Annotated in this window: 112 protein-coding genes, 2 riboswitches and 1 other annotated feature (2 of these 115 only partly in view); of the genes, 85 read left to right on the top strand and 27 right to left on the bottom strand. The window is 38.6% G+C overall.

The genetic code is table 11. The features are described 5' to 3' along the window. Positions 1–33, top strand: the final stretch of a protein-coding gene (coaW, locus tag ABC255_RS18925; protein WP_412995913.1) for a type II pantothenate kinase. Its footprint begins 774 nt before the window's first position; 33 of the gene's 807 nt are visible here — the last part of the coding sequence; the start codon falls outside the window, past its left edge; it ends in the stop codon at positions 31–33. Between the two features lie 42 nt (positions 34–75). Then, positions 76–1,986 carry a selenocysteine-specific translation elongation factor gene (gene selB / locus ABC255_RS18920; protein ID WP_412995911.1) on the top strand — a complete coding sequence of 637 codons (1,911 nt, stop codon included), beginning with the start codon at positions 76–78 and terminating at the stop codon, positions 1,984–1,986. A 240-nt stretch (positions 1,987–2,226) separates the two neighbouring features. On the opposite strand, the gene ABC255_RS18915 is transcribed toward selB, so the two are convergent. Continuing rightward, a complete protein-coding gene (locus ABC255_RS18915; RefSeq protein ID WP_412995909.1) occupies positions 2,227–3,693 on the bottom strand; it encodes a TerD family protein in 1,467 nt (488 codons plus the stop codon). Positions 3,694–3,921: 228 nt separating this feature from the next. Here ABC255_RS18915 and ABC255_RS18910 point away from each other — a divergent pair, with 228 nt between their 5' ends. The 4 genes from ABC255_RS18910 (at position 3,922) to ABC255_RS18895 (ending at position 9,008) form a co-directional block, all read left to right on the top strand. Then, the gene (locus tag ABC255_RS18910) at positions 3,922–4,626 is read left to right on the top strand and encodes a sigma-70 family RNA polymerase sigma factor (RefSeq protein ID WP_412995907.1); all 705 of its coding nucleotides are present in this window, start codon (positions 3,922–3,924) and stop codon (positions 4,624–4,626) included. A 31-nt stretch (positions 4,627–4,657) separates the two neighbouring features. Then, positions 4,658–5,242 carry an ATP-dependent Clp endopeptidase proteolytic subunit ClpP gene (clpP, locus tag ABC255_RS18905; protein WP_412995905.1) on the top strand — a complete coding sequence of 195 codons (585 nt, stop codon included), beginning with the start codon at positions 4,658–4,660 and terminating at the stop codon, positions 5,240–5,242. Between the two features lie 148 nt (positions 5,243–5,390). Beyond that, positions 5,391–5,852, top strand: coding sequence for a MarR family winged helix-turn-helix transcriptional regulator (locus ABC255_RS18900; protein WP_412995903.1), 462 nt, complete (start codon positions 5,391–5,393; stop codon positions 5,850–5,852). 3 nt (positions 5,853–5,855) lie between these two features. Continuing rightward, a complete protein-coding gene (locus ABC255_RS18895) occupies positions 5,856–9,008 on the top strand; it encodes an MMPL family transporter (RefSeq protein ID WP_412995901.1) in 3,153 nt (1,050 codons plus the stop codon). Between the two features lie 206 nt (positions 9,009–9,214). On the opposite strand, the gene ABC255_RS18890 is transcribed toward ABC255_RS18895, so the two are convergent. From ABC255_RS18890 to ABC255_RS18880, 3 genes are all read right to left on the bottom strand, one after another. Beyond that, entirely contained in the window at positions 9,215–9,784 is a 570-nt protein-coding gene (locus ABC255_RS18890) for a hypothetical protein (RefSeq protein WP_412995899.1), read from the bottom strand. A gap of 424 nt (positions 9,785–10,208) precedes the next feature. After that, positions 10,209–11,084 (bottom strand): cupredoxin domain-containing protein, encoded by an 876-nt coding sequence (locus ABC255_RS18885; protein WP_412995897.1) that lies wholly within the window; start codon positions 11,082–11,084, stop codon positions 10,209–10,211. Between the two features lie 809 nt (positions 11,085–11,893). Further along, on the bottom strand, positions 11,894–12,046 hold the full coding sequence (locus tag ABC255_RS18880) for a hypothetical protein (protein WP_412995895.1): 153 nt from the start codon (positions 12,044–12,046) through the stop codon (positions 11,894–11,896). Positions 12,047–12,185: 139 nt separating this feature from the next. Next, positions 12,186–12,403 (top strand) — a binding site (T-box leader). A 298-nt stretch (positions 12,404–12,701) separates the two neighbouring features. On the opposite strand from ABC255_RS18880, the gene proS reads away from it, so the two are divergent. From proS to ABC255_RS18850, 6 genes are all read left to right on the top strand, one after another. Further along, on the top strand, positions 12,702–14,132 hold the full coding sequence (gene proS, locus ABC255_RS18875; protein ID WP_412995893.1) for a proline--tRNA ligase: 1,431 nt from the start codon (positions 12,702–12,704) through the stop codon (positions 14,130–14,132). A gap of 177 nt (positions 14,133–14,309) precedes the next feature. Next, positions 14,310–14,870: a GNAT family N-acetyltransferase gene (locus ABC255_RS18870; RefSeq protein ID WP_412995891.1), complete on the top strand. Its 561-nt coding sequence runs from the start codon at positions 14,310–14,312 to the stop codon at positions 14,868–14,870. A 428-nt stretch (positions 14,871–15,298) separates the two neighbouring features. Then, complete coding sequence (hmpA, locus tag ABC255_RS18865) at positions 15,299–16,540, top strand: NO-inducible flavohemoprotein (protein ID WP_412995889.1); 1,242 nt, start codon at positions 15,299–15,301, stop codon at positions 16,538–16,540. 90 nt (positions 16,541–16,630) lie between these two features. Beyond that, positions 16,631–17,407 carry an SGNH/GDSL hydrolase family protein gene (locus ABC255_RS18860; RefSeq protein WP_412995887.1) on the top strand — a complete coding sequence of 259 codons (777 nt, stop codon included), beginning with the start codon at positions 16,631–16,633 and terminating at the stop codon, positions 17,405–17,407. 13 nt (positions 17,408–17,420) lie between these two features. Continuing rightward, the gene (locus ABC255_RS18855) at positions 17,421–18,332 is read left to right on the top strand and encodes an ABC transporter ATP-binding protein (protein ID WP_412995885.1); all 912 of its coding nucleotides are present in this window, start codon (positions 17,421–17,423) and stop codon (positions 18,330–18,332) included. Further along, complete coding sequence (locus tag ABC255_RS18850; protein ID WP_412995883.1) at positions 18,325–19,305, top strand: ABC transporter permease; 981 nt, start codon at positions 18,325–18,327, stop codon at positions 19,303–19,305. Before ABC255_RS18855 ends, ABC255_RS18850 begins: the two co-directional genes overlap by 8 nt. A gap of 42 nt (positions 19,306–19,347) precedes the next feature. On the opposite strand, the gene ABC255_RS18845 is transcribed toward ABC255_RS18850, so the two are convergent. Together ABC255_RS18845 and ABC255_RS18840 are read right to left on the bottom strand one after the other, a co-directional pair. Beyond that, complete coding sequence (locus tag ABC255_RS18845; RefSeq protein WP_412995881.1) at positions 19,348–20,739, bottom strand: YheC/YheD family protein; 1,392 nt, start codon at positions 20,737–20,739, stop codon at positions 19,348–19,350. Between the two features lie 231 nt (positions 20,740–20,970). Further along, complete coding sequence (locus ABC255_RS18840; protein ID WP_412995879.1) at positions 20,971–22,194, bottom strand: NAD(P)/FAD-dependent oxidoreductase; 1,224 nt, start codon at positions 22,192–22,194, stop codon at positions 20,971–20,973. Positions 22,195–22,489: 295 nt separating this feature from the next. Between ABC255_RS18840 and ABC255_RS18835 the strand changes: the two genes are divergently transcribed. Next, on the top strand, positions 22,490–23,086 hold the full coding sequence (locus ABC255_RS18835; protein WP_412995878.1) for a hypothetical protein: 597 nt from the start codon (positions 22,490–22,492) through the stop codon (positions 23,084–23,086). Between the two features lie 29 nt (positions 23,087–23,115). On the opposite strand, the gene ABC255_RS18830 is transcribed toward ABC255_RS18835, so the two are convergent. Continuing rightward, positions 23,116–23,541 (bottom strand): hypothetical protein, encoded by a 426-nt coding sequence (locus tag ABC255_RS18830; protein WP_412995876.1) that lies wholly within the window; start codon positions 23,539–23,541, stop codon positions 23,116–23,118. 190 nt (positions 23,542–23,731) lie between these two features. Here ABC255_RS18830 and ABC255_RS18825 point away from each other — a divergent pair, with 190 nt between their 5' ends. Then, the gene (locus tag ABC255_RS18825; protein ID WP_335530196.1) at positions 23,732–23,857 is read left to right on the top strand and encodes a hypothetical protein; all 126 of its coding nucleotides are present in this window, start codon (positions 23,732–23,734) and stop codon (positions 23,855–23,857) included. 29 nt (positions 23,858–23,886) lie between these two features. On the opposite strand, the gene tatA is transcribed toward ABC255_RS18825, so the two are convergent. Further along, positions 23,887–24,102, bottom strand: coding sequence for a twin-arginine translocase TatA/TatE family subunit (gene tatA, locus ABC255_RS18820; RefSeq protein WP_412995874.1), 216 nt, complete (start codon positions 24,100–24,102; stop codon positions 23,887–23,889). Positions 24,103–24,118: 16 nt separating this feature from the next. Further along, positions 24,119–25,141 carry a M42 family metallopeptidase gene (locus ABC255_RS18815; protein ID WP_412998588.1) on the bottom strand — a complete coding sequence of 341 codons (1,023 nt, stop codon included), beginning with the start codon at positions 25,139–25,141 and terminating at the stop codon, positions 24,119–24,121. 242 nt (positions 25,142–25,383) lie between these two features. Here ABC255_RS18815 and ABC255_RS18810 point away from each other — a divergent pair, with 242 nt between their 5' ends. Continuing rightward, complete coding sequence (locus tag ABC255_RS18810) at positions 25,384–25,695, top strand: hypothetical protein (RefSeq protein WP_335530190.1); 312 nt, start codon at positions 25,384–25,386, stop codon at positions 25,693–25,695. 31 nt (positions 25,696–25,726) lie between these two features. Here ABC255_RS18810 and corA read toward each other — a convergent pair whose 3' ends face one another. Together corA and ABC255_RS18800 are read right to left on the bottom strand one after the other, a co-directional pair. Continuing rightward, positions 25,727–26,677, bottom strand: coding sequence for a magnesium/cobalt transporter CorA (gene corA / locus ABC255_RS18805; protein WP_412995872.1), 951 nt, complete (start codon positions 26,675–26,677; stop codon positions 25,727–25,729). A gap of 157 nt (positions 26,678–26,834) precedes the next feature. Continuing rightward, entirely contained in the window at positions 26,835–27,977 is a 1,143-nt protein-coding gene (locus ABC255_RS18800) for a TIGR04053 family radical SAM/SPASM domain-containing protein (RefSeq protein WP_412998587.1), read from the bottom strand. A gap of 406 nt (positions 27,978–28,383) precedes the next feature. On the opposite strand from ABC255_RS18800, the gene ABC255_RS18795 reads away from it, so the two are divergent. Both ABC255_RS18795 and ABC255_RS18790 read left to right on the top strand, forming a co-directional pair. After that, positions 28,384–29,166 carry a C40 family peptidase gene (locus tag ABC255_RS18795; protein WP_412995870.1) on the top strand — a complete coding sequence of 261 codons (783 nt, stop codon included), beginning with the start codon at positions 28,384–28,386 and terminating at the stop codon, positions 29,164–29,166. 135 nt (positions 29,167–29,301) lie between these two features. Then, the gene (locus ABC255_RS18790) at positions 29,302–29,931 is read left to right on the top strand and encodes a TVP38/TMEM64 family protein (RefSeq protein ID WP_412995868.1); all 630 of its coding nucleotides are present in this window, start codon (positions 29,302–29,304) and stop codon (positions 29,929–29,931) included. On the opposite strand, the gene ABC255_RS18785 is transcribed toward ABC255_RS18790, so the two are convergent. Continuing rightward, positions 29,928–30,275 carry a hypothetical protein gene (locus ABC255_RS18785; protein WP_335530170.1) on the bottom strand — a complete coding sequence of 116 codons (348 nt, stop codon included), beginning with the start codon at positions 30,273–30,275 and terminating at the stop codon, positions 29,928–29,930. The two genes, ABC255_RS18790 and ABC255_RS18785, sit on opposite strands and share 4 nt — an antisense overlap. Positions 30,276–30,389: 114 nt before the next feature. On the opposite strand from ABC255_RS18785, the gene ABC255_RS18780 reads away from it, so the two are divergent. From ABC255_RS18780 to trhA, 4 genes are all read left to right on the top strand, one after another. After that, on the top strand, positions 30,390–30,833 hold the full coding sequence (locus ABC255_RS18780) for a GNAT family N-acetyltransferase (protein WP_412995865.1): 444 nt from the start codon (positions 30,390–30,392) through the stop codon (positions 30,831–30,833). Positions 30,834–30,901: 68 nt separating this feature from the next. Then, the gene (locus ABC255_RS18775; protein ID WP_412995863.1) at positions 30,902–31,507 is read left to right on the top strand and encodes a LysE/ArgO family amino acid transporter; all 606 of its coding nucleotides are present in this window, start codon (positions 30,902–30,904) and stop codon (positions 31,505–31,507) included. A gap of 183 nt (positions 31,508–31,690) precedes the next feature. Then, positions 31,691–31,816, top strand: a complete 126-nt coding sequence (locus tag ABC255_RS18770; protein WP_412995861.1) for a hypothetical protein — start codon at positions 31,691–31,693, stop codon at positions 31,814–31,816. A gap of 52 nt (positions 31,817–31,868) precedes the next feature. Next, positions 31,869–32,516, top strand: coding sequence for a PAQR family membrane homeostasis protein TrhA (trhA, locus tag ABC255_RS18765; protein WP_412995859.1), 648 nt, complete (start codon positions 31,869–31,871; stop codon positions 32,514–32,516). A gap of 229 nt (positions 32,517–32,745) precedes the next feature. On the opposite strand, the gene ABC255_RS18760 is transcribed toward trhA, so the two are convergent. Beyond that, entirely contained in the window at positions 32,746–34,815 is a 2,070-nt protein-coding gene (locus tag ABC255_RS18760) for a peptidoglycan D,D-transpeptidase FtsI family protein (protein ID WP_412995857.1), read from the bottom strand. A 440-nt stretch (positions 34,816–35,255) separates the two neighbouring features. On the opposite strand from ABC255_RS18760, the gene ABC255_RS18755 reads away from it, so the two are divergent. The 3 genes from ABC255_RS18755 (at position 35,256) to ABC255_RS18745 (ending at position 37,905) form a co-directional block, all read left to right on the top strand. Continuing rightward, positions 35,256–36,041, top strand: a complete 786-nt coding sequence (locus ABC255_RS18755; RefSeq protein WP_412995855.1) for a TerC family protein — start codon at positions 35,256–35,258, stop codon at positions 36,039–36,041. Between the two features lie 147 nt (positions 36,042–36,188). Next, entirely contained in the window at positions 36,189–37,508 is a 1,320-nt protein-coding gene (locus tag ABC255_RS18750; RefSeq protein WP_412995854.1) for a hemolysin family protein, read from the top strand. A gap of 133 nt (positions 37,509–37,641) precedes the next feature. Continuing rightward, positions 37,642–37,905: a hypothetical protein gene (locus ABC255_RS18745; RefSeq protein ID WP_412995852.1), complete on the top strand. Its 264-nt coding sequence runs from the start codon at positions 37,642–37,644 to the stop codon at positions 37,903–37,905. Positions 37,906–37,919: 14 nt separating this feature from the next. On the opposite strand, the gene qoxD is transcribed toward ABC255_RS18745, so the two are convergent. The 4 genes from qoxD to qoxA are packed head-to-tail and all read right to left on the bottom strand — an operon-like array spanning position 37,920 to position 41,703. Next, on the bottom strand, positions 37,920–38,201 hold the full coding sequence (gene qoxD / locus ABC255_RS18740; protein ID WP_335530148.1) for a cytochrome aa3 quinol oxidase subunit IV: 282 nt from the start codon (positions 38,199–38,201) through the stop codon (positions 37,920–37,922). A 1-nt stretch (position 38,202) separates the two neighbouring features. Next, positions 38,203–38,799 (bottom strand): cytochrome aa3 quinol oxidase subunit III, encoded by a 597-nt coding sequence (qoxC, locus tag ABC255_RS18735; protein WP_307302560.1) that lies wholly within the window; start codon positions 38,797–38,799, stop codon positions 38,203–38,205. A gap of 3 nt (positions 38,800–38,802) precedes the next feature. Continuing rightward, complete coding sequence (qoxB, locus tag ABC255_RS18730) at positions 38,803–40,746, bottom strand: cytochrome aa3 quinol oxidase subunit I (RefSeq protein WP_412995849.1); 1,944 nt, start codon at positions 40,744–40,746, stop codon at positions 38,803–38,805. Positions 40,747–40,785: 39 nt separating this feature from the next. Continuing rightward, positions 40,786–41,703: a cytochrome aa3 quinol oxidase subunit II gene (gene qoxA, locus ABC255_RS18725; protein ID WP_412995847.1), complete on the bottom strand. Its 918-nt coding sequence runs from the start codon at positions 41,701–41,703 to the stop codon at positions 40,786–40,788. 310 nt (positions 41,704–42,013) lie between these two features. Between qoxA and ABC255_RS18720 the strand changes: the two genes are divergently transcribed. From ABC255_RS18720 to ABC255_RS18705, 4 genes are all read left to right on the top strand, one after another. Beyond that, entirely contained in the window at positions 42,014–42,319 is a 306-nt protein-coding gene (locus tag ABC255_RS18720) for an iron-sulfur cluster assembly accessory protein (protein WP_412995845.1), read from the top strand. Between the two features lie 110 nt (positions 42,320–42,429). Further along, the gene (locus tag ABC255_RS18715; protein ID WP_412995843.1) at positions 42,430–44,145 is read left to right on the top strand and encodes an ABC transporter ATP-binding protein; all 1,716 of its coding nucleotides are present in this window, start codon (positions 42,430–42,432) and stop codon (positions 44,143–44,145) included. Between the two features lie 111 nt (positions 44,146–44,256). Continuing rightward, positions 44,257–45,006: a Cof-type HAD-IIB family hydrolase gene (locus tag ABC255_RS18710; protein WP_412995841.1), complete on the top strand. Its 750-nt coding sequence runs from the start codon at positions 44,257–44,259 to the stop codon at positions 45,004–45,006. 192 nt (positions 45,007–45,198) lie between these two features. Next, complete coding sequence (locus ABC255_RS18705; RefSeq protein ID WP_045515670.1) at positions 45,199–45,399, top strand: cold-shock protein; 201 nt, start codon at positions 45,199–45,201, stop codon at positions 45,397–45,399. Between the two features lie 173 nt (positions 45,400–45,572). Here ABC255_RS18705 and ABC255_RS18700 read toward each other — a convergent pair whose 3' ends face one another. Together ABC255_RS18700 and ABC255_RS18695 are read right to left on the bottom strand one after the other, a co-directional pair. Continuing rightward, complete coding sequence (locus ABC255_RS18700) at positions 45,573–45,779, bottom strand: YwbE family protein (protein WP_412995839.1); 207 nt, start codon at positions 45,777–45,779, stop codon at positions 45,573–45,575. After that, a complete protein-coding gene (locus ABC255_RS18695) occupies positions 45,779–45,982 on the bottom strand; it encodes a hypothetical protein (RefSeq protein ID WP_095248756.1) in 204 nt (67 codons plus the stop codon). Before ABC255_RS18695 ends, ABC255_RS18700 begins: the two co-directional genes overlap by 1 nt. A gap of 257 nt (positions 45,983–46,239) precedes the next feature. Here ABC255_RS18695 and ABC255_RS18690 point away from each other — a divergent pair, with 257 nt between their 5' ends. The 18 genes from ABC255_RS18690 to ABC255_RS18605 all read left to right on the top strand — a co-directional run bounded on the left by ABC255_RS18690 (position 46,240) and on the right by ABC255_RS18605 (position 61,881). Beyond that, complete coding sequence (locus tag ABC255_RS18690; protein WP_412995838.1) at positions 46,240–47,088, top strand: oxidoreductase; 849 nt, start codon at positions 46,240–46,242, stop codon at positions 47,086–47,088. 116 nt (positions 47,089–47,204) lie between these two features. Further along, positions 47,205–47,675, top strand: a complete 471-nt coding sequence (locus ABC255_RS18685) for a GyrI-like domain-containing protein (protein WP_412995836.1) — start codon at positions 47,205–47,207, stop codon at positions 47,673–47,675. A gap of 93 nt (positions 47,676–47,768) precedes the next feature. Beyond that, positions 47,769–47,915, top strand: a riboswitch (FMN riboswitch). A 174-nt stretch (positions 47,916–48,089) separates the two neighbouring features. Then, positions 48,090–48,749, top strand: a complete 660-nt coding sequence (gene ribE, locus ABC255_RS18680; protein WP_412995835.1) for a riboflavin synthase — start codon at positions 48,090–48,092, stop codon at positions 48,747–48,749. Positions 48,750–48,774: 25 nt separating this feature from the next. Continuing rightward, positions 48,775–49,890, top strand: coding sequence for a 3,4-dihydroxy-2-butanone-4-phosphate synthase (gene ribB, locus ABC255_RS18675; RefSeq protein WP_412995833.1), 1,116 nt, complete (start codon positions 48,775–48,777; stop codon positions 49,888–49,890). 29 nt (positions 49,891–49,919) lie between these two features. Continuing rightward, a complete protein-coding gene (gene ribH / locus ABC255_RS18670) occupies positions 49,920–50,387 on the top strand; it encodes a 6,7-dimethyl-8-ribityllumazine synthase (RefSeq protein WP_335530104.1) in 468 nt (155 codons plus the stop codon). A 76-nt stretch (positions 50,388–50,463) separates the two neighbouring features. Continuing rightward, positions 50,464–50,651: riboswitch (cobalamin riboswitch) on the top strand. A gap of 167 nt (positions 50,652–50,818) precedes the next feature. After that, entirely contained in the window at positions 50,819–51,781 is a 963-nt protein-coding gene (locus tag ABC255_RS18665) for an ABC transporter substrate-binding protein (protein WP_412995831.1), read from the top strand. After that, positions 51,747–52,808, top strand: coding sequence for a FecCD family ABC transporter permease (locus ABC255_RS18660; RefSeq protein WP_412995829.1), 1,062 nt, complete (start codon positions 51,747–51,749; stop codon positions 52,806–52,808). The genes ABC255_RS18665 and ABC255_RS18660 overlap by 35 nt, the downstream gene beginning before the upstream one ends. A gap of 4 nt (positions 52,809–52,812) precedes the next feature. After that, positions 52,813–54,279: an adenosylcobinamide amidohydrolase gene (locus ABC255_RS18655; RefSeq protein WP_412998586.1), complete on the top strand. Its 1,467-nt coding sequence runs from the start codon at positions 52,813–52,815 to the stop codon at positions 54,277–54,279. Then, positions 54,276–55,259 (top strand): adenosylcobinamide-phosphate synthase CbiB, encoded by a 984-nt coding sequence (cbiB, locus tag ABC255_RS18650; RefSeq protein WP_412995827.1) that lies wholly within the window; start codon positions 54,276–54,278, stop codon positions 55,257–55,259. The genes ABC255_RS18655 and cbiB overlap by 4 nt, the downstream gene beginning before the upstream one ends. Beyond that, positions 55,216–56,292 (top strand): threonine-phosphate decarboxylase CobD, encoded by a 1,077-nt coding sequence (cobD, locus tag ABC255_RS18645; RefSeq protein WP_412995825.1) that lies wholly within the window; start codon positions 55,216–55,218, stop codon positions 56,290–56,292. Before cbiB ends, cobD begins: the two co-directional genes overlap by 44 nt. Next, positions 56,274–56,846, top strand: a complete 573-nt coding sequence (locus ABC255_RS18640; RefSeq protein ID WP_412995823.1) for a bifunctional adenosylcobinamide kinase/adenosylcobinamide-phosphate guanylyltransferase — start codon at positions 56,274–56,276, stop codon at positions 56,844–56,846. The genes cobD and ABC255_RS18640 overlap by 19 nt, the downstream gene beginning before the upstream one ends. Further along, on the top strand, positions 56,843–58,348 hold the full coding sequence (locus ABC255_RS18635) for a cobyric acid synthase (RefSeq protein WP_412995821.1): 1,506 nt from the start codon (positions 56,843–56,845) through the stop codon (positions 58,346–58,348). The genes ABC255_RS18640 and ABC255_RS18635 overlap by 4 nt, the downstream gene beginning before the upstream one ends. After that, the gene (cobS, locus tag ABC255_RS18630) at positions 58,345–59,136 is read left to right on the top strand and encodes an adenosylcobinamide-GDP ribazoletransferase (protein ID WP_412995819.1); all 792 of its coding nucleotides are present in this window, start codon (positions 58,345–58,347) and stop codon (positions 59,134–59,136) included. Before ABC255_RS18635 ends, cobS begins: the two co-directional genes overlap by 4 nt. Next, complete coding sequence (locus ABC255_RS18625; RefSeq protein WP_412995817.1) at positions 59,106–59,705, top strand: histidine phosphatase family protein; 600 nt, start codon at positions 59,106–59,108, stop codon at positions 59,703–59,705. Before cobS ends, ABC255_RS18625 begins: the two co-directional genes overlap by 31 nt. Continuing rightward, positions 59,657–60,106 carry a bifunctional adenosylcobinamide kinase/adenosylcobinamide-phosphate guanylyltransferase gene (locus ABC255_RS18620; RefSeq protein WP_412995815.1) on the top strand — a complete coding sequence of 150 codons (450 nt, stop codon included), beginning with the start codon at positions 59,657–59,659 and terminating at the stop codon, positions 60,104–60,106. The genes ABC255_RS18625 and ABC255_RS18620 overlap by 49 nt, the downstream gene beginning before the upstream one ends. Continuing rightward, entirely contained in the window at positions 60,103–60,687 is a 585-nt protein-coding gene (locus ABC255_RS18615) for a cob(I)yrinic acid a,c-diamide adenosyltransferase (RefSeq protein WP_412995813.1), read from the top strand. The genes ABC255_RS18620 and ABC255_RS18615 overlap by 4 nt, the downstream gene beginning before the upstream one ends. After that, positions 60,677–61,171 carry an ECF transporter S component gene (locus tag ABC255_RS18610; RefSeq protein WP_412995811.1) on the top strand — a complete coding sequence of 165 codons (495 nt, stop codon included), beginning with the start codon at positions 60,677–60,679 and terminating at the stop codon, positions 61,169–61,171. Before ABC255_RS18615 ends, ABC255_RS18610 begins: the two co-directional genes overlap by 11 nt. Beyond that, the gene (locus tag ABC255_RS18605; RefSeq protein ID WP_412995809.1) at positions 61,168–61,881 is read left to right on the top strand and encodes an ATP-binding protein; all 714 of its coding nucleotides are present in this window, start codon (positions 61,168–61,170) and stop codon (positions 61,879–61,881) included. Before ABC255_RS18610 ends, ABC255_RS18605 begins: the two co-directional genes overlap by 4 nt. A 21-nt stretch (positions 61,882–61,902) precedes the next feature. Here the strand turns inward: ABC255_RS18605 and ABC255_RS18600 are convergent, their stop codons facing one another. After that, a complete protein-coding gene (locus ABC255_RS18600) occupies positions 61,903–64,005 on the bottom strand; it encodes a PBP1A family penicillin-binding protein (protein WP_412995807.1) in 2,103 nt (700 codons plus the stop codon). Between the two features lie 170 nt (positions 64,006–64,175). Between ABC255_RS18600 and ABC255_RS18595 the strand changes: the two genes are divergently transcribed. The 4 genes from ABC255_RS18595 (at position 64,176) to ABC255_RS18580 (ending at position 66,988) form a co-directional block, all read left to right on the top strand. Continuing rightward, a complete protein-coding gene (locus tag ABC255_RS18595; RefSeq protein WP_412995805.1) occupies positions 64,176–64,865 on the top strand; it encodes an ABC transporter ATP-binding protein in 690 nt (229 codons plus the stop codon). Next, positions 64,862–66,217, top strand: coding sequence for an ABC transporter permease (locus tag ABC255_RS18590; protein WP_412995803.1), 1,356 nt, complete (start codon positions 64,862–64,864; stop codon positions 66,215–66,217). The genes ABC255_RS18595 and ABC255_RS18590 overlap by 4 nt, the downstream gene beginning before the upstream one ends. 92 nt (positions 66,218–66,309) lie before the next feature. Then, on the top strand, positions 66,310–66,576 hold the full coding sequence (locus tag ABC255_RS18585) for a phage holin (RefSeq protein WP_412995799.1): 267 nt from the start codon (positions 66,310–66,312) through the stop codon (positions 66,574–66,576). Between the two features lie 187 nt (positions 66,577–66,763). After that, positions 66,764–66,988 (top strand): hypothetical protein, encoded by a 225-nt coding sequence (locus ABC255_RS18580; protein WP_412995798.1) that lies wholly within the window; start codon positions 66,764–66,766, stop codon positions 66,986–66,988. Between the two features lie 35 nt (positions 66,989–67,023). On the opposite strand, the gene ABC255_RS18575 is transcribed toward ABC255_RS18580, so the two are convergent. Then, complete coding sequence (locus ABC255_RS18575; RefSeq protein ID WP_412995796.1) at positions 67,024–68,316, bottom strand: ATP-binding protein; 1,293 nt, start codon at positions 68,314–68,316, stop codon at positions 67,024–67,026. A 326-nt stretch (positions 68,317–68,642) separates the two neighbouring features. Between ABC255_RS18575 and ABC255_RS18570 the strand changes: the two genes are divergently transcribed. From ABC255_RS18570 to ABC255_RS18500, 15 genes are all read left to right on the top strand, one after another. Then, positions 68,643–69,821 carry an acyl-CoA dehydrogenase family protein gene (locus ABC255_RS18570; protein ID WP_412995794.1) on the top strand — a complete coding sequence of 393 codons (1,179 nt, stop codon included), beginning with the start codon at positions 68,643–68,645 and terminating at the stop codon, positions 69,819–69,821. A 62-nt stretch (positions 69,822–69,883) separates the two neighbouring features. Continuing rightward, entirely contained in the window at positions 69,884–70,648 is a 765-nt protein-coding gene (fabG, locus tag ABC255_RS18565; RefSeq protein ID WP_412995792.1) for a 3-oxoacyl-ACP reductase FabG, read from the top strand. Between the two features lie 24 nt (positions 70,649–70,672). Then, entirely contained in the window at positions 70,673–71,122 is a 450-nt protein-coding gene (locus ABC255_RS18560; RefSeq protein ID WP_412995790.1) for a MaoC family dehydratase N-terminal domain-containing protein, read from the top strand. Further along, the gene (locus tag ABC255_RS18555) at positions 71,119–71,520 is read left to right on the top strand and encodes a MaoC/PaaZ C-terminal domain-containing protein (protein WP_412995788.1); all 402 of its coding nucleotides are present in this window, start codon (positions 71,119–71,121) and stop codon (positions 71,518–71,520) included. Before ABC255_RS18560 ends, ABC255_RS18555 begins: the two co-directional genes overlap by 4 nt. A gap of 86 nt (positions 71,521–71,606) precedes the next feature. After that, a complete protein-coding gene (locus ABC255_RS18550) occupies positions 71,607–72,761 on the top strand; it encodes an acyl-CoA dehydrogenase family protein (RefSeq protein ID WP_412995787.1) in 1,155 nt (384 codons plus the stop codon). 468 nt (positions 72,762–73,229) lie between these two features. Beyond that, complete coding sequence (locus ABC255_RS18545) at positions 73,230–74,411, top strand: thiolase family protein (RefSeq protein WP_412995785.1); 1,182 nt, start codon at positions 73,230–73,232, stop codon at positions 74,409–74,411. Positions 74,412–74,579: 168 nt separating this feature from the next. Next, a complete protein-coding gene (locus ABC255_RS18540; RefSeq protein ID WP_412995783.1) occupies positions 74,580–75,353 on the top strand; it encodes an SDR family oxidoreductase in 774 nt (257 codons plus the stop codon). A 184-nt stretch (positions 75,354–75,537) separates the two neighbouring features. Then, positions 75,538–77,055, top strand: coding sequence for an AMP-binding protein (locus tag ABC255_RS18535; protein ID WP_412995782.1), 1,518 nt, complete (start codon positions 75,538–75,540; stop codon positions 77,053–77,055). A gap of 13 nt (positions 77,056–77,068) precedes the next feature. Further along, on the top strand, positions 77,069–77,962 hold the full coding sequence (locus tag ABC255_RS18530; RefSeq protein ID WP_412995780.1) for a R2-like ligand-binding oxidase: 894 nt from the start codon (positions 77,069–77,071) through the stop codon (positions 77,960–77,962). 27 nt (positions 77,963–77,989) lie between these two features. Beyond that, complete coding sequence (locus ABC255_RS18525; protein ID WP_412995778.1) at positions 77,990–79,513, top strand: aldehyde dehydrogenase family protein; 1,524 nt, start codon at positions 77,990–77,992, stop codon at positions 79,511–79,513. Positions 79,514–79,532: 19 nt separating this feature from the next. Then, positions 79,533–80,741 (top strand): iron-containing alcohol dehydrogenase, encoded by a 1,209-nt coding sequence (locus ABC255_RS18520; protein ID WP_412995776.1) that lies wholly within the window; start codon positions 79,533–79,535, stop codon positions 80,739–80,741. A gap of 150 nt (positions 80,742–80,891) precedes the next feature. Beyond that, positions 80,892–81,827 (top strand): manganese-dependent inorganic pyrophosphatase, encoded by a 936-nt coding sequence (locus ABC255_RS18515; protein ID WP_412995774.1) that lies wholly within the window; start codon positions 80,892–80,894, stop codon positions 81,825–81,827. Between the two features lie 424 nt (positions 81,828–82,251). Then, positions 82,252–82,665: a MerR family transcriptional regulator gene (locus ABC255_RS18510; protein ID WP_412995772.1), complete on the top strand. Its 414-nt coding sequence runs from the start codon at positions 82,252–82,254 to the stop codon at positions 82,663–82,665. Between the two features lie 60 nt (positions 82,666–82,725). Continuing rightward, complete coding sequence (locus tag ABC255_RS18505; protein ID WP_335530578.1) at positions 82,726–84,036, top strand: hemolysin family protein; 1,311 nt, start codon at positions 82,726–82,728, stop codon at positions 84,034–84,036. Positions 84,037–84,197: 161 nt separating this feature from the next. After that, positions 84,198–85,766 (top strand): IS1182 family transposase, encoded by a 1,569-nt coding sequence (locus tag ABC255_RS18500; protein WP_412995770.1) that lies wholly within the window; start codon positions 84,198–84,200, stop codon positions 85,764–85,766. A gap of 108 nt (positions 85,767–85,874) precedes the next feature. Here the strand turns inward: ABC255_RS18500 and ABC255_RS18495 are convergent, their stop codons facing one another. After that, entirely contained in the window at positions 85,875–87,332 is a 1,458-nt protein-coding gene (locus tag ABC255_RS18495; RefSeq protein WP_412995768.1) for an aldehyde dehydrogenase family protein, read from the bottom strand. 380 nt (positions 87,333–87,712) lie between these two features. Here ABC255_RS18495 and ABC255_RS18490 point away from each other — a divergent pair, with 380 nt between their 5' ends. The 8 genes from ABC255_RS18490 (at position 87,713) to ABC255_RS18455 (ending at position 99,323) form a co-directional block, all read left to right on the top strand. Beyond that, positions 87,713–89,062 carry an aromatic ring-hydroxylating oxygenase subunit alpha gene (locus tag ABC255_RS18490; RefSeq protein ID WP_412995766.1) on the top strand — a complete coding sequence of 450 codons (1,350 nt, stop codon included), beginning with the start codon at positions 87,713–87,715 and terminating at the stop codon, positions 89,060–89,062. Continuing rightward, entirely contained in the window at positions 89,059–89,583 is a 525-nt protein-coding gene (locus tag ABC255_RS18485; RefSeq protein WP_412995764.1) for a 3-phenylpropionate/cinnamic acid dioxygenase subunit beta, read from the top strand. Before ABC255_RS18490 ends, ABC255_RS18485 begins: the two co-directional genes overlap by 4 nt. A gap of 276 nt (positions 89,584–89,859) precedes the next feature. Continuing rightward, on the top strand, positions 89,860–90,459 hold the full coding sequence (locus tag ABC255_RS18480) for a copper resistance CopC family protein (protein WP_412995762.1): 600 nt from the start codon (positions 89,860–89,862) through the stop codon (positions 90,457–90,459). Continuing rightward, on the top strand, positions 90,456–91,547 hold the full coding sequence (locus ABC255_RS18475; RefSeq protein ID WP_412995760.1) for a copper resistance D family protein: 1,092 nt from the start codon (positions 90,456–90,458) through the stop codon (positions 91,545–91,547). The genes ABC255_RS18480 and ABC255_RS18475 overlap by 4 nt, the downstream gene beginning before the upstream one ends. 159 nt (positions 91,548–91,706) lie before the next feature. Then, positions 91,707–95,966 carry a multicopper oxidase domain-containing protein gene (locus tag ABC255_RS18470; RefSeq protein WP_412995758.1) on the top strand — a complete coding sequence of 1,420 codons (4,260 nt, stop codon included), beginning with the start codon at positions 91,707–91,709 and terminating at the stop codon, positions 95,964–95,966. Positions 95,967–96,186: 220 nt separating this feature from the next. Beyond that, positions 96,187–98,079, top strand: a complete 1,893-nt coding sequence (locus ABC255_RS18465; protein ID WP_412995757.1) for a PKD domain-containing protein — start codon at positions 96,187–96,189, stop codon at positions 98,077–98,079. A 156-nt stretch (positions 98,080–98,235) separates the two neighbouring features. Further along, positions 98,236–98,478 (top strand): hypothetical protein, encoded by a 243-nt coding sequence (locus ABC255_RS18460; RefSeq protein WP_412995755.1) that lies wholly within the window; start codon positions 98,236–98,238, stop codon positions 98,476–98,478. Positions 98,479–98,585: 107 nt separating this feature from the next. Then, the gene (locus ABC255_RS18455; protein ID WP_412995753.1) at positions 98,586–99,323 is read left to right on the top strand and encodes a protein-glutamine gamma-glutamyltransferase; all 738 of its coding nucleotides are present in this window, start codon (positions 98,586–98,588) and stop codon (positions 99,321–99,323) included. A 39-nt stretch (positions 99,324–99,362) separates the two neighbouring features. On the opposite strand, the gene ABC255_RS18450 is transcribed toward ABC255_RS18455, so the two are convergent. Further along, positions 99,363–99,533 carry a YuzK family famiily protein gene (locus tag ABC255_RS18450; protein WP_412995752.1) on the bottom strand — a complete coding sequence of 57 codons (171 nt, stop codon included), beginning with the start codon at positions 99,531–99,533 and terminating at the stop codon, positions 99,363–99,365. A 280-nt stretch (positions 99,534–99,813) separates the two neighbouring features. Beyond that, a complete protein-coding gene (locus ABC255_RS18445; protein WP_165979054.1) occupies positions 99,814–99,975 on the bottom strand; it encodes a hypothetical protein in 162 nt (53 codons plus the stop codon). 260 nt (positions 99,976–100,235) lie between these two features. On the opposite strand from ABC255_RS18445, the gene ABC255_RS18440 reads away from it, so the two are divergent. The 4 genes from ABC255_RS18440 (at position 100,236) to ABC255_RS18425 (ending at position 103,084) form a co-directional block, all read left to right on the top strand. Continuing rightward, a complete protein-coding gene (locus tag ABC255_RS18440) occupies positions 100,236–100,895 on the top strand; it encodes a TetR/AcrR family transcriptional regulator (protein ID WP_412995751.1) in 660 nt (219 codons plus the stop codon). A 29-nt stretch (positions 100,896–100,924) separates the two neighbouring features. Next, complete coding sequence (locus ABC255_RS18435; RefSeq protein WP_412995750.1) at positions 100,925–101,665, top strand: GTP pyrophosphokinase; 741 nt, start codon at positions 100,925–100,927, stop codon at positions 101,663–101,665. Between the two features lie 90 nt (positions 101,666–101,755). Continuing rightward, complete coding sequence (locus tag ABC255_RS18430) at positions 101,756–102,103, top strand: metal-sensitive transcriptional regulator (protein WP_412995748.1); 348 nt, start codon at positions 101,756–101,758, stop codon at positions 102,101–102,103. Positions 102,104–102,415: 312 nt separating this feature from the next. After that, positions 102,416–103,084, top strand: coding sequence for a YfjL-like protein (locus tag ABC255_RS18425; RefSeq protein ID WP_459564445.1), 669 nt, complete (start codon positions 102,416–102,418; stop codon positions 103,082–103,084). Positions 103,085–103,111: 27 nt separating this feature from the next. Here ABC255_RS18425 and ABC255_RS18420 read toward each other — a convergent pair whose 3' ends face one another. Further along, positions 103,112–105,205 (bottom strand): metallophosphoesterase family protein, encoded by a 2,094-nt coding sequence (locus tag ABC255_RS18420; RefSeq protein ID WP_412995746.1) that lies wholly within the window; start codon positions 105,203–105,205, stop codon positions 103,112–103,114. Between the two features lie 231 nt (positions 105,206–105,436). Here ABC255_RS18420 and ABC255_RS18415 point away from each other — a divergent pair, with 231 nt between their 5' ends. Further along, positions 105,437–105,931, top strand: coding sequence for a flavodoxin domain-containing protein (locus ABC255_RS18415; RefSeq protein WP_412995745.1), 495 nt, complete (start codon positions 105,437–105,439; stop codon positions 105,929–105,931). A gap of 43 nt (positions 105,932–105,974) precedes the next feature. Here the strand turns inward: ABC255_RS18415 and ABC255_RS18410 are convergent, their stop codons facing one another. Further along, entirely contained in the window at positions 105,975–106,652 is a 678-nt protein-coding gene (locus tag ABC255_RS18410) for an SOS response-associated peptidase (protein ID WP_412995743.1), read from the bottom strand. 198 nt (positions 106,653–106,850) lie between these two features. Here ABC255_RS18410 and ABC255_RS18405 point away from each other — a divergent pair, with 198 nt between their 5' ends. Continuing rightward, positions 106,851–107,891: an ATP-grasp domain-containing protein gene (locus ABC255_RS18405; protein ID WP_412995741.1), complete on the top strand. Its 1,041-nt coding sequence runs from the start codon at positions 106,851–106,853 to the stop codon at positions 107,889–107,891. A gap of 43 nt (positions 107,892–107,934) precedes the next feature. Here ABC255_RS18405 and ABC255_RS18400 read toward each other — a convergent pair whose 3' ends face one another. Further along, entirely contained in the window at positions 107,935–109,191 is a 1,257-nt protein-coding gene (locus tag ABC255_RS18400; protein WP_412995739.1) for an MFS transporter, read from the bottom strand. A gap of 481 nt (positions 109,192–109,672) precedes the next feature. Between ABC255_RS18400 and ABC255_RS18395 the strand changes: the two genes are divergently transcribed. From ABC255_RS18395 to ABC255_RS18370, 6 genes are all read left to right on the top strand, one after another. Next, positions 109,673–110,758 (top strand): hypothetical protein, encoded by a 1,086-nt coding sequence (locus ABC255_RS18395; protein ID WP_412995737.1) that lies wholly within the window; start codon positions 109,673–109,675, stop codon positions 110,756–110,758. A gap of 76 nt (positions 110,759–110,834) precedes the next feature. Further along, on the top strand, positions 110,835–111,941 hold the full coding sequence (locus ABC255_RS18390; protein WP_412995736.1) for a glycosyltransferase family 4 protein: 1,107 nt from the start codon (positions 110,835–110,837) through the stop codon (positions 111,939–111,941). Beyond that, on the top strand, positions 111,938–112,714 hold the full coding sequence (locus ABC255_RS18385; RefSeq protein WP_412995734.1) for a HipA family kinase: 777 nt from the start codon (positions 111,938–111,940) through the stop codon (positions 112,712–112,714). The genes ABC255_RS18390 and ABC255_RS18385 overlap by 4 nt, the downstream gene beginning before the upstream one ends. A 138-nt stretch (positions 112,715–112,852) precedes the next feature. Continuing rightward, entirely contained in the window at positions 112,853–113,758 is a 906-nt protein-coding gene (gene galU / locus ABC255_RS18380; RefSeq protein WP_412995733.1) for a UTP--glucose-1-phosphate uridylyltransferase GalU, read from the top strand. A 1-nt stretch (position 113,759) separates the two neighbouring features. Next, the gene (locus ABC255_RS18375; RefSeq protein WP_412998585.1) at positions 113,760–115,064 is read left to right on the top strand and encodes a UDP-glucose dehydrogenase family protein; all 1,305 of its coding nucleotides are present in this window, start codon (positions 113,760–113,762) and stop codon (positions 115,062–115,064) included. A gap of 206 nt (positions 115,065–115,270) precedes the next feature. After that, positions 115,271–115,343, top strand: the 5' portion of a protein-coding gene (locus tag ABC255_RS18370; protein ID WP_412995731.1) for a hypothetical protein. Its footprint extends 734 nt past the window's final position; 73 of the gene's 807 nt are visible here — the first part of the coding sequence; it begins with the start codon at positions 115,271–115,273; its stop codon lies off the right edge, out of view.

Here is a 115,343-nt window from a genome sequence, read left to right as displayed (position 1 = left end):
TGCGGTGCAATTGGAGCTAGTCTAACTGTCTAATAAAGTTCGCTTGAACTATGAGACCTTTAACGATAAAGTAAAATGGAAGACCTTAAAAAGCAGGTGGCAACTTTGGAAAAAAGATATTTTACAATAGGCATGGCAGGACATATTGATCATGGTAAAACTTCATTAACAAAAGCCTTGACCAACGTGGACACAGATCGATTAAAAGAAGAAAAAGAACGACAAATCTCGATCGAACTCGGATTTGCTCCATTATATGAGGATCAGGAAATTCAAATTTCGGTGATTGACGTTCCAGGACATGAGCGCTTTATTCGGCAAATGATCGCTGGGGTTGCTGGGATTGACTTAGTTGTTTTGGTTGTGGCAGCAGACGAAGGCGTAATGCCACAAACACGAGAGCATTTGGACATTTTAAAGTTTTTAGGCGTGAAAAATGGGCTGGTTGCGATTTCAAAAATTGACCGGGTCGATGAAGAATTTATTGAGCTTGTAAAAGATGATATTTTAGAAGAACTAAAAGGCAGCGTCTTTGAGGGTGCGCCGTTTGTTTTAGTAGACAGCCTATCCAAAAAGGGTATTGAGGAATTAAAAGATTTAATCATTACAACTCTTAAAGAGCAAGAAATGAGAGATGCAAAAGGGGCCTTCCGTCTGCCGATAGACCAGGTATTTACTGTAAAGGGCCAGGGGACTGTTGTTCGTGGAACGGTCTACGAAGGGACGGTAGAAGAGGGACAAACACTTAGAATCATGCCAGAAGGTTTGGAAGTAAAAGCGAGGCAGATTCAGGTACATCATAAGCAAGCGCAAAAGGCATATGCCGGTCAGCGAACGGCCATTAATCTTTCAGGAGTTTCGAAAGAGGACTTGGAACGTGGTGATGTTTTGGTTTCGTCAGAGCATTTTATCGTTACAAAAACAGTGGATGTAGCGATACGAGTGGTGGAGGATCTTGAACATATGGTTAAGCAAAGGATGCCGATAAAGCTTCATATTGGCACAACAGAGGTAATGGGACGTATTGTCTTTTTTGACAGGAATGAGCTCAAAGAAGAGAATGGTGAAATATTATGCCAGCTTCGTTTGGAAGAAGAAATTCTTACTAAACGAGGAGATCGCTTTATTTTACGACGTCCAAGCCCGCAAGAAACAATTGGCGGCGGATGGGTCATCGATCCGAGAGGAAATAAATATCGATTCGGTAATCAAACGATTGAAGAATTGGAAAAGAAAAAAGTAGGTTCATCAAAGGAACGGATTACGGCTGCCATCTTTGAAGCAAAAAGTATAACGCTGGGTGAATTAATAAAACGCACAGCGCTGGATGAAGAAACATTGAATGAGTTCCTAGAAGATGATGATTTTGTTTTATACAACGGTAAAGAGTATACACTCAAGATGTTAATCAATTCAATTGAGGAAGACATCTATGACCGTCTACAAGAATTCCATCAAACGCATACCATGAAACTTGGTTTGAATAAGGCTGAGCTTTTGCAATCCATGCAAAAACGATTCTCAAAATCGCTACTTGATTTTGTGGTTGAAAACGGGATTGCTAATGGTACATTTAATCGAAAAGGACAGTATGTTTCGTTAACAGACTTTGTGCCGCATGTACCAAAAAGCTGGCAAAAGCGTACTGACAACATGCTGAGTGTACTAAAGAAGGACGGAATGAAGGTACGTTATTATAAGGATTATTTTTCAGATTCTGGTATACCTGATCATTTAGAGGCTGATTTGAAACGGTTCCTTGAAGAACAGGAATATGTCGTCCATTTGGACGAGCAATTTGCCTACCATGGGGACGTCTTTAAAGAAGCAGTCGAAAAACTACGAAGGGGTACAGGGGAAGAATTTGAAGTGGGCAACGCGAAAGAAATCCTAGACCTTTCACGAAAGTATATGATCCCATTTCTAGAACGATTAGACTCCAAAGCTCTAACAAAACGAGTAGAAAACAAACGAGTCTGGCAATAATATATATGAAAAAACCTCAATCCAAATTGGCGGATTGAGGTTTTTAATTTTTGGCTGTGTTAATGAAAACTATTGATTTTAGAACCTGTTGATTGGAGCGGAGGGCGCTCGACTCCTGCGGGATGTACGAGCTGAGTGAGACCCCGCAGGTCGGGACGACCGAGGAGGCTCACGGGCGAGCCCGCGGAAAGCGTAGCGCATGGAGCGCAAATCAACAGCCTATTTTAACACAGCCTAATATTATGAAAGAAACTCACCAGGATTTAAGCCGAGTTCGCGGCAAATATCGCTGACCATTTGCATTTCATTGTGGTCAAAATTGCCGTCTGCATAGCCAATCGCAATACAGTAACGAGCCACTAAACGGGCAATTTCAGGCTTGGATCTTATTTTTCCAAGTGCACGGAAAGCTTCTGCTCTGCCAATCATACGATCAGTTTCAATTTTGGATACATAGTAATTAAATCTCTGAAGGACTTTGTTACTATCAAATACGCGTAACTCTTCACTAGAATTAATAAATTCAACCATTTTTTGTCGTTCCATTGCATCTAAATATCCGTCTGCCATAGAAACCAATGCACAAGCGGCTACGACTGCTTCTAATACGTCCTGACTCTTGTAACGATTAAATAATTCTTGAGCTTTTCTCTTTGATTGATTTGCCCATTCTGCATAGTCTGTTTGATTTGGGGACCATGAGTTGCCGCAGCTGTTACAAGTTAATTTCAACTGATTCTTTCCAATAAATCCACCAAGCAAACCGACAGGCCCAAGAATTAAACCGCCAATCGCCGCTTTGCCCAAACCAAATCCCTTTTGTCCAGTACGAACATTAGATGAACTACAGCGCGGGCAATGAATATCATCCCCATATGTACGATTGGTGCTTCCGTGTGAGGTTTGAGTTGGATATCCAAAAGCCGGCTGCGAATAGGATGATTCGGGCTGTAAATGGATTCGCTGCTGCTGTTGGTTCTGTTGGTATGGATTAGAGCTGTAGGAATTTTGATTATATGATTGTTGATTGTTACCTTGATTTTGGTTGTTATATTGATTCTGAGTGTTAAATTGATTTTGGTTGTTATTAAATAAATTTTGTTGAACAGGCGGTGTGGTTGCTGGTGCTGGGTCATCCACACTTACGCCGAAATTGCGGCATAAAGCAGCTAGTCCACCTTGAAAACCGCTCGCAATCGCATTAAATTTCCATTCTCCGTTATGGCGGTAAAGTTCTGCAGCAACAATTGCCGTTTCAACGGTAAAATCTCTGCCAAGGTTAAAACGAAGCAGTTCCTCATTTGTTTGTTCATTGAAAATGCGCACATATGAATTGGAGATTTGTCCGAAATTCTGCTGCTTCATTTGAGCGTCATGAATCGTAATGGTGAAAGCAATTCGATGGATGTGACCTGGCACTCTTTGTAAATCAATTCGAATTTGTTCGTCATCCCGTTCGCCAGCGCCACTTCGGTTATCCCCGCTGTAATTAATCGAGCCATTACCGCCAGATGGATTATTATAAAAAATAAAATCCTGGTCGCTTTGAACTTTTCCAGTTGATCCTAATAAAAAGGTGGAGGCATCTAAGTCAAAGTTAGAACCATTATGTGCAATATCCCATCCTAAACCTACTACAACATTTTTCAGACCAGGATGTGACTTTGTTAAATCAACTTTTTGTCCTTTACTAAGTGTAACTCCCACGTATTTCACTCCTAATCATGTTTACTATTCATATTTTATTATAAAGCAGCCAATGTAGAAGAACGAATTCTCCAGATTTAAATTTTTCCTACAGACTACTTTTACGAAACAAGCGCTAAAAAGTTTCAAAATTGTATATAGTAGAAAATAAGAAAAAGTTTTTCTACCCGTATCTTTTTATTCAGTTGAAACGTTTAAAGTGTAGAGAGTGTTAAGGGAGTGAAAATAATGACTAACAAACTTAGCCTGTACACCTTAGGAGCTGTACAGCAAGATGAAAGGTATGAAGATTCCTTAAGGGATGAATATTACCTTAAACTACAGAAATATTGTTATTTCCTTACCCAGAGCAAATGGGATGGGGACGATTTAGCTCAAGAGGCAATGATGAAAGCTATCTCCTATTATAGCCAGGAGAGATTAACTCCTTCCTTATTAAATAAAATTGCCCATAATCATTGGATGGATATTCTTCGTAAAAGAAAAAACGAACAAATGACTAATGGACAAATACGAGAGGAGAACTATTCATCAGTGGGAGATACCATTGCTTCAGTGGATTTGTTATTGGACACCTTTACTCCACGGCAAGCAATCATTTTTCTTTTAAAAGAAGCTTTTCAATATCAATCGAAGGAAATAGCAGAAATATTAAATACGACAGAAATGGCTGTAAAAGCCAGTCTAAACCGTGCCAAAAAACGTATCGCAAATGAACGGGAGCCCTTTTCTCCTGATTCATTTTGGGAAGATGAGGAACGTGAACAGCTTTGGAATCTTTTTCATGATTCACTGGTCAACCAGGACCCAACAGTCCTGATTGAAGCGATACCTTCCATTAGAATAATGATCGATGCTCCTACGGCAGTTTTCAGAAAAACAGCCCCATTCAAAGCTTCAGCTCCTTTAAGCACTCTCTGTATTGCTGCATAGCCAATAACTTGCTTTTTAGGAGGATTTAAATATGAGTACAATTCCATATGTGATTGAACAGTCCAACCGTGGTGAACGATCTTATGATATATATTCTCGTCTATTAAAAGACCGAATCATTATTATTGGTGAAGAAATTAATGACCATACCGCGAATAGCGTAGTAGCCCAATTATTATTTTTAGCAGCCGACGCACCCGAAAAAGAAATCTCCCTCTATATCAACAGTCCAGGCGGCTCGACCTCAGCAGGGTTTGCCATCTTTGATACCATGCAATACATTAAGCCTGATGTCAGAACAATATGTACAGGAATGGCTGCATCGTTTGGTGCCATGTTACTATTGGCTGGAACGAAGGGAAAACGATATGCCTTGCCAAATAGTGAGATCATGATTCATCAGCCGCTTGGAGGTGTCAGGGGGCAGGCAACAGAAATAGAAATCTCTGCAAAACGGATCTTAAAATTACGGGAGCATATCAATCAAATTATTGCCGAAAGAACAGGTCAAAGTGTTGAAAAAGTAGCCAAAGATACTGATCGTGACTACTTTATGAGTGCAGAAGAAGCCAAACAATATGGAATAATCGATGAGATTCTCTACCCCAAAGAATAAATCAAAATTTATCAAGCAAAATAAGTTGAAAAGGTTAGCAAAAAGCTGACCTTTTTTTATTGACGCCAAATTAGAGATAACATATAGTTAAACAAATGAATAGTTAAATAGTTTAACTAATTTTAAAAAGTGAGATGAGAAATGAACGATGGATAAAAAAATTATTGAGGAATTAATTTGCCGTTATGTGGCCGTTTCTTTTGATGTTAATAAGAAAGCAGAGTCTTTAATTAAAAGTCAGATAGAAGAAGACCTAACGATTGATCAACACTATATTATCGGACACATTCAGAAGTCAAAGGAGTGTACGTCGTCCGAATTGGCCGAGGCCTTTGAAGTCAATAAAAGTGCGATTACCGCTATCATCAACCGTTTAGCTGACAGGGGTCTGATTGAAAGAACCCGTGATGAAAACGATCGAAGAGTTGTTTATCTCACCTTAAGTGATAAAGGTAAAGAACTGCACCAAAAAACGCAGGAAAAAGTGCACCTTTTAGTAGAGTCGTTTATCACCCAATTTGATGAAACGGAAATTACAAATTTTATCAATACCTATGAGAAATTAGCCCTAATATTAACCAACATGAAAAAGGAAGAAGTGGGGGAGTAAAACGTGAGAGCGATTATTAAAGGAAAATGGTTTGTCCTTCTGGCATGGATCGCAGTCATTGCTGTTCTCTTTATGTCTTCACCAAATATGGAACAACTTGTCCGTGAGAAAGGGCAAATTAGCGTTCCCGAAGGCTATTCTTCTACAATAGCGGAGGGAATTTTAAGCGATGTCCAGTCTAGTGAAAATAGCGGGAATGAATTACAAACAGCTTTGGTCTTCCATAGTGATAAAAAGTTAACGGAAAAAGATTTTTCAAAGGCAGAAAAAGCTATTCAACAGCTCGAAAAAAACAAGAGTGAATTGGGGATAACTTCAATTCTTACCCATTTCAATCAAGAAGAATTGAAGGAACAGCTTGTATCAGCGGATGGGAAAACAATCCTTGTTTCATTGAACGTAACAGCAAATGACCGTGAAGCAAAGGAAATTACAAATGCGTTATATAATGCCCTGAATAATGTGGAATTAGCCCATTATTATACAGGCAACTGGCTAATTTCAGAGGATCTTGTAACAAACTCACAAGAAGGTCTCAAGAAGACTGAAGGAATTACCGTTGTTTTCATTTTAATTGTGCTATTGCTTGTGTTTAAATCGGCAATTGCTCCAATTATTCCGTTAGTAACGGTCGGATTCAGCTATTTAGCGGCACAATCGATTGTTGCTATTTTAGTAGATAAAGTGAATTTCCCATTATCAACTTTTACCCAAATATTCTTGGTTGCCGTATTGTTTGGTATTGGGACCGATTATTGTATCTTGCTGCTTAGTCGTTTTAAAGAGGAAATGTCTAAGAATGACAGTGTTGTAGAGGCAATTGTTATAACCTATCGTAATGCCGGAAAAACCGTCTTCTTCAGCGGTTTAGCCGTTATGATTGGATTTGCATCGATTGGTTTTTCAACCTTTGTACTTTATCAGTCCGCTGCTGCCGTAGCGATTGGTGTAGCATTATTGCTAGTAGGTCTGTTCACCATTGTTCCGTTTTTTATGGCTGTCTTAGGGAAGAAATTATTCTGGCCATCTAAGGGTAAACTTGAACATGGTGAAAGTAAATTTTGGGGATTTGTTGGCAGCTTTGCTTTAGCACGTCCTTTAATTGCGTTATTCATTGTAGCTGCCATTTCTGTTCCAGCATTATTCACCTACGATGGGGAATTGTCTTTTAACTCTCTAGAAGAAATTGGTGATGAGTTCAATTCTATTAAAGGATTTAATATTATTGCCGATGGATTCGGTCCTGGTGAATCCATGCCTACACAAATTGTTATTAAAAATGATGACGAATTGAATTCTTCTGAATATATTGCTCTAACGGAAAAAATCAGCCAAGAGCTAAATAAAATCAGCGATGTTGACGCAGTCCGTTCGGTAACCCGTCCGACTGGTGAAACCATTGATGATTTATATATTTCTGAGCAAGTAAAAAGTCTTGAGGACGGTCTTGGTCAGGGGAATGACGGAATTGAACAGATTAGCAGCGGTCTTGCCGATGCCGGCAGCCAGCTCGCTGCCAATCAGCCCAAAATGAATGAGGCTGTCGATGGAATCAGTCGATTGATTTCCGGAACAACCCAGCTGCAGACAGGAATGGGAACCATTCAAGAAAACCTTGCAAAAATTGAAGATGGATTAAAGCAAGGTGCAGCCGGAACAACTCAGGTAAAAGAAGGTCTAGCGGTTATCAAGACTAAATCTGCCGAAGTTTTGGCGGGTAGTAAACAGCTGCTTGAGGGGTACAAACAAGCCGCCGAGGGATTAACTACACTCGAAGGAAACTATGAAAAAGTTGCTAAGGGTTTAAGTGATTTAAATGCATCCTTATCAGCAGCAAATCAATACCTTGCTAATTTAGAAAGTGATTATAGTGATATTGGGCAAAATCAAAACTATCAAGCTATTAAAATGACCATCCAAGGGTCTCAGGTGGCAACAGCAGAATTAGCAGGAAGCATGAATCAATTGAACGCAGGACTAAAGGGTGCTCAGGAAGGAATTAGCTTTGCTAATGGTAAATTCTCAGAAGCCATTGCAGGTCAGGAAGCACTTGTGAAAGGAATGGAAGATCTCTTAAAAGGTTTAGCAGAGATTGAATCAGGACTTTACACGATGGGAAATGGCCAAGGACAAATCGTTGATAGTCTGCCTCAGTTTTCCATTGGTCTAAATGGGTTAAATAGTGGTCAACAGCAGATCTTAACTGGCTTTAAGGACATGAGCGGTCAAATTACTGTGCTGACAGATGGTTTAACGCAAAGCGCTGATGGCTTAAATCAAGTGTCTGATGGCTTGGAGTCTGCGCAGGAGTATCTAGCGGGAGTATCTGAACAAGAGCAAAATGGTTTCTTTATTCCACAAGAGGTACTCGATGGCAAAGACTTTGAGCAGGTATTAGATACCTATATGTCAAAAGATCGTAAAGTAATGACGATTGATGTAGTCTTTAACAAGAACCCTTACTCCAATGAAGCTCTTAATACAGTTCCTGAAATTAAGGAAACAGTGGAGCGAATCGTAAAGGATACGAAGCTTGAAAATGCAGAAATTGCAGTAGGCGGTGTATCAAGTATGCACCATGACCTAGATAATATTTCAGAGGCTGACTATTCTCGAACAGTAGTGCTTATGCTAATTGGGATTACCATCATTCTAATCATTCTGTTCCGTTCCATCATAATGCCTTTATACTTGATTGGCTCATTAATCTTAACGTATTTTACTTCAATGGCACTTGCAGAGGTTTTATTTGTAAATATTTTAGGCTATTCAGGTATTAGCTGGGCCGTTCCGTTTTTTGCATTTGTTATTTTAATCGCACTCGGAATTGACTACAGTATTTTCTTAATGGACCGATTTAATGAGTTTAAACATCTGCCAGTAGAACAAGCAATTCTCATCTCAATGAAGAAAATGGGAACGGTTATTATCTCTGCCGCTGTCATTTTGGGCGGTACTTTCGCTGCGATGATGCCGGCGGGTGTATTATCATTACTTCAAATTGCAGCCATTTTATTAATCGGACTCTCTTTATATGCACTGGTTATCCTTCCATTGTTTGTCCCAGTAATGGTTAAAACATTTGGCGAAGCGAACTGGTGGCCATTTAAAAAGAGTAATGATACGTTAATAGATAATCATTCTACTCATATATAAAAAAGAAGCGCGCTGCGAAACAGGTTAATTAATACTTCTAAATGTACTTGTGGCTCATATTGCGCAACAAAAATTAATCAGTAATTTCCATTTGGAATAATACATTAAATATATAATTGTGGACATAGTAAAACCAATAATAATTTTTTATACATTGAATAAAAAACGTAGCTGATAGCATAGGGTATCAGCTACGTTTAAAAAATTTATTGCTGGTATGATTGATTATTCATTTGCCCTGCTTGCCCTTGAACTTGCCCTTGCCCTTGTTGCTGTTGTAATTGTTGTTGTGTTTGATTAATTTGTTGAGTGATTTGGTTTAACATATTAATGGATTGAATTGATTGTTCTACACCAGTTAACGTTTGAGCAGCTTGGTGAACGGATTGTTGCAATTGTTGAAAAGTTTTATGCTGTTGTTGTTGAGCTTGTGAACTAAACTGTTGCAGTTGGTTTAATAGGTCATTTGATTCATTCTGATTCTGACTTTGCCCACCAGATGACATTGTAGATTGCTGGTTGTCTGAATTAAGTTGATTTAGGGTGTTTTGAATTGACTGAATTTGGCTTTTTAACGGTGCAAGCTCAACAGCAATTTCTTCCTCAGCCTTTGCAGCTGCCACTCTTTCAATTTTAGCATTTTCTGCAGTTTTAACTCTTTCTTTAATAACCTTCGTTTTTTCTTCCAAAGCGAATTCCTCCTTAAATTGATTGTTTGAAAATGGTTTGGGTGTTGTTTCTATTGCAGGAATAGGGTTATTTCTCTTTCTGCCCATAAAGAAAACCCCTATTGCAATAGTTAACAAAAGAACTATGAAGAATAACATTCCGATTATGGTAATGCACCTCCAAGTGTATCTACTTGTAATCTCACCAGGTAGACAAATATATTATCTTCTAGGTCTTTAGTATTATTGATGGTAAAAAAATCCAACTGATGTTACTTATTTTGTCCTTTGGGAAAGATATTGAAGGTGGTAAACAAACTAAACTGATTTAGTAAACTAGATTAATTAATAAAGGCAGTTATTTTGCTTTCAACGAAAGAAAGCAGTGGTTGATATAAACCCCATGATTGGGGAGTTTTTCCAAACGCATATATACAAAAAAAGGATAGTTAGTCTATATTGCTGGACTAACTATCCCTATCCCATTAATAAATATTATCTAGATTTAATCCCCTCAGAGTGCTTTCCTAATTTACTCAACAATAACAGTTCCTTTAAACATATTCATCCCACAAGTAAAGGTATATTCTCCTTCTTTGTCAGGGGTAAAGGTTAAGTTGGTAGAACCAGCCTTTAGATTTACATTATTTAAATTGAAATCCGGCATCATAAAGGTTGAAAAACAGCTATTGTCACCTGGATTTGTAATGTTTAATTTCACTGGTACACCTTTTTTAACTTTAATCACATTTGGTGAATAACCAGTCGGTGTTACCATCATGTCTATTGTAGGGTTGGTTTCATTTGTTAAATCGAGTTCTGTTTTTGCAGTAGGAGAATTTGTCTCCTGTGCTTGTGCTTTGTCCTCACCAGGAATCTTAACAAGATCACTGCTGTATAAAAATAAAAATAATGCTATCAGAACAAGTCCTGCTGAAAAAATATTAAACGGTGAAATCCCTTGCGTATCAAGTGAAAATTTACCATTTGTATCAACGATGATAAATAAAATAACAAGACCAATAATAATAACATATAAACCTAGTAATATCCCAAGCATAATGGTTGGGTTATCGAACTGAAGAATTGCACCTAGAAGGGCACCAATAATTCCACTTACGATACCGGAAACCGATCCGCTTAATATCGCCAAAATCCCAATAGGCTGACCGGCTATAAAACCTAGGACGAAACCGATTAAGGTACCTAAGCCAACAGGGAAAAATAACTCTCCCGAAAGTATTCCGCTGATGTAACCGGATAAAAGGCCTCCCATCATTGTCAGGACGGTGACGACCATCGTACCTGAAAGTTTGGCTATTTTATGTTTCTTCCGATGTAAAAGGAAAATTGAATAGCCAGTCAATAAAGCCATCAAAACTATTGTGAAAATCGATAATATATACATGTAACAATCTCCTCTAACTATTAATAAACAATATATGTACATTATAAATGCATTAATAAAAATAAAGATTGTCATTTCGGTGTAGTTTATGAACGTTTAATGAAAAAAACTCTTGGGGAAATAAAAAAAGACGTTAGCAACATCCCAGGCTGTTAGAAAGTCTCGACAGACATTATTTTCAATGCAGAGGTGCGGGAGTGCCCGAAGCCTGACATGAAAAGTAATTTGGGTCAATGCAGAGGTGCTGGAGTGCCCGAAGCCTGACATGAAAAGTAATTTGGGTCAATGCAGAAGTGCTGGAGTGCCCGAAGCCTCGTATGCAAAGTAATTTGGGTCAATGCAGAGGTGCTGGAGTGCCCGAAGCCTGACATGAAAAGAAATTTGGGTCAATGCAGAGGTGCTGGAGTGCCCGAAGCCTCGTATGCAAAGTAATTTGGGTCAATGCAGAGGTGCTGGAGTGCCCGAAGCCTGGTATGCAAATAATTTGGGTCAATGCAGAGGTGCTGGAGTGCCCGAAGCCTGACATGAAAAGAAATTTGGGTCAATGCAGAGGTGCTGGAGTGCCCGAAGCCTGACATGAAAAGAAATTTGGGTCAATGGAGGGTGCTGGAGTGCCCGAAGCCTGACATGAAAAGAAATTTGGGTCAATGCAGAGGTGCTGGAGTGCCCGAAGCCTGACATGAAATGAGATTTGGGTCAATGGAGGGTGCTGGAGTGCCCGAAGCCTGGTATGCAAATAATTTGGGTCAATGCAGAGGTGCTGGAAATATAAAAATGCCGAGAAATATCTTCCTCGACAATCTGAGACGTTAGAAACGTCCTTTGGAATTATTGTTTTTTTCATTATCTATGGTGTTTTTAAAGATTCTTTTTAACGCTTCATTTTGCATCCTCATTAGGTCAAGTAAGTATCGTTTTTCTTCTTGTTCCTGATCAATCTCATTCATATCTTCACTTTTCAAGGAAATCACCTCATTCTTCCTAATTGTAACCGATATCCAAGCTAGAAATAAAGCCAAGTAAGAATGTAATCAGAATATTTTTCCATAATAATATTTGACATTTGTCTATTAGAAATATATAATTTTTTCAAAAATACTATTTGAAACTGTGATGAGGATTAGTAAAATGTAAGGTGTCTTACAAAGAGAGGAAACCATTGGTGAAAGGTTTCTTAAGACAGACATTTGAACCTGCCTCGGAGTTCTGTATCGGATCCATTTTGAAGATACATGCGGATAAAATCCGTTATCATGTCGAGAGTATAAAGCATTTGCTTTATGAATTTAGGGTGGTATCGCCAGGTCTTGGTCCCTTTTTGGGGCCAAGGCCTTTTTATATTCAAAAGGCTGTGTTATCGAATACTGTTGTTTTTTGAACCTGTTGATTGGAGTGGAAGGCGCTCGACTCCTCGAAAATGCTATCGCATTTTCTTCGTGCGTGGGCAAATTCGAGGAAGAAAATTCAAAGTCCTGCGGGATGCACGAGCTGAGTGAGACCCCGCAGGTCGGAACGACCGAGGAGGCTCACGGGCGAGCCCGCGGAAAGCGTAGCGCCTGGAACGCAAATCAACAGCCTTATTTAACACAGCCATCAAAAAAATAATGAGGTGTCAAAATGGCTAAGGAATTTGTAAAAGATGTTACCAGTATGGACGAGGATTTCGCCCAGTGGTATACCGATGTTGTAACAAAAGCAGACTTAATTGACTATTCAAGCGTACGCGGATCAATGATTATTCGCCCTTACGGATATGCCCTTTGGGATAATATTAAAAACGAACTGGACCGCCGTATTAAAGAAACAGGACATGAAAATGTCTATATGCCATTATTTATCCCTGAAAGCTTGCTTCAAAAAGAAAAGGATCATGTCGAGGGCTTTGCACCTGAAGTTGCGTGGGTTACCCATGGCGGTTCTGAAGAGCTTACTGAGCGTTTAGTCGTGCGCCCAACTTCAGAGGTTCTTTTCTGCGAGCATTATAGCAATATCATTCATTCATACAGGGATTTACCAAAGCTTTATAATCAATGGGCAAACGTAGTCCGCTGGGAAAAAACAACTCGTCCTTTCTTACGGACATTAGAGTTTTTATGGCAGGAAGGTCACACCGCACATGCAACCGATGAAGAGGCAATGGAAGAAACAATCAAAATGCTGAATGTATATGCAGCGATTTGTGAAGAGATTCTTGCTATTCCAGTAGTAAAAGGTCAGAAGACAGAAAAAGAAAAATTTGCTGGTGCCAAAGCTACTTTTACCATTGAAAGCTTAATGCATGATGGTAAAGCACTGCAGTCAGGGACGTCTCATCATTTTGGTACAGGTTTTGCGGAAGCATTCAATATCCAATATACCGATAAAGAAGGAAAGCTTCAGTATGTACACCAAACATCATGGGGCTTTACAACAAGAATCATCGGTGCGTTAATTATGGTTCATGGTGATGACCGTGGTTTAGTTATTCCTCCAAAAGCGGCGCCAACTCAGGTTATGATTGTGCCAATCGCTCAGCACAAAGAAGGAGTACTTGATTTTGCTTATGATTTGAAAAAATCTCTAGGTCAAGTTGCCCGCGTGGATATTGATGCAAGTGATAAAAAGCCAGGCTGGAAATTCAATGAGTACGAAATGAAGGGGATTCCAGTTCGTCTAGAAGTTGGACCAAAAGATATTGAAAACAAGCAAGTTGTGTTGGTAAGAAGGGATACATTAGAAAAAGTATTTGTTCCTTTAGATCAATTAGAAACAAAGCTTGTGGAATTACTTGATGATATACAAGCTAACTTATATAACAAAGCATTGAATCACCGTGAAGAGAGAACCTCTGTGGCAACAACTCTTCCTGAATTAAAAGAAGAGCTTGAAGCAAAACCAGGCTTCATTAAAGCTATGTGGTGCGGCGAGCTTGCATGTGAGGAAAAAATCAAAGAGGAAACAACAGCTACTTCTAGATGTATTCCTTTTGAACAAGAACAGGTTTCTACTACATGTGTATGTTGTGGAAAAGAAGCTGATAAAATGGTTTATTGGGCAAAAGCATATTAATATTTTTGTGGAGACTCTTCCTTTTGGAAGGGTCTTTTAATATAGACCTTCACTAAGCCCAAAAGAAAAGGGAAATAAAAAAATGGTCCTCATGGAGGGTTTATGAAGCTCAAAGTCGAACAAGAAAAGAGAAAATGGACTTCATGAAGATTCAAAGTTTTAAAAGGGGGAGACAAAATGAATCCTAGTTTAATAGAATTTCCAGAGGAGTTTACCTCAGAAAGGTTGTTAATCCGTAAGCCCTTCCCAGGTGATGGGAAATATGTTTATAAAGCAATACAAGCGTCATTGAATGAACTAAAACCGTGGATGCCATGGGCACATACGAATCAAACAGAGCAAGATGTAGAAGCGAACATAAGAGATAGTATTGCAAAGTTTATAACACGTGAGGATTTAAGATTACATCTATTCGATAAGGAAACCGGTGAATTTATTGGTTCATCCGGGCTGCATAGAATTAATTGGGATGTACCGAAGTTTGAAATAGGCTATTGGATAGATACTCGGTTTTCTGGCAGGGGATATATAACCGAATCGACTGAGGCAATTACGAAATTTGCCTTTACAGAACTTCATGCTAAACGTGTTGAGATTCGTTGTGATTCACGAAATACCAAAAGTCGTGCAATTCCAGAAAAATTAGGTTTTACCCTTGAGGGAATCTTGAAAAATGATGGTATCTCAGTGGAAAGCAAGGAACTGAGAGATACATGCGTTTTTGCAAAAACAAAATAATACTATTAAATATGAGAGGCCGCACTTATGGGTTAAGGAATCAGGTTAAGCATTCAAGGCGATAAATAAGCGGAGAAATTCCGCTTATTTATTAATTTGTATTAAATTAAGCTCAAATAGACGGAGGGATTCCGCCTATTTAAGTTGAAAATTCGAAAATAAAGGATTTTGCTATGAATAAGCGGAAAACCTCCGCTTATTTACCCCGAAATCAGCTACATTATGCATTTAGGCGGAAAACCTCCGCTTATTATTGTATTTTTGCTGGTTACTCAATTAAGAATCTAAGATTCTATTGTAGGTACTCTTTTTAGTGGTTCTAATTAATCAAATTTAATGATGTGTGATTTGCATCACTTACTTTAAGTGTTATTTCTCATATAATCACTATATAAACAGTAATAACCACTACATAAGGAGTGATAATCTTGTTAAATCGCAATACAATTGAAATCATCAAATCAACAGTTCCAGTTTTGGAAAAACACGGAGAAGCCATTACAACACGTTTTTATCAAATGATGTTTGGTAATCATCCTGAACTATTAAATATCTTTAACCATGCAAACCAAAAGCAAGGTAGACAACAAAAAGCCCTAGCAGGGACTGTCTATGCGGCGGCTCAATATATTGATAATCTTGAAGCAATTCTTCCAGTTGTTAAACAAATTGCTCATAAACATAGAAGTCTTGGCATTAAACCAGAACATTATCCGATTGTTGGGAAACACTTATTATTAGCAATTAAAGATGTTTTAGGTGACGCTGCAACAGATGAAATTATAAACGCCTGGGCAGAGGCTTATGGTGTAATTGCGGATGCATTTATAAGTGTTGAGGCAGAGATGTATGAAGAAGCTGAAAAACAAAAAGGCGGCTGGGATGGTTTCCGTAGTTTTGTGGTTGACCGCAAAGTAAAAGAAAGTGATGTGATTACATCCTTTTACCTAAAACCTACAGACAACAATGAAATTGCCCAATTCCTTCCAGGTCAGTATATCAGTATTAAACTTGAAATCGATGGTGAGGAATTTACACATATTCGTCAATACAGTCTATCCGATGCACCGGGTAAAGATTATTACCGTATTAGCGTAAAACGTGAAGCAGGCACAGCAAATCCAGACGGAATGGTTTCAAATTATCTTCATGATACTGTAACAGAAGGACAAATCTTAAAGGTTAGTGCTCCTGCAGGGGATTTTGTTCTTGATACTGAAAAAAATACTCCTGTTGTGTTACTAAGCGGTGGTGTTGGACTTACACCAATGTTGAGTATGTTAAAAACAGTGGTCGATGTCCAGCCGCAAAGAAACGTAACCTTCATTCACGCAGCAGCTAATGGCAATGTTCATGCATTAAGAGGGGAAGTTGACTCACTATCAGCTCTAGACAATGTAAACTCATTTTTCTTTTATGATTCACCAACAGAAGAAGACCGTAAGAACAATAGCTTTGATGTAGAAGGATATGTAACAGAGGATTGGCTCGTTAAGAACATTCCTACTTTAGAAGCGGACTTCTATTTCTGTGGTCCTGTGCCATTTATGAAATCAATCAATACTTCTTTAAAGAATTTAGGAGTTGCACAAGAGAGAATTCACTTTGAATTCTTTGGACCAAAAGGCAGTTTAGAAGAAAGTGTGACCAAAGAACCGGTTTCCGTTTAGGAAATCGGTTTTTTTCTGTCTTGAAAGTTTGATTCATTCAGTAATTGTGATTAAATAAAAGGTAGAAATAGCCAGAAAGGATGAAGCTTTTTGAATAAGAACGTCATACGCTCTGTAACAATTATATCGGTATTTTTTTGTATCCTCTGGCTGGCCGGGCTAGGCTGGGCTGTAGCCGAATATTATGCAGGCAAACCTGATAAAATCCAAGAGAAAACCAAAGTAGAAAAAAAAGCAGAGAAAAAAGATGGCTTACATATTGTGGCAATAGGTGATTCCCTAACAAGAGGTACAGGTGACGAAACAGGAAAAGGTTACGTAGGTTACCTTCTGGATGAAATAAAGGAAAAATCAAACCAGGATGTTCGGCTGACGAATCTTGGCATAAGTGGTCAAGAATCCGACCAACTTAAGCAGCAAATTCAGCAAACCGAAGTGAAGCGGCAGCTGCAAAGTGCAGATATGATTTTAGTAACAATGGGCGGCAATGATTTGTTCAGAGGCGGACAAGGTTTGCTAGAATTTGAAACAGCTGATATTGAGGATATTGAGAAAAAATTTCTTGAGAATATGAATTTTATTTTTCAACAGATTCGTGCAAGCAATAGTGAAGCAAATGTCTTCTTCATCGGTTTATATAATCCCTTTAGTGAATTAGAGCAGGGGAAAGAAATGTCAGCAGTTGTTCGTCACTGGAACTATCAAAGTGCTGAATTAAGCGCAGCATTTCCAAAAATCATTTTTGTACCAACATTTGATCTCTTCGAGTTGAAGGTTAATGATTATCTGTATACTGACAAGTTCCATCCGAATACAAAAGGGTACCGTTTAATTGCTGAACGAGTGGCTTCATTGCTAACCTGGTAAGGAGACCGGCCATATGGAGAATATTACATTATCTGTACATAATTTAAAAAAAGTAATTGGCAAAAAAGAAATCATCAAAGGAATTAGTTTTGAGTTAAAGGAGGGTGAGGTATTCGGTTTCTTAGGTCCTAATGGTGCTGGGAAAACGACAACCATCCGAATGCTTGTTGGATTAATCAAACCAACATCCGGAAGCATTCATATTGGCGGCTATAATATCGTCGATCACTTTGAGGAAGCGATGAAACACCTTGGCTGTATCGTTGAAAACCCTGAATTATATCCGTATTTGTCTGGTTATGACAACCTTCTCCATTTTGCACGAATGCTGGATGGAATAGGGGAAGAGCGGATCAGTGAGGTAACTAAACTTGTAGGTTTAAGAGATCGCATTCATGATAAAGTTAAAACCTATTCCTTAGGGATGAGGCAGAGACTTGGGATTGCTCAGGCACTTTTAGGAAGACCAAAGGTATTAATACTTGATGAACCAACCAATGGATTAGACCCTGCTGGCATAAGAGAAATGCGGGAATTTATCCGTTTTCTTGCCGAAGAAGAAGGACTAAGCGTTCTTGTTTCCAGTCATCTATTAAGTGAAATTCAATTATTATGTGATCGAGTGGCGATTATTTCCAGAGGAACCGTGATTACGACCGATACAGTCGATAACTTGTTATCCAATCGCGAACGAGTAGTTTGGTGTTTCCATCCGCTTGAAAAAGGTAAAGAAGTGTTACGTTCCGTCACAACCATTGAAGAAAGGGAAGACGGTACGATTTCGACGGAATACAATGAAATGAAGACTGCTGAGTGGAATAAAATGCTGGTAGAAGCACAAGTCTCTGTGACTCAGATGTATCGCAAAATGCCAGTATTAGAAGATTTGTTCCTCGAACTAACCGGGGGTGACTCGATTGAATAAGCTCATTCAGAATGAAATGATGAAACTAATTGCAAAAAAGAGATTAGTGGTTATAGCGATAATCATTGGTATATTGGTTGGGTTATTCACCTATGCACAATATAAAGAGAATGAACGGCAAAAAGAAAAGTTAGGAACAGACGATTGGCGGACCATCATACAACAAACAATCATTGATCAGCAAAACCGTATCAGCAGCCCTCGGATTTCTGATGAATGGAAACAACAGCTCCAAATTGCCTTACAGCAAAATCAATATTATCTTGATCACGATATAAACCCATCAGAGCCAGGTGCTCCTACGTTTATGAGGATCTTTTTAGAGAACTCCATTGAATTGTTTATTCCTTTAATGGTGATGGTAATTGCCAGTGATATCGTGTCTTCTGAGCACAGTCAAGGCTCTATTAAGCTGCTGTTGACAAGACCAGTTAAGAGGTGGAAGGTCCTTATAAGTAAGTACATAACCCTTACTCTTGCCATCTCATTAATAATTGCCATTGCGGGCATCTTGTCCTATAGTATTTCAGGGTTGGTGTTTGGATATAAAGGTTGGGGAGCACCAGTATTGACTGGGTTTAGTGTAAGTGATGCGGGTCTAAATACTGCCAGCGTGAAGTTAATCGATCAATGGCAGTTTTTATTAATGGATTTTGGACTTGTTTGGCTGGTGGCCATCGTAGTGGGAACACTTTCCTTCATGTTATCCGTACTCATCCGCAGTACAGCTGCCGGTATGGGTGTAATGTTAGCCGCTCTCATTGCTGGTGCGATCCTAAGTAACATGGTTTCTTCGTGGGAGTCAGCTAAGTACTTCTTTATGGTGAATTTGAAGTTAACAAACTACATGAATGGAAATCCACCGCCAATCGAAGGTATGACATTGTCCTTTTCAATGATGGTTCTTCTCGCATGGTGGGCTGCTGGATTATTTGTTTCCTTTTATGTATTTACAAAAAAGGATGTCTATTAATAAGAGTAAAAGAGTTATTCTTGGAAAATGAATAACTCTTTTTTATTGGTCATCTGATTTTTTTCTTGCCTCTCTTAGGTATTCTTTAATTCTATTTAACATTGTTTTATCAGATAAGTAACGGAAAATTGATACGTCAGGAACGAGGTTTGCTTCTATGAACCATGGTTTCCCGTTCTGGTCAATTCCAATGTCCATACCCCATAAGCATGCATCAGGGTACACTTTCTCCAGTTGTCCCGCAATAAGTATCCCGAGTTGGTCGATTTCCCATAGCAGTGAATCGATATTTTTGATGTTGATCTTGGAGGCGTTTAAAGCATCCTCCACGGTCGATAATGACTTTGCAACATTGGTAACAATAAATCCAGTTGCGGCCGTTCTGGTGATTTTACCCGTAACAACCCATACAGAGTTAACATTTTTACGTTGGACCATGACTCTGACATCAAATGGGCAGTCGTTAATTGTTGCAAGATGTATTTTTTCTTGGATGTGATAAGCTTTTTTTGAAGTATACCGCTCTTGAATTTTTTCTAACAACTCTTTGAAATCATTAATAGGAATCTTGCTTCGCTCTGAATGGATTTGAAAGGATTGATCTTCTAGCTGAGTAATGACGGCTATCCCGATCCCCCATTGGCTTATATTGGGCTTAATGATACAGCTATTATATTTTTCAAGATAATAAAGCAGGACCTTTTCATGGAAAGGGTAGGTTTCAGGCAGATAAGGGAAGAGATCCTTCTCACCTCTTAACACTTGATACCAATCCCATTTACCCTCTGAAAATCTATACCTTATTTCGTTTAGCCAAGGTTTTCCTAACAAATCAAGGAAGAAATCCATCATCACAAACTTGCATGCAGGATATTTCTCCTCTAGTTTTTCGGCAATTAAGAGGGCGAGTTTATCTAGTTGATTGCAAGCTTCATGAAATATGCTGTTAAAAGAAGATACTGGGCGAACGGAAGATAGGGGAAAGACTCCCTTCACTTCATCGGTAATCAAGTATCCATCAGGGGTGATGCGTGTTATTTTTTCAGTAATGGACCATTTAGAAGAAATCTTTACTGCATACACTCTAATATCAAAGTGATTTTCATCGACCGTTAAACGGGGAAATGCCTGTTGAATAATAAACCTTTTACCATCAAGCAGGTTATTTTCAATAAACTGGTACACTTCGGTTTTTCCTTGAATGACTTCACGTAAGCTTCCTGATTCGATTTGAAAGTGTTGATCATCTAAAGAAGTAACTAAAATAGAGATTTTATAGTCATGACGGGGACGTAAGTACACTTGATAGTATTTATTTATATATTCATAAAAGCTGCTCTCATTTAGTAGTGCTGTTTCGGGTAAATGTGGAGCAATCCTTTCATCGGTTATTAAGTGGGAATAGTTGCTGAATTTTTCATTTATGATTCTCATATTGGATCATTCCCCTTAAATTTGGCTTTCTTATTATACTATTCAGGTCATTCTTAATATGGAGGGCAGAAGTCCTATTAAGAAAAATATTATTGTACAAAAAAACCACCTTCACTTTAAAAGGTGGTTTTGCTGCCTGATATTGGGGGATATAGGCAACGGTATATATAAGGGATATTCTAATCAATGGGAAGAAAGGGAGGGAATCCTTACTCCATTGGTTAAACTAAATTACTGATTGGCAGTCACTTTAACTGGTTCTTTACTAACTCCAAAGTGTTGTTTAATGATGAGGGAAGGACCTCCAAGGTTAAGTAAATAGCGTGCTTCAATTACTTGCTTCATAAAGGCACCAAATAATCCAGAAAGTCTAAAATTACCAACCTTCCCTACAGCAGCGAAGTTTCCGATAGATGCTACAGAACCTTTGTGATGATATTCAAAAGCTTTTAAGCTTTCTCCTCGAAGAGCAGCGACAATATTTTTTGCACAAACATCAGCTTCCTGAAGGGCAACCTGTGCTGTTGGAGGCAGTGCATTTTTTTCATCCTTCATAAATAAGGAACAGTCACCAATACTAAAGATGTTTTTCATGTCCTTAACGCGGAGATAGGAATCAACAGGGAGTTTGCCCTTTACAATAGGTAAACCACAGTTTTGAACAATTGGATTTCCTTTCACACCACATGACCAAATTAAAGTACGTGTTGGAATCTCGATATCATTTTCAAGAACCACTTTCTCAGGAGTACATTCTAATATTTTCGTAGACATATACATGCTGATATTAAACTTCCCTAATACTTCAGTTGTATATTGTACAGATTCCTTAGGGAAAAACGGAATGACAGACGGTGCAGCCTCGACAGCAACAATTTTTACTTCTTCAAATGGGACATCATACTTTTTACAAAGCTTTGGAAGTCCTTCAGCTAGTTCACCAAGCATTTCAACTCCTGTAAATCCGCCCCCGGCCACAACGAAAGTTAGGCGTGATGGGTCCTTGTCCTCTTTATATTGAGTTAATTGCCTTACGATTTGATTATATATGGCTTTCGTGCTTCTAAAGCTTCGGATAGCAAAGGCATGTTCCTTTATTCCAGGAATTCCAAAGGTTTCAATATCGAAACCTAGAGCAATTAAGAGGTAGTCATATTCTACAGATTCGCCGTCCTCAAGGTTTACAGTTTGCTTTTTAACATCAACACCCGTTACACTGCCTTTAATAAAATTTGTTTTTTGTGCATTAATCAACTCTGGAATTTCCATAGCAATTTGACGATCCGATGCCGTACCCGCTCCAGTTTTATGTAGCTGTGTCGTAATATAGTGGTATTCATGTTTGTTTATTAAAGTTACGTCTGCTTCTCCAGATTTTAGAAGCTTCTCAAGCTTCTTGCTCGTGATGATTCCTCCGTATCCGGCTCCTAAGATTACGATTTTTGGCTTATTCATATTAATCCCTCTCCCAACAATAAGTAAAATTATCTACGATTTATATTGTGAACTATTTCACAGAAGAACTTAAAAAAATATCGAGCTTTTCTGCTCGTTCTATCTTGTGAAATGTTTCACATATCTTCTATATTCATAGAATACGATAACCTAAAGGAATAAACAAGTAGGTTATTTGCTTAAATTTTGTCAAATTGGTAAATTTTTTTTTGACGTAATGGGAATGATAAATTCGTGCAAATTTAATTACTGGTTAAATTTTGAACGAATATAGCAAAGAAAGTAGGAGATTGAAATGAAATTTAGATTGTTGATCATGATGCTAGGATTATTACTTGTCATGCCAGGTTTTACATCTGCGAATGTTCAGACACCTAATGATAACGAAAAACAAGCTGAAAAAAGACCGGTTCCAGGCTCTCAGGATACAGAAGCGGACATGGAGTCAGAAGAGTGTGATTGTGAAAAACAAGATCATAGTCACAAAGACTGGCAGGCAAAAATGCTAGAGCGTGAGCAAAAACTGTTAGCATGGGTGGATCAATATACTCCCGATAAAAAAGCAGAATGGACAAAGGTTTTAGCGGAGAGGAAAGAACTAAGAACGAAGTGGCTAAGTCCCGAAAATGCACAGAAACGCGAAATGTGGAAGCAAGAGAAAATGGCGAAAATTCAGGAGTTAAAGAAACAATTAGATGAAGGAAAAATCACAAAAGAAGAATTTGTTCAAAAAGCACATGGCGGTAAGGCTATGGGGCATTGGAAAACTTTCCATGAACTAAAGGCTGCAGTTGAGGCGAAAAATGATAAGCAGGCTGCAGATCTATTAAATCAATTGCTTGAACAATCCAAACAACATAACGAGAAGATTAAAGCAATGTTAGCAGAATAATCTCGAAAATAATGCAAGACACCAAACCTCTAACGATTTGGTGTCTTTTCAATTTCCTCTACATTGACAAGGATATAATCCTTGTAATACACAATTAACTCACTTGTGGAGTGTGCAGCTTTTTGTATTACACTATGATTTCGGCAAAAAAGGGGAATTTCTATTGAACCATCATGAAAAATCATAAAAGTAAATTCATCTGATAATGGTGACTCTTCATTCTGAATCATGACAAATTTGCCTTTAAATGTGGAGAGGTTTACGATATTTTCGTTTTCTGCTTTTCTTGCTTGAATTAGGAATTTGGTATTTACATGGTGAAATAAACTTTTTAAAAAGATGAGTAGTGCAATAAAACCGGAGAGTAATATTGCCACCATATAGGTTTCAGGAATGGAGGGTATCGAAAGGGAAATTCCGAAAAATAAGAGGGCAGCAAATAAATGATAATACATTTAAAAACACCTTCTTTTTTATAAGGTTGGAAGGGTAGAACAATCTGAGTTTTTATAATTATCTATATATTTAGAATACAACATATATCTTGTGTCGTAAATTAAATAATCGCAAATAATAAGACTTGCTGTTAAAAAGATTAATCTAAGGGAACATTTAGGTAGTAAAGTAATGAAGGAGGGATTGCCGATGGCAAGAAATCGATTGCTTATGACAACTGCTGCATTGGGTGCAGCCTATTTACTTAGAAATGATAAGGCGAGGAAGAAATTAGTCAATCAACTTCAAGCATTTGCGGATAAATCACGGCGATAAAAGAAGCAAGCTGCTCATGCAGCTTGCACTTATTTTTTTAGGTCAATTCTTTCCTTTTGTGCCTCTTTGAGGTCATCCTGAAACTCTTCTTTGATGTCATTTGTGATTCCTTCTGTTGCACGCTTGAATTCACGAATGGACTTACCAACAGCACGACCAATCTCAGGCAGTTTATTCGGACCGAAGACAATTAAGGCAATAACTAGGATTAAGATTAACCCGGGTACACCAATGTTTGAAAGCATAAAAAGATCTCCTTTTTTAAATAACTAAATTAGATTGAACATAGTGGTATAAAAGTTTTGCTGTATTTTCAATCGATGATTCATGTGTGCGTTCAAATGCATGTGAGGAATCGATCCCTGGTCCAATCAATCCGTGTACGATATCATGCCCAGAACGAATAGCGGCTGAGGCGTCAGACCCATAGAAGGGATAGATATCGAGTTTATATTCGATATTGTTTTCTTCCGCAAGCCGTACTAGATTTTTGCGAAGTCCGTAATGGTACGGTCCGCTGGCATCCTTCACACAGATAGAAACCGTATATTCATCGGTTGATTGGCCATCACCCATAGCACCCATATCAACCGCTAAGTACTCAACCGTTTCAGGTGTTATATTAGAGTTTCCGCCATAGCCAATTTCCTCATTGTTCGAGATTAAGAAATGTGTTGTGTATGGTAATTGAATATTTTCTTGTTTTACATGCTTGATTAATTGTAAAAGAATCGCCACGCTTGCTTTATCATCTAAATGACGGGATTTAATAAATCCGCTAGATGTAACTTCAACTCGTGGATCAAAAGAAACAAAATCACCAACCTCAATTCCAAGGGCTCTAACATCAGTGGCATTATGTACTTTTTCATCAATTCTGACTTCCATATTGTCTTGGTTACGCTCTGCTTTTCCAGCGTCCTTATAAACGTGAACAGAGGTCTGGTGCATTAGGATAGTACCTGTTATTTTTTTACCGCTGCTCGTTTCGATTTGGCAATATTCACCTTCAATAGAGTTATATTTAAATCCTCCGATTAAGTCAATTTTTAATCTTCCGTTTGACTTTATTTCCTTAACCATAGCACCGAGTGTATCCACATGTGCAGTAAGCATGCGGTGCTGACTTGAATCCTTTCCATCTAATGTTGCGATTAGACCGCCTTTACGGTTTCGTCTAGTTTCTACTTTTAATTCTGCGAGGTATTTTTCTACGTAGGAAATCACTTCAGTGGTGTTTCCTGATGGACTCGGGATTGATACTAAATCCACAAGTAATTTCATCGTTTCCTCTGTGTTTTTGTTTGTCAAAGCTAAATCCCCTTTCTGTTTAACACTCTTTCCTATTATAGCATTTTATTTAAAAATCAATCTAAAAAACAATACCTGTCAACTTTTTCGGTAGTTCTGCATAGTTTTGAAAGTGATGGATTATTCATAGAAGGTACGGTGAGAAACCGATAGTACTGGCAATAAAAGGTACAATTCTGAAGTATCAAATAACAAAAGGTTTGTGGGGGAGAAAAATGACCAGGCTTGAACTATATCATAAAAAGACAAGGCAATTTTCTTGGAAGGGACCATTTTTTTTCATTCTAACTTTTCTCATATTAGCAATGGGCTTCTTCGTGTTTCGCTACTATTATCAAAGTTCGATTAAAATTGAATCGCCTGAAGAAAATCTAGGTTCCAAAGTGGTTGTCCATCTACCAGACGGAAAAGAGGTTTTTACCTATGAGAATTATATTTTTGAAAAGGATGGAAGGACTTACTATAAGGGAGAGCGGAACACAATTGATTTAACAGGTGGAACGGTTACGTATGAAAATTGGGAGTAACAAAAAAGACTAGAAGGCTAGTCTTTTTTGTTTATTTAAACCAGCCTTTTTTCTTAAACCACAGCGACATCCCCAAAACGACAAGTAACATTAGGAAGAGGGTAACAAAGTAACCATACTTCCATGTTAATTCGGGCATATAGTGAAAATTCATCCCATATATGCCTGCAATGAAGGTAAGTGGCATGAAAAGAGTTGTAATAACAGTAAGAACCTTCATCACATGGTTCGTTTGGTGTGAGTTTAATGTTATGTAACTGTCACGGATATCAGTTGCTAATTCACGATTTGCTTCCACCATTTCGGTTAACTTTAATAAGTGATCATGGATATCAGAAAAGTATTCAATCTTTACCTGCATGAAAGATAATCGCTGTGAATTAATAATTCGATAAACAAGATCTCTCATCGGGGTAATAGTATGCCGCAGTGAAAGAAGGTCATGTCTTGTATCAAATAAGTCCTCTAGTAAAAGCTCCATTTGTCTCCCCTTGGAATTCTCATCGATTTCATTTAATTTATCCTCAATTTTGTATACAAGCGGAAAGTAATTATCAACCATTTTATCTAGCACGTGATATAAAACTTGTGATGGATGCCACTTCGTACTATTTGTTGTAAGACTTACCCGGTTCCATACCTCTTGTATCTCTTGGGAAGGCTGTTGGTGAAAGGTAACAATAAATTTTTCAGCAAGAAAAAAATTAATTTCTTCTTTTTGTAACGTTTCCTGATTCAAAGCTTGAGTAACAAAAAAGGTATAGTCTTCATAGTAATCGAGCTTTGGGCGTTGTAATGTATGAATACAATCCTCAATGGCCAGGGGATGGAAGTGAAGTGGATTTCTTAATAGCTCAATTTCGTTTTCATCTGGCTGATAAAAATCGATCCAAGTCCATAGATATTTTTCTCCTAATGCTTCCGCAACATCGATGTCCTTTATTATTTCATAATTATCATTTACAGCTAACGTCTTAATCATATAACACCTTTTCTTCCGTAATTCTTTAACATATTGTAACGATACTTATCCATCATACCGATAACATAGTATTTTTTCAAAAATACCGACGTTCAAATTAAAGATACAGGATTAGTAGAATAATAAAAGGCATTCCAATCGGAATGCCTGCAATTTATTAGACTGTCTGTGCAGCTTTCTTACGCATGGACTGCGGGATATAAACGCAGAATGGTTCACTTTCCATATAGTCGCCAGTTACTGCATACGTTCTTGAACGGGAACCGCCGCAGATTTTGTTGAATTCGCAGACGCCGCATTTACCTTTATAGTTATCTGGCTGTCTAAGGTCTTTAAATACCTTTGCTTCACGATATATTTCTGCAAGTGGAGTGTCTCGGATATTACCGCCCACGATTGGGAGCAAGCCGCTTGGCATAACGTCCCCAATATGGTTTACGAATGCAAAGCCATTTCCATCATTTACACCCTTTGGTGCGCGTTTTAAGCCATCGTGCATCGAAGCGAAATCCGTTGTGATTGAATCTTCGTAGCGAATTTCACCTTTTTCAATGACATGGTCACGTGCCTTCTCCTGTAAAACTACTCGTCGATAATGCTGAGCAGCCGTTGTTTTAATATCATATGGAGCAGTTTTGCTTAGCTGGTACAACCAGCGGAAAACTTTTTCGTGCTCTGCAGGTGTGATACACGCATCCATTTGACCGCGACCTGTTGGAACTAGTAAGAAAATGTACCACATAACCGCACCAAGTTCTTCAACAAGCTTAGACATTTGTTCAAGATGGTCATAATTGTAACGGGAGATAACCGTATTGATTTGCAATGGCATTCCCAGTTCATTTAAATACTTAATTTTTTCAATCGTCAGATCGAAAGAACCTGGCACTCCGCGGAATTTGTCGTGAATCTCTGCCGTCGGTGCGTCAAGACTTAAGCCCCAGCGTGAAAGACCAACTTCCTTTGCACGTTGCATTTTATCCTTCGTAACATTCGGTGTTGCACTAGGAGTCATACTAACACGCATACCTTTTTTAACTGCATAGTCAGCAAGTTCAAAAAGGTCTTCTCGCATCATACAATCTCCGCCTGAGAATACAAGCATCGGATTATCCATTTCATAGATTTGATCGATTAAGTTAATTCCCTCTTCATGCGTTAGTTCACGTGGATCTGGAGTCAGTTGTGCATCTGCTCGGCAATGAACACATTTTAGCTGGCACGCGCGTGTTACTTCCCAAATGACAATAAACGGATTAACGTCATAATCGATTTTTTTCATTCCATGCGGATGTCCCATTGCATGTGGATGTCCTTTACTTATTCCTTGCATACATATCACCAAGATTCATAATATTTTTTAAACCAATTAAAAACCATTAAAAATGTTTCTATAGGTTTATTATAAATTTGTCTTTTCGTTGTGCATGAAACGATTGTTACAATATTTCATAAGGTTTGTTACAAAATTTCTACATTTCTATTACAAAAAAATACCAAACTACGAATGTTTATTGTATTTTTACTAGTGAAATTAAGCGGAAATCCTTGGTATATAAGGGATGGAAGCGATTTAGGTGTGTGTTACGTGAGTGCTTTCATTCCCATCGCAGGGATATACTTCCTAATTACCCATATGTTGAGGATATTAACAAATAGGTACTCTCCTTTATGATAGTTTTATCAACGAATAGAGGAGAGCAACCATGAAAAAACATTTACTGACAGTTGCGGCAGCTGCCGGCATTTTGTTTACAAGTTTTGGTGGATCTGTAAGTGCACATGAGAATGTCTATACAGTTAAATCAGGGGACACGCTTTGGAGAATCTCGCAAAATAACAATGTCTCAGTTACAAATTTAAAAGCTTGGAATAATCTTTCTAGTGATAGCATCTATGTAAATCAAAAACTATCATTATTGGCACCTCACTCGCATGAAACTCAATCCTTTTCCACTTACACCGTTCAAAAAGGCGATACTTTATGGGGGATTTCCACGCGGAATAATCTAACAGTGGTACAGCTGAAATCTCTTAATAACATGACCACGGATACCATTTATGTCGGACAAGTACTTAAAGTTTCAGGGACAGCTGCAGCTCCAACTCCAGCGCCAATTTCTACTGTTTCAAAAGCGCAAATGGTGATTACAGAAGCGAAGAAGTATATTGGCAGTCCTTACCTATGGGGCGGAAATACTCCAGCAGGTTTTGATTGCAGCGGCTTCTCAAAATACGTTTTTGAAAAAGTAGGAATCTCACTTCCAAGAACAGCAGCAACACAGTTTTCTGGTCTTAAGGCAGTTGGCAGCCCAAGCCCTGGTGACCTTGTTTTCTTTACCACATATGCACCTGGTCCGTCTCATCTGGGAATTTATATTGGAGATAACAAATTCATTCATGCTGGGACATCAACAGGTGTAACCATTACCGATATGAATAATCCGTATTGGAAACCAAGATACCTTGGCGCTAGAACAGCATTTTAATAGAACAAATAAAGACCTTTATCAAAACGATAAAGGTCTTTATTTGTTCGAAAAAGTTCTGAAAATTTATAGTTTATGTACGGGGCATTAACCTTTATACTTAATATGAAGAGTAAATTAGATTTGGAGTATTCAATGTTTAAAAGAATCCTGAGCATTTCAATATTATTGATGGTCATTGCCGTTGGTTTTTTACAAAAAGATGAATTACTTACATTAATTATGGAACGTGGAATCCTTTCCATTTTCATCAGCATGCTGTTTGTTGCCATATGTGTCTTTTTTCCAGTAATTCCTTTTCCTGTTCTAGCGGGTGTCATCGGCGGTGGTTTTGGAACCACTCAAGGAGTAATCATTTCCTTGACGGGAGCCATGGCTGGAACAATGTGTTTCTTCTTACTAAGCAGGTACGGTTTCAGGGATTATGCTCAATCTAAGTTATTGAACTATCCGAAGCTCCAGCAGTACGAAGAGTTTCTTAATCGAAATTCGTTTTTTGCAATCTTAACCTGCCGTTTGATTCCCATCATCCCTGCGCCCGGTGTCAACATCATCTGCGGTTTAAGCAAGGTGAATTGGTTAACTTTTTTTACTTCCTCCACGCTGGGGAAAATCCCAAACATCCTGATTTTGTCCTATGCAGGTGCTTCTTTTAGCAGCAATAAGTTATTTTCTTTTGGTTTATATGGCGGTTATATTCTGGTTATTTTTATCATTTACTTTTTTGTCATATATCGTAAAATGGCAAAGGAATCTGTCGACTAAACAATGTATTTTACTGGAAGTTCTTTTTCTTCGATTGTAATGACTTCTTTAAAAAAGCTTTTTAAAATAAACCATCGTGCTGGATAGGTATTAATAAAATCTTCCATTACAAAAGGAGAGTACTGAATTAAACAATCAAGGAAGTTTCTATGCTTTTTTAGATCATGTAATAGTGCATGCGGTATGGTGTAGTAGTCATAAATTTGGTAAGGATTTAGCTTTACGACTTCAATATTATGTTGTTGAATGTAAGGTAATATGGATTGTTCTTGGAGTTTAAAGCTTTCTTCCTTCGAAAGCCCATTTAAACTTATCCTATCATTGATAAAATAGATTCCCTTCATACCATGACACCTCTTTCTACTAGTGTTTGGTATTGTTATTGACAGGGACGGAAGGAAGTATACTTCAGCACAATAAGATAGTAGTTTATTCCTAATTTTGGAAGGTGATGGAACATGTCTAGTTGGGAAAAGAATGGTTTTACTATTAGTACAGATAAGCAATATCTTGATACTGATTTGATTCACCATTTTTTAAGTGTTGATTCTTACTGGGCCAAAGGGATTACGATCGAAAAAGTAAAGAAATCGATTGAGAAATCCTCGATTTGTTTTGGAATGTACGAGGGAGATCCTGCAAAAGGGGAAGCAAAGCAAATAGGTTTTGTCCGGGCGGTAACTGATTTTGTTAGATTCGCATGGATTATGGATGTATTTGTCCTTCCTGAATACAGGGGAGTAGGCTTATCGAAATGGATGATGGAAACGCTGGTGGAGCAATCCGAACTAAAAGACGTTCGGAAAATGATGTTATGTACCTACGACGCTCATGGTCTTTATGAACAATACGGTTTTCAAACACTCGATGACCCTGAAATCTTTATGCAAAGAAAAATATAGTATATCAAATAAACAGGCTGTCTGCTAATTAGTAGACAGCCAGTATTATTATGTTTGGGAGAGACAAGATGATAAGTGCTGCAATTCATGGATTTATTTTAGCCTTTGGGCTGATTTTACCTTTAGGGGTACAAAATGTATTTGTATTTAATCAGGGAGCAATACAGCCAAAATGGACAAACGCATTACCAGTGGTTATGACAGCTGCACTTTGTGATACACTCTTAATTTCGTTGGCTGTTTTAGGGATTTCTGCAGTTGTGTTAGAAATCAGCTTTTTAAAAATAGCGTTGAGTGTGATTGGAATTGCTTTTTTATTATATATGGGCTATGTAACATGGAAAAGTAAACCTAGTACAGCGGAGAATAGTGTTCAATTATTTTCAGCACGGAAACAAATCACCTTTGCTGCGTCTGTTTCATTGTTAAATCCTCATGCCATTATGGATACCATTGGTGTAATCGGAACGAGCTCATTAACGTACATAGGAATAGAAAAGGCAGTTTTTACGATTGTCTGTATTTTCGTTTCTTGGTTATGGTTTTTTGGATTATCCATTGTTGGTAGATTGGTAGGAAAACTTGATCAAAGTGGCAGTTTCCTTCACGTGTTAAATAAAATATCTGCTATTATTATGTGGGGAACAGCGGTGTACCTAGTGTTTTCGTTATAAAAAATGTACCCGGCAAATTGCCGGGTATTTGGAAAAGAATCTATATAAATAAAAGGGGGGAGGATTGGTTCTTGTTACGAGAACCTGTATTTATCTTAACGGAAATTTATGAACAAACTATGAATGAATAATTAATAGATTGGTAAATCTGTGGAGGGGAAATAATGAAGGATTTCCATTACTGTGCCACATGCAGTCATTTTAAGGCTGAAAGAAAATCAAATGGAATGGTTTATTACTGCAGTCGTTTGGGATATGAAACGAAAACTCATTATAAATTTAACTGCTGGAGTCCAAAAAAGAGCATAATAGAGTTAATGGAGAAATTGAACAAGAGTTAAAAAAGGAGTTTTTGAAGGCAATGGCAAACACACATATTTTTTCACGGAATGAGGAGGTTGCTAATTCGATTACGCACGGCATTGGTGCAATACTAAGTATTGCAGCTTTGGTTGTCCTAATTGTTTTTTCCTCCCTTTATGGGACTGCATGGCATATTGTAAGCTTTACAATCTATGGAGCTTCCATGTTCATCTTGTATATGTCTTCAACATTGGTGCATAGTTTCCCTGAGGGTAAAGCCAAAGATATATTTGAAATCTTTGACCATTCCTCTATTTACTTTTTTATTGCTGGAACTTATACACCATTCTTGCTGGTTGTGATTAGAGGTCCTTTAGGGTGGTCGCTGTTTGGGGTAGTTTGGGGACTCGCGATTGCCGGTACCATTTTTAAATGCTTTTTTGCAAAAAAATATTTATTTACCTCGACGATTCTCTATGTGGTTTTGGGTTGGATGATGGTGTTCGCTTGGAATCCATTAGCAGCTAAGCTGCCTTCTGAAGGGATGACCTATTTAATGATTGGCGGTCTCCTTTACACATTTGGGTCAATATTTTATGTATGGCGTGGGTTCCGCTATCACCACGCAATTTGGCATTTATTCGTTATCGCGGGAACCGTGCTTCACTTTTTTTGCGTATTGTTTTATGTTTTACCAATAAGATAGCGTGAATCGAGAAAGGCGTCTGTTATGAATGAGTTCTATAGTGACCGAACCCGTAAAAAAAGAGGAGATGTGGTAACTATAAGAGCTCTATAGTGACCGAACCCATGAAAAAAGGGGAGATGTGGTAACTATAAAAGCTCTATAGTGACCGAACCCATGAAAAAGCAGGAGATGTGGTAACTATAAGAGTGAAGGCGACTGGATATATGTACCAGACGCCTTTTTCTAATTAATTATTCTTCATTGCAAAGTAGGTATCCAACACTCTTCGGCCGATAAGAAAGTTTGCTCCATTATCGGTTGTTCCTTGGTATGCCCAAGGAACTATCACAGCCATTGCCACTTCAGGATTGGTGCTTGGTGCATAAGTGACTAGGCTTAAATTCATTACCGGAGGCGGCTCCTTCCCGAACTTAGCACGTTCCGGTCCATCGTAAAATGCTTCAGCGGTCCCAGTTTTTCCAGCGGGAGAGTATGGAGCACCGGCAAACCGTCTAAATGCTGTTCCCCCTTGCTCCTGGAATACTTTTTGGAATCCTAATTGGACCCGGTCCATCCATGCAGGTTCGGCATCAATCGTATTCAGGACAGTTGGTTTAATTTCTTGGAAAACAGGACCGATTTCGTCTGTATTATTATCAATCGGTTCACGTATTTCCTTAACAATATGAGGTTTCATTCTTTTTCCGCCATTTGCTATCGTGGAAATGTATTGTGCTAATTGCATAGGCGAATATGTGTCATATTGACCAATAACTAAGTCCATGATATGACCAGGGAGGCGGCTTGACCCCTTTAGTCCACTGGATTCATTTGGTAAATCAATACCAGTTCTAGAACCAAGACCAAAGCTTGCAAAGGAATTTCGGATGATGTCTACCGTATTTGGAGCAAGGCTTAAAGGCTGCTCAAATTGGTAATTCCCTTTACCAATTCTAATGGCCGTATGGAACATATAAACGTTTGACGATAATTTTAATGCATCGACATCATTCAGCGTCCCTAGGTAGGAATAGGACTTTTTCAGTGGAGTGTCTTTGATTTTAATCCCTGTGTCATTAATACGAGTTCCTGGTTTAATAACACCAGTTTTAAAACCTGTTAAAACCGTAGCACCTTTTACAGCAGAACCTACATTATAGGTAGTCGTAATGGTACCTAATGCGTCATCCTGCATTTCTAATTGTCCGGTTTCGGGATTTTTAACGATTCTTTTCCCTGCCATAGTTAAAACGGCACCATTATTCGGATCCATCAATACGACATAGGCGCGATCCAACAGGGAGGTATTAGGTGTTCTTTTCAATCCCCAAAGCTCTTCTTCTATGATTTTTTCTACAGCTAATTGTAAATCCATATCAACGGTAAGGACGAGGTCTTTGCCTCTTTTCCCATCCGTAACTACTTCGGTTTCAATAACATTACCCTGCTTATCTGTAACTGTTTTAACCTTCGATTTGTGACCATGGAGTACATCTTCGTATTGCAGTTCGAGCTGGCTTTTTCCAACTCTGTCATTACGGTTGTACCCTAATGATAAAAAATGATCCAGCCTGTCTGCGGGCAGACCTTCCTCGGTTTTCGTTACGTTCCCTAGGATTGATTTTAAAGTTTGGTCAAATGTATAGGATCTATCCCAGTCTGTAGTAGTATCGACTCCTGGGAGAGATTGTAGATTCTCACTCACAATCGCAAATTCCTCAGGTGTGACATCTTCATTTTTGACAATTTGCGGGGTGAATTTATAACCGCTCGAAAATTCAAGATATATAGACCAGACTTCTAACTCTTCCGGCGTTAACGTACTTAATTCTTCCTCAGTGATTCGGTCAATCTTTAATTTGTATATATCATTATCCTTTAATTTTTTTGCTTTAACTAAATCTAATTCTTTTTTTGTGATTTTTGCATCCGCTTTTTCGGGATTTTTGAGGATCCAAAGGTCCTTTTTTTCCCGTTGCGTCATCTTATCATAGTTTTTACCAATTAATTTTCCCAATTTCTCAGCTGTCTCCAGCATTTCTTTCTGGCTCGCGCCCATGTTTGTGTATGTAATTGCCCGTTTTGGAACATTGTCAACGATGACTCGGTAATTACTGTCAAACATTTTTCCCCGTGGTACAGGGTTGTTTATCGTAATATCCTCTTTTCTTTCCAATTCACGTTTAAAATTTTCTCCGTATACGATTTGAACAAATCCCAGGCGCAAAATAAGGATGGAAAATAACAAAAATACACTGAAAAATAGCAGGTTGAGGCGGATTGGAAAATGAGATTTCTTCTTTTTCTTTTTCTCCAAATGTTTTCACATCCTTGATCCTTTTTGATTAGTATGTCCTTAGATGAGAATTGGTAATTATTTATTATTTTCGGTTACATTTGCAGAAATGTAAAGGATTTCCTATTAATAATATTACATCTGGGTTTATGTCAAATAGCCAAATTTTAGTATTGACGATTTGTCGGTGCTATCATATAGTATTAGTAATAAAATATTTCCTTTTTAAAGGGGAGTAGCTGGACAATAAAGTCGTCATTCCGAGAAGTAATTTCTCCGGCTTTATTGGCAACGTGACGTTGTTAGCAAGACCTTTACTGCAAAACGGTAAAGGTCTTTTCGTGTTTTTTTTTTGAGACCTTTACCGTTGGAAAAAGTTTAACTTTTTCCTGGTAAGGTCTTTTTTATTGCAGCAAAAGGGATATTTTAGAATAAAACTTACTATTTAGGAGGACTTGTTGATGGATTTTTCTCTATTGCTGGAATATGGGTGGGTATTGTTAGTGTTAGTGGCATTGGAAGGATTACTAGCCGCAGACAACGCATTAGTTCTTGCGATTATGGTAAAACATTTACCTGAAGAAGATCGTAAGAAAGCTTTATTTTATGGATTAGCTGGAGCATTCGTGTTTCGATTTGTATCATTGTTTATTATATCTTTCCTCGTCGATGTATGGCAGGTTCAAGCAATTGGAGCACTTTATCTATTATTTATGGCAGTTAATCATATTGTTCGAAAGGTTGCTGTCAAGGGAAGTTCAGAAGATAACCAGAAAAAGAATAATAAGAAAAGTGGATTTTGGTCAACTGTTTTTAAGGTTGAATTGGCGGATATTGCCTTCGCCGTTGATTCGATTTTAGCGGCAGTAGCACTTGCAGTAGTACTACCAGAAACGCCGCTTCCCAATATCGGTGGTCTCGATGGTGGTAAATTCTTAGTTATTTTTGCGGGTGGAATTATTGGACTTGTGATTATGCGTTTTGCAGCAAATCAATTTGTTAAGTTATTAGAAAGAAGACCTGGCTTAGAAATCGCTGCATTTGGTATTGTTGGCTGGGTAGGTGTTAAGCTTGCGGTTTACACACTATCACATCCATCACTTGCCGTTTTAAGTGAGGATTTTGCCCATTCAACTGAGTGGAAATTAACGTTTTATGCTGTCTTAGTTGGTATTGCAGCTGCAGGTTGGTTCTTATCAAAGGATCAAGTAGAAGGAAAGGCGAAAATAGAAACAAAAGTATCATAATTTACTCTCATTAAAGGAAAACTTAGAATAGATAGAATGAAAAGGAAGCTGCATTCATCATTGGGCAGCTTCCTTTCAATAAAAGGTGAATTTTTCCTACATAATTAATGATGGAGGTGTAAGCCTTACACCATGTAAGGTTCGATATTGACAATCATAAATCTTTTTCTAATCGCCTTACTCATTGCCCTAACAGGATTTTTTGTCGCTACAGAATTTGCTATAGTGAAAGTTCGCGGATCCAGAATTGAGCAACTAATCTCAGAAGGAAAAAAGGGAGCAGAAGCAGCTAAACATGTGACAACCCACCTCGATGAATATTTATCAGCCTGCCAGCTTGGAATAACGGTTACAGCTTTAGGTTTAGGTTGGCTTGGAGAACCAACCGTTGAGAGCTTATTGTTGCCACTATTTAAGCGAATGGAGTTAAATGAGACCATATCGCATGTTTTATCGTTTGGTTTGGCATTTGCCTCGGTTACGTTCTTACACGTTGTGATTGGAGAGTTGGCTCCCAAAACCGTTGCAATTCAAAAAGCAGAAGAAATTACACTTGCTACTTCGAAGCCATTGATTTGGTTTTATAAAATTATGTACCCCTTTATTTGGATATTAAATCATTCTGCACGTGTAATCGTTGGATGGTTTGGATTTAAAGCTGTTTCAGAAAATGAATTGGGATTGTCAGAGGAAGAATTGAGAATTTTATTATCGGAAAGCTATGAAAGTGGAGAAATTAACAAAAGCGAACTGGAATATGTGAATAATATTTTTGAATTTGATGAAAGAATTGCAAAAGAAATAATGGTTCCAAGAACGGAAATGGTCACTTTGAATATGAATGATAGCATTGAAACAGTTAGAGAAGTAATAAAAAGAGAGAAATATACACGTTACCCCGTTGTCGTCGATGGTGATAAGGACAATATATTAGGACTTATTAATATAAAAGAAATTTTAACAGAAGAAATTAGGAAAGAAGAAATCCTCAAGGAAACCACCTTGCAATCAATGTTAAAACCAGTTATTCGAGTTATTGAATCTATTCCTATTCATGATTTGTTGGTGAAAATGCAAAAGGAACGATCACACATGGCCATTCTGCTTGATGAATATGGAGGGACTTCTGGATTGGTAACCGTTGAGGATATATTAGAGGAAATTGTCGGCGAAATCCGTGATGAGTACGACACTGATGAAGTAGCTGAAATTCGAAAAATTAACCCGGAACACTACCTTTTTAATGCCAAAGTATTAGTGGGAGAAGTAAATGATATTTTGGGAACTAATTTATCATCTGAAGAAGTTGATACGATTGGCGGCTGGTTCCTGACTCGTAATTTTGATGCAAAAAAGGGCGATCAGATCGAGGAAGAAGGAATCATTTTCACTGTAAAAGAAATTCAAGGACATCATATTCTATTAATAGAAGCAAAGAAAGTTTTTACTGCAGAAGAAAAAACATAAACAGGCAATTCCGCCTAAATGGGGAACTGCTTGTTTTAATAATGTCAAGAATAGTTAGTTAATTTTCGAAAAAAAGTTTGACAATTTTGTGAACACGGTTAATAATTAATATATAGAAAGGGGATATGTTATTATGAGGGGAAGAGAGAGATTACTGAATGCGGTAACCTATGTCGGACTAACTGTCCTTACGATTGGAATTTTAACTTTTATTGCAGGATTAGTTGTAAACGGTTTCAGTATTTTGGTTCCAGTTGGAATTGGAACATCCGTTGGTGCAGTGTTTATTTTTCTAATTGGTGTGTTTTTAGTCGTAACTGATGAGATGTTAGAAAAATCATATATAGGGACGAAAGTAGTTCCGATTAAATCAAAAAAAGGAGCACCTATTCAATAGGTCTCCTTTTTTGATTACATATCCCAGATCATAGCGAGTAACGTTCCAAATACTGTTACAAGTGCGATGACCAAACCGTAAAATACATTTGTATAAATTGCACCTTTATCTTTTGTTTCTCCTGCGTGCATAAAGACAACTAACTGAAGTCCCGCTTGGATAAATGCTGTGACAAGAAGGATTGTCATGCCTGCTGCAAAGGACATATCAAGGAAGTATACGGCTAACGCAACGGTTGTCAGGAGTAACGAGAATACAAAACCAAGTACTTGTTTCATTGGGAACAATTGGCTCATATTACATCATTCCTTTCAAATAGATGAAGCTGAAGATGAAAATCCAAACAACATCTAGGAAATGCCAATAAAGCGAAAAGATGAATGCTTTATTGGTTGTTTGTGGCGTTAATCCCCGTTTTTTGATCTGGAGGATAATGAATAATCCCCAGAAGAATCCAAGTGTAACGTGTGCTCCGTGTGTTCCAAGAGTTGTTAAGAGCGCACTTGTAAATGCACTGGTTTGTATACCTGCACCTTCATGTACATACGTAACAAACTCAAATATCTCCACTCCTAAAAATGCCAGACCGAGAAGAAGTGTGATGGAAAAGAAGGTAATCATCGCTTTTTGTTTCCCAATACGCATCGCATGAATCCCAAGTCCAACTGTAAAACTACTCGTTAAAAGTATGATTGTTTCAAATAGAACAGGAGTGATTTGGAATATCTCTGCTCCAGTTGGACCGCTGCCAGTTCTATTTTCTAAAGTGAAATAGGTGGCGAAAAGGGTTGCGAAAAGCATAATCTCCGCACCAAGGAAAATCCAAAATCCTAAGATTTTTAAACTGTTTTCTTCGGTACTATATTCTAATGGAAGCGAGTTATCAATTTTCATTTTTTAAGCACCTCGCAAATTTGTTTCTGTTTCTTCAATTTCTTTAACTGAGATATAGCGGCCATGGTCTTGTTCAAATGACCGTAGAGCCATACAAACAAAAATTCCTATGGTTGTAAGGATTACAGGAATCCACAAGCTGAAAATAAAGGAGAATCCCCAAACAAAGAAGATACAGCTCATGATGAACGGGATACCGCTATTATTTGGCATGTGAATTTTTTCGTATTCACCTTTAAATAATACATGACCATTTTTCTTTGCGTCCCATAATGCTTCGTTAGAACGTACATCTGGTAAAATCGCAAAATTATATTCTGGTACTGGTGTATGTGTAGACCACTCTAGCGTACGAGCATCCCATGGATCATTACTGATATCTCTTGATTCATATCGAGTACTATAGTAAATATTGTAGACGATTAATACAAACCCAATGGCCATGATTGCGGCTCCCACAAATGAAATCATATTCATTGCGCCAAATCCGGCAGCTTCAGAATATGTGTACATCCGGCGTGCCTGACCATCTAAACCTGAAATATACATAGGCATGAAGGCTAAGAGGAAGCCAATTGAAAGCAGCCATGCTGTCCATTTTCCAATTCTTTCATTTAACATGAAACCAAACATCTTTGGCCAATAATAATGCAGCCCTGCAAGCATCGCATAGACAACACCAGGAATAATAACGTTGTGGAAGTGAGCAACTAAGAACATTGTATTATGATATTGATAGTCTGCAGCAGACATTGCAAGCATTACCCCGGTAACTCCGCCAAGTGTAAATAACGGAATGAAAAGCATGCTATAAAGCATTGGCGTAGTAAAAACAATTTTTCCTTTTCTCAGCGTTAGAAGCCAGTTAAAGATCTTGACCCCTGTCGGTACGGCGATTGCCATGGTTGTAATCGAGAAGATACTATTTGTAAAAGCACCTTGACCCATTGTAAAGAAATGGTGCGCCCATACCAGGAAGGAGAGAAGGGAAATAATAACCATCGAACCAACCATAGATTTATAACCATATAGGTTACGACGAGCAAAAGTTGAGATAACTTCACTGTAAATACCAAAAGCCGGCAATATTAAGATATATACTTCAGGGTGTCCCCAAACCCAGAAAATGTTGGCCCAAAGCATATCCATACCGCCATTATCCATGGTGAAGAAATGTGTTCCAACTTGACGATCAAGGGTTCCCATAGCTAGTAACACAGCTAAAACTGGAAATGCGAAAACGATGATGACGTTCGCGATTAAAGAAGACCAAGTAAACATTGGCATTTTCATTAATGTCATACCAGGTGCTCTCATTTTGAGAATAGTAGTAATAAAGTTGATACCTGTCATTAATGTACCAATACCTGCGATTTGAATCGCAATCATATAATAATTGTTACCAACAGATTCACTAAATTCGGTACCTGCAAGCGGGAAGTAAGATGTCCAGCCTGCGTCAGGTGATCCGCCGACAACGAATGAAATGTTGAATAACATCGCACCCATAAAGAATAGCCAGAAGCTTAATGCGTTCAAACGTGGGAACGCGACATCACGTGCTCCAATTTGCAATGGAACAACAAAGTTCATAAAAAACATAATGAATGGCATTGCCATGAAGAGAATCATTACGATCCCGTGTGTCGTGAAAATCTCATTATAATGCTGTGCGTCAAGCAGAGTGTTTTCAGGTACTGCCAGCTGAGCACGCATCATGATGGCGTCAACCCCGCCTCGGAATAGCATGAGGAGGGCAGAGAGCAGATACATAATGCCAATTCGTTTGTGGTCAACAGTGGTTAACCACTCACGCCATAGGTAGCCCCATTTTTTAAAATAAGTTAATCCGGCAAGAACTGCGATGATTGTTAGCCCAATTGCCGCCATTGAGGCATAAATCGCAAGACTAGGATGTGGTACGGCAAATCGATCAAAGAAATCCATTTATTATATCTCCTTTCAAGGGAAGATTACTTTTTAATATTAATGACTCATACCCTCGTGTCCGGTATGTGCATCTGTGTCAGTTTCTGTTTCAGGTGTTTCTGATGATTTTTCTGTATGATTATGACCTGTCGGCGCAGGCGAAAATTCTAAGTGAGTTCCTGTGTATGTTTGCTGCCCGAGATGACCAGGTTCTAATAATTCTTCGAACTTTTTCTCTGTTATCGGTTTAGCTGTTTCTTTTACTTCTTTCACCCAGTCGTCAAAATCCTCTTGAGACATGGCCGTAACATTGAAGGTATTCTCAGCAAATCCTTTACCCGAGAAGTTTGCATTTCGGCCCATGAATTCACCAGGGACATCTGCGGCTAAATGTAAAGTTGTTACATGGTCACCCATTGCATATTTTTGTCCCCCAAGCTGTGGAATCCAAAAACTAGTAATCGGTCCATATGAATACAGTTTAAATTCCAGTGGTCGGTCTGTTGGGATATATAAGTAATTTACTGTTTCAATGCCTTCTTCTGGGTAACTAAAGTGCCACTTCCAGTTTGAGGATGAAGCATATACGACCAATGGTTCCTTATCTTCGTATCCTTTTGGTGTTGCCTCAACAATATAGTTACTTTGAACGGATATATAAGATAGAAAAGCAACGATGATTACGGGAATACCTACCATAATGACCTCAACCCAAAGGTTTCCTTCAATATGAGGTGGTTCATAATCTGGTTTTTGTTTAGAAGCGCGATATTTTACTAACATATAGACTAACAATGCAAAAACGACAATGACAATGACAGCCATTAATCCTATCGATAATAGGATGTCGCTTGCCTGTCTTTCTGCTTGAGGACCCTTAGGATCCAGGACTAGTAATGGCTCACATCCAGCTAATACGGTGATGATTGTAAAAAATACTGAAATTAAAGCCACTTTTATACCTTTTTTGTGCATGTTTTTTTAACTCCTCTCATTGATTATCATAGTGGTTGTTCGTGAATTCATTCACAAACCAAGGTGGAGGTTTAACTAAAATAATTTTTTGCTAATAATAATTACATAATTAGTGTTATTATCTCGTACCACAATATTAACAACAAAGGTGTGATGTTTATATACGTTTTTTGAAGAATTTGTGACAAATTTGTTAAGGTTTTTAATTCCAGTAAAAATCAGCTTGGAAGTTTGACTAATAAAATAATTGTCTATTTTTGAAAATTAATGGGATAATGTTATGTATAACAATGGAATAGGAGAGACAAATATGAAAGTCAAAATCAATCGCCATGCAGCGAAAGCATTGAAAAAAATGTTGGAAGGACCAGAAGCAGAAGGGAAATTGTTCCGTGTGTATGTAACCAATATGCATGGCGATCACGCCCATTATGATTTAATGCTAGATACTCCAACAGAACATGATGAAGTGGTAAAAACAGATAAGGACATTGATATAATTTTAGATACTCGTGAGGATTATCTAGATGGAGTATGGATCCAACTGTTCCATGTTCCAAAAGAAGAATGGCTAATTACTAATCCATCAAAAGGCGGTCATCATCACCACCATTAATTACATAAAGCATAAATACTTCCACCTGAAGGTTTCCAGGTGGTTTTTTGATTGTAATTTTCAAAATATTTTCATATAATCCAAGTACTTAACTAAAAAGGAGAACTGCGATGATTCGACGTTTCTTTTCCTATTACAAACCGCATAAAAAGCTTTTTATTCTTGATTTTAGCAGTGCTGTTGCGGTTGCGGTTTTGGAATTAGCCTTTCCGCTGGCTGTATCATGGTTTATTGATGACTTGCTGCCGGGGGGAGATTGGCAAAGCATTGTGACGGTTAGTATTGCGCTGTTGACTGTTTATGTACTTAGTACCTTCTTGCAGTTTGTTGTGAATTATTGGGGCCATAAGCTTGGGATTAATATTGAAACAGACATGAGGCAAGAACTTTTTGAGCATGTCCAAAAACAGTCTTTCCGCTTTTTTGACAATACCAAGACAGGACATATTATGAGTAGAATAACTAACGATTTATTTGACCTCGGGGAACTAGCACACCATGGACCTGAAGATGTATTTATTGCAGTGATGACTTTTATCGGTGCATTCTGGATTATGCTGACGATCAATGTGAAACTAGCGCTTGTGGCTGTGATAATTTTACCGTTATTGGCATTATTAGTTGTAGTTTGTAATCTAAAGATGAATAAGGCCTGGAGTCATATGTACACAAGCATTGCAGATGTAAATGCTCGAGTGGAAGATAGTGTTTCAGGGAGCCGTGTTGTTCAATCATTTACAAATGAAGATTTTGAGATTGCGAGATTTCGAAAAAATAATCTTAAATATCGAAATGCAAAATTAGTTGGATATCGAGTGATGTCTTTCAGTTTATCTGGTATTTATATGATGACAAGACTTATTACGATTGTTGTTCTAGTTTATGGAGCATGGCTAAGCTTTAGCGGGCAGCTTTCCTATGGGGAGCTCGTCGGATTTGTCCTTTATGTAAATGTTCTTTTTAAACCAATTGATAAAATTAGTGCGATTATGGAATTGTATCCTAAAGGAATGGCTGGATTTAAACGTTTTATGGAAATAATAGACTCTGAACCAGAACTAAAGGATACTGATGATGCTATCGAAGTAGCTTCACTAAGCGGTGATATTGTCTTTAAAGATGTTTCCTTTAGTTATGACCAGCAAAAATTAGTACTTGAAGATATTAACCTGGACATTCGTGCAGGTGAAACGATTGCGTTTGTCGGACCATCTGGGGCAGGTAAAACAACCATTTGTTCCTTGATTCCTAGGTTTTATGATGCCAGCAAGGGCAGCATAACAATTGATGGATTTGATATTCGTAACATGACAAAAAAATCACTGCGCTCTCAAATCGGTATTGTTCAACAAGACGTTTTTCTTTTCACGGGGACAATTAGAGAAAATATTGCATACGGTAAGCGAAATGCTACTGATGAGGAAATTGTAAAAGCAGCTAAGAGCGCTCATCTTGAGAAATTTATTGAATCATTGCCAGATGGATACGAAACTGAAATTGGAGAACGTGGATTAAAGCTTTCAGGCGGTCAAAAACAAAGACTTGCGATTGCCAGAATGTTTTTGAAAAATCCACCTATATTAATTTTAGACGAAGCCACATCTGCACTCGATACCGAAACAGAGATGGTCATCCAGGAAGCTTTAAACGAGTTGGCAAAAAACCGAACAACCTTGATTATTGCACATAGACTTGCAACCATTCGGAATGCTGACCGGATTATTGTCGTGACGGAAGATGGTATTGCTGAGGAAGGCGGTCATGACGAGTTAATCGAACAAGGCGGTATTTTTGCAAGCCTTCATCGGGTACAATACCAGCAGTAAAAAGGAAGTATCCCTGTAACAATCGCAGGGATATCTTCATTTACTTTGATTTTGAGTTCACTGCAATTGATGTTACTCTTAAGTAGTATTGTTGAAAGGAGTTATATACATATGGAGAATTTCAAAAGTGATGTTGATATTAAACTGATTGCACTTGATATGGATGGAACTCTGCTAAACGATGAGCATGAGGTTTCGGAGGAAAATCGAAAAGCAATTAAAGAAGCACAGGAAAAAGGTGTATATGTCGTCCTTAGCACAGGGCGTTCACTAAGAAGCTGCCAGAAGCATGCGGATTCACTTGCATTAACATCTTATTTAGTAACCGTTAATGGAAGTGAAATTTATGATGATCAAAGAGGCTTAGTGGATAGAAAACTTGTAAGTTCGGAGTCGATACAGTGGATGCTGGAGTTGACCCAAATGCATAAAATTCGATATTGGGCTATCAGCACTAATCGGAACTATTTTGATGAAATGCCGGAAGATATTCACGCAGAGGAATGGTTGAAATTTGGATTTAACATAAAGGATGTACCAACAAGAGATATGATTCAAAAAGAATTGGAAGCAAGAGGGGGCTTTGAATTAAGTAACTCAACCCCAACCAATATTGAGGTAAATCCAGTAGGAATTAATAAGGCTAAAGGACTTTTACTCGTGTGTGAGCGTCTTGGAATTGAGATGAAAAATGTTATGGCAGTTGGTGACAGCTTAAACGATTTAGCGATGATTAATGCTGCCGGATTAGGAATTGCAATGGGAAATGCTCAAGAAACAGTAAAAAAGGCTGCTGACTGGATCACTGCTAACAATAATGAAGATGGAGTAGCTGTTGCTATTCGTAAATGGGTGCTCTAGGGATATCATTTACGAAGGTAGTTACAATATACGGAAAAGATATTTCTTTTTATTAAATAAATTCTATTTTAATGGGAAATACTTTCTATACAAGAGGATTTTGTTTAAAATGATTTTCTCTTGGGTATAATAATCGGGCAAGACTATATTGCAATTTCATGTAATTGTTACATGCTAGGAGGAGCTACAAAAATGGAACATGGTAAAGTAAAATGGTTTAACGGTGAAAAAGGCTTTGGATTTATCGAGCGTGACGGTGGAGACGATGTATTCGTACACTTCTCAGCGATTCAAGGCGAAGGCTACAAAACGTTAGATGAAGGTCAAGAAGTAACGTTTGAAATCGAGAATGGACAACGTGGTCCACAAGCGGTTAACGTTCGTAAAGCATAATAAACCTTCTAAATCAAAACAGACTCCATTTGTGAGTCTGTTTTTTATTTTTCTGTAAAAACATAAAAAAAACCCCACAAAATGTGGAGTTCAATATGTGATAAGTAAAATGGTTATTTATAGTATAGGGCTAATTTACAAAATTCATACCTAGGAGTCCTGTCTATTACTCATTAGTTGGACTTTGAATTTACTATTTCCTGCACTCTGCCAACTTGACCATCCATTAACCTTACCTTTATTCCATGAGGATGGGTGCTTGAGTTTGTTAAAATATCCTTCACGACACCATTTGTAAGTTTTCCAGTTCTTTGATCAGCCTTAAGTACAATTTTAACCTCAGTACCGGAAGTGATATCTTTTCTATTTTGCCCGTTCATTAAACACCCATTTTCCTGCGGGTATTACTTACTTTTTTCGTCTGCTGGCTTTTCATTTTTTGGCTATTTTGAAGACCGCCTTGGCTGTTATTCGCTGCTGCTGCTTTGTTCTTCTTATTGGCTAACTGCTGCTTCATAGCTTCCTGCAAACTCATTTTCTTTTTTGGTTCTTCATTTTGATTTGTTTGATTGTTTTCTGACATTAGAAAATCCTCCTGAAAAAATGTACTTTCATACCCTCAGTATAATCTATTTACACTAAAATTAACAATCTAATCCGGATTGATACTAGAGGTTTAATTCACAGAATATTCTTTTTTGGAAAGTATTAATTGGTTAAAAAATACACTAGTCAATTGAAAGTCTTTTTTAATACTTCTGAAAAATGAAAAGTTTCGACAGCTTTTGCAAATTTCTCGTATTAAACTAAGTCTTGCAGAAGTGAAAGGGAGATAAAGGCATGAATAATAAAACAGCTATTATTACCGGTACATCCAGTGGATTTGGATTATCTACCACCATTGAATTAGCACAAAAGGGTTTTACTGTTATTGCTGCTATGAGGAACAGCCATAAGAGCAGCAGCCTGTTGCAAGAAGCAAGTAAGCATGGAGTTGAATCAAAGATCATTGTTTTTGAATTAGATGTTACAAATGAAAAGTCAATCCTCTCATTTCAAACGCGGGTACTCGATGAGTTTGGAAGAGTAGATGTTTTGGTTAATAATGCTGGCTATGCCGGGGCAGGCTTTGTTGAAGAAATATCGATGGATGAATATCGAAAACAATTTGAAACAAATGTATTTGGCGTTTTTGCTGTCACCAAGGCCTTTTTACCTTTAATGAGGAAACAAAATCGTGGATGTATTATTAATGTTAGCAGTATAAGCGGTAAGGTAGCTTTCCCTGGGCTTTCACCCTATAGTGCATCAAAGCATGCCATTGAGGGATGGAGTGAGAGCCTTCGTTTAGAAATGCTGCCATTTGGTGTGAAGGTAGTTTTAATAGAACCCGGTTCCTACAAAACAAATATCTGGTCAACAGGTAAACAGGTTGCACAAGAATCATTGCAGTCTGACTCTCCTTATCAGGAGTATATGATGAGAATAGAAAAATATCTTGCAGAAGGGGAAAACAGTTTTGGCGACCCTTTGGATGTGGCAAAGAAAATTGCTGAGATTGCGACAACGGAAAACCCGGACTTGAGGTATCCCATTGGCCGTGGTGTTAAAACTACTATATTTTTGAAGAATTTACTACCATGGAGACTATGGGAAAAAATTATCATAAATAAACTGTTCAAAAAATAGTATTAGTAAGGCAGCATCCAACTTAAAGTATTCACAATGTTGTCGACTTTAGGGAGGAATTTCAGGGTTACAGTGAGAATAATAGATATATGAACAACATGTGAGGAGTGATATGTTTGGATATCCAAGTGCTTGAAAAAGAAGAAATGAAGGTAGTTGGAATTTCATGGAGCGGCACCTATTCACAACTGAATACCATTCCTGAATTATTTGATGTTATGAAAGAGCGGATTGATGAGGTACCGAATCAAACAAATACTTCCATCTTAATTGCTCCCTTCCATAGCAGAGAAACGGAATTAACCTATTATGTAACAACACCAGTTGAAAAGCTGGAAAATGTCCCAGAGGGAATGGTAGGGTTTACGATTCCTCGTAAAAATTATGTTTGTACTTCGCATAAAGGGAGTCTGGAGGAAGTAGAAAATACATATAAGAAGACGTTAGTGTGGATGCAAGAGTATGGCTATGATTTGGATGAGTATGCCCTAAGTTTAGAAGTCTTTAATCAAAAAGATCTTGATAACGATGGTAGTATTCAATTTGAGTTATATCTGCCTGTAAAAACCTATGGAAGCGATTATTAAATATGATCTGAAGGAGAAGATTTTGAGTACTTCTTCTTTTTTTTAGCAATTATCACAATTATTAGGTATACTAGTAATAATCATATAGTTGAATAATTCCTTCGGGGTCAGGTGAAATTCCTAACCGGCGGTGATGAAGCATTGCTTCTTAGTCCGTGACCCGGTTAAACGAAAGTTTAAGCGGTGGATCTGGTGAAACTCCAGAGCCGACAGTTAAAGTCTGGATGGGAGAAGGAAAAAATCCGGTTTAGCCAAGGGTGAAGTCTACCCTTTTTTAAGCCCTATTTTCTTATTGCCTTTTTCCAAGGACCCTGAAGTGTTTCATATCTTCAGGGTCCTTTTTCTTCTTTTATGATAGTAAGTATGAAAAAATTTGCTTGATCTTGCAAAAAATAGGGAAGGAGAACAAAAGCTATGTTTACCGGCATTATTGAAGAATTAGGAGTAGTAGCGAATATCAAGCGAAGCGGGGAGTCTTTTGTTTTAACAATTGACGCCAAAAAAATTCTTAAGGATGTTCATCTTGGCGACAGTATCTCGGTAAACGGTGTTTGTCTTACTGTAACTGGGTTTACTAACAGCCAGTTTACCGTAGATGTTATGCCAGAAACCGTTAAGGCTTCAAGCTTACAGTCTTTGAAGCGCGGCTCTAAAGTAAACTTAGAAAGAGCAATGGCAGCTGGCGGGAGATTTGGCGGTCACTTTGTTTCCGGTCACATCGATGGAACAGGTGTGATAAAAACTAAAAGGCCTGTTGAAAATGCCGTTTACTATGAAATTGAGGCCTCCCAAGAAATCTTAAAGTATGTAATCGAAAGAGGTTCCATTGCTGTTGATGGGACCAGCCTTACAGTATTTGGTGTAACAGATAATGATTTTACTCTATCACTTATCCCCCATACCTTGACTGAAAGTATCATTGGCCTTAAAGAATCAGGTGATATTGTCAATTTAGAATGCGACATGATTGGAAAGTATGTGGGGCATTTTTTAACGAGTAGACAAAATACAGGAAATAAAAAAAATCAAGCCGGTATTAGTGCGAGCTTTTTGGAAGAGAATGGATTTGCTTAAGTACATATGAAAGGAGAGATTACACGTGTTCGATAAAATTGAAGATGCCATAATTGATTTGCAAAATGGAAAAGTTATCATTGTTTGTGATGACGAGGACAGAGAAAATGAAGGTGATTTTGTCTCAATTGCTGAAAAAACCACACCAGAGGTAATCAATTTAATGGCTACGCATGGTAGGGGCTTAATCTGTGTTCCTATTGATGAGGAATTAGCACAGAAATTAGAACTTTTTCCAATGGTCGCAAACAATACGGATTCACATGGTACGGCATTTACCGTTAGTATTGACCATAAATTTACAACGACAGGGATATCAGCATTTGAGCGTTCTGCAACGGTACTAAGTATGCTCGATCCTGAATCAAAGCCTTCTGATTTCAAGCGGCCAGGGCATGTTTTCCCTTTGGTGGCCAAAAAAGGAGGAGTCTTAAGGAGAACCGGACATACTGAAGCGGCAGTGGATTTAGCAAGACTATGCGGCTCAAAGCCTGCTGGAGTCATTTGTGAAATTATGAATGAGGATGGAACCATGGCACGTGTTCCGGAGCTGCGGAAAATTGCTGATGAACTTGACGTCAAATTGATCACGATTAAAGATTTGATTGAGTATCGCAATAAAAAAGACAAGCTGGTCAAACGTGAAGTCGAAATCAATTTGCCTACGGAATTTGGTGAATTTAAGGCTGCTGGATATACAAACGTCATTGATGGTAAAGAGCATTTAGCCTTAATAAAAGGGGATATAAATCCAGAGCAGCCTATTCTTGTTCGTGTACATTCCGAGTGTTTAACGGGTGATGTTTTCGGTTCTTACCGTTGTGAATGCCGACCACAGCTGCATGCGGCACTAAGTCAGATTGAAAGAGCAGGTAATGGGGTCCTCCTTTATATGCGCCAGGGCAGTGGTTTAGTCAATAAATTAAGGGCACATGAGCAGCTAGAGGATGGTCACAACACTGGTGAAGCCGATTTACGTGAATTTGGTATTGGTGCTCAGATTTTAAAGGATCTAAGAATTAGCAAAATGAAATTGTTAACGAATAACCCGCGGAAAATAAAAGGAATTAAGGGATTTGATCTTGAAGTCGTTGAAACTGTTCCATTGCAAATGGAAATCAACGAGGAAAAGGTAAAATAAAAACTACACAATAATTTGGAGGTATGAAAATGGGACATATATATGAAGGTAATTTAGTAGGATCTGGTTTAAAGATAGGAATCGTTGTAGGACGTTTTAACGAGTTTATTACCAGTAAATTATTAAGCGGTGCGCAAGACGCTCTGAAAAGACATGGTGTTAGTGAATCAGATGTAGATATTGCTTGGGTGCCAGGGGCGTTTGAGATTCCTCTAGTAGCTCAAAAGATGGCAATTAGTAAAAAATATGACGCTGTTATTACACTTGGAACCGTAATTCGTGGTTCTACACCACATTTCGACTATGTATGTAATGAAGTTGCGAAGGGGGTTTCAAGAATTAATCTAGATAGTGGTATTCCCGTTATTTTTGGAGTATTAACAACGGAATCGATTGAACAGGCAATTGAGCGTGCAGGAACAAAGGCTGGAAATAAAGGCTGGGATGTTGCAACTGGTGCTATTGAAATGGCTAATTTATTGCGAACTTTCGAATAATAAAAAGATTTTTGGCGAAATTTGCATAAAAATATAGCTTTCATTTTTATTTACTATATAATTATGTCTATCATAAAAAAATTATTGGAGAATAGGTGCTGAAAATCTTATCGATTTTTAGCTTAAAAGGGAAGTTGGTTAAAATCCAACGCGGTCCCGCCACTGTAAATGGGAGCAACCTGCAAAATGTCACTGTCAACTGATGGGAAGACGTAGGAAGCAATGACCATGAGCCAGGAAACCTGCCTTATTCTTGTGCCCCAAAAAGAACCTACGAGGATAGGGAGGTGTGGACGACTAGAGTCATTTATTAATGGCATTTAATCAAACCAACATCTCTACGTAACGTGGAGATGTTTTTTTGTTTGAATTTTTTAGAGGGTGCAGTTTTTTTGTGATGTATTTTGGCGTAATTCATAGGGGGAAGAAAGATGAAAAAGTTATCAGCATTATTATTATTTCTTTTGTTAACAATAGGTGCACTAGCAGCATGTGGTGAACAGAAAGAAACTGTAAAGGATGAAGGAAACAGCAGCACGGAGCAAAAAGGGGAGGAAACGGCTTATCCAGTTACCATTAAAGATGCATTAGATAATGAGGTTACGATAAATGCAAAGCCAGAAAAAATCGTTTCATTGATTCCGAGTAATACTGAGATTGCTTTTGCACTTGGGCTGGGAGAAGAAGTTGTAGGTGTTTCCGATTTTGATAATTATCCTGAAGAAGCCACAACAAAAGAGAAAATTGGCGGGATGGAAATCAACATCGAAAAAATAATTTCATTGCAGCCAAACCTAGTGTTAGCACATGCCTCTGCAATGAATGGGACAGAAGGCCTGCAACAGTTAAGAGATGCTGGGCTGACAGTTTTAGTTATAAATGATGCTCAAAATTTCGAGCAAATATATGATTCGATTGCTATGATTGGTAAGGCAACAGGTGAAAACAAGAAAGCAGAAGAACTGATTAAAAGTATGCAGGATAAATTAGCAGAAATTAAAGCCAAGGCTGGAGAAATCAAAGAAAAGAAAAAAGTATTTGTAGAGGTATCTCCTGCTCCTGAAGTGTTCACAACAGGAAAAAACACATTTATGGATGATATGATTACTCTGATTAATGCTGAAAATATTGCAAATGACCAAGAAGGCTGGATTAAAATCGATCAAGAAGAGATGATTGACCGAAATCCAGATGTCATCATTACTACATATGGTTTTTATACTGAAAATGCTGCTGAACAAGTGTTATCTAGACAAGGCTGGGAAAATGTCAATGCGATTAAAAATAAGCAAGTCATCGATGTAGATTCTGATCGCGTGACCCGCTCTGGCCCAAGGATTGTTGAAGGAGTAGAGGAACTTGCAAAGGCTGTCTATCCAGAAGTTTTTAAATAATAAAATACTAGCCTATATAATTGCGGGAAGTTTCCTTCTCTTTTCAGTATTATTAGGAATTTCGATAGGAACCGTTTCGGTTCCTATCTTTACCATTATTGAAATTATCATATCAAAGCTCCTAGGAACGTTTCCACTAGATAAAATCGATCCCATGTTTTCAAGTATTGTTTTAAATATCCGGTTACCTCGAGTCATTCTGGCTGGTTTAGTAGGGGCGTCACTCGCAATAGCAGGTGCAGCCTTTCAGGGACTATTAAGGAATCCTTTAGCAGATCCATATACTTTAGGAGTATCTTCCGGTGCATCCGTTGGGGCAGTACTGACTTTATTTTTTCAACTATCAATCCCCGTCATCGGCAGCTTTACCCTTCCATTACTCAGTATTTTGTTTTCATGGGCTACGATTTTTTTAGTGCTCGCCTTCGCCAGGAAAATTGAACGCTCGATGAGAGTGGAAACCATTGTCTTAACGGGAATCATTTTTAGTTCCTTTCTTGGTGCCTTCATTTCGCTCATGATCGCTTTAACAGGCGATGAGCTTAGACAAATTATTGGCTGGTTATTGGGCAGTGTATCGATGAGAGGCTGGGAATACATAAGAATTATTTTACCTTTTTTTGTGCTAGGATCTATCGTCCTAATTATTAATGCAAAAGAATTAAATGCAATGTCCTTTGGTGAGGAACGTGCCCACCATTTAGGTGTAAATGTTCAAAAAAGAAAACTGATCATCTTAACGGCAGGATCGATATTAACTGGCGCTGCGGTGGCAGTTTCCGGAACGATTGGATTTGTTGGGCTAGTAATACCGCACCTTTCAAGATTATTATGGGGGCCAGATCATAGGCACCTGCTCCCGTTATCAATCCTTACTGGAAGTGGATTTTTAATTCTAGCTGATCTAATCTCAAGAACAATTATTTCTCCAACTGAATTACCGATAGGAGTCATAACAGCATTAATTGGTGCCCCGGTATTTGCATTAATCCTATTACAGAGAAAAAGGATGGAAAGAAGTGGATAAAGGGATGCTTAACGTTCAACATGTTGCAGGCGGGTATTCAGATGAATATATACTAAAGGATATTTCTTTTGAAGTTGAAAAAGGTGAATTATTCGGTATCTTGGGACCAAATGGAAGCGGTAAGACCACCTTATTAAAAATGATAAGCGGAATCTTGCCGATTGTATCAGGTGATATCCTCATTAAAGGTAAAAGATTACAGGAGTATAATTCAAAACAGCTTGCCCAAATTGTAGCTGTTTTGTCGCAGCATTCTTCGCAATCTTTTTCCTATACCGTAAAAGAAACGGTTTCTCTTGGTCGGTATGCACATCAAACCGGCTGGTTTCAGACATGGGGAGAGAAGGATGAGAAGATTGTACAACGTGTAATGAAGCAGACAGGGATCACTTCATTACAAAATAAAACGATACAAGAGTTATCTGGCGGGGAAAAACAAAGAGTGTTTTTAGCTCAGGCACTCGCCCAAGAACCTGAAATTCTCCTATTAGATGAACCAACAAACCATCTTGATTTATCTTATCAAAAAGAATTATTGGATTTATTAAAGAATTGGACGTCCGAGACAGGTCTAACAGTCGTATCTATTTTTCATGATTTAAATCTTGCAGGCTTGTATTGTGATCGATTGCTCTTGCTCGAAAATGGCACCATAAATATCAACCATGTCCCGAACGAAGTGCTTAGAGAAGAAAGAATTCGAGATGTTTATCATACCGAAATTCAGAAGCATCCTCATCCAAGAGTACCAGCACCTCAAATGGTGTTATTACCTGAAGCAAGACAGGATAAAAAGAAATTTCAAATTGATGAAAGTTTGTTACGTGTAACAAATGAGATTATTGAATTAAGATCACCTGCACCATTACGGACGATGTCTTCAGGTGTCGTAGGATCAGGAACAGGCTGGCACCATACTTTTGTTAATCGACATGTTGGAAAAGACTATAACTGCAGCGACCATCGACAGGAAATGGTTACTTTTTTAAAAGTAAAGGGCTTTGAACCTTCAGAAACAGTAGGAATGATGACCGCAGTTTTCCTTGATGATGTTTCATTTAAGCATGTTGAAGGAACTGGATTCTCACTATTTGTTGTCGTAACTGCAGGTGTTGGGAACGCGATAGACGCTGCTAAAAGCGAACAACATACATTTGAACAGGTACCTGGCACTATTAATACTTGGATTTTCGTTAATGGTGAATTAACTGAGGAGGCCTTTATTCAAAGTATTATGACCGCTACCGAAGCCAAAGCAAAAGCGCTCCATGATTTAAATGTGATTGATGCGGTGACAGGCACCGTTGCAACCGGTACTTCAACGGATAGTATTTTAATCGCTGCTACACAGGCTGGTGAAAGATTGGAGTATGCGGGGACAATTACTCCTTTGGGCAAACTAATTGGAAAAACCGTTTACGAGTGCACGCTTGAGGGTATTAGAAAATCTCAAAAAAGGAAAAAAGTATGATTATCTATCATTTAACAGCAATAACCATAGCTTATTTTATTGATAAGGTTGTAGGGGATCCACCACATTGGCCACATCCGGTTAGATGGATAGGAACTTTGATTACATTCTTTGAAAAACACTTAAATCATGGAAAGGGTAAAAGATTAAAAGGGGTCATAATGCTCCTTTTTGTTTTATGGATAGTACTTTTTATCGTAACGTTCATTGTAGTAATTAGTTATCGGATTCACCCAATAGCTGGAATTATCGTTGAAAGTATGATTATTGCGACAACCATTGCTCAAAGAAGTCTAAAAGAAGCTTCTCTTGGTGTGTATGGTCCCTTAGAAAATGGGGATTTGGCAGACGCAAGAATAAAACTATCTTACATTGTTGGAAGAGACACAGGTTCATTGAATGAAAGTGAAATTGCACGTGGAGCTATCGAAACGGTTGCAGAAAATACCAGTGATGGGGTAACAGCGCCATTATTTTGGGCCCTTTTAGGCGGTGCACCGCTGGCAATGGTCTATCGGGCGACGAATACCTGTGATTCAATGGTAGGTTATATGAATGAGAGATTTAGAGAGTTTGGTTGGGCTTCTGCTAAATGGGATGATGTGATGAACTGGATTCCTAGCAGGTTAACGGGAATCATGATGGTTCTAGGAACAAAGCCCTTGAGAATAGAGTACCAACAGGCATGGAAAATATTATTCCGTGATGCAAGGAAACACCCGAGCCCAAACAGTGGCTGGGGAGAAGCGGCTGTTGCTGCTATCTTGGGGATTCAGCTTGGCGGTATCAATTATTACAGAGGTATCGTTTCAAATCGAGCAAAGATGGGGGATCCATTAGTTCCCATACAAGCTGATCATATCTTATTGGCCAATAAAATCTTGGATAAAACAGTCTTTTTATATGTACTATTCTTATGGATAGGAGGGATGATTCTTGAATTTGCCTTCACATGGATCAAATCCGCAGCATCTTTTTAAATCGCTGGGACTTTCGCTCCCAGAGAAGTATATTGATTTTAGTGCAAATATTAATCCACTTGGCCCGCCTCCGGCACTAAAAGAGAAATGGAATGATTTTTATCGGGAAATAACCGTTTATCCAGATCCATTTGCAGAAAAGCTTAGGAAAAAGATTGCGGATAAGGAACAGATTTCAGCTCAGTCTATACTAATTGGAAATGGTGGAGCAGAACTTATTACACTTGTTGCAAGGTTTCTTTCTGGAAAAAAGGTTGTAGTGGTAGAGCCGTCTTTTTCTGAATATGAAAAAGCAGGTCGTGCGAACGATTGTGAAATACAGTACCATCAATTATTGGAACCTCATTTTGAATTAAGTATGGAACAGATACTTCCAAGCTTAACGAATGCTGGTGCATTATTTTTATGTAATCCGAATAATCCTACCGGTATTCAATATTCAGTGTCAACGGTCATTTCAATCATACAGGAATGTGAAAAACAAAATTGTTTTGTGGTTTTGGATGAAGCTTTCTATGATTTTTTAGTGAACTATGAATCTTATATCCCTTATATTAATAAGTTCTCAAATTTAATCATTATACGGTCGATGACAAAAATGTTTGCCATTCCAGGGCTTCGTCTAGGCTATTTGGCTGCAGCCCCTGCCTTAATCGCGGAAATTAGCAGATTGCAGCCTCACTGGAGTATTAACAGTATTGCCTTATTGGCAGGGGAGCTTTGTTTACAAAATGAAGAATATATAAAAGAGACTCAAGTCTATATTTCGGAAGAAAGGGAGAGGCTGAGTACATTTTTTAAGAGGAATAATTTTGTGATGACTTCGTCCCAGGTTAATTTTTATTTGTTACGAGATTCCAATCAAAAGGAACAGAATAAGCTTTTTGAATTCCTATTACTAAAGGGGATTATTCCGCGCCATACATTTAATTTTCCTGGTTTAGAAGGAAATTGGTTACGCTTTGCTATAAAAAGTAAGGATGAAAATAGTAAATTAATGGAGGTATTGTTGGAATGGCGGCAGCTTCATTAATTTTTATTTTAGGCGGGGTTAGGAGCGGAAAAAGCAGTTTTGCTGAAAAAATTGCTGTAGAACTCGCAAAGGAAAATGGTGGCCAATTAAACTATTTAGCAACAGGTGTGGCTTCCGACCAAGAAATGCGGGAACGAATCAGAAAGCACCAGAGCGACCGAGAAGCTGCAAAGTTTCATTGGAGAACCATTGAACAGTCTCAAAATATTGGTGAGATGGCAGATCTTTTTAACATAGAAGATATTATTCTTATCGATTGTGTGACGACCCTTTTAAATAATGAACTGTTCTCTTCCAATCAAAAATGGGATGAGTCTTTTTTAGCAAATGTAAAGGAAACGATTATAACAGGAATAAATAAAATACGAGACAGAGCAAACGTGTTAATTGTTGTTAGTAATGAAGTATTCAATGAGTCAATGACAGAGAATGATCTCGTTTTCTCATATGGACGAATACTCGGTAAAATTCATCAAAAGTTGGTGAAGGAGGCTGATGAAGCCTTTTTGGTTGAAGCAGGAATAGCAATCAACATGAAGGGAGTTAGAAAATGAAAGGAGTTATGATACAAGGAACAGCGTCCGATGTTGGTAAAAGCCTCATTGTGACAGCACTTTGCCGAATGTTCGCCAATGAAGGTAAAAGAGTTGTACCCTTCAAATCTCAAAACATGTCCAATAATTCTTATGTGACAAGAGACGGGAAAGAAATTGGGAGAGCACAGGGGATTCAAGCAGAGGCTGCAAAAATTGAGGCAACCGTATGGATGAATCCGATATTATTAAAGCCCCGCTCAAATCAAGATTCAGAGATTGTTTATTTAGGAAAGTCATTGAAGACTCTTTCCGGAAAAGGATATCGAGATACCTTTTACGAAAAAGGACTTGATGTGATAAAGCAGTCTTTAGACCAGTTATCGAGTGAATATGAATTAGTGGTCATAGAAGGGGCTGGAAGTCCGGTTGAAATCAATTTGAAGGACCGAGAACTTGTGAACATGAAGGTTGCCGAGCTGGCGGATGTTCCAGTAGTTCTTGTAGCGGATATTGATCGAGGCGGGGTTTTTGCTAGCATTGTTGGGACTCTTGAGCTTTTGGAGCCGGATGAAAGACAAAGAGTTGCAGGAGTAATCATTAATAAATTCCGTGGAGATATGAGCTTATTTGAAGATGGAATTGACTGGCTGGAAAAGAAGACGGGGATTCCAGTGTTAGGTGTGTTGCCATATGTAGAGAATCATATGATTGATGGAGAGGATTCATTGTCAATAAGCCAGCAGTTTGCAGCCAGTAAAAAGGGAAATTTGGATATTGCAGTGATTCAGCTTCCATTTATCTCAAACTATAGTGATCTGGAACCGTTTTTGTATGAAGAAGATGTATCAATCCGCTGGGTTAAGCAGGCTTCTGAATTTGGAACCCCCGACGCAGTTATTATTCCTGGGACAAAGAGTACGATCAATGATTTAAATACTCTAAAAGATAACCAAATCGATATCTTGATACAAAATTATTTTGATAATGGTGGCTATGTGGTCGGTATTTGTGGTGGATATCAAATACTTGGTGAAGAAATTATTGATGAAGCTGGTTCTGATACGGGGATAGCGAATAATATCGTAAGAGGATTGGGATGCATTCCTGGGAGAACAATCTTTTATGAAGAAAAAGAAACGGTAAGAGCGGCCGGAGTATACCACGAAAATACAGGTTTGTCCATTAATAGAAAGCTACAAGGGTATGAAATTCATTTAGGAAAAACAGTTTTACACCAGGAAGGATGTTCATTTTTATCACTTGAGAATGGAAAGGAAGAAGGTTATTATGGCAGGAATGGTCATATAATCGGGACGTATCTTCATCATCTTTTTCATAATGACGAATGGAGAAATCATTGGTTAAATCAAATTCGCAAAAGCAAGGGCTTACATACCAAAGAAACCACTTATATAAGAGAATACTTAGATAAAAGATATGATGAGATTGCCAATCGAATGAAAGAACATTTAAACTTTGAAATGCTAAATGACATCATCAACAAGTGGTGCTCGAAATGAGAAAACTTCTTAGGGGTTTCTTAATCAATCTGCAATTTTTCACTGCCATTCCAGTACATCTTGAATTACCAATGGACAAACCACATCTAAAAAGTGCTGTTCAAGCTTTCCCGCTGCTAGGTCTGCTTCAAGGGGGCATATATTCTGGGATTTTTTATCTATTGCTAGAATATACTCCTTTTTCCAATCTCGCAGCAGCATTCTTGCTTTGGCTAATGAGTATTCTTTTAACAGGCGGAATCCACTTGGATGGCTGGATGGACGCGAGTGACGGCTATTTTTCTTACAAAGATCAGCCCAAAAGACTAGAGGTAATGAACGACCCTAGAACCGGTGCATTTGGTGTAATTTCGGTCATTGTTTTGTTAAGCAGCCGTTTTCTATTTATTTATGAGATAACCGTACATGTACAGGTTGAATCATATCTAATGATAGCTGCAATCCCTCTATTAAGTAAAAGCGTGATGGGGCTGCTGTTATTAACCGTAAAGTCTGCAAAAAAAGAAGGACTCGGAGCACTTTTTCAAAGTGCTGCAACATTAAAGGATTTATGGACCTATATTGTCTATATCATTGGATTCATTGCTGTCATGTTATTGTTTGATAATGCATTCAATTATTTCTCCATATTGCTTGTTACAACATTCGTTATTTTGCTTATTTTTCGCCGAAAAGCTATGAAGTGGTTTGGTGGCATTACGGGCGACATTTTAGGTGCCGCAGTAGAAGGGACTGAGTTATTTCTATGGATGACACTGTGGTTGTTGCATTATTTCGTCATGGCATAACGGAGGAGAATAAACGCAAAACCTATTTAGGGTGGAATGATTCTCCGCTATGTCCTGAGTCAAAGAATATCAGCACTAGCAACAGCTACAATCTATATTTCTCTAGTGATTTGCCAAGATGTATTACGACTGCCACTATACTTTTTCCAAATGAAGATTTAAATCTTTTATCTCATTTAAGAGAAATGAATTTCGGTAAGTGGGAAGGAAAAACCTATGAAGAATTAAAAGATCTCCCTCTTTATAAGCGTTGGCTTTCTGATCCTAAAACTTATAGTCCTCCAGAAGGAGAGTCATTTGTGGAGTTCACAACAAGGGTTTCAATTGGATGGGATAAGATTACTGAAGCTATTCTCTCTCAAAACATTCAACGATGTGCCATTGTTACTCACGGTGGGGTCATTCGGTATTTATTATCTGAATTTACACCTCAGCACAATGATTTTTGGTCGTGGCAAGTACCTCATCATCAAGGATATGAACTTGTATTTGAAAAAGAAGCATTAAGGAGGCGTGACACTTGCACTTTATTACGGGAGGTGCCTTTAACGGCAAAAGAGCTTGGGTAAAGGAGAAATACGGAGTTAAGAGTACTTGGCTTTCAGCCTATCAGGACCAATTTCTGAGGGCTGATATTAACCAAATAGAAAGTGATTTGCTCGTTTTAGAAGGTATCGAAATTTGGTTAAAAGAGCTAACGAAAACCTACGATTCTTATAGGTGTCGTGAAATCTGGAATACCGCCATAAACAATTGGCTTATTTGGGAAAAAGCAGAGCCTAACCGAAAGCTTGTTGTGATTGGAACAGATATTACAAAGGGAATTGTCCCGGTGGAGAAAGAGAATCGGTTATGGAGGGATGTGACAGGCTGGGCTTATCAAGATCTTGCTGCTAAAGCAGATAAAGTAGACATTATTTGGTATGGATTAAATCAAACAATCAAACAAACGGGGGATGGGAAATTATGAGACTTTATACGAGGACTGGTGACAAAGGAAAGACAAGTATTATTGGAGGACGTGTCGATAAGGATGATATTCGAGTTGAAGCTTACGGAACAGTTGATGAGGTAAATTGCTTTGTCGGTCAGGTTATGACTGAGCTAAATCAAGCAATCTTTAAAGATGTTTTGGCTGATCTTGAAAAGATTCAACATGAATTATTTGACTGTGGTGGAGATCTTGCCAATGTTTCTGATAAAGTTGCGCATAAGCTGGAGAAAGAAGCCATTGACTACTTAGAAAAGAAGATTGATGAATACATTCAAGAAGCTCCAGAGCTGGAAAGGTTTATTTTACCAGGTGGAACGAAACCAGCTGCTTCGATTCATATTGCTAGAACAGTGACAAGAAGAGCAGAGAGATTGGTTGTTACATTAATGAAGACCGGCGAGAAAACGCCTGAATTAGCTCTAAAATATCTTAATCGTCTTTCTGACTATTTCTTTGCGTTAGCAAGAGTGGTAAATTATCGACTCAATGTAAAAGATGTAGAATATGTAAGAAGTGCAAATGTTTTTAGAGATGGGAAACGTAAAGATGAAAAGTAGAATGCTAAGTTTACTGGCATTGTTTTCAGCGTTATCCGCAGCTGGGGCTGCGATTAAGATTCCTGCAACCATAGGCAGTGTTGCTTTTGATGTTTTTCCAGCCTTACTTGCTGCTGCCTTGTTAGGCAGTGGAGCAGGAGCAATTGTCGGTGCGTTAGGGCATTTGTTATCCGCATTAATCGCAGGTTTTCCATTAGGACCAATGCATGTATTGATTGCAATCGAAATGGCTCTTCTAGTCTTTATTTTTGGTGTCCTTTATAAAAAGAATAAAAAGGTTACAGCTAGTATTCTATTTATCCTTGCGAATACATTTGCGGCACCATTGCCGTTTATCATTATTATGAATAAAGCATTTTATATCGCACTGGTGCCGTCGTTATTAATAGCATCAATAATAAATACGGTTATTGCTTTAGTCGTAATCCCACGACTAAAAGGTCTTTTTAAACAAAATTTCATTAATAAAGATGTGAAATTATGAGGGATATCATTACAATCCCGCTAAATAATGAAGATTCGCTTATAATCGCAAGTGATAATAGCGGCGGCATTGGAATGAAAGCAGGCGATCATGTACAAGTTTCATACGAAACGATAGCATATTACTCATTTAGAGTAGCAGCAATGGAATGTATCGCAACAGGAGGAGAGCCGTTTTCAGTGGTTCTTCATAATTTTTGTGGGGATAACACATGGAATGAGCTTGTAAATGGGATTCAAAAAGGTTTAGCAGAATTAAAGCTAGAGGATGTACCGGTAACCGGAAGTACGGAAAGTAATTTCGATTTACAACAATCCGCGGTTGGATTAGTAGTTCTCGGTAAAATGGCTTTATCAAAAATATCGGAGAAGGCTTTTTCAAATGATTTAAAGTTCGCGGTAATCGGCAGCCCATTAGTTGGGAATGAAGTAATTGACAATAAGGATCAGGTCGTACCTTTATCGGTTTTTCTGGAAGTAACAAAAATTCGAGAAATACTAGTTTGGCCAGTTGGCTCAAAAGGAATCTTATATGAGTTAAATCAGATGTTTACAAATACAGAATTTACGAAAGATATGCTTAATACGAATCTTGACGTATTAAAATCGTCTGGGCCTTCAACCTGCTTTATCATTGCCTTTGAACAAGATCAAGAAGAGGCGTTAAAAAAAATAGCGAATGCCTATTATCATACTATTACGATTAAATAAATAGCACGCCATTACGGCGTGCTATTCCTTTAAGCCTTGAAGTTTTTGAATGACCGTATCAATGCCTTTACCAATAGTTATCATCGCATCCTCAAAGCCTTTCTTCCAAACAGGTGCTTTCTCCTGAAGCTTTTCACCGAGCTTTTGGGCATTTTGATTTAATTCCTCTTTGATTTTTTCGGCCTGCTCTTTTATCTCTTCTCTTGTCTGAGCTTTACCAGCTAATTGGTCATTAATCGAAACAACATCAAACGTTTCACTTTGTATATGAGGGATTGATGATTTCATGATTTCTTTGAAAATCGGGACGACATTACCAGAACCGCTGCTTGGAAGATAATGCTGTTGATCGGTTTGGTCATAGCCTATCCATATCGCTGCAACTAAGTTAGGTGTGTAACCGACCATCCATTGATCTTTCGTCCCATTTATATCATTAAAGGGAAGCTGAGTTGAACCTGTTTTACCAGCTATTTGAACATCAGGAATGCTTGCGTTTTTACCGGTTCCAGATTCTACCACATTCAGAAGCATGGCTGTCATCTTATTGGCATTATCCTTTGACGTTACCTGAGTGGTTTCCGGTTCACGTTCCGCAATGATATTTCCGGTAGGACCGACAATTTTTGTAATGAGATGGCTGTCTTGTCGCTTGCCGCCACTTGGAAATGCAGAGAATGCATTTGCTAATTGAAGCGGAGATATTCCTTTGCTCATTCCACCTAAGGCGATCGCAAGGTTTTTATCTTCCTCTTCAACTGGTAATCCAAAGGATTTGAGCTTGTCTAATCCTTTCTTGAGACCCAGCTCATTTAAGAGCCACACTGCTGGCACATTTAACGATTCCTCCAAAGCTTTATACATCTGAACCTTTCCCTGATAGGTTTTTGAGAAATTTTCAGGTTTGTATTCTCCAAAAGAAGTAGGCTCATCAACGAGTTCTGAGTCGAAAGTGTAGCCTTCCTCAAGGGCAGGAGTATAAACTGCAAGTGGCTTAATTGTTGAACCTGGCTGAGCCTTTAATTGGGTAGCTCGGTTAAAGCCTCTAAACACATGTTCACCGCGTCCTCCTACAAGAGCGAGGACACCTCCCGAAGCAGGATCCATTAGAACAGAACCGCTTTGAACGATACGATCACCTGCAGCTCTTGGAAACAGTGAGTTATTATTGTTTACCTTTTCGAGTCCCGTTTGCAGGCTTTGGTCTAATTCTGTATAAATTCTATAGCCCCTGGTTAATATCTCTTCCTGTGTTAATCCATATTTAGAGATTGCTTCATTAAGGACCGCATCCACATAATAAGGATATTTACGCTCGACAAAACTCCCACTGCCACTTTTAATTTCAATCTTTTCTTTCTTTGCCGAAGTGTATTGTTCCTTCGTAATCATCCCGAGTTCATTCATCTTGCTAAGAACGACATTTCTTCGTTTCATTGCTATGTCATAATTTTTTGATGGGTCAAGGTAACTCGGTGATTGCAGTAACCCTGCGAGCAGTGCTGCTTCGCTGATGGTAACATCCGTAATCTCTTTATTAAAATATCTTTTTGACGCATTACTAATTCCCCATGCACCACCGCCAAAATATACTTGATTTAAGTACATTTGGAGGATTTCATCTTTTTTATAGACTTTCTCGATTTTCACTGCTAAAAATAATTCTTCCGCTTTCCGTTTATAGGTTTGTTCAGGGGAAAGCAAGGCGTTTTTCGCTAATTGCTGTGTTAAAGTACTGCCGCCGCCGGTAATATCTCCCGCAAATAAGTTATTGAAAAAAGCTCTCGTAATGCCTTTAATATCAAATCCATTATGTTCATAAAAGCGTTCATCTTCAATTGCCACCACTGCACCAGGAACATATTTCGGGAGCTCTGCAATCTCAACCCCCCCAGTCCGATTGGTCGCAACATTTGTTGCCACACTTTCATTACGATCATAAATGACGGTTGGTTGGCTAAGACCTTCCTTTAAAGTCTGGACATTGGCTCTTGTTGCAAGCCAGCCGAAATAAACAATCGTTACGAGCACGACAATCAAAATGACTAATAATAATAGCTGTGTGATGTGCTTCTTTTTCCAGAAACGGACAATCATTTCCCAAAATGGGCGTAATTTTTCCATTGTATCTCCTTTCCTTCAAAAGGAATTTTGCTTTATTCATTATAAATTTTTTAGCAGAAAAACACCAATAATAGCATTTTATAATGAAAAAACAAAAATTTCATAAACCTGTAGGGGTTTTGAAATCGCTTATCGTCTATTAAGTTGAAGTAGGGAAACAGGAGGAAACTATGATTACAATAAAACATTTAAGCCATGAATTTGTGGTTGGCAAAAAAGGAAAACAAACATTTATACCTATCCTAAAGGATATTTCTTTTGAGGTTGAAAAAGGGGAAATTGTCACGATTGTAGGTCGGAGTGGTTCTGGTAAATCCACTTTATTAAATCTGGTAAGTGGTTTTATTCATCCAAAAGAGGGTGAAATCTGGATTAATGGTGAGAAGGTATCACAATTGAATGAGTCGAAATTTGCAGATTTTAGAATTAAAAACCTTGGCTTTATTTTTCAAAGCTTTCAGTTGATTCCTAGTATGACAGCCTTTCAAAATGTAGAGCTTCCATTAATTTTAAAAGGAGTCAGCGAAGCGGTAAGAAAAATACAGACAGAGGAAATGCTGGCGAAGGTTGGCTTACTAGATTACCAGGACCACTATCCTGGAGAATTATCAGGGGGACAACAGCAAAGGGTAAGTATTGCGCGTGCCTTAATCGTGAATCCGCCTATCATACTAGCAGATGAACCAACTGGAAGTCTTGATAGTGAAACAGAAGAAGATTTATTGAAGTTTATCAAGGAGTTAAACACTGATTTAGGAATAACATTTTTAATCATTACCCATGACGAAAAGGTTGCTAATATCGGTCATCGAACGATTGAATTAAAAGACGGACGAATTAATCAGGGGGTGCTTGTATGAAGCTGAGAGACCAATTCCGTTTCGTTCGCCAAAATATGAAGAAAAATAGAACACGAGTTTACATGACGATTCTAGCCACAGCAATGGGCTGTGCATTCTTAATTGTCCTTGCTTCCGTGGGCTTCGGATTACAAAAATCAGTGGTTAAGGAAATGACAGAACGACGAATTATGACACAAATTGATGTATACGGACAAGAAACCAAAGAGAATGGGGGGTACCGTCAGTTAGATGGTAAGGACGTTCAAGCGTTCGAAGAGATGTCTGATGTGAAAGCCGTAACAAGAAGAAAAATGCTCCAGCAGGAAGGGTTCTATTCCATTGGAAATTATCAGCAGAGCACGCAAACAGTAGTAGCCAACTTTCCTTCTGAAATAAAAGCTGGTTTTGAATTGTCAGAGGGCAGCCTTGGAAAGGGTAAGACTGAAGTAGTGGTCGGTTATAATTTTCCACTTAATCTTGCTGTTAAAGGTGAACAAACAAACGAATTCTTTGACGAACAAGGTCAATTAAAGGAAGAGTACCGGTATAACGGCAAACTAATTGGAGAAACCATCGACTTAACTGTTCGTAAGATTGAAGATGGGAAAGAAATAGAAAAAGTATACCCTGTAACAGTAGTAGGGATATCAAAAAAACCAACGAAGGAATGGACAGAAGACAGGAGTGTCTATATTTCGGAGGAACTATTAAAGGAAATTGAGGTGTTTACTGGAACACCAAAGGGAATACTTTTGGATTCAGCTAAGCAGGTAAATCTGGCAGATTTAGAGGCTTCAAAAAATACCTTTGATGATGTAAAGGTCTATGCGAAAAACATGGAAGCTGTGCAGGGCATTGTGGATAACCTTAAGAAAAAAGACTATGCCACCTATTCCGTTGTAAATGAATTAAAGGAAGTTAATTTGATGTTTGCGATAGCAAAGGCAGGACTCATCTTTATTGGGACCATTGCAATCTTAATAGCTTCTATTGGAATTTACAATACGATGACAATGGCAGTAACAGAACGTGCACCGGATATCGGAATTATGAAAGCAATCGGGGCAAATCCTCGTATCATTAAGAGAATCTTTTTATTAGAAAGCAGTTATATTGGTTTGATTGGTGCATTCATTGGGACCATCGTTTCCTATTGTCTTAGTTATGCTGTCAATTTTGTTATACCTTTAATCATCAAACAGGCTTTTGGGGAGGAAACACCTCCTGAACTTATTTTTAGTGATATTCCACTTAGTCTGCCAATTATCTGTATCGTCATCTGTTATGGAGTAACCATCCTTTCAGGTCTTCGTCCAGCTCAAAGAGCTACAAGAGTGGATGTACTAAGAGCAATGAGAAGAGAAGTTTAATTGTTGATGTTGTGATATTTGCGGACAACCATTTTCAGTCCAAGCATATGTTAATAGAAAGAACCTCTATAACATAGAAAGGGGATATGGGAATGATCAACTGGAAGGTCCGCTTTAAGAACCGCAGCTGGGTGATGGCTTTTGTTGCTCAGTTGATGATTGTGGCGCAAATGCTATTGCAAGGACTAAATGCGTTAGGTGTTACAGATTTTCAACTAGCAGATTCGATTCAACAGTCCATTTTAACATTTATTAATGCTATATTTATTTTATTATCATTGATGGGCATCATACAGGATCCAACAACCAAAGGTATGAGCGACAGTGAACGTGCCAAAACATATAAAGAACCAAACTAATTATGTAGAGTGAAGAAACGCTTGGATGCCTAAACATAGGCAAAGTTCGAGCGTTTTTTTATTTATGTAGAATTATGTAAATATAAGGAGATTGAAATTTCTGAAATGTCGAAGGAGTAGGGGGTATAATGAAGTGAGAACAATAGACATATAAGGGCAGGTAGTACGTACGAAAGGAGTTCTTGATATGTGGTATTTGATTGTTGTGCCGGCAGGATTATATATACTTTTTATTCTCCTTGAGGAGTCTGTTTATTACTTTTGGAATCGTTATGTTTACGGACCAAAAGAGAGAAAAGAGAGACATCGGAGAAGAATCATATTGGGAATGGCCTTTATCATTCAATTACACCTACTAGAATTTCGCAGAAAACATTCACATAAAGTTAGTTCAGGTAAACAATCTGCATAAAAAAGGTTCCTTTACAATCCGTAAAGGAACCTTTTTTATGATGTTACTTTTGACTGGCGGGTGTCTGATAAAGAATTTTGTACCACAGGTAAGGTGATATTAACCGTTGTTCCTTGGTCAATCTCACTATCGAACATAATAGTCCCTTTATGTGATTGTACAATTTTATAGCTGACCGTTAATCCTAAGCCTGTCCCTTTTTCTTTTGAAGAATAGAAGGGTTCGCCGATCTTTTGTAGTCGTTCCTTTGAGATACCACAGCCTTGATCTTGGATGGTTATGCCTAATCGGTTATCATCAATTAGACCAAGAGAGATAGAAATTTTACTATCACTTTTTGAAGCTTCAATAGAATTCTTGATTAGATTAATAAATAATTGTTTCAACTGATTTGGCTCACACTCAATGATGATATTCTCTTTTTGAAAATTTGATTCAATTTGAACATTATATAGGGTTGCTTCGACTGCTAATAATGAAATGACATCATTAAGTATTTTTTGAATCGCTAATTTTGAATATTTTAAATGCTGCGGTTTCGCTAAGAGCAGGAGCTCACCTACAATATGATTAATTCGATTTAATTCATCTAGCATAATTTGATAATAATCTTGGTGTTTATCATCTTCCATTTGCAATAATTGCACAAAACCTTTTAATGAGGTTAGTGGATTTCTGATCTCGTGGGCGACACTGGCAGATAACTCACCGACAACGGAGAGCTTTTCGGTTCTGCTAAGGCGCTCTTCTGTTTGTCTTAGGGTCGTAATATCCCGACCAATAATGACTAACCCTTCCCTCGTTCCGTCCTCATGGAACAACGGAACCTTAATCGTATCAAATATTTTAGAATTTCCATCGGGCAGTGGAACGACCTCTTCACAACGTGTTACGGTACCATTTTCCCACGTTTCTTCGTCAGATACTTCACAGTATTTAAGCGCATCTGAATAAAACTCGGTGTATTCTGCTAATTCAGAGTCTTTTTTCCCCAAGTAATCAACATTCTCAAGCTGAAATAATTTCAGTCCAAAGTCATTGGCTTGAATCCAGCGTCCTTCACCATCTTTAAAGTTTACAAAGTCTACCATTGAGTTGATAAGGGTAGATAAACGTTTTTCTTGTTCTTTCGTTGTATAAAGTTCTTCTTTTTTTAGGATAAAAAAATAAAAAATTCCACCCGTCACAAGAATATAGAAAATTTCTTTCCCTCGTTCAAAATAATTATCAAGGGACGAAGGGATATAATGTGTCAGGATATAGTTACTTGCATAAAGCCAAATCATACTAGTAATTAAGAATAGAAGTACTAATTTCGTTTTCTTCATTTATTTCTCCTTGGAAGGAAAGCTTCCTGAATTTTCATAGTTGCATATCTATACTACTAAAAATTCAGGTAATATGGAATATCAGATAACTGGAAATCTACATAATTACATTAAAAAGGTTACAAATTGGCAAAATCCTTTTTAACGAGAGCAGTAAGATAGTGAAAAGAACTTGCTGCTTTTTTAATAAAAAACTTGTTTTATCTGAAAGTTCAGAATAAAATTAGATTGACATACCAACCGGTAGGTATGTATCCGGTATTGCCAGCATAATTATATTTAGCGGCTATTATACTAAATTCTAAAAAATGAATGGAGTGAAAGGTATGCATTTACGTTTGACAGATGAACAAAAGATGGTCCAAAAAACAATTAGAAGATTCGTAGAAAAAGAGTTAATTCCATTAGAGAATGAAGTACTAAGAAATGAAAGAGAAGGTAAGTCAAGTCTTCCTCCTGGAATACTTAAAGAACTTCAGTTAAAAGCGAAGGAAGCTGGCTTCTGGGGGATAAACACGCCAGAAGAGTATGGCGGAGCGAACCTGGGGCAAATGATGATGGCTATCGTATTAATGGAGGTTTCAAAGACGTTTGTCCCATTTAGCTTTGGCGGGTCTGCTGACAATATCCTTTATTATGGTAACGAAGAACAAAAGAAGAAATATCTAATTCCTACTATTAATGGTGAGAAAAAATCTTGCTTTGCGATGACGGAACCAGGCGCAGGGTCTGATACTAGAAATATAAAAATGACAGCAGTTAAAGATGGGAATGACTGGGTGTTAAATGGAGAAAAAACATTCATCACAGGTGGAAATGAAGCAGATTTTGTCATGGCGATAGCCATCACAGATAAAGGCCTGCATCAATCAACACAGGGGCGTGAAGGAGTTACCTGCTTTATTGTCGACAGGGATATGGGCTGGAAATCCGAGTATATACATACCATGGGAGAATGGGGACCATCCGGACTAGTATTTGATAATGTTCGAGTTCCAGAAGAAAATATTCTTGGAGAATTACACAAGGGTTACAATTTAGGGTTGGAATGGATAGGGTTTGCAAGATGGGTAGTTGGTGCCAGAGCAGTAGGTGCAGCAGAGCGCTTATTAAAAATGGCTATTGATTATTCAAAGGAACGGATCACCTTTGGAAAACCAATTGCAGAAAGACAAGCCATACAATGGCAAATTGCTGACTCTGCAGTTGAGATTGAAGCAGCTAAATGGCTGGTATTAAATGCTGCGTTTACGCTTGATAACGGAGAAGATAATCGCCACTTAGCTTCGATGGCAAAGCTTTATGGAGCCAATATGGGAAATAATGTTGTCGACCGTGTTTTGCAAATTCATGGTGGTATGGGCTATACAAGGGAATTGCCAATCGAGCGCTGGTACCGGGAAGCAAGACTTTGGAGAATTTATGACGGTACCGATGAAATTCAGCGTATGATTATTGCAAGAAATCTAATAAAAGGACATGTTAAAGTAGGGCAATACGTTTAATTAATTTTGTGAGCGTTATCTAAAAAAGCTAGGTTATTAGATTTTGTTTGGGAGGAATAGAAATGGCTGGGAGATTTTCAGGAAGAGTAGCGTTTGTAACAGGTGGAAGTCGTGGAATTGGAAAAGGAATTGTTGAACGTTTTGCTGAAGAAGGCGCAAAAGTGGCGTTTATTGATTTAAATGAAGAAGCATTAGCAGCGACAACAAATGAACTAAGAGAAAAAGGCTATGAAGTTTTTTCAAAGGTGGCAAATGTAGTGGATGCTGAGCAGGTAGAAAATGCAATCAAGGAAGCATACGAAGCATTTGGTTCGATTGATATTCTTGTTAATAACGCGGGTGTTATTCGCGATAACTTATTATTCAAAATGACAGACTCAGATTGGCAAACAGTCATGGATGTTCACTTAAAAGGATCTTTTAATGCTGCACGAGCAACACAAAAGTACATGGTGGAAAATAAATATGGTCGTATTATTAATATTTCTTCGACTTCAGCTCTTGGCAATCGTGGTCAAGCTAACTATGCCGCTGCAAAAGCAGGATTACAGGGCTTCACAAAGACACTTGCAATTGAACTGGGGAGATATGGAATTACGGCAAACTCTGTTGCACCTGGGTTTATTGAGACTGAAATGACAATGGAAACCGCTGCTAGACTTTGTGTCCCATTTGAAAAACTAATTGAAGCGAGTGTTGCCGCTATCCCTGTTGGAAGAAGTGGAAAGCCTGCCGACATTGCCAATGCAGTGGAATTCTTTGCTGATGAAAAATCTTCTTTTGTTAATGGCCAGGTAATTTATGTAGCCGGCGGACCAAAAAATTAATCGATAAAGTGAGGCGAAGATAAATTGTTCAATGATCAAGTTGGTAAACGCTCCAATAAAGTGAAAAACGTTGTCGAGAGAGGAGCAGTTAAAAAATTTGCCGAAGCAATTGGAGACCTCCATCCTATCTACTTTGATGAAGAAACTGGTAGAAATTCAAGGTATCAAAACAATATTGCTCCGCCTACCTTCCCGAGAACGTTTGATTATGGAGTGATTGAGGGATTAAATCTGCCGAATAAAGGATTGATTCACGGGGAGCAAACCTTTCATTACAAGCGTCCGCTTGTCGTTGGTGAGGGACTTCTTTGTTACTCCGAGGTGAAGAAATACTTTGAGAAAAAAGGTAATTTTGGCGAAATGGGTTTTCTTGTCTTAGAAAGTTTTGGTGAAGATCTAGCTGGCGACGTGATATTTAGTTCAACATCAACTGTTGTTATTTCTGAAGCAGTGAGGAAGGTGCTGACAAAATGAGTACTCTTACGCAATTACAGGTGGGTGAGTCACTTAAAGAAATTCAGTTAGACCCGGTCTCACGAATCGATTTAATAAAATATGCAGGTGCCTCCGGTGACTTTAATCCGATTCATACAATCGATGAGGAAGCAAACAAAGCTGGATTACCAGGGATTATTGCTCATGGTATGTGGACAATGGGCAATCTTGCAAAGCTTTTTACGCCTTATTTCGAAGAGGGCTTTGTCCAGGATTATTCCATCCGATTTAAAGGAATGGTCTTCTTAAATGATGTCATTACACTTAAAGCAACCTTAAAAGAAGTAGTAGACAAAAAACTGCGCTTTCAGGTTCAGGCTGTAAACCAAAATGGAAATGAAGTTTTAAAAGGTGAAGTGTTGTTTAACCAATTCTAAGTCCTTGATAACCCGGCCAAAAGAGAGATACATGCTTATTGGCTGGGTTTATTACTATTAGAGATGGATGAAATGAGGTGATTAAGATGAACTTTGAATTTGATGAGGATATTTTAATTTTAAAAAAGAATGTACGTGATTTCATTCAAACCGAAGTAGAAGCTGTTGCTTTGCAAATTGAAGAGGACAATCAAATTCCTGAAAGAATTATTCAATTATCAAGGGAAATGGGACTTTTCGGTCTCAGTATTCCAGAACAATATGGCGGACTTGGTATTGGAATGGTTGGAAAATGTGCGTTATATGAAGAAATTGGTCAAACGCACAATGGCTATACCACTTTAATTGGTGCTCATACAGGAATTGGTACAGTGGGGATCGTGGAAATGGGTAATGAGGATCAAAAGAATAAATACCTTCCTGCGATGGCCAGCGGTGAAAAATTGGGAGCTTTTGCTCTAACGGAGCCAGATGCCGGCTCGAATGCCGCCAATTTAAAAACTACAGCAGTCCGAAAAGGAGATAAATACATTATCAATGGTTTAAAGCATTATATCACCAATGCAACTGAAGCCAGTGTGTTTACAGTAATGGCTGTTACTGACTCGGGGAAAGGAGCAAAAGGGATTACTTCTTTCATCGTTGAAAGGGGTTTTCCAGGCTTTCAAATTGGAACAGTAGAGCGGAAAATGGGGTTAAGAGGCTCACATTCGGCTGAATTAATTTTTGAAGATTGTGAGGTACCCGTCGAAAATGTCCTTGGAACCGAGGGGCAGGGGTATGTCAATGCGTTGAAAATATTAGCAAATGGTCGAGCCGGTTTAGCGTCAAGGAATCTTGGTTCCTGTCAAAAGCTGCTAGACATGTCTGTGAGGTACGCGAAAGAACGTATCCAATTCGGTACACCTATCATTAAACACCAGGCAGTCAGCCATATGTTAGCGGAAATGGCAGTCGAAATTGAGGCACTGCGTTCGTTTACCTACCGAGTGGCATGGATGGTTGACCAAGGAAGGAAAGTTATTAAAGAAGCGGCAATGTTAAAGCTTTATGGGTCAGAGGTGTATAACAGGGTGGCGGATAAAGCCGTGCAGGTCCATGGTGGACTTGGTTATATTGCAGATTATCCGATTGAGAGATTTTATCGGGATGCTCGAATTACGAGGATTTATGAAGGATCGTCGGAGATACAGAAAAACATCATCGCATCGCAACTGGATATTGAGTATAGCGGTTTATAGTGACCGAGGGAAAAGATGGAAAAGGGTTTGGGTAACTATAAGAGGTTTATAGTGACCGAAAGATAAAATTTGTAAGGGTTTGGGTAATTGTAGGAGGCTTATAGTGACCGAAGGATAAGATGAAAAAGAGTTTGGGTAACTATAGGAGGTTTATAGTGACCGAAGGTTAAGATGAAAAAGAGTTTGGGTAACTATAAAAGGTTTATAGTGACCGAAGGATAAGGTGGAAAAGGGTTTCGGTAACTAAAGGAGGTTTATAGTGACCGAAGGATAAGATGGAAAAGGGTTTCGGTAACTATAGGAGGCTTATAGTGATCGAAGGATAAGATGAAAAAGGGTTTCGGTAACTTTAAGAGATTCATAGTGACCATAAGTAAAATATTAAGTAAATTGGTCGTTATGAATAACCTGGAGTGACCGAAGTGCAGGAAACTTTGGAGCCACTCAACAGATAAAGGGGGTTAGACTGTGAAGGATATCGTAATTGTTATTGCGGTTCGGACGCCAGTGGGGAGATATGGCGGCATATTAAAAAGTCTGAATTCTGGACAGCTGGCCTCAATCGTCATCAAAGAAGCTATCAACAGGGCAGGAATCGCAGCTAGCCAAGTAGATGAAGTAATACTAGGGGAAGTAAGGCAAACCACAGAGAGTTCGAATGTTGCGAGAGTAGCCGCATTACGAGCAGGTGTACCAGAAACGTCACCTGCTTTTACTGTAAATCGTCTCTGTGCCTCTGGAATGCAGGCGATTGCTTCTGCTGCGCAGCAAATTGCGTTTGGACATGCAAATATTGTGGTTGCCGGCGGAACCGAAAGCATGAGCAATGCTCCAATCTATCTGAGGAATTCCCGTTTTGGCGGTGATAATCCTAAACTCATTGATTCTAACACCGAAGTGGGTCAGCAGCCAACGGAGCAATATGGATACCATCTGAGCATGGGAATCACCGCAGAAATTGTTGCAAAACGATACTCGATTACGCGGGAAGAACAGGATGTATATGCATTAGAAAGTCAACACCGTGCTGCCACTGCGATTGAAAGTAACCGATTTTATGAAGAAATTATTCCAGTTGAAGTAAAAACGAAAAAAGGTACAATCTTGGTTACACAAGATGAACATCCTAGACCCGAAACAACCATTGAAACCCTTGCAAAGCTTAAGCCTGCATTTAAAGAAAATGGAACTGTTACAGCTGGTAATGCATGTGGCAGAAATGACGGTGCGGCAGCGATGGTGTTAACATCAGATGAATATGCTATGTCACTAGGATTAAAACCAATTGCTAGAATCGTAGATTGGGCGGTTACCGGGGTTTCACCCGAGGTAATGGGAATCGGACCTGTACTTGCTGTGAAAAAGCTGCTAGAACGTACAAATCTATCACTTGAGGATATTGACTTATTTGAATTAAATGAGGCATTCGCCTCCCAGGCAGTAGCTGTAATCCGAGCATTAAATTTAGATAAGGCAAAGGTAAACATCAATGGCGGTGCTATTGCACTTGGACACCCACTTGGCGCTACAGGGGCAAAGATCATGACAACTTTAGTGTATGAATTGATTCGTCGTCAGCAAAAAAGGGGAATCGCTACCCTATGTGTCGGTGGTGGCCAAGGAATGGCCATCATGGTAGAGCGGATTTGACTTATACAATGAATTTTATATTTTAAAAAAGAAGCGAGAAATTTGGTGAAAAAATAATATTGAATATTATAGGTATTTTATATATTATGTGTTTAGCAACATACCAACTAGTTAGTATGTGAATTTTTTAATAGAGAGATGAAAATGACCGAATGGGAGGAAACAGCGATGCATGTGAAAGATTTATTTGATTTAACAGGAAAAGTCGCGATTGTTACTGGAGGTGGACGAGGACTTGGTCAGCAAATTGCAGAAGGATTTGCTGAAGCTGGAGCCAGTGTAGTGGTGTGCTCAAGGAAATTTGAGGCGTGTCAGGAAGTAAGTGAAGGGTTAAAGAAAATCGGTGTCGATAGCCTTGCCATTAAATGCGATGTCACCAATCCAGATGATGTAAAGAATGTAGTTGACATTACGCTAGAAAGGTTTGGGAGAATTGATATCCTCGTAAATAATAGTGGTGCGACTTGGGGAGCCTTGGCTGAAGAAATGCCGCTCGAGGCTTGGAAGAAAGTAATCGACGTCAATGTAACTGGGACATTCCTTATGTCACAGACTGTAGGAAAAGTTATGTTAGAGCAGAAATTAGGCAAAATAATAAACATTGCTTCTGTAGCAGGTCTTAAGGGCAGTAACCCTGATTATATGAATGCGATTGGCTACAATACTTCTAAAGGAGCGGTTATTACTTTTACAAAGGATTTAGCGGTTAAATGGGGCCCACACGGAATTTATGTGAATGCAATCGCTCCAGGCTTTTTCCCTACGAAAATGTCAAAAGGATTGATAGAGAAAGGCGGCGAAGGAATTCTACGAGGCACTCCATTGGGTAAGTTTGGTTCAGATACCGATCTAAAAGGAGTTGCACTGTTCCTAGCGGCACCAGCGTCAGATTTTATCACAGGGGATATTGTGGTCGTGGATGGCGGCGCACATGCAATGTAAAGTAATAGCTTAGTAGAAAATGGGTAAAGATCGGGTATGGAATGTAAATGGCAGGCAGGGTGGCACTTGCTGTCATACAAGTTCATGCCAAGATTTTCACATAAAATGATAACGCTTACAAAAAAGGTGTGAATTTTGCTAAGAACTGGCTTTTCTATTAGTTTCTATTAAAGGAGTTGGTGTTGTGAGGCTTAGTGATTTGCTTGAAACAAACATCAGTCAGTTTGGCGATTATCCTTTTTTACATTATAAAGAAAAGCAATATACCAACCTTGAATGTAGGATGTATGCCGATCAATTCGCATGCGGGCTCAAGAAGTATGGTATTTCTGCAGGTGATAGAGTCATTGTTTGTATGCCAAACTGTCCGGAAGTTATTTTTGCTTATCAGGGGATTACGAGAGCAGGCGCTATTATCGTACCGGTTATGTTCACCCTCCATCCAAAAGAACTGCAATATATTGCATTAAATTCTGGGGCAAAGGTAGTCATTACCTCTTCACTTATTCTAGGAAACGTAGAGAAAGCGCTTGAAGGGTTACCGTCTAAACCATTAGTTGTCGTAGTAGATCAGCCCTCAAGTGAAGGTTGTCTAAACTTTTATGATGTAAAGAGTGAGGATCCATTTGTTCCTAGGAGTGAGGGAAAGGAGGATGATACAGCTGTTATTCTTTACACATCTGGTACGACAGGAAATCCAAAAGGTGTTCTGTTAACCCAAAAAAATTTAACGAGTAACGCTCAAAATTCAGTCAAGCATAATGAACTTGAAAGAGGAACAACCATTGGTGTTCTGCCGCTTGCACATGTCTATGGACTGACCATCTCTAATATTTGCTTATTAATGGGGAGCTCAATTGTAATTTTTTCGAATTTTGATACTGGAGAAGTATTCAAAGCGATTGAGAAATATGAAGTGAAGAACTTTTCGGCAGTGCCAGCGATGATTCATGCGTTAGTTTCCTATCCTCACGCTGACGACTATAACACCTCAAGCCTTGAATCGGTAAGTTCCGGTTCAGCACCGCTGCCTGTCGCTTTACTGCATGCTTTTGAAAAAAAGTTTGGTGCTAAGGTTTATGAAGGCTACGGTTTATCAGAGGCTGCTCCTATTGTGACAGCTCATAAAAATGGAATAGAAATTAAACCAGGCTCTGTAGGAATCCCGATTCCAGGAGTAGAAGTGAAAATTGTCAATGACAATGGCGACGAGGTTGAATGTGGTGAGGTTGGCGAGCTTTGTGTTCGCGGTGAAAACGTGACACCAGGCTATTATCAAAATGTTGAAGAATCAAGAAAGGTCCTGATCGATGCTTGGTTACATACCGGTGATTTGGCACGAATGGATGATGAAGGCTACGTCTATATTGTTGACCGCAAAAAGGACTTGATTATCCGAGGTGGATTTAATGTCTATCCGAGAGATATTGAAGAAATTTTAAATACTCATGAATCCGTTTCTGAAGTCGCAGTGGTTGGCGTTCCCGATGAAAAAATGGGTGAGGAAATGGTCGCATGTGTTGTCGTGAAACCGGGAGCCATTGTAAGTGAAGAGGAATTAATTGGCTTTTGTCAGGAGCATTTAGCAAAAAACAAAACACCGCGGAGAATTGTTTTTCTCGAGGCTTTGCCAAGGAACGGGGTCGGAAAAATACTAAAAACACATCTGCGCAAAAATGTCGCAGAAATACAGATAAAGTAATCAGGAGGTCTAAATGACAAAGAGAAAAATATTAACGACAAGTAAAAGAGGATTATTGGAGGATTCATTCCCGTTTCGCTTATATCAAAAGGCGAAAAGATTAGGAACCTGGAATCCAAGTGATATCAATTTTAGCCAGGATGCTAGAGATTGGGAAAAACTAAATCATGAACAAAAGGTAGATATTCTTCGATTAATCTCACAGTTTCAAGCTGGAGAAGAAGCAGTAACGCTAGATTTACTCCCGCTGATTATGGCGATTGCAAAAGAAGGACGTCTTGAAGAAGAGATGTTCTTAACCACATTTTTATATGAAGAAGCAAAGCATACAGAGTTTTTTCGCCTAGTATTAAATGCCATCGGCGAAAGAGGGGATTTATCCCATTTCCATACAGAGACGTATAAAAAAATCTTCTATGAAATCCTCCCAACTACGATGGAACGTCTTGTGACAGACCAATCTCCAGAAGCAATTGCAGAAGCCTCCGTTGTTTATAACATGTTTGTTGAAGGTGTCTTAGCAGAAACAGGTTATTATTCTTTTTACCAAGCGTTAGAAACTGCTAATATCATGCCTGGTCTCTTAGAGGGCATTGGGAATTTGAAAAAGGATGAGTCCCGGCATATTGGCTATGGCACCTTCCTGCTTCAACGATTAATTTGTGAACACCCTCATCTCTTTGATTTTGTTGCGGCAAAAATGACTGAACTTACTCCTTTATCGCTTAGATTAAATGAGGAAGGAATAGCAGGAAGGGATGTAAGTGCATTCGGCGGGGATCCAGCACTGGTAATGGATTTCACGCTTAAACAGCTGTCAGTAAGGATGGAAATTCTTGCACGTGCAAAAGGCAAAAAAATCGAAGAGATTTATAGATTCTCAGAAAGTGAATTAGGCGTTTTATAAAGGCCTTTATAAAAAGGAGGAACGAAAATGACAGTAAAAGTCGAAGTTCAAAGTTTTCCGCTGTTTATTAATGGAAAGTGGGAGCCTGCAAGCAATCAAGAAACCTTTGATGTTTTTAACCCAGCCACTGGTGAGCTTGTGGCAAAGGTGGCAAAAGGTACTGCAGCAGATGTCGATCGTGCAGTCCAGGCTGCAAGAGACGCGTTTGATAACACTGACTGGAAAAATATGAATCCGAAGGACCGTTCCAAGATACTTTATGCGATTTCCTATCAAATTGCTGCGCACGCTGAGGAGTTAGCTTATTTAGAAGCGATTAGTTCTGGCGGAACAGTACGTAGAATCGGCAATAGCGATATTTTACAAATGGTTGACCTATTCCAAACACTTGCAAACTTCACGTTAGAATACCCGTTCTCTGAAACCTTGCCAGTACCGCCATTTCCTGGACCAGCACATAATTTTGTCTGGAGGGAACCGATTGGAGTGTGTGCTGCGATTACACCTTGGAATTTACCAATGGTCATTGCAACCTGGAAAATTGCTCCTGCGCTAGCAATGGGTAATACTGTGGTGATAAAGCCTGCAAGCTATACACCTTTATCCACACTTAAGCTTGCTGAATTAATTTCTAATGTTGTACCGCCGGGAGTTATTAACGTAGTCACAGGTCCAGGCACTGAAATCGGTGAGGTGCTAGTTCGTCACCCGAAAGTAGACAAGGTAGCCTTTACTGGCTCAACAGAAGTAGGAAGAAGGATAATGGGATTGGCTTCCGAAACGATTAAAAATACAACCTTGGAGTTAGGTGGTAAGTCACCAAACATTCTATTAGAGGATGCGGATCTAAATATCGCCCTCCCTGGCAGTCTGTTTGGAGTGTTTTTACATTCTGGTCAGTTATGTGAGAGTGGAACACGACTGTTTGTACCAGATTCCTTGTACGATCAAGTGGTTGCCGGCCTGGTCGCTTTAACTAGCAAGTTAAAGCTGGGAAATCCGCTTGACCCGATGACAGATGTGGGACCAGTTATTTCTAAAAAACAAAAAGATAGTGTTCTTTCTTATATTGAGGCAGGTAAACAAGAGGGAGCTACACTTGTTTGCGGTGGTAAGGAAGTTAAGGTAGCTGGCTGTGAAGATGGATACTTTGTAGAGCCAACGATTTTCACCAACGTTACCAATGATATGAAAATTGCACAGGAAGAAATCTTTGGACCTGTCTTATGTGTGATTCGCTATTCTGAGTTAGACGAAGCGATTAAGATGGCCAATGATACAATCTATGGATTGGCTGCAGGTGTTTGGACACGTGATGTAAATAAAGCATATGAAGTAGCAAGAAAACTTCAGGCTGGTGTGGTTTGGATAAATGACTGGCATATGCTTAGAAGCGATGCGCCATTTGGCGGTTATAAACAAAGTGGAATTGGCAGAGAAATGGGGCAGCAATCGCTGGATGCCTATACACAAACAAAGCATGTGCACACGTCTATGTCTCCAGAGCTTGAAAGACGCAACTGGTATGGTATTCTGTTTGGCCAAAACTAATGAAGAGGTGAAGAAGATCATGAATACTTCCTTATCACAGTTTATGCTTCGCACTGGTATTTACAGCGGTTCAAATTCACGTGCCATGGTTCCAAGTTTATTTGCAGGCCTTGGTGCCAAAAGAGTCGTCCTATTAAGTGACAGAGGGTTAGAAAAAGCCGGTATCGTCCAAAAGGTTGCAGAAATATTTCAGTTAACTGGTCATGGAAGCGGACCGCAGTTGGTTGGACAATTTCTAGATATCTCTCAGGATGCAGAAAGCCGCTGTATCAATGACGCAGTCCGCTATGTAAAAGAAGTAGGAGGAGACGCCCTGCTGGCAGTTGGCGGAGGAAGTGTATTGGATACAGTAAAAGGAGTTAAATATGCACTTCATAAAGGATTATCGGATATAAAAGATGCAATCCCTGGCGGCCTATTATTTGAACAATTTCCAAAGGCAAACTTTATTCCGATTCCGCATATTGCAATCCCAACAACTGCGGGTACAGGGTCAGAGGTTTCACCGATTGCGGTTATTTTCAATGAAGATATTCAAATGAAGACAAATATCATCAACCCATTCATAAACGCCGATATGGCTATCCTTGATCCTGATTTAACGGTTGGACTTCCGCCATTCATCACAGCCTTTACTGGTTTCGATGCCCTAACACATGCAATTGAAGCACTTGCTTCGCCAACCGCAACAGCGCTTACAGACGCTTATGCCCTGCAGACAATTCGGTTAATAGAAAAAAATCTCCCAGTCGCCGTGGCGGAAGGCATCAATTTAGCTGCGCGTATGGATTTATTGCAAGCAAGTTTAATGGGGATAACCGCCTTTAGTTTTGCCTTGAATGCAATACCGGTACACAACATGGCACACGCTTACGGTGCATTGTTCCGCATTCCTCATGGCCTAGCCAATGCAGTCTTCCTGCCGGTAGTAATGGAAATGGTTCCAGCATTATACCTGCCAAAGGTAAAAGAGCTTGCCGAAGCATTAGATGTTGAGGCGAAAGGTGATACTGCAGAAATGGCATTAGCCAAGGTCGTGGAAAAGATACGTTTGCTTCAGCATAAGGTTGGTCTTCCTGCAGATTTCAAACAATACAATATCTCGGAAGAAAATCTCGCACAAACGGTGCCAGCCGTCATGAAAGATCCAGCGGCACTTAGCTTCCCAATGCCAAAAGAATTAATCGCGGCAATTGGGCAAAGAGTTGTTCCCATCGGAGTAAAATAAATTTTGTGACCTAGCCGGCGAATTGATATTCGTTGGCTAGGTTTTAATTTTTTTTTTGAATAGTGGGAAAGAATCATATATAATTTTCGTTAGGGTCAAACTCAGTAATGGAGCTTGTCTACATAATTAATATGATTAGGAGTTAAAACAATGGAAAAAGTACTTATTTTCGGTCACAAAAACCCTGACACAGATACGATTTGTTCTGCGATTGCATATGCAGATTTGAAAAAGCAACTTGGAATGGATGTAGAGCCAGTCCGTTTAGGAAGCGTGAATGGTGAAACACAATATGCATTGGACACGTTCAAAGCTGAAGTACCTCGGTTAGTTGAAAATGTAGCATCTGAAGTAAATTCAGTTATACTAGTGGACCACAATGAGCGCCAGCAAAGTGCTAATGACATCGCAGACGTTCGTGTTTTAGAAGTCATCGACCACCACCGTATCGCTAACTTCGAAACAAGTGATCCTTTGTACTATCGTTGTGAGCCGGTGGGCTGTACAGCAACGATCTTAAATAAGATGTACAAAGAAAATGGCAAGGAAATCAAAAAGGAAATTGCTGGTCTTATGCTTTCAGCGATTATTTCAGACTCATTGCTATTTAAATCTCCAACTTGTACAGCTGAAGACATTGCAGCTGCAAAAGAATTAGCTGAAATTGCAGGTGTTGATGCCGAGGAGTATGGACTAGAAATGCTAAAAGCGGGAGCAGATTTAAGTGACAAGAGTATTGAAGAACTAATCACACTTGACGCAAAAGAATTCGACATGGGTTCAAGCAAGGTAGAAATCGCTCAAGTAAACGCAGTGGACACTGCTGAAGTTCTAGCTCGTCAAGAAGAATTAGAAGCTGCAATCACAAAAAATATTGAAGAAAAGAACCTGGACTTATTCTTATTTGTCGTAACGGATATCTTAACAAATGACTCTGTTGGTTTAGCATTAGGAAGTAAAACAAATGCAGTTGAAAAAGCCTACAATGTAACCTTAGAGAATAATACAGCAGTTCTAAAGGGCGTTGTTTCACGTAAGAAACAAATCGTTCCAGTGCTGACTGATATATTTAATCAAGGAATCTAATAAAGAAAACCGTTCTTATTTTGGAACGGTTTTTTGAATTTTCAGGGTGTGTTCAGTTAACTGTTGTTATGGCACCCTGTTGATTGGAACGGAAGGCACGAAGACTCCTCGTAAATGCTATCGCATTTTCTTCGTGCGTGGGCAAATTCGAGAAGGAAATTCAAAGTCCTGCGGGAGTATGGGGCTGGGGGAGACCCCACAGGTGCTTTAGCGCCGAGGAGGCTCCCCGGCACGCCCGCGGAAAGCGAAGTGCCTCGTGACAGGCAAAAACCGCCTGTCACTGCGGTGATTATTCAAAGAAGCTTTCCTTAGTGGAGTGGAAATCCACTGGCCAATTTTTATAATAAAAACTACTACGTTGACTGTACAGTTTTGTTTATGATAATATTATATAATAATAGAAAGGGGTGAGTAAGTTGGGAAGTTGTATCGTATCGGCGAAATAGCCAAGTTAATGAATCTCTCCAAAAGAACAATCGATTATTACACCCAAATAGGCTTACTTAACCCTATTCGGACGGATTCTAATTATCGATTGTATGGAGAAGACAGCATTCAAATTATGCATTTAATTGAACACTATAAGAATCTTAATATGCCGCTTGAGGAGATTAAGTCATCAATTGAATTAATTAAGACGAAGGATTGTTTTGATAAACAAAAGGTAGAAAAGCATTTTGAACAAATTGGAATTTTAATGCGTCATCTTAAAGAAGAAATTGAAGCAATCGAACCCATTCTTGAAAAACTAAATGGCAATCAAAAAGAAATGGTCGTAAATAAACTTTCTTCCCAAGGTGTTCCATTAGCCCAAACATTATTATTATTACTAAGTTAAACTTATATTTACAAAAACCAGGAGGTGTATTCCTTACTTACACTTTGAGTAAGGAGACCATTGACCATAATAAACTTGATTGTAATTGCAATTTTAATTGCGTTTACGGCATTCTTCGTGTCTTTCGAATTTGCCATTGTAAAAATCCGTAGTACACGAATTGATCAGCTAGTAGCAGAAGGCAATAAAAAAGCAATTGCAGCTAAGAAAATTGTTTCAAATTTAGATGAATATTTATCAGCATGTCAATTAGGTATTACCGTAACAGCTTTAGGATTAGGTTGGTTGGGTGAACCAACTGTTGAACACATGCTTCACCCATTGTTTACTAAATTAAACATAGCGGAATCAGCAGCTGGTATCTTGTCCTTTATCATTGCTTTTGCGTCAGTAACCTTTATTCACGTTGTGGTAGGTGAACTTGCTCCGAAAACAATTGCGATTAATAAAGCCGAGGCTGTAACATTGATTTTTGCAAAACCTATGATTATCTTCTATAGGCTTATGTATCCTTTTATTAAAGTATTAAATGGATCAGCACGTGTAATCGTAGGGATTTTTGGATTAAAACCTGCTTCAGAACATGAAGAGGCACACTCAGAGGAAGAGCTTCAATTAATTATCTCTGAGAGCTACAAGAGCGGTGAAATCAATCAGTCTGAATACAAATACGTGAACAACATATTCGAATTCGATGATCGTATTGCTAAAGAAATCATGGTACCTCGAACTGAAATCGTTGTATTTGATCGGTCACAAACGCTAGCGGAATGTCTAGAAATTGTGAAGGTAGAAAATTATACAAGGTACCCAGTCATTGATGGAGAAAAAGATAACATTGTCGGTATGTTAAACATGAAGGAAGTCTTAACTGATTATATCAGTGGTAAAAACCTTGATACTCCTATTGATGAATATACTCGTCCTGTTATTCAGGTCATTGAATCAATTGCTATCCATGATTTATTAGTTAAAATGCAAAAAGATCGTGTTCATATGGCTATTTTAATGGATGAATATGGTGGTACGGCAGGATTGGTTACGGTTGAAGATATTCTCGAAGAAATTGTCGGTGAGATTCGAGATGAATTTGACGAAGACGAAGTACCAGAAATCAACAAAATTAGCGAACATAAAACAGTTGTGGACGGGAAAGTTCTAATCGACGAAGTAAACGATTTATTTGGTTTAGACATTCATGACGAAGAAATGGATACGATCGGCGGATGGATCCTTTCTGAAAAAATGGATGTAGTCGAAGGTGATAAAGTAAACTATGGCGATTATGAATTTAAGGTACTTGAAATTGATGGTTACCATATCAAATTATTAGAAATTGTGAAATTAATGAAACACGAATCTATAGCTTAACAAAAAAAGAGGCTGGGACAAAACCCTCCTCTGAAATGAAAAAGCCGGTGGAATTTTACGACGAGTAAAATTTCACCGGCTTTATTTTTTTCAATAAAATAAGGACAACTTCTGATAAAATTAAGTTACCACACAAAATAAAATCAGAAAGAAGTGTCCTTATGTTTAAAAATTATATCATGAATCAATTAGTTTTGCCTTTAGATTTAGAAGTAAAATTACAAAATAATGATATTGCCTTCCATGTCCATCATTTAGTTGAAAGTATCCCTCAGGAAGCGTTGGAACCATTTCTTCGAAATGAGGGCTGTCCTGCCTACCATCCACGCATGATGCTTAAAATAATCTTATGTGCCTACACGCAATCTGTCTTCTCGGGGCGCAAAATTGAGGCACTATTAAAAGACAGTATCCGTATGATGTGGCTAGCTCAAGGGCATGAACCAAGCTACCGTACAATCAACCGATTCCGTGTTCAATCAGAAGTGAAGGAATTAATTCGCCAATGTTTCGTCCAATTCCGTTGCCAATTAGTCGAAGAAAAACTTATCGATCAAGATGCAATTTTTATCGATGGCACAAAGATTGAAGCGAATGCGAATAAGTTTACGTTTGTATGGAAGAAATCGATTGAAAAGTATCACAAAGCATTAATTGAAAAGTCAAATGAACTATACAACGAGCTACTTGAAAAGGAAATCATACCTGAGATTGAACGAGAATGTGAAGAACAGTTATCGCATAAGGAACTTGGTCAAATGGTTCAAAAAGTAGACGATATTGTTACAGAGTATGACAAAAAAATAGAAGCAACGTCAGACATAGTGGAACGAAAGGCGTTAAGGAGTGAGAGGAAATATCCCAAGCAGGTGCGCAAACAGTTGCTTGATTACATCTTGCGAACACAGAAATACCAACGAGATTTCGAAATCTTTGACACACGTAATAGTTATTCAAAAACAGATCACGATGCGACGTTCATGCGTATGAAAGATGATTATATGAAAAATGGTCAATTGAAAGCTGGTTATAATGTACAACTCGCAACAGAAGGTCAATACGCACTAGCCTATAGTTTATTTCCAAATCCGACAGACACACGTACGTTAATCCCGTTCCTGGATGAAATTGAGCAACACTATTTTAAGTTACCAAAGCATATTGTCGCAGATGCAGGTTATGGCAGCGAGCAAAATTATGAAGATATCCTTTCAAATCGTAAACGAGAAGCGCTCATTACATATAACATGTATTTGAAAGAGCAAAAGAAAAAATATAAACAAAACGAATTCAATCCAGACAACTGGCAGTATAATGAAGGAGATGATATATACATTTGCCCGAACCAGCAAAGTCTTGTATTTAAATATTCATCTGTACGCACGGATAAAACAGGTTTCAAACGAGAGTTTAAAATCTATGAATGTGAAGACTGTTCGGGATGCCCATTCCGTTCATCATGTACGAAGGCAAAAGAAGGCAATAATCGAACGTTAATGGTGAATAAGAAATGGGAACAACAAAAAGAATATGTGAGAGCGAAGCTTTCAGAAGAAAAAACGGGTGCCATCTATCGAAAACGCAAAATCGATGTGGAGCCAGTTTTTGGATTCTTGAAGGCTAATTTGCGTTTCAATCGATTTTCTGTACGCGGAAAATCGAAGGTTGACAATGAAATGGGAATAGCGTTAATGGCCGTGAATTTACGAAAATTCACGGCCAACAGCTGAGAATGAAAAACCATTATGAGTAAAAACAGAGAAAGGTGAAATTGAGCACGCTCAATTTCACCTTTCTCACTATTTGAAGCTAGTTATGTCCCAGCCTCTTTTTGCTGTTTAGAATGGAAAATGTCTTTCCTTTGTTTGGACAGAAACCCATTTTGTCACAGTAAATTCTTCAACTACCCAAGGGTTGCCGAATCTGCCTAATCCACTAGCTTTATTTCCGCCAAATGGAATATTTGGCGCGTCGTTTACGGTTTGATCATTGATGTGAGTCATACCACTATCGATTTGAAGGGCTAGCTCCTCGCCGCGGACCAAGTCGCTTGTGAAGATAGAAGAGCTTAAGCCGTGTGTGGTATCATTAGCAATTTCAATTGCTTCACTATCTGTTTGTGCTTTAATTATAGTAGCAATAGGAGCAAATAGCTCGGTTTGCGCTAGTCTGCTAGAATTGTCCACGTCTGTAAACACGAATGGAGTCAGCACATTTCCGACACGCTGTCCTTCTAAAGCAACCGTTGCACCTTCTGCTTTGGCATCCTCAATATATCGAAGCGCCTTTTCCAATTGACGTTCGTTTACTAGAGGACCAATAACTGTTTTAGGATCGCTAGGATCGCCATATGGAAGTGCAGCTGCTTTAGCCACAAACTTTTCCACAAATTTATCGTATTTATCTTGATGAACGATGATACGGTTAATAATCATACAAATTTGACCTTGATGGATAAACTTCCCGAATATAGCAGCATTTACAGCTGCGTCGACTTCTGCATCGGATAAAACGACAAATGGGCTGTTTCCACCTAATTCAAGGGCGACACGCTTTAGGTTTTGACCTGCTATCGCACCGATATGACGTCCTACAGGTGTAGAACCTGTAAAGCTTATGAGATTTAAATTAGGGTTAGTTAACATACCATCGCCAATTTCTTCAATATCAGTTAAGACAACATTTAATACACCTTTTGGAAGTCCGGCAAATTCAAATGCTTTTGCGTTAATGGAGCCACCGGAAAGCCCCACTTGAATATCAGGCTTATGCACAACACTATTTCCTAATGCAATTGCTGGTGCAATGGTTCTCATTGAGAGATTCATAGGGAAATTGAATGGAGAAATCGAAGAGATTACTCCTAATGGCAAACGGTGAATATGATTTAACTTTTCTGGAGCTCCTGGTACTTCTCTCACTTTATAGATTTCGTCTGCATATTTAATTGATTCCTCTAAGAATTCTAAAGTTAAATGATGTTCAACATTCGCTTTTAATAGAGTACCACCGGTTTCACGTACAATCGTATTAACGATTTCTTCACGGTTTTCATTCAAGTATTGTGCAGCTTTATGGAGAACTTCACGTCTTACTTCGACTGTTGACTTTGACCATGCTTTTTGAGCTTCTTTTGCAATTTCAAACGTTTCTTCCAGCTGTTCCTTTGTAGCTAAACGGACAGAAGCGACAACAGAACGATCGTAAGGGTTTAAAATATCATAAGTGCGGTTACTTTTTCCTTCAGTCCATTCACCATTAATATAATTCTTATTTAATACTAGAATAGATTGCATGTTAAGTCCCCTTTCAGATTTAAATTGATAACGCTTACAAAGATACTTGCCACAAACTTAACGGAAAAATCACCCCAGTCACAACTATGAATAACTTTAGTATAATTACCTTCTTATTATTGTATAGACACTTTTTGCTATATATGAAACAGTAGAAAAAAACTTAAAAAAATTAATTACCAGAAAGTTAAGAAAATAAAGAAAAATAATATATTTTTCCTAGGAGGAATATAGACATGAAAGTAGAAACTAGAGAGTATTAATTTTTTCTCAGAATTCTCTAATTACAATTAAACTAAAGGGAAGGGGTGGCGGACCTTGTTACTAACTATCCTGGATTTTGATAACAAGAAATAAAGGTTAAAGGAGGGAAGGATGAAATGATTATCAAAACCTTGGATGAAAAGGCATTCCACTTGTTAAAGGAAAAAATGGAACAGGGTTTATTTCCACAGTTGGTAATAACGGACCCAGATATCTATGAATTGGAAATTGAAAAAATCTACGGACATACGTGGCAATTTCTCGGGCATGAAACAGAGCTTAAGGAACCAGGCAGCTATATAACAAGATGGATGGTAAACGATCCAATCCTTCTTGTAAAAAATCGAAATGGTGAAATTAATGCATTTTTAAATTCTTGTACCCATCGCGGTACGATGCTCTGTACAGCTGATCGCGGCAACAAAAAGACCTTCACATGCCCCTATCATGGTTGGAGCTATAATACAGACGGAGATTTAGTCGGTATTGTTGCAGGGAATAAGGTTTATGGGGAAGAAATGTGTAAAGCAGAATGGAACCTCCGCAAAGTACCTAGAGTTGAAAGCTATCAAGGAATGATCTTTGGTAACTTGGATATGAACGCCGAACCATTGGAAGATTATTTAGGAGAAATGAAATGGTATTTTGATATATTACTAGGCAGAAGTGGTGGAATGGAAGTAAAAGGACTGCCACAGCGCTGGGTCGCAAAAGCAAATTGGAAAGCAACCGCCGAAAATTTTGCTGCAGATCCTTACCATGTTCAGACTACGCACCGTTCCACTGTTGAAATGGGGATTAGCCCTGAGGACCCACTTTATGCTGGATACGGTCATCAAGTGGTTTTGGAAAATGGACATGGGATTAATGTCATTACCTCCAAGACAGGAAAAGCAAGAGTACCATTTCAAAGTATGCCAGAATCGATGTGGCCATTATTTGAAGAACATTTAACTCCCGAACAATTAGATATGCAGTCCAGAGTAACGGTTTTTGTTGGCGGAGTGTTTCCTAACCTTTCATTTGTTAGTCCCATTCATGGTACGGAAGGGCATTTACATAATTACTTGAATTTCCGTATGTGGCGACCACTTGGCCCAGATAAAGTAGAGGTTTGGTGTTGGTTTATGATTGATAAAGCAGCTCCAGATGAATATAAAGATACTGCTTATAAGGGGTACCTGGGTTCATTCGGACCTTCAGGTACACTCGAACAGGATGATACCGAAAACTGGGCAAGAATTGTTGAAGTGAGTAAAGGTTTGATGATGCGTGATAAAGAATTAAACTACAATAATGTTAATAACTATTTAATGGGACTTGGACGCGTTGAGCAGGATGAGAATTTCCCTGGGCCTGGAGTCGCGTATCCTACCACATATTTGGATGCGATTGCTCGAAGTATGCATGAACATTGGTTAAAGTATATTTCAAAAGGTTTGTTTGTAAAGGAGGAAAGTAAGTGAATTCCGAATTAAAAAACAAAATAACAACAGAATTACAATTGGAAATTACGAATTTCCTTCATCAAGAAGCCTATCTATTAGACAGTCGAAAATATAAAGAGTGGTTAAATTTATTAACAGATGATCTTGTTTACCGCATGCCTTTACGTGAAACGGTTGAAGGTGTAGATGCTAACAATATTGCAGAGGATTCGGCATTTTTTGAAGAAACCAAAAAGTCACTGACTACAAGGGCAAATCGCCTATATACAAAATCCGCCTGGGTTGAAAATCCCGCAACCAGACAGCGCCATTTTATCACGAATATTTTCGTAGAAGGTACAACGAACCCGAATGAATTTAAAGTAAGAAGCTACTTTTTATTTAAGCGAAGCAGGGGTTCGAGCCATACGATTGAGGAAATGTTTGGTGAAAGAAATGATATCATTCGAAAAGAAAATGAAGAATTTAAAATCGCTGAACGGACCATTTACCCAGACCAAGCGGTTATAACCACAATGAACATGAGTATGTTTCTATAGTTGAAAGATCCATTAAAGTTCTAACTTTGATGGATCTTTCTTTGTGTTTTTCTACATAGAGTTGTAAAAGTGAATAGGTTCGATAGGAACTTACAAAATATGTGCTTAATCAAGAAATTAGTTGGTATTTGTCGCACAAATAATAAAGGGATTTTGGAAGTTTTCACTTAATATATAGTGTAATAGATTTGCAACTAAAGTACTATTTTTGTGGGTCGATTGTGCTATTAATATTTATTATTGAATAGTATTAGGTAAAACGGAGGGAGGATCATCTTGAAAAAATTCAGCCTGCTAATTTTGTGTCTATTAGTTTTGTTACCTTCTGTGGTTTCGGCACATACCCATCTTTCAGTATCTAACCCGATTGAGGGACAAGTAGTTGTCGATGAGTTAAAAGAAATCACTTTAACATTCGATGGGAACATAGAAAAGTTAAGCTCAATGAAAATAGTAAAGAATGGTTCAGAGTTGGCTTCTCTTCAAGTACAGATTGAAGAAGAAAAAATGTTTGGAGTCCTGCCGGAACCTTTAGAAAATGGGGCCTACATCATTCAATGGAATATTGCCGGTGAAGATGGTCATCCAATCACAGGTGAAATTAACTTTACTGTTCAAAAAGAGGAAATAAGCGAGGACCAAAGTATAACATCACCAGACCGAGGTCAAGATTCATCAGGGAATAATGATGAAGAACTTGTAGAGGTCCAGATTACAGCGGATGGCAGTGGGAATGAAGGAATTGGCAGCCAAAATCCGAATAATAGCAAGGAAGAAAATTACAACCCAACTAGCACCTCGATAGTAATCATTCTCGGATTCGTGATAGTTTTGGGAGTTGGATTATTGCTGTTTAGGAAGAAACAAACACTATGAACCTATTGATTCCTATTGCAGATTTTGGTAATTATCTATTTTTATGTCTGTTAGTCGGATGTATTGTATTACAATTTGTACCACAGACAAAAAAACCTACAATTCAATTTCCAAAACCATTATTACTTATCTGTGCCCTTGGAGTTATTATCGTTACGTTTGTACCAGTTTTGTCTTTAATATTGTTTTTTGATGATACAGTTGGGTTTGTACGTGCAGCCAACTCGGTCATAACGACTACCCAAATCGGGCAGGGATGGCTGTTTATTACGGTATTTGCCATTTTCTTGTGGTTGACCATTTATCTGGAACGCTCTAAATATATACAGGGATTCTGGATTGTTTTGATAATAATCGCAATTGGCTATAGCAGTCATGTTTCATCTCAATCGTTTGTGGTGGGCATATTCTCTCATACCACACACTTTCTTATGGTAGCCATTTGGGTAGGCGTCTTGTTTAATGTTTCTTGGTTTTCTAGAAGCAGGGAACATTGGTCCGAGTTTTTACAGTGGTTTACACCTCTGGCAATAGTTTGTATGATTAATATTTTTGCGACAGGTTTTGTTATTATGTTCACCATTGAAGCTCCGACAGAATATTTAAATGGCTGGGCAACACCATACGGCCGGATGCTATTGCTCAAACATATAAGTATTATTCCTGTTATAATCTTTGCTATCATTAACGGTATTCTTTATAAGAAAGCTTCTGCATTTTCTCATTATGATCCTCGTACATGGCTAAAATCTGAATGTGTAATCCTGTTACTTGTTTTCTACTTTACTGCTGTATTAGGCACATTATCACCACCTTATGAAATGGATTACGCTGCTGCGCAAACAATCGAAGCACCAACATGGATTGATTGGCTTTTAGCAAAAAATATCCTTATACCAATAGAAATTAATTTTGCCCCCACGCTTTTATCCGTCTTGTTGATTTCTGTAGCTTTACTATTTTTATTACTCATTATTATTAGTTACAAAAGGATGAGTCCGGTTTTTGCAACCCTATTTGGAGGTTGTTTCATTCTTACTTTGTACTTAGGTTTAATGTTTTCTTGCGTCCTATATCCCATCATGTGAGTAATGGAAGGGCATTTCTCTGTTTTTTCCTTGTTCATAGTGTAAAAAGAGAGTGCGCTTGAAAGAAGTAATAATAAATTTGACCCGGTCATAACATTTTATAGCAGCAGGGAGCTAATACTTACATACTACTGGGAAGAAATGAAAGGGGTACAAAGGTTGAGGCAAAAGCGTTCTTTTTTACTATTGGTTAGTTTTCTAATCTTATTTTCTATTGTATCTCTCTCAGTCGTTTTTATCGTCCATTCCTCAGAATTAAAACACGCCCTTGCAATGGATAAAGTAAGACCTGTGACAGCAGTGAAAAATAACGAAAAACAATCTTCAAGCAGTCAACAAATAGTCAAATCAGCTAATAGAGTCCAAACCCTTAAATCGCAAAACAATAATCCATCTTCAACTACCAGTGAATCGAAAGAAGCAATTATACAAACGAAAGCTGCAGAGGCACAGACTGCACCTGTGTCCTTGGCTAGTATAGACATGCCTAACGAAAAATGCATCAAAGGCGCACCCGTTCGAAATTTTAATATTACCGCTATCCAGGTAGATATGGTATACAACAAATTTGGTGACCATGATCCCAAAGCAAAAATATATGCCTTAAAAGAAGATGTAGAAAAGATACGAGCAGCGATTGCTGAAAATCCGGGGAAACCGGTAAAGGAAATTCAGCCGTTGGCACTACGTGCTAATAAAGGTGATTGTGTTCAAGTTACGTTTAGTAATCAGTTAAGTGAAAAGGCCTCCATCCATATTGAAGGTGTGGGATATGACGTTAGGGGATCAGATGGTACGCAAGCTGGTTATAATCCTGATTCTACTGCTGCCACGAACACGGAAATGAAGTACACATGGAATGCTATGGATGAAGGGACCTTCTTTTTTTACAATGGAGCAGACCTAACTTACTTTACTGACCCCACTGGTGGAAGGGGAACGATGGGTGATGGTCTATTCGGTGCATTAATCGTTGAACCAAAAGGGGCGACGTGGACGGACCCCGTAACAGGTGAAGCGTTAACGAGCGGATTATATGCTAATATCCATTTACCGGATCAACCGGATTTCAGAGAGTTTACGCTGTTTTTCCATGATGGAATTAGCGCACAATTTGGCACACCGCCGCCTACTGGTACCCCAGCAGAGGAGGAGCATGAGGAAGAAGGAGCAGAGGAGCCCCATGTGGAGGATCCAAATGAAAAAGAACTATATGCAGTAAACTATCGGGCAGAACCAATGGATGAACGCTTGAGAAATGCTATTGGTGAAGATGGTAAAGATCCAACCATGTTTTATTCATCATGGGTTTTTGGTGACCCTGCAACACCGATTACTAAAGCCTATGTTGGTGACCCTGTTCGCTACCGAGTAATCGGAGCAAACAGTGATGAAAATCATGTTTTTCATCTTCATGGACATCGGTGGAAAAGTGATACCAAGAAAACAAACACAGTCGACTCAGATACGTTGAACATAGGAGATACCCAAACGGCTGAATTAGCATTTGGAGCTGGCTATGACAAGGATAATACCGGAGCACCAGGAGATTATTTATGGCATTGTCACTTGTTCCCACATTATTTAGAAGGCATGTGGGGTTTGATGAGGGTTTACGATAAAGCACAGGCAGACTTGCTACCATTACAAGATAGGGAAGCACCCTCTAGTCCAACCGAACAAAATCCGGGTTTTCCAAATTATATACCTGGGGAAATTGGTAAACGTGCTCCAAAGCCGCCGGATCCAGAATTGCGTCCAGCAACGGATTCAGAAAAAGCAGCTTTAGGTGCCCTTGTACCTGGAGCACCAAATTTTGACCGCTGTCCAAAGGATGCGCCAATTCGTAAATATGACATTGTCGGAATCCAAACGGAGATTGTTTACAATACTGAAGGCGATCGCGATAAGGAAGGACGAATGTATGTTCTGCGAGAGGACGAACAAAGGGTTTTGAGCGGTGAATTAAGACCTCGTCCACTTGCGATTCGTGCTAATCAGGGAGATTGTGTAGAGGTTACACTAGAAAACCATCTGTTCAATGCTAAGGAACCAAATGCATTGTCCATACACATTCATTTTGTCGCATACGATCCACTGGGTTCCGATGGGACTGCAGTCGGCTGGAATTACAATCAAGGTACTGAACCGGGAGAAAAAATCCGTTATCGCTGGTATGCAGATGAAGAGGGGTCCATCTTTTTTCATGACCATACCTCAGCCGGTGAAAAGGGATTCCACGGAACCTTTGGCACTTTAATTGTTGAACCAAAAGGCTCAAGATGGCTGGACCCTAAGACAGGTAAGGAAATCAGATCTGGAACCGAAGCGATGATTGTTCACCCGGAAAAGGAAGATTTCCGTGAACAAGTCCTCATTTACCATGATTTTGCAAGACTTTGGGATAAAAACGGCAACCTGCTTCCTTTAGAGGCAGATCCATCAAATTTCATGCATGCACATGGGTATGCGGCCGTCAACTATTCTAATGCACCATTTTTCCGAAGAAATAATGCAGATCCTGCTTATGTCTTTAGTTCATGGGTACACGGAGATCCACAGACGCCGATCATACAAAGTTATCCAGGCGATCCGATTAAAATCCGTTTAATTCAAGGGGCACATGAAACCCAGCATAACTTTAATGTGCATGGATTAAGCTGGAAGCGTGAAGCTGGAGTGGAGGATTCAGAACTAACGTCCACTCAAACCATTGGAATGTCTGAACAATTCACTATGGATATACAACCAAACCCTGTGGGGGTTAAACAACGCGATTATCTATGGTCTTCCCAGCCAATTGAAGATTTGTGGAGCGGATTATGGGGCTTTGTTAGAGTCTGGGGAGAAAAAACACCAATTCTGCAAAAACTTCCAGATCGCCCGCAGTTAAATTCATCTGTGGTTCCATGGAAAGTAAATCAGATGAAGAAAAACGGAAAACAACCTCCCAAGGCACTAACACCTGGGAATCCTTGCCCACCAGGTGCTTTGGTTAGAAAATTCGATATTACAGCCTTTATGAAGGATATTGTCTATAACAAATATGGTGATCATGATCCTTTTGGAATGATGTTCTCGCTTACGAAGGATTATTTAGAAATTAAAAATGGCAAGAAAGCGGCCGAACCACTAGTCATTAGGGCGAATGAGGGGGAATGTATTAAGGTTACACTATCGAATCAACTCCCGCTGGACCCACCTGAAAATGGGGCAGATCCTGCATTGTTAATGGCTAATCAAGTAAATTGGAAGAATTCTAACCGTGTATCCTTGCACCCGCAAATGGTGCAATATGATATGCAGGGATCTGATGGTGCAACAATTGGCTATAACTATGACCAAACGATTGGTCCAGGCGAAAAAATCACCTATCAATGGTATGCCGATAAAGAACATGGCGGGACCATTCTTTATGATTATGGGGATATCCGCAGTCATCGACTTCATGGTGCGTATGGTTCGCTTATCATTGAACCAAAGGGCTCAACATATCGTGACCCGAAAACCGGTGAAGAAATCATGTCAGGAGCACGAGCAGACATTATCGTCCCGAATATGCCTGATTTTAGAGAGCAGGTGCTAATGTTCTCGGATGGTCTCTATACCATTGGAAAGGATGGGAGTACCCCAACACCGGGTGTCGCGGATCTTGATATGGAGGATCGTGGCGAAAAAGGCATTAATTACAGTTCTGAACCTTTCAAACATCGATTAGCTGCGAATCCCGATAAATCTCTTATTTTTAGTTCGATTATCCATGGTGATCCGTCAACCCCAATACCGGAAGCCTATGTAGGTGACCCCATCCGACTAAGGGTGATGCAGACGGCTGACCGATCAAGAGGAAGTGTATTTACCCTTCATAGTCATCGCTGGCGCTACCAATGGACAGATCCTAATTCTAAGCTTGTTTCCAGTCAAGGCTCGCTTACTCCAGGGGAAACCTTGGATATTATCCCTGTTCAAAACGATGGCATATTTAATCAAGTAGGGGATTATGTATATCGGGAAATGAAATTAAGGAGATACTTGGAGGGTGGTTTATGGGGGATGCTTCGTATTCATAATCAACCAAAATATCAACTTCAGACTTTACCAGACCGCCGTCCCGAGGAGCCATTTAATGTGAGTGGTGTACTATCATTAGATAAGAAGGTAATTAATTTCCAATGGAGAGCCAATGTTAACCCTAATATTGTTGGTTTTAACTTTTATCGAACAACATCAACAGCAAGGGGATACCAAAGGGTAAATGGCAGTATAATCCGTTCTTTATCCTATACAGTGCCAGTAAGTCCAACCGCACCTAATTATTATTACACTGTTACCTCAGTAGATAAATTTGGTAACGAATCATTATATGCAAAACCAATATTAGTAGATACCTCCATAAAAAGATCAGCCTCTGCACCTTAGTTGTAAATGTTATTTCGAGGATGGAGGGGAAACTTTCACTGCCACTCCACCTTTTGGACTATTTATGATAGTGAAATAACACTATGAATCTGTTGATAAATAGGTCTATCTATTTATTGTATGGAATAAAATTGAAAGAAAAAAAGAAAGGGGTAGTGGGAATTAAGTCATGAAGATTACTAGTTTTTAAAAAACGAAAAATTTAAAAGGTGGGTTGTGGATGTTACCAAGAGGAATGAGAAGAAAGAGAAAGAAAGCATCAACCTTAAAAAGTGTTTTACTTTTGGTTATAACTGTGGTTTTAGTCATTAGTAGTGGGATTTTGGGAAATAGCGGGGCTAAAGCGGAATATTTGGTGCCAATGGATCAAATTCCTAAACTCACAAAAGTGGGGCCAATCGGGGATTATGGTTATCCTGTATGGTATAAGGATTCAAAAGGTAAAAGGCTCGAGCTTTGTATAGATGGTTTAGACCCACTATGCGGTTTTGTAGCAGGGGAATTTGCAGAAGGTCCCCTTTCAGTAGAGACTGGTAATTTCCATGAAGAAGCATTTTATCAGTTGGCTGGTGCTGAAATTACTTTGCCATCGGGTGGGGATGCTGTTGCAACTTTCGCTCTTGAAGGCGCATGGGCAAATGAGATTGTCCAAGATGGTGATCAAATTGTTTTTGGAAGGGTTCGTTTTCGAATAGACGATTTACAAATCGGTAAAGAATACACTATCACTCATCCGTATGGTGTCGATAAAATTACTGCTACTCCTGCGGATAAGGATGAAACTGGAGTAAATGACCCTGGTGAAATAAGATTTGTTGAAGATATTGGAGTAAGTGGCGGCTTTGAAGGAGCTACGAAAAGTCGAATCGGTACTTTTTTAGAATGGGATACAACAGCAGATAGACCGATTGGCTATGTAGGAGATCCGAACGTTGACCATAAAATAAAAAATGGTTATCATAACGGAACTGAGGAACAAAACTATTTTAGGATTCAAGGACCCGGCATTACTAGTACTTGTGTTTCAGGTACAACTACAATCCAGAATTGTATCCAAACAGATTTATTCAGTTTAATGGGGAAAGAGGCAACAACTGCTGGTGTTGATGTCATGAGAGCTACATACAGCCAGGATACGGCGGGCAGTGGTACCATCGATGTATTTGCTTCAACAGAAGAAGATCAACAATATACAATTGATGTTACTGGAGACGGAATGAGTGCAACAACGATGAGAGGAATAGCTGGACAATATTTTGGACGTGTACCATTTACTGGCGATTTACCGAGCCAAGTCATTGTTACGAATAAAACAGATACTCCTAATAGTACGAAAAAGCTAAAACCAGTAGATCACATTACAGGGACGGCCAAGTATGATACAAATTCCGATTCTCTCATTATTACTGCAGCTTCAAGTGATAAATTGAATCCACCAACGCTTACTGCGCAAGGATTTGGGGATATTCCTGCCTCTGGAACACTTGTAATTAATGAACCGGAAAAAATTCCGCCAACTATTACGGTAACTTCTTCTGCAGGCGGCAGTGAGTCTCTGCCAGTTGACGTTACAACAGTACCAGCTTTGGCAAATGCAGGTGCTGCTCAAACGGTTAAACAGGGCACTGTAGTAACCCTGGATGGAAGTGCCTCAACGAATGCATCGACATATAAATGGGAGCAGGTAAGTGGTCCTGCCGTTACACTTAGCGATTTAGGGGTTGCTAATCCAACCTTCACATTCCCTAAGCAGTTTGTTCCGGTAAGCTTTAAATTAACGGTCACTGGTTTAAATGGTCAACCTTCTACAAATGAATCAATTGTTACCATTACACCAGCTCCTGACACTCTTACTGCACCACGTGGCACTTTTGTATCAAGTACAGGTACATTAACTGTACCTGGAACTAGTGATGTTTTTGGCCCGGGAGTAACAATTACGATTTCAAAAAGTAATCAAACTACTCCACTTGGTACAGCAGTAGTGGGACCTGATGGTAAATGGGTCTTCTCGAAAAGGGCACTTTCATTTACGACAGGTGAAACCTTAACAATTGTATCTAGTTCAGGTGGTAAACTGAATAATGTGCCTGTATTAATTTCAACTAGATAACCATTTAGAGGAAAGAAACTCAATTGTGGTTTCTTTCCTTTTTTATATTCGGAGAAAAAATGGGTTTTATCTCAGACTCTAATTCGGAACGAAAGCCTCCATTTATTCGTCTAATGAATAAAAGGTACTGGAAGGGTTGAAGATATGCTATTCTTTGTGTTATTTCTTATCGGGGTGGTCATTCCGTTTTTATTAGTAAAGGTTAGACCAAGTTGGATTGTTTGGGTACCATCATTTGTGTTATTTATTGCTGCCATTGCTATCTATGGAAAGGCAGAGTTTTTTCCAGGAGAGGGAATGGCTGATTTGGCGGAGCGTCTTTACTTTATTATTTTTGGATTGACCGCAATTGGCTCGTTTGTGGGTGGACTAATCATACATTTTTTGAGAAATAAATAACCTTGGGTTGCTAAGTCAGTTCCATATGTATGGATTCTGGCTTTTTCTTTTTACCCATCTGCATGTAACTAGGAATAGAGTCATATGGTGTAAAAAGGAGGTATCCAATGATTAGTTTAAATGGCCGGATTGTCAAGCCTGAGGAACTTAGTAAAGACATTACAAGCAATGAGCAAAAGGTGATTGTAAAACAAATGGCGAGTTACCCTGTGATTTATTACTATGAATCCATACAGCAACTAAAGTTTGAATTATTATTCAGAGTAAATACTGTTAAAGCAGCAACCGCATTAGAAAAAAGCGGTGCAAAGTTTACAACTTTCGCTTATTCCTTTCCTAACAGAAAATACTGGTATCGATTGCCTAACGGAGGGTTTCTTTTACGAGAGGGAGTAAATCCTTCAGAGGGTATTGAAGATATAGTGAAAAATGGGGAGCTCTATGCCTTTGAATGTGCTACCGCGATTGCCATTGCTTTGTACATTGCTGTCCTGTATACGATTGGACCGAGGGCTTTTAATACGTATTTTAGGCGTCTATACTTAATGGATTGGCAATTTGATGAGGATCTCCCTGTTTATCAAAAAGATGGGGAGGATTTTCTCATTGGGGACGTATTACATTTTAAAAATCCTGATTTTGACCCGAAGCAGCCGTGGTGGCGGGCCGAGAATGTAATCTTTTTTGGTCATGATAAATTCTATGGGCATGGAATTGGAATAAGAGATTCTAAAACCATTATTAACTTTTTAAACGGGAAGAGAAAAGAAAACGCTGATGAATCTGCTTATCTTATGCGAATGATAACAAGACCAAATTATAAAACCATTAGCTTGTTACGGTAAAAGCAAAGGAGCTTCCATAATGGAGGCTCCTCTTATATATCAACAGTGTAGTCTACCATCAAAATTTGCGCTCAGCTGTTTACATAATAGATGGTCCATCTCACGCCGTTTTTCAACTTCCATTCTCACATTTAATTTACGTTTATACACTTCATAACATACTCCATGTGCACGCAGCAGACCTTTTTCCATTTCATTTGTGTACTTCATTTTCAAATAATGGATAACGAATCCCTCCGGTTTTTGCCGTTCATTACGGCTTTATTGTTAATGCAGTTTTAATGATAACACTGCAGATTTTTCCTTACAAAGTCGAAAAATGGCCATATCTCGGCGTCAACTATCGTGACACGGAAACTGGTGTATATAACTCTTAGGTTCTTAAAATTGAAGCCATATCCTTCCATTATGAGCTTGTCATGTATTTATCCAAACAAAACAAAAGAAAGCCCATTGCTGGTTCAGCAATGGGCTTTCTAAATTTTCTTTTTTAATTCATAGATTTATCTAACATGAAATCAGCTTTTGGCAATGTTATAATCTTGCCGCCAATTTGCACGTGTACGGTATCGTTGAAAATGGCTTTTACAATTCCCTTTAGTGAAACACTTGAGTTGATTGAGATATCTTTTTTATCAGATTGATTTGCCATATTAATCAACACCTTCCAAAGTTAATTATAAAATATTATATATGAATAAAAATAAAAAAAGCGAGTAAAAAGTCTTAGAAAAACAAAAAATAAATAATTTGTTCATGTTATTTACAACCAATGCCAAGGGGTGTGAACATGGATTAAAATAACATGAACTATAGTTCAAGTATTACATGATTAAGAGTTTCTGTCAATGGAAACATGAACTAGGGTTCAATATTTGTGTTTTGTGTTATACTAGAGGTGAGGTGAGAAAAATGTCAGACCGAGAAGACCAGCTAACGGGTGAGTTTCCATTAATTCCTAAGCAGGAACGTGCCCAGTTAAAAAGAGATTTGCTGCTAAAAAGTGGTCATGAATTATTTATCTTAAACGGATATGAACATACAACAGCAAAGGAAATCGCAGCACATGCAGGGGTAGCAACCGGTACTTTTTATCGGTACTTTTCGGATAAAAGACAATTATTAATGTCTCTGTTAGAGGATCAAATCGAGATGTTAATGCCGCCTGAACCAAAATGGGGTGTCTCTGATCCAGAAAGCACGCTGGCTGCCCTATTAGAAGCACATGATAAACGTATTAAGGAGATGGGAATGCAAAGAGTGCTCCCTGAATTACTGGCAAAGGATACAGAATTTGCTGAGGTATTAGCAGCGGCAAAACGGAAGATTTTCACTAGAATTCTTACAGGGTTAAAAATGGCCTATGATAGAGATCTAACCTGGAAAGATTTAGATTTAAACACAGTAACATGGTCGCTGATGACTTTGGCCGAGCATGCACCCGAAAAAATGAAACAATATGGGAACGTGACAGATTATCGCGAAGTAGCAAAAGTGATTTGCCGATTAATTTTCCCACCGGAAGTAATTAAAAAATTACAATCAGATGAAACTGAAGCAGAAGAAGAGTAATGATTTTTGAAAGGATGTAAACGCTGGGAATGGAAAAGACCCTTGATTTGAATAATTTAAAAGCAATTAAAATTGAACTGACTCGTTTTATGATGGCCTATAAATTTGCTCTCGATGAGATGACGACAAAAATTAATATACTTAAAGATGAATTTAATTATATTCATGATTATAACCCAATAGAACACGTAAATTCACGATTAAAATCACCTGAAAGTATTTTTAGAAAAGTACTTAGAAAAGAGTGTGATTTTACGTTAGAAAGTATAAAAACTACTATTAAAGATATTGCCGGAATGAGGATTACCTGCTCATTTATTTCCGATATTTATGAAATAAGCAGGATGATTGCGAATCAGAAAGATATTCGAATTATAGAATATAAGGATTATATAAAAAATCCAAAACCCAATGGTTATCAAAGTCTGCATATGATTGTGGAGATTCCGATCTTTATGTCCGACCGTGAGGAGCAAATCATGGTTGAGATTCAAATCCGTACCATTGCGATGGATTTTTGGGCAAGCCTAGAACATAAAATTTATTATAAGTACAACAAAGAAATTCCCCAGACGATGCTGGATGAATTAAAAGAAAGTGCTGATATGGCTGCACATTTGGATCGGAAAATGGAAGGTATTCATAAAGAAATAGCAAAAATGAAGAGAGCAGAAGAGGACGAAGATACATTTATGCTTCCGATTGGCAGCGGGAATAACAAACTTAAACTTTTGGAAACTTTTATGGAAGAACAACTGGGAATTAAGTAACAGAAAGCCTATTTCTTTTAAATAGGCTTCTTTTGCATATCGCTTTAGGGTACGGGGGTATGATATAATATCAGAAAATGAGGTGATGGAATGTCTTTTGACCATGAATATGAGGAAGAAATGAATGATGAATCATGCTGCGAGACATCAGGCAGCCACCGTAAAAGCCATCATTCTGATAAGGTGAAGAGTAATCTTGTTACAAGGCTCAATCGAATTGAAGGACAAATTCGCGGAATTAAAGGAATGATCGAAAAGGACACCTATTGTGATGATGTGATTACGCAAATTTCCGCAACGCAATCTGCATTGAATAGTGTTGCAAAACTCTTGTTAGAAGGTCATCTGAAAACGTGTGTGATTGAGAGAATTCAAGAAGGAGACCATGAAGTTTTAGACGAGGTCCTCGTAACCATTCAAAAATTAATGAAGAAATAATAGCACCTATCAAGCCGTACTTTTGTACGTCTTTTTTTTGGGCTCTTTTCTCAAAAGTTGTTGCTATTAAAAAGTAACTACGATTGATTGAACATTATTTTCACTGAGAATAGCCAAAATTAATGAGAAAAGAGCCTGCAAACTTAGTTCTAAAGATCATAACCGGTTATTCCACGTTAAAATCGGCTTTAAGATTTTAACCTCAATCTTACGAAAACAGCCTTTTTTATCCTATTATTGTTCTTTGCTAGAAGGAATAAGAAAATAGTATGAAGAATATTATAGTTATAATATTCTGAAAACTATCTGGGGGTGAGGAATATAAAGGCGACAAAAATAATCCTAATGGTATTTGCTGGACTTATACTTTCTTTTAGTGTTTACGCTTATACAGTGTTTTACGGGACACCGTGGGGAAAACAAAAGCATGAAACAAATATGCAAAGCTACATTTCTGAAAAATATCAGACTGATTTTGTCCTAACTAAAATTAGCTATAATTTTTTAAGTGAAACGTACCAGGGATATGCCTATCCTAAAGAGCACCCGAACCTCTTATTTATCATTGAGCAAGATATAGATGCCCCTCTTGGCTATTCCGATAATTATCCGAAAGTTATGTGGGATAGTGAGTTAGCAGCCAACCTTAAAGCACAAATAAAAGAACTTTTTCCAGATTTGAATGAAGGAATGTTTAAAGCACTGCAAATTAAGGACAAAGGGGAATTCTTTGGTCCGAATATTCCTACCTATCAAGAATCAAGGGTATCAATCCTCTCCACCTCAATTCCTATCGATATAAAAGCAAATTGGGCACAAGTGAATCAAAAAAGTGAAATACTGAAAATGAAGAAGCTTAGTCAATCTTTACAGGAGGCAGATTTTCCTGTACTAATGGAAGTAAGATATTATGAAAACGAGATGAATGAACAGGCGAAGGTCTTTTTTATTACGGAAAAAGGTGAAATCATTGAAAAATAGTGCCACCACAATAGTGGAGCACTATTCTCATGGTTGTATTAATTTGTGGTGCTGATTCAGCAGGAAGTTTTTTAATGTTCTTCTTCTGATCATGAGTAATCCGAGGTTGTTATTCGTTTCCATGATCGAATGATTTTCTAATGTTTGATAGTTTACAAAGTCTTTCCATAAATAGGAGTTTGACATATTTCCTTTTCCAACTTCTTTAATGTGATAGGAAGGGGTACAAATACGTTGAATTTCGTTATTTTTTCTTTTAATCGCATTAAGGGCCATTATTTGTTTCATCAAGATGCCCCACAAACCACCGAAGCTCATATTTTTCAATGGAGAACTTGTAAATTGGTTGATCGTAAGTTTTTGCCCATTTTTAAAGGAAACAGCAGCTTTAACAGCAGAGGCATAATGAACATCTCCCGATAAAATAATACACCTACTCGGTTTCCATGCTGCCACCTGATTGAGAAATTCAGTAAATCCTTTTCCATTATACTTCCACGCTTCAAAATCAAACCTAGTCTGCACATTTACCCCTAATACTTTTAATGGATATACATAGTCATGTAAAAAGGTTTCAATTAGGCCAAGTCCATATAGGGGTGTTGCCGAAACAATGATTAAAGGGCTGCCGCTTTTCCATTCGTTCTCAAGCAGACTGCTGGTGACATGCACCCAGCCTTTTTGACTAATCAGCTGTGGAGCCCAGATGGATTCCTCAATAAGTTGCCCAAATTTCTCTGGTCTTGGTTCCATGTTATATTCCCTTTGTGTCCGTGTGTCCAGGAAGAGTGTTTTTGGATGTGTCGGAGCAACAAAATGCCAAGTGTCAAAGTTCCATAGAGTGTCTTTCCACTCTTCTTGATACGTTATGATTTTTCCAATACTCAGCATTTTAAAATAAGTTTTCATCAACCAAAGGAATTTATCATCATAAGATTGTGACGCATTACCCCATCCTTGAAAAGCCCAATAAGCAGATAATCCATTGGCAATTACATGACTTCCTAAAGCGGAGTTTCTAACATTTTGCATCCACTTATAGGATATATTCCAATCATCGGTAATATCATGGTCATCAAACATCATGTAGGTGGGTATGTTTGCAAGAAGTCGTCGTATACGATAAAGAGAATGCTGAAAAGAAATCAGTGTTTCCTGCTGCTCAGTAAAACGATTCGTTAGCCGCAGTTCTTCGTTTTTGTTCTCCTTTGCATATCTATCCTCTTTTGGAAACACAAAATACATTTGATTCTTTTTGACACAGTCATCGTATTGTTCGAAGAGTGCATATTCTTGTGCAGTTTCCCATAGCTGCGGGCTCCATGACAGCAGATACATTGCTGCAAACTCTCCGAATTTCATTAAGTGGTTGCTTGCATGGGAAGAGGTGAAATGGCAAAAGTTTTCCATAATATATTGCCTGCCGTTGACTTGGTTCAATGCTGTTTGGAAGGGCTCTTGCTTTAGCCTCGCATCGATTAATTCGAGGGACTCTCTCGCACCAATTAATTCATCGCTTAGTTTAGAAATCACAGGAAATAATGGGTCTGCAACATCATCTGCATAGATTTGGTCTCCCATCAGAAATAATGTGCTTGGACGAACTGGCAAATTATTATATTCCTTTTCTAGCAATAGGTCTGCAGTGGAGAGTGTATCTTCATCATCTCCATGAGGTTTCCGACATGAGCCATAAAGGACATTGCAGTGTTCGGAAGAGCTGTTGAGGAAAAGGGTAGGATAGTCAAGGTTACCGTAAGTGATGGAACCTGGATCATCCTTTGATAGCAGTCCCAGGGATTTTAAGTCTTGAAGTTCAGAGCCTCGTTTAAAATGAATATTGTATCCTAGTAAGGTTTCGGTTGGGAAGGTATCACGATAAGGGGAGAGTTTAATCAAATGAATAAAAAGTTGTTTACCCATCCGTATCATATTCGTCTCACATTTTGATTGGATAACATGATAATCAAAAGAATTAGGATCCTTACCTGAAGTGATACGATAAATCTTAGCATGAATTCGGTAACTTTTACTTGTCGCAATCCAAATTGATATTTGAGTAGGTTCTGCTCTGCGAACGATTGGTCCAGATAAGATCATTGGCAGGGTAATGGAATTCATTTTATCACCTCATGATCATTTATTTGTTCTGACCATTTTATTCCAGTTCTTGGGGTTTGGTGTGGCATTGAAGTTGCTTGTGACGGAAGATGAATTGTAGAAATATTGCCAATATTTTTTCGGGATATTGATTATTGCTGCTTTATAATAATAGTAAGACAACAAAAAGCAGACAGTATAACTTTCGTTCGTAAATGGTGTAATAATTTTCCATGGAGGGTAGGATGATTTATGAAGACATTGATTGTTTATTGCTCATCTCATGGCACAACAGAAAAAGCTGTCCAAATGGTGAGTGAGTGGTTGGAAGGAGAAGTCCTGGCAGTTGATTTGAAACGGGATAAAATTACTTTTGATGTACACGATTATGACTTCGTAATCATCGGAGGCTCCATCCATGCCGGAAGTATACAAGGGAAAATAAAGAATTTTATCGGTAAGCAGTATGAAGAACTGTTAACAAAAAAACTGGGTCTTTTCCTTTGCTGCTGGCACGATGGAGAAACAGCACTTGAACAATTCGACAAGGCATTCCTGGAGGAATTAAGAAATGTATCAATCGCTAATGGGATTTTCGGAGGAGAATTCCTTGTTAGTAAAATGAACTTTATTGAAAGGCAAATTGTTAAAAAGGTTAGTGGTGTTACCGTGGACACATCGAATTTAGATACCACTGCCATCATGACCTTTGTCATGAAAATAAATACAACTCTTTCACTTGTATAATAAATGCCTGACCCATTTTGTGGGTCAGGCATTTTTGTGCAGGTTAACAGATTTTTTGTATCAGTTTTATGGAATTGTTTTTTGGTGAATTAACCAGTGGACTCACTTCATAAGCTTCCATTAAATCGTGATCCAGGGGTTTAAGTAATGGGTTGAGCTTAGTAGTGTCAGTAATAGAAGGATCAAGCCAGTACTTTTCATCTTCTGGTTTTAATATCACAGGCATCCTGTCATGAATATCTTGCACTAGCTCATTAGGACTTGTGGTTATAACGGAGCATGAATAGATCGATTTTCCATCAGGCGATTTCCAGTTTTCCCAAAGACCAGCCATCGAAAATAATTCATTCGATTTAAGTTTTATCCTCATTGGAATTTTGGTTTTACTATCAATCCTCTTCCATTCATAAAAACTATCAGCTACAATCAAACAGCGTTTTTTCATAAAAGCATTTCGAAAGCTAGGTTTGTCTATTAAGGTCTCGGCACGCGCATTAATCATTTTATATCCAACCGACATATCCTTCGCCCACGGCGGAATTAACCCCCAGCGTAAAAACCCCATTCTTTTATGAGCACCATCATTAATCACCGCTAACACCGACTGAGAAGGGGCCACATTATAACTAGGATTATACTCCTCCTCCTGTAGAAAAAACTCTATATCAAACCGGTCAATAAGCTGATCAACACTTGCAGTCAACGTAAACCGTCCACACATTTACCATACCCCCTTTGGTGCACCCTTTAGTGCCTGTCACCAATGTGAAAAAAAGAGTTTTTCACCATTTATACATTATATCATCATTTATACAGCGTTTTATACATCTGTTTAGGCGGGAGATGTATAATAGGGAATTTTTAGGCGAATAATGGTTAAGGTTTTTAGTTTAGTATATCAACGAGAAAGAGGTAACGTATGAGGATTTGGTTTAATAGGTGGTTTACGACGGTTACGCATTTTATGGAGATGATTCGTTCGAATGATGAGGGGAGAAGGTTTGAAATTTTTGGTACTCATTCGAATATGGACGCTCTCTATTTACAGTATTGTGATTATGCCTTTTCAGAACCCACCGTATCTGGTGAGGAATATATTGAGTTTTGTCTTCAATTTTGCCTTAAGCATAAGATTGATATTTTCATTCCAAGGAAAGAAAATGTCTTGATTTCAAAAAGGCTCGCTGATTTTGAAGAAATCGGTGTAAAAGTGCTGGTATGTCCAGATTCTGACTTAATGGAGACGCTGGACAACAAAGCAGCGGCATACCACTCCATCATGCAAAAGGAAGAGGATGGGGCAGAACTTGTTTCGATACCAGATTTTTATGTCGTCAATAATATTAATGATTTCAAACTTGCCTATGAAAATTTACGGGCCAAAGGACATACTGTTTGTTTTAAACCCGTTGTTGGAGAAGGAGCCACTGGTTTTCGCGTCATTGAGGATAAGATAGAAAGTATTGACCAGCTATTTAGAAGGGCTAGCAGCCGACGTCTCCCATTTCATCATGCGTGTGAGATTTTAAGCCAGCAAGAGGTTTTCCCAGATCTAATGGTGTTAGAGTATTTAGAAGGTCCGGAATTCAGTATTGACTGTGTTGCTTCGACAAAGCAGTTATATGCGGCAATTCCTAGAATGAAAGGGGAGGGAAGAATAAGAGAAATCATCGACCATCAAGAGCTTATTCAGATGGCCCAAAGGTTTCATCAGCATTATCATATACCATACCTCTTTAATATCCAGGTCAAATATAATCAAGGTGTCCCTAAGCTGCTTGAAATTAATCCGCGAATGAGCGGGGGAATGCATTTTAGCTGCTTAACAGGTCTAAACCTGCCATACCTGGGAATTAAACTCTTGATGGGTGAAGAAATTGGTCAATTGAAACCTAAATTTGGTATTCGAGCAAGTCACTTAGAGAAGGAAATGATTCTTGATAAAGACCTTCTTGCATGACATTAAACAACGCCTTGGGGGATTCCCAAGGCGTTGTTTCGTTTTATTGGATTTTCTCATTCGCTTCCGGCACGCGCAATAGAATGGCACCGCCTAGGATAAATAATATAACTAAGCTAAAAACTCCAGCACTTGTATTACCAGTGATTTGGGCGGTAAAACCGACTAAAGCCGGTCCAAGGATTGAGGCGAATTTAAAGAAAATATTATAGAATCCAAAAAACTCATTTGCATTTTCCTTCGGTACCAGCTTTGCAAAATAAGAACGGCTAAGTGCCTGAATCCCGCCTTGGGAGGAACCAACCAGCATCGCTAAAATCCAGAAATCTAAGGTGGTTTTCATGAAATAAGCATAAATACAAATAATAATATAGATAAAAATACCAACTAATAACATTCTTTTTCCTGTAAATTTATCTGCCAGCTTTCCGTACAACATAGAAAATGGAGCGGCAATCACTTGAGTAGCAAACAGTATGATTAATAGATTTGTGGAAGAAATTCCAAGATCCGTTCCATAAGCAGTAGACATGGTAATAATCGTATGGACCCCATCAATATAAAAGAAATAAGCAATTAGGAATAAAAATAAAGGACGGTAAGCTTTAATTCGTTTAAGCGTTTGGAAAACCTTTTTAAAGCTGGTAGAAATCGGATTTGCTACTTGCTCGACGTAATAAACCTGTTGAACATTTTTTAACATTGGAATGGTAAAGGTTCCCCACCAAATGGCTGTGATGGCAAAGGCTATTTGTGTGGAAATCGTTACAGACAAGGGGAGAATCCCTTGTTGTGATAATAGAATTAGAGCAATGCCGATGATAAAAGGAATGGTACTTCCGATATAGCCCATTGCAAATCCGCGGGCAGATATCTTATTCATCCGTTCTTCACTAGTCACATCAACAAGAAAGGCGTCATAAAAGATATTGGCGCCTCCAAAACCAATCACAGTAATAACATAACATATTAAGAGAATCAGCCATTGGTTGCTTGGGACAACGGCCAACAGTGCAGTAAAAGCGATACCTAGAATGACAAAAAAGGTAAATAATCGCTTTTTTAAGCCTCTAAAATCACCGATGGTTCCTAAAATTGGTGCACAAATGGAAACAAGCAGAGTCCCAAACGAATTCGCGTAACCCAAATAGGCAGTGGAGGTAGAACCAGCAAGACCTGCACCATTTGCTGCTGCTTTAAAATATAAAGGAAAAATAGCTGTTGTAATTAAGATGGAGTATGCAGAATTCGCCCAATCATAAAAAATCCAGCTTTTTTCTTGCTTCGACAAACGACTCATAAAGTACCCCTCCTATTTAGGTTCAACTTAAATGTGAAAAGCTTCTGGTAATCTTTCTCTGTATTACCTAAATTTACACCTCTTTTACATAAATATATGCTGACCCATCACCTAATACTTTAGGTCTTCCAATTATTTATCTCCATAATAGCACTGATGGAAAAGAGCTTGTGTTGAAGAATAGCATATTTTGGTATGTCTATCATAATTGTACAATAAATAAAGGGGATAATTGTTAATTTTTCAATAATTTTAACACTTATGGTAATAATGCAATTAAAAAAAGGCAGTTCCTTTTAGGACCAGGCTTTCTTCTCCTTAATCAACGCAGTAGCATATTTATATTTTCTTTTTATAGACAAGTGCCTTTACACTTTTTGACCCAATTGAATCTATTATAGTAGGCGGTATTTCCAAGGTCTTTTAATTAGACAAGCAGGGATTGATAAAACTGCCAACTTAAAAAGGGAGGAGGGAATATATGAATATTAAAAATTTAGAACAATGGATGAAAAACATTAAAGTGACAAATATGGTAAATGCAGATGTGGAAGTAGTGAATAACTCACCATTGGTAATGATGGGAAAAGGACGGCAAGGTGCAGTATTCCAATTAACGGATGACATTTGTGTGAAGGTATTTGGGAATACGGAGGATTGCGAGCGCGAATATTATGCTTTATCACTTGGTCAGCAGACAGCTCTTTTTCCAAAGCTCTATGGAAAAGGTCCACTTTATATTGTGATGGAAATTATCCGGGGTGTTGATTTACGCGAATATTTACAATCCCAGCCCTTAACTAAGGCACTTTCTGCCAGATTAATTGAAATGCTAATCACATTTAAAATAATTGGGTATGAGAGAATTGACCATCATAAACGGCAAATTTATCTTCAGCCGGATGGCAGTCTTAAGGTAATTGACGTAGCAAGAACCATTTGGCGTGATCGTGTCTATCCATACCCACGTAAATTATTGACTTCTCTAGGGGAGGAAAATAAAGCAATCTTTTTATCACATGTACAAGAAATGGCTCCAGAATTATATGCAGAATGGCTTCACTATATCCGTATGGAGGAAATTTCCCGTCAAATAACGGCGTTACTTCTCCCTCAGGATCCGGATAAAAATAAGATCAAAAATCTAAGTAATACTTTGCTAACAACTGCAGAGGAGAAAAACTATGTCACCAAGCTGCAAGGATTGGTGCACAAAGTTTTCAAGGAAGAATGGGTGAAAGCAATGCTGGCACGAGGCGTGGACCCTGAAGCAGTCATGGTCAAAATCGATGAGCATTGGGACCAACTTGAACAAAATTTTTCTGAGAGACACCCAGAAGGCGAGAACGACTATGGCGGGATTAGAGGTTTTGAAGGTGATCGACGCTCTAGAGGTGATCGTGAACAACGTGGAGGAAAACACTTCGAGGGAGATAGAGGTCGACGCAGCAAAGGTGCTAAAGGTGGAAAGGGCGGCCGACACTTTGCTGGGGATAGATACGACGACCACAACCGCAGTGATGAGAAGCGAGAAAAGAATAAAGGTAAGGATAAAAAAGGACGTTAAGCTCCTATAATGGTTATACAAAAAGAAACCTAACAGAGCTGAGGAGGAGCCTACTAAAAAAACGAGGGGAACCAGTATGAAAGTATTAATAATCTGGCGTCTGCTTACAGTTGGCGGGGTGAATGCCGGCTGGCGCAATCGCTCGATTTATTTTAAAAAGCATGGAATTGATACAGAGTTTTTATATACAACTGATCACGGCGGGCTTCATATTATGGAAGATGTAGCCCCCGTTTATTTGACAAAAGATGAACAGGAAATTATTAAAATCATTCAAAACAACCACTATGACGCAATCATTGTCGTTGACACGGGTGCTGCTTTTAAATGGATAAAAAAAGCAAACTATCGAGGACCCGTGTTGGTAGAGGCTCGCACCCCGGAACTGATTAAGCTTAAGCCGCATTTAAAATCATTTAGAGGAATTGAGCCGGAAGCTATCATTGTTCCATCACATTATCAAAAACGATTAGTAACTATACTGACGGACGAGATTCCCATTCATGTCATTTACAACGGAATCGACACATCATTTTACCGTGCTTTGTCGTGTGAAGAGATAGATGTTGATAGTGATCCAATTCTCCCTCCTGGTAAAAAAATTATTGGCTGGATTGGCAGATTGGACAAACGTAAAAACTGGCAAATGCTATTGGAAATAGCAAAACTCATGAAAAGTCAGCGTGATGATATTGAATTTTGGGTTATCGGCGGTGCTCAAAGTGTGCAGCGGGAGGACTTCGCGGCCAAATGGCAGGAGGAGCAGCTGACAGACATAGTCAAGTGGTTTCCAGTGATACCCTATCAGCAAATGCCGCATGTCTATTCTAAAATTCGCCAATCTGGCGGCTGTACGCTAGCCACTACGAAGACCGAATCGTTTGGAAATACTTTTATAGAATCAATGGTATGCGGGGTACCTGTAGTGGCATCGAATATGATGCCGGTCACAGAATTGGTCCTCCACGGTGAACACGGAATGCTTTTTCGCGGCCAAAACGTAGAAGATGCAGTGAATCAGCTTTGTGTAATTTTGGAAGACTCCAGCATTCATGAACAAATGTCTAGGGCAGCAATCGTACGCGTCCATGAAAAATTCGCAATCGAGGTTGTGGCAGAACAATATCTCCATCTTTTGAAAAAAATAGGTGGAATAAATGTAGACGAGGTGAATGGGGAATGATTAAACCAGTTGCATACAAGAAAACACTTGAAGGAAAATCGAATGCTCACTTAATTACATTTAATGATGGTCGGGATTATGTCGTGAAGTATTTCCAGCCTGGGTTTGAAAAAACATTGGCGAACGAATGGGTTGGCTATTGCCTTGCACGTTACCTTGGACTGCCCATACCTTTTGCCAAATTAGTAGAAATCCCCCAGGAGTTTTCCTCAAAATACCCTGAACTCTCTCAAATGACGCAAACACAATTTCAATTTGCAAGTCTTTATGTACCAGACTGTTATGATGGACATCAAGTGACCGATATTCCCGCTATTACTAACAATGGAAACCTAGCTGGCATTATATTATTTGATTACTGGCTTTGCAATCGTGATCGAACAAGGAAAAATATTATTCTATGTAATGACACACCACACTCCTATCGCTTGTGGATTATCGATCATGCAGAAGTGTTTGCATCCTATAACTGGACATTGCAGGATATTGAGTCATTGCCGATAACGATTTTAAAAAGTGCAACCCATCAAATTATGGCGTGTTTTATCCAGAATGAACAGGAGTTTCACGAGCAGCTTGAAATAATTCAAACCCTGCCTATTCATTTAATAGAAGAAATTGTCGCAGTCATTCCAGAAGATTGGCAAGTTACGAGTGAAGAAAGAAAAGCAATTGTCAGTACATTGGTAACTCGGCGTAAAAGAATTCTAAGAAAGTTGATGGAAAGGTTTATTAAGCGAGTTTACCAGCCAATACATGAACATGACGTATGACTCCCTTGGCTATGTTGGTGAAGGGAGTTTTATTTTATCGAATGTTTTTAAATAAACCATTTTAATAGGTAACTAACGTGACCGGAGGTTGTCCGACTGCATATAAAGGATAGAGGAGATAAGGAAAGGAGGCAGCATATGAAAATCCGTAAGGCCATTATACCAGCAGCTGGCCTCGGTACTAGATTTTTGCCAGCAACAAAAGCACAGCCAAAAGAAATGCTGCCGATTGTTGATAAGCCAACCATTCAATATATCGTGGAAGAAGCCGTGGCTTCTGGTATTGAGGAAATTATCATCATCATCGGCAGAGGAAAAAGGTCCATTGAGGATCATTTCGATAAATCGTATGAGCTTGAGGATACACTTTTAAGAAAAAACAAACTTGATATGTTAGCAGATGTTCAAAAGATATCAAACTTAGTAAATATCGTTTATGTCCGCCAGAAAGAGCCGAAAGGGCTGGGACATGCTATTCTATGTGCGAAAAGCGTCATTGGTGACGAACCATTTGCGGTTTTACTAGGTGATGATATCGTCATGTCGGAGATTCCCTGCCTAAAGCAGGTTATGGATGTTTTCGAATATTATAATAGTTCGGTTGTGGCTGTACAGACTGTAGGAGACGAAGATGTCAGCAAATATGGAATCATTAAACCAAAAGGTACGATGATTGAGTCAGATCTATTCCATATTGACTCGCTAATTGAGAAACCCAGCATAGAAGAGGCACCTTCAAGATATGCGATTATGGGCCGGTACGTTCTTAGTCCGAAGATTTTTGAGATTTTGGAGAGAATTCCTTTAGGTCGAGGAGACGAATTACAGCTGACAGATGCCATCAATGAACTAAACAAACACCAGGCTGTTTTTGCCTATAACTTTGATGGAAGCCGCTATGATATCGGAGATAAAATTGGTTTTATAAAAGCAACCATTGATTTCGCATTAAGCCGTGAGGATATTAGAGAATCAGTGTTAGCCTATTTGCAAGAAGTTACAAGGAAAGAAACCTTTGAAAATAGTAAGAGAGAGATTGATTGATATGAAGATTGCTGTTTTAGGTACAGGCTATGTAGGGCTGTCAACAGGAGTTTGTTTATCACAAATCGGTCATCATGTGACATGCATCGATATTAATGAACAAAAGATTAACCAGTTACTTAAAGGAGTTTCTCCTATATATGAACCTGGTCTTGAAGATTTACTAACTGCGAATATGGGAGCAGGACGTCTGCATTTTACCACCTCTTTAAGTGAGGCATTAACTGATACAGAAATCATTGTAATTGCAGTGGGAACGCCACAGGGTGATGACGGCGCCGCTGACCTTTCTTATTTGGTACAAGCAGCAAAAGATATATCTCCGTATATAACTCGTGAAACCATAATTGTGATTAAGAGCACGGTGCCAGTCGGAACCAATGATTTTGTTAAAAATATGATTGAAGACCTATGTGGGTTTACAGTGAAAATGGTTTCCAATCCAGAGTTTCTCCGCCAGGGATCTGCCATTGAAGATACGATGAAAGCTGACCGGATTATTATTGGATCTGAAAGTGCAGAAGCGGCAGGGAAAGTTAGGGACATGTATCTTCCATTAAATGTGCCTGTGATTTTAACAAGTACAAGAAGTGCTGAAATGATAAAATATGCATCCAATGCGTTTCTAGCTACGAAGATTAGTTATATCAATGAAATGGCCAATTTATGCGAAGCAGTTGGTGCAGATGTCACCGATGTTGCAAAAGGAATGGGTAAAGATAAAAGGATCGGTGAAGCATTCTTGAATGCCGGTATTGGGTACGGCGGCTCTTGCTTTCCAAAGGATGTCAAAGCCTTGCTCCATACCGCGGGATTAAATGGAGTACAATTTCCTCTATTAAAAGAAACCATTGCCATTAATGAATATCAACGAAAATTGTTGGTAACAAAGGCATTAAAACGGTTTGGAGGATTAAAAGGAAAGAAAATTGCACTACTTGGACTAGCATTTAAACCAGAAACGGATGATATGAGAGAAGCACCGTCCATTCCAATTTCAGAAGCATTAACGGTATTAGGTGCAGAAGTCGTCGCCTATGACCCCGTTGCTGCTGAGAATGCAAGAAAGGTTATTGGCGATAAGATTAGATATTCAGGTTCGATAGATGAAGCGATTTTCGAAGCAGACGCTGTGTTCATATTAACTGAGTGGAGCGAGATCAAAAATTTGGATGTAGCGAAGATGGTAGGAAAAATGAAAGAACCAATCATCTTTGACGGCAGAAACTGTCTATCAGAAGAGAAAATTCGGGTATGCGGCTCGGTAGAATACTATCCCATCGGAAAACCACCCCTCATCATCTAACCACCAGGCATGAACTTTTGCAGACAAGTTTAACTGCAAAAATCATGCCTAAGCTTTTTTCATTAGCAGAAAACTTTGATACAATAAAAAATGTATCAACACAAAATACATAATGAAACTGAAATGAAGAGTGTCCACTGGAGACGGACATTTGTACATTAGTGGTGCCTGTCACCAGGTGTTCACCATAGAGAGGTGTGAATAATATGGCTATTGAGCATGAGCAGTTAGAGCGGAGTGGTTTGACTCGGTATGTTTCTCCGAAGGGGGATTTTATTG

The organism is Neobacillus canaveralius (assembly GCF_047237705.1).
Taxonomy (GTDB): domain Bacteria; phylum Bacillota; class Bacilli; order Bacillales; family Cytobacillaceae; genus Neobacillus; species Neobacillus niacini_K.
Note: the sequence above shows the minus strand (reverse complement) of the source record. Positions and strands in the feature narration are given on the sequence as shown.

Bases quoted from the DNA above. Each gene is read 5' to 3' on its own strand.
- cbiB (WP_412995827.1), top strand. From the start codon at position 54,276: ATGATTATCTATCATTTAACAGCAATAACCATAGCTTATTTTATTGAT.
- ABC255_RS18600 (WP_412995807.1), bottom strand. From the start codon at position 64,005: ATGGAAAAATTACGCCCATTTTGGGAAATGATTGTCCGTTTCTGGAAA.
- ABC255_RS18580 (WP_412995798.1), top strand. From the start codon at position 66,764: ATGTGGTATTTGATTGTTGTGCCGGCAGGATTATATATACTTTTTATT.
- ABC255_RS18655 (WP_412998586.1), top strand. From the start codon at position 52,813: ATGCTTAACGTTCAACATGTTGCAGGCGGGTATTCAGATGAATATATA.
- ABC255_RS18830 (WP_412995876.1), bottom strand. From the start codon at position 23,541: ATGTATTATCATTTATTTGCTGCCCTCTTATTTTTCGGAATTTCCCTT.
- ABC255_RS18605 (WP_412995809.1), top strand. From the start codon at position 61,168: ATGAGGGATATCATTACAATCCCGCTAAATAATGAAGATTCGCTTATA.
- ABC255_RS18440 (WP_412995751.1), top strand. From the start codon at position 100,236: ATGTCAGACCGAGAAGACCAGCTAACGGGTGAGTTTCCATTAATTCCT.
- ABC255_RS18405 (WP_412995741.1), top strand. From the start codon at position 106,851: ATGAGGATTTGGTTTAATAGGTGGTTTACGACGGTTACGCATTTTATG.
- qoxD (WP_335530148.1), bottom strand. From the start codon at position 38,201: ATGAGCCAATTGTTCCCAATGAAACAAGTACTTGGTTTTGTATTCTCG.
- ribH (WP_335530104.1), top strand. From the start codon at position 49,920: ATGGGACATATATATGAAGGTAATTTAGTAGGATCTGGTTTAAAGATA.
- galU (WP_412995733.1), top strand. From the start codon at position 112,853: ATGAAAATCCGTAAGGCCATTATACCAGCAGCTGGCCTCGGTACTAGA.
- ABC255_RS18385 (WP_412995734.1), top strand. From the start codon at position 111,938: ATGATTAAACCAGTTGCATACAAGAAAACACTTGAAGGAAAATCGAAT.
- ABC255_RS18455 (WP_412995753.1), top strand. From the start codon at position 98,586: ATGATTAGTTTAAATGGCCGGATTGTCAAGCCTGAGGAACTTAGTAAA.
- qoxB (WP_412995849.1), bottom strand. From the start codon at position 40,746: ATGGATTTCTTTGATCGATTTGCCGTACCACATCCTAGTCTTGCGATT.
- ABC255_RS18530 (WP_412995780.1), top strand. From the start codon at position 77,069: ATGACAAAGAGAAAAATATTAACGACAAGTAAAAGAGGATTATTGGAG.
- clpP (WP_412995905.1), top strand. From the start codon at position 4,658: ATGAGTACAATTCCATATGTGATTGAACAGTCCAACCGTGGTGAACGA.
- trhA (WP_412995859.1), top strand. From the start codon at position 31,869: ATGGCAAACACACATATTTTTTCACGGAATGAGGAGGTTGCTAATTCG.
- ABC255_RS18550 (WP_412995787.1), top strand. From the start codon at position 71,607: ATGAACTTTGAATTTGATGAGGATATTTTAATTTTAAAAAAGAATGTA.
- ABC255_RS18755 (WP_412995855.1), top strand. From the start codon at position 35,256: ATGGATTTTTCTCTATTGCTGGAATATGGGTGGGTATTGTTAGTGTTA.
- ABC255_RS18435 (WP_412995750.1), top strand. From the start codon at position 100,925: ATGGAAAAGACCCTTGATTTGAATAATTTAAAAGCAATTAAAATTGAA.
- cobS (WP_412995819.1), top strand. From the start codon at position 58,345: ATGAGAAAACTTCTTAGGGGTTTCTTAATCAATCTGCAATTTTTCACT.
- ABC255_RS18615 (WP_412995813.1), top strand. From the start codon at position 60,103: ATGAGACTTTATACGAGGACTGGTGACAAAGGAAAGACAAGTATTATT.
- ABC255_RS18775 (WP_412995863.1), top strand. From the start codon at position 30,902: ATGATAAGTGCTGCAATTCATGGATTTATTTTAGCCTTTGGGCTGATT.
- fabG (WP_412995792.1), top strand. From the start codon at position 69,884: ATGGCTGGGAGATTTTCAGGAAGAGTAGCGTTTGTAACAGGTGGAAGT.
- ABC255_RS18715 (WP_412995843.1), top strand. From the start codon at position 42,430: ATGATTCGACGTTTCTTTTCCTATTACAAACCGCATAAAAAGCTTTTT.
- ABC255_RS18400 (WP_412995739.1), bottom strand. From the start codon at position 109,191: ATGAGTCGTTTGTCGAAGCAAGAAAAAAGCTGGATTTTTTATGATTGG.
- ABC255_RS18495 (WP_412995768.1), bottom strand. From the start codon at position 87,332: ATGCAATCTATTCTAGTATTAAATAAGAATTATATTAATGGTGAATGG.
- ABC255_RS18575 (WP_412995796.1), bottom strand. From the start codon at position 68,316: ATGAAGAAAACGAAATTAGTACTTCTATTCTTAATTACTAGTATGATT.
- ABC255_RS18540 (WP_412995783.1), top strand. From the start codon at position 74,580: ATGCATGTGAAAGATTTATTTGATTTAACAGGAAAAGTCGCGATTGTT.
- ABC255_RS18825 (WP_335530196.1), top strand. From the start codon at position 23,732: ATGGCAAGAAATCGATTGCTTATGACAACTGCTGCATTGGGTGCAGCC.
- ABC255_RS18590 (WP_412995803.1), top strand. From the start codon at position 64,862: ATGAAGCTGAGAGACCAATTCCGTTTCGTTCGCCAAAATATGAAGAAA.
- ABC255_RS18420 (WP_412995746.1), bottom strand. From the start codon at position 105,205: ATGAATTCCATTACCCTGCCAATGATCTTATCTGGACCAATCGTTCGC.
- ABC255_RS18790 (WP_412995868.1), top strand. From the start codon at position 29,302: ATGTTTAAAAGAATCCTGAGCATTTCAATATTATTGATGGTCATTGCC.
- ABC255_RS18885 (WP_412995897.1), bottom strand. From the start codon at position 11,084: ATGTATATATTATCGATTTTCACAATAGTTTTGATGGCTTTATTGACT.
- ABC255_RS18855 (WP_412995885.1), top strand. From the start codon at position 17,421: ATGGAGAATATTACATTATCTGTACATAATTTAAAAAAAGTAATTGGC.
- ABC255_RS18910 (WP_412995907.1), top strand. From the start codon at position 3,922: ATGACTAACAAACTTAGCCTGTACACCTTAGGAGCTGTACAGCAAGAT.
- ABC255_RS18395 (WP_412995737.1), top strand. From the start codon at position 109,673: ATGAATATTAAAAATTTAGAACAATGGATGAAAAACATTAAAGTGACA.
- ABC255_RS18845 (WP_412995881.1), bottom strand. From the start codon at position 20,739: ATGAGAATCATAAATGAAAAATTCAGCAACTATTCCCACTTAATAACC.
- ABC255_RS18840 (WP_412995879.1), bottom strand. From the start codon at position 22,194: ATGAATAAGCCAAAAATCGTAATCTTAGGAGCCGGATACGGAGGAATC.
- ABC255_RS18720 (WP_412995845.1), top strand. From the start codon at position 42,014: ATGAAAGTCAAAATCAATCGCCATGCAGCGAAAGCATTGAAAAAAATG.
- corA (WP_412995872.1), bottom strand. From the start codon at position 26,677: ATGATTAAGACGTTAGCTGTAAATGATAATTATGAAATAATAAAGGAC.
- ABC255_RS18555 (WP_412995788.1), top strand. From the start codon at position 71,119: ATGAGTACTCTTACGCAATTACAGGTGGGTGAGTCACTTAAAGAAATT.
- ABC255_RS18835 (WP_412995878.1), top strand. From the start codon at position 22,490: ATGAAATTTAGATTGTTGATCATGATGCTAGGATTATTACTTGTCATG.
- tatA (WP_412995874.1), bottom strand. From the start codon at position 24,102: ATGCTTTCAAACATTGGTGTACCCGGGTTAATCTTAATCCTAGTTATT.
- qoxC (WP_307302560.1), bottom strand. From the start codon at position 38,799: ATGAAAATTGATAACTCGCTTCCATTAGAATATAGTACCGAAGAAAAC.
- ABC255_RS18810 (WP_335530190.1), top strand. From the start codon at position 25,384: ATGACCAGGCTTGAACTATATCATAAAAAGACAAGGCAATTTTCTTGG.
- ABC255_RS18890 (WP_412995899.1), bottom strand. From the start codon at position 9,784: ATGGGCAGAAAGAGAAATAACCCTATTCCTGCAATAGAAACAACACCC.
- ABC255_RS18690 (WP_412995838.1), top strand. From the start codon at position 46,240: ATGAATAATAAAACAGCTATTATTACCGGTACATCCAGTGGATTTGGA.
- ABC255_RS18785 (WP_335530170.1), bottom strand. From the start codon at position 30,275: ATGAAGGGAATCTATTTTATCAATGATAGGATAAGTTTAAATGGGCTT.
- ABC255_RS18490 (WP_412995766.1), top strand. From the start codon at position 87,713: ATGATTATCAAAACCTTGGATGAAAAGGCATTCCACTTGTTAAAGGAA.
- ABC255_RS18635 (WP_412995821.1), top strand. From the start codon at position 56,843: ATGAAAGGAGTTATGATACAAGGAACAGCGTCCGATGTTGGTAAAAGC.
- ABC255_RS18665 (WP_412995831.1), top strand. From the start codon at position 50,819: ATGAAAAAGTTATCAGCATTATTATTATTTCTTTTGTTAACAATAGGT.
- ABC255_RS18815 (WP_412998588.1), bottom strand. From the start codon at position 25,141: ATGAAATTACTTGTGGATTTAGTATCAATCCCGAGTCCATCAGGAAAC.
- ABC255_RS18570 (WP_412995794.1), top strand. From the start codon at position 68,643: ATGCATTTACGTTTGACAGATGAACAAAAGATGGTCCAAAAAACAATT.
- ABC255_RS18520 (WP_412995776.1), top strand. From the start codon at position 79,533: ATGAATACTTCCTTATCACAGTTTATGCTTCGCACTGGTATTTACAGC.
- ABC255_RS18800 (WP_412998587.1), bottom strand. From the start codon at position 27,977: ATGGGACATCCGCATGGAATGAAAAAAATCGATTATGACGTTAATCCG.
- ribE (WP_412995835.1), top strand. From the start codon at position 48,090: ATGTTTACCGGCATTATTGAAGAATTAGGAGTAGTAGCGAATATCAAG.
- ABC255_RS18450 (WP_412995752.1), bottom strand. From the start codon at position 99,533: ATGAAGTACACAAATGAAATGGAAAAAGGTCTGCTGCGTGCACATGGA.
- ABC255_RS18795 (WP_412995870.1), top strand. From the start codon at position 28,384: ATGAAAAAACATTTACTGACAGTTGCGGCAGCTGCCGGCATTTTGTTT.
- ABC255_RS18870 (WP_412995891.1), top strand. From the start codon at position 14,310: ATGAATCCTAGTTTAATAGAATTTCCAGAGGAGTTTACCTCAGAAAGG.
- ABC255_RS18710 (WP_412995841.1), top strand. From the start codon at position 44,257: ATGGAGAATTTCAAAAGTGATGTTGATATTAAACTGATTGCACTTGAT.
- ABC255_RS18445 (WP_165979054.1), bottom strand. From the start codon at position 99,975: ATGGCAAATCAATCTGATAAAAAAGATATCTCAATCAACTCAAGTGTT.
- ABC255_RS18430 (WP_412995748.1), top strand. From the start codon at position 101,756: ATGTCTTTTGACCATGAATATGAGGAAGAAATGAATGATGAATCATGC.
- ABC255_RS18465 (WP_412995757.1), top strand. From the start codon at position 96,187: ATGTTACCAAGAGGAATGAGAAGAAAGAGAAAGAAAGCATCAACCTTA.
- ABC255_RS18640 (WP_412995823.1), top strand. From the start codon at position 56,274: ATGGCGGCAGCTTCATTAATTTTTATTTTAGGCGGGGTTAGGAGCGGA.
- qoxA (WP_412995847.1), bottom strand. From the start codon at position 41,703: ATGCACAAAAAAGGTATAAAAGTGGCTTTAATTTCAGTATTTTTTACA.
- ABC255_RS18745 (WP_412995852.1), top strand. From the start codon at position 37,642: ATGAGGGGAAGAGAGAGATTACTGAATGCGGTAACCTATGTCGGACTA.
- ABC255_RS18585 (WP_412995799.1), top strand. From the start codon at position 66,310: ATGATCAACTGGAAGGTCCGCTTTAAGAACCGCAGCTGGGTGATGGCT.
- ABC255_RS18410 (WP_412995743.1), bottom strand. From the start codon at position 106,652: ATGTGTGGACGGTTTACGTTGACTGCAAGTGTTGATCAGCTTATTGAC.
- ABC255_RS18415 (WP_412995745.1), top strand. From the start codon at position 105,437: ATGAAGACATTGATTGTTTATTGCTCATCTCATGGCACAACAGAAAAA.
- ABC255_RS18695 (WP_095248756.1), bottom strand. From the start codon at position 45,982: ATGTCAGAAAACAATCAAACAAATCAAAATGAAGAACCAAAAAAGAAA.
- ABC255_RS18515 (WP_412995774.1), top strand. From the start codon at position 80,892: ATGGAAAAAGTACTTATTTTCGGTCACAAAAACCCTGACACAGATACG.
- ABC255_RS18525 (WP_412995778.1), top strand. From the start codon at position 77,990: ATGACAGTAAAAGTCGAAGTTCAAAGTTTTCCGCTGTTTATTAATGGA.
- proS (WP_412995893.1), top strand. From the start codon at position 12,702: ATGGCTAAGGAATTTGTAAAAGATGTTACCAGTATGGACGAGGATTTC.
- ABC255_RS18475 (WP_412995760.1), top strand. From the start codon at position 90,456: ATGAACCTATTGATTCCTATTGCAGATTTTGGTAATTATCTATTTTTA.
- ABC255_RS18500 (WP_412995770.1), top strand. From the start codon at position 84,198: ATGTTTAAAAATTATATCATGAATCAATTAGTTTTGCCTTTAGATTTA.
- ABC255_RS18780 (WP_412995865.1), top strand. From the start codon at position 30,390: ATGTCTAGTTGGGAAAAGAATGGTTTTACTATTAGTACAGATAAGCAA.
- ABC255_RS18900 (WP_412995903.1), top strand. From the start codon at position 5,391: ATGGATAAAAAAATTATTGAGGAATTAATTTGCCGTTATGTGGCCGTT.
- ABC255_RS18700 (WP_412995839.1), bottom strand. From the start codon at position 45,779: ATGAACGGGCAAAATAGAAAAGATATCACTTCCGGTACTGAGGTTAAA.
- ABC255_RS18705 (WP_045515670.1), top strand. From the start codon at position 45,199: ATGGAACATGGTAAAGTAAAATGGTTTAACGGTGAAAAAGGCTTTGGA.
- selB (WP_412995911.1), top strand. From the start codon at position 76: ATGGAAGACCTTAAAAAGCAGGTGGCAACTTTGGAAAAAAGATATTTT.
- ABC255_RS18375 (WP_412998585.1), top strand. From the start codon at position 113,760: ATGAAGATTGCTGTTTTAGGTACAGGCTATGTAGGGCTGTCAACAGGA.
- ABC255_RS18390 (WP_412995736.1), top strand. From the start codon at position 110,835: ATGAAAGTATTAATAATCTGGCGTCTGCTTACAGTTGGCGGGGTGAAT.
- ABC255_RS18610 (WP_412995811.1), top strand. From the start codon at position 60,677: ATGAAAAGTAGAATGCTAAGTTTACTGGCATTGTTTTCAGCGTTATCC.
- ABC255_RS18595 (WP_412995805.1), top strand. From the start codon at position 64,176: ATGATTACAATAAAACATTTAAGCCATGAATTTGTGGTTGGCAAAAAA.